This is a genomic window from Pantoea sp. Acro-807, from assembly GCF_011752675.1.
Taxonomy (GTDB): Bacteria; Pseudomonadota; Gammaproteobacteria; order Enterobacterales; family Enterobacteriaceae; genus Pantoea; species Pantoea eucrina.
On record NZ_VWXE01000001.1, the window covers coordinates 1,142,453 to 1,253,491 of the forward strand.

The 111,039-nt window shown below is 56.0% G+C and carries 119 protein-coding genes, 1 tRNA gene, 1 other RNA gene and 3 pseudogenes (2 of these 124 only partly in view); 77 read left to right on the forward strand and 47 right to left on the reverse strand.

Annotation, left to right across the window (positions count from 1 at the left end; translation table 11 throughout):
- The 8 genes from F3J39_RS05435 to F3J39_RS05470 form a co-directional block, all read left to right on the forward strand.
- Positions 1-133, forward strand: the end of a protein-coding gene (locus F3J39_RS05435; protein WP_166713970.1) for a phage regulatory CII family protein. 377 nt of this gene lie to the left of the window's left edge; only the last 133 of its 510 coding nucleotides appear in the window; its start codon lies off the left edge, out of view; its stop codon occupies positions 131-133.
- A 9-nt stretch (positions 134-142) separates the two neighbouring features.
- A complete protein-coding gene (locus F3J39_RS05440; protein WP_166713896.1) occupies positions 143-331 on the forward strand; it encodes a phage filamentation protein Fil family protein in 189 nt (62 codons plus the stop codon).
- Complete coding sequence (locus F3J39_RS05445; RefSeq protein WP_166713897.1) at positions 295-636, forward strand: DUF5347 family protein; 342 nt, start codon at positions 295-297, stop codon at positions 634-636. The genes F3J39_RS05440 and F3J39_RS05445 overlap by 37 nt, the downstream gene beginning before the upstream one ends.
- A 66-nt stretch (positions 637-702) precedes the next feature.
- Positions 703-933 (forward strand): DUF2732 family protein, encoded by a 231-nt coding sequence (locus tag F3J39_RS05450; RefSeq protein ID WP_166713898.1) that lies wholly within the window; start codon positions 703-705, stop codon positions 931-933.
- Positions 933-1,157, forward strand: a complete 225-nt coding sequence (locus F3J39_RS05455) for a TraR/DksA family transcriptional regulator (RefSeq protein WP_166713899.1) — start codon at positions 933-935, stop codon at positions 1,155-1,157. The genes F3J39_RS05450 and F3J39_RS05455 overlap by 1 nt, the downstream gene beginning before the upstream one ends.
- Positions 1,157-3,412: a replication endonuclease gene (locus tag F3J39_RS05460; RefSeq protein WP_166713900.1), complete on the forward strand. Its 2,256-nt coding sequence runs from the start codon at positions 1,157-1,159 to the stop codon at positions 3,410-3,412. The genes F3J39_RS05455 and F3J39_RS05460 overlap by 1 nt, the downstream gene beginning before the upstream one ends.
- A 106-nt stretch (positions 3,413-3,518) precedes the next feature.
- On the forward strand, positions 3,519-3,695 hold the full coding sequence (locus F3J39_RS05465; protein WP_021509993.1) for a hypothetical protein: 177 nt from the start codon (positions 3,519-3,521) through the stop codon (positions 3,693-3,695).
- Positions 3,696-4,031: 336 nt separating this feature from the next.
- The gene (locus F3J39_RS05470) at positions 4,032-5,603 is read left to right on the forward strand and encodes a hypothetical protein (RefSeq protein WP_166713901.1); all 1,572 of its coding nucleotides are present in this window, start codon (positions 4,032-4,034) and stop codon (positions 5,601-5,603) included.
- Between the two features lie 42 nt (positions 5,604-5,645).
- Here the strand turns inward: F3J39_RS05470 and F3J39_RS05475 are convergent, their stop codons facing one another.
- Both F3J39_RS05475 and F3J39_RS05480 read right to left on the reverse strand, forming a co-directional pair.
- Positions 5,646-6,668: a phage portal protein gene (locus F3J39_RS05475; RefSeq protein WP_166713902.1), complete on the reverse strand. Its 1,023-nt coding sequence runs from the start codon at positions 6,666-6,668 to the stop codon at positions 5,646-5,648.
- Complete coding sequence (locus tag F3J39_RS05480; RefSeq protein WP_166713971.1) at positions 6,668-8,431, reverse strand: terminase ATPase subunit family protein; 1,764 nt, start codon at positions 8,429-8,431, stop codon at positions 6,668-6,670. The genes F3J39_RS05475 and F3J39_RS05480 overlap by 1 nt, the downstream gene beginning before the upstream one ends.
- 145 nt (positions 8,432-8,576) lie before the next feature.
- Between F3J39_RS05480 and F3J39_RS05485 the strand changes: the two genes are divergently transcribed.
- The 19 genes and pseudogenes from F3J39_RS05485 to F3J39_RS05570 all read left to right on the forward strand — a co-directional run bounded on the left by F3J39_RS05485 (position 8,577) and on the right by F3J39_RS05570 (position 20,355).
- The gene (locus F3J39_RS05485; protein ID WP_166713903.1) at positions 8,577-9,425 is read left to right on the forward strand and encodes a GPO family capsid scaffolding protein; all 849 of its coding nucleotides are present in this window, start codon (positions 8,577-8,579) and stop codon (positions 9,423-9,425) included.
- Positions 9,426-9,456: 31 nt separating this feature from the next.
- Complete coding sequence (locus tag F3J39_RS05490) at positions 9,457-10,539, forward strand: phage major capsid protein, P2 family (protein ID WP_166713904.1); 1,083 nt, start codon at positions 9,457-9,459, stop codon at positions 10,537-10,539.
- Positions 10,540-10,542: 3 nt separating this feature from the next.
- Positions 10,543-11,211: a terminase endonuclease subunit gene (locus F3J39_RS05495; protein WP_166713905.1), complete on the forward strand. Its 669-nt coding sequence runs from the start codon at positions 10,543-10,545 to the stop codon at positions 11,209-11,211.
- Between the two features lie 90 nt (positions 11,212-11,301).
- Positions 11,302-11,769 carry a head completion/stabilization protein gene (locus tag F3J39_RS05500; protein WP_166713906.1) on the forward strand — a complete coding sequence of 156 codons (468 nt, stop codon included), beginning with the start codon at positions 11,302-11,304 and terminating at the stop codon, positions 11,767-11,769.
- Positions 11,766-11,972 carry a tail protein X gene (locus tag F3J39_RS05505; protein WP_166713907.1) on the forward strand — a complete coding sequence of 69 codons (207 nt, stop codon included), beginning with the start codon at positions 11,766-11,768 and terminating at the stop codon, positions 11,970-11,972. Before F3J39_RS05500 ends, F3J39_RS05505 begins: the two co-directional genes overlap by 4 nt.
- Before the next feature lie 8 nt (positions 11,973-11,980).
- Complete coding sequence (locus F3J39_RS05510) at positions 11,981-12,196, forward strand: HP1 family phage holin (RefSeq protein ID WP_348769940.1); 216 nt, start codon at positions 11,981-11,983, stop codon at positions 12,194-12,196.
- On the forward strand, positions 12,177-12,689 hold the full coding sequence (locus F3J39_RS05515; RefSeq protein WP_166713908.1) for a lysozyme: 513 nt from the start codon (positions 12,177-12,179) through the stop codon (positions 12,687-12,689). Before F3J39_RS05510 ends, F3J39_RS05515 begins: the two co-directional genes overlap by 20 nt.
- Positions 12,689-13,036: pseudogene (locus tag F3J39_RS05520) on the forward strand (LysB family phage lysis regulatory protein); the annotation flags it as partial. The gene F3J39_RS05515 and the pseudogene F3J39_RS05520, both read left to right, overlap by 1 nt.
- Positions 12,957-13,277: an Rz1-like lysis system protein LysC gene (lysC, locus tag F3J39_RS18810; RefSeq protein ID WP_247648222.1), complete on the forward strand. Its 321-nt coding sequence runs from the start codon at positions 12,957-12,959 to the stop codon at positions 13,275-13,277. The pseudogene F3J39_RS05520 and the gene lysC, both read left to right, overlap by 80 nt.
- Positions 13,210-13,677 (forward strand): phage tail protein, encoded by a 468-nt coding sequence (locus F3J39_RS05525; RefSeq protein ID WP_166713909.1) that lies wholly within the window; start codon positions 13,210-13,212, stop codon positions 13,675-13,677. Before lysC ends, F3J39_RS05525 begins: the two co-directional genes overlap by 68 nt.
- Positions 13,674-14,123 carry a phage virion morphogenesis protein gene (locus F3J39_RS05530; RefSeq protein WP_166713910.1) on the forward strand — a complete coding sequence of 150 codons (450 nt, stop codon included), beginning with the start codon at positions 13,674-13,676 and terminating at the stop codon, positions 14,121-14,123. The genes F3J39_RS05525 and F3J39_RS05530 overlap by 4 nt, the downstream gene beginning before the upstream one ends.
- A gap of 57 nt (positions 14,124-14,180) precedes the next feature.
- Entirely contained in the window at positions 14,181-14,690 is a 510-nt protein-coding gene (locus F3J39_RS05535; RefSeq protein ID WP_166713911.1) for a hypothetical protein, read from the forward strand.
- 9 nt (positions 14,691-14,699) lie between these two features.
- Positions 14,700-16,073, forward strand: a complete 1,374-nt coding sequence (locus tag F3J39_RS05540) for an adenylate/guanylate cyclase domain-containing protein (RefSeq protein WP_166713912.1) — start codon at positions 14,700-14,702, stop codon at positions 16,071-16,073.
- Between the two features lie 86 nt (positions 16,074-16,159).
- The gene (locus F3J39_RS05545) at positions 16,160-16,744 is read left to right on the forward strand and encodes a phage baseplate assembly protein V (RefSeq protein WP_166713913.1); all 585 of its coding nucleotides are present in this window, start codon (positions 16,160-16,162) and stop codon (positions 16,742-16,744) included.
- Positions 16,741-17,091: pseudogene (locus tag F3J39_RS05550) on the forward strand (GPW/gp25 family protein). The gene F3J39_RS05545 and the pseudogene F3J39_RS05550 overlap by 4 nt, the downstream one beginning before the upstream one ends.
- Before the next feature lie 4 nt (positions 17,092-17,095).
- On the forward strand, positions 17,096-18,004 hold the full coding sequence (locus F3J39_RS05555) for a baseplate assembly protein (protein ID WP_166713914.1): 909 nt from the start codon (positions 17,096-17,098) through the stop codon (positions 18,002-18,004).
- Entirely contained in the window at positions 17,997-18,605 is a 609-nt protein-coding gene (locus F3J39_RS05560; protein WP_166713915.1) for a phage tail protein I, read from the forward strand. Before F3J39_RS05555 ends, F3J39_RS05560 begins: the two co-directional genes overlap by 8 nt.
- Positions 18,602-19,756, forward strand: coding sequence for a phage tail protein (locus F3J39_RS05565; protein ID WP_166713974.1), 1,155 nt, complete (start codon positions 18,602-18,604; stop codon positions 19,754-19,756). The genes F3J39_RS05560 and F3J39_RS05565 overlap by 4 nt, the downstream gene beginning before the upstream one ends.
- Positions 19,753-20,355 (forward strand): tail fiber assembly protein, encoded by a 603-nt coding sequence (locus F3J39_RS05570; RefSeq protein WP_247648223.1) that lies wholly within the window; start codon positions 19,753-19,755, stop codon positions 20,353-20,355. The genes F3J39_RS05565 and F3J39_RS05570 overlap by 4 nt, the downstream gene beginning before the upstream one ends.
- 6 nt (positions 20,356-20,361) lie before the next feature.
- Here F3J39_RS05570 and F3J39_RS05575 read toward each other — a convergent pair whose 3' ends face one another.
- Positions 20,362-20,976, reverse strand: coding sequence for a hypothetical protein (locus tag F3J39_RS05575; protein ID WP_166713916.1), 615 nt, complete (start codon positions 20,974-20,976; stop codon positions 20,362-20,364).
- Between the two features lie 147 nt (positions 20,977-21,123).
- Between F3J39_RS05575 and F3J39_RS05580 the strand changes: the two genes are divergently transcribed.
- The 9 genes from F3J39_RS05580 to F3J39_RS05620 all read left to right on the forward strand — a co-directional run bounded on the left by F3J39_RS05580 (position 21,124) and on the right by F3J39_RS05620 (position 28,959).
- Positions 21,124-22,293, forward strand: coding sequence for a phage tail sheath protein (locus tag F3J39_RS05580; RefSeq protein WP_166713917.1), 1,170 nt, complete (start codon positions 21,124-21,126; stop codon positions 22,291-22,293).
- 12 nt (positions 22,294-22,305) lie between these two features.
- Entirely contained in the window at positions 22,306-22,815 is a 510-nt protein-coding gene (locus tag F3J39_RS05585; RefSeq protein WP_166713918.1) for a phage major tail tube protein, read from the forward strand.
- 62 nt (positions 22,816-22,877) lie between these two features.
- A complete protein-coding gene (locus F3J39_RS05590; protein WP_166713919.1) occupies positions 22,878-23,156 on the forward strand; it encodes a phage tail assembly protein in 279 nt (92 codons plus the stop codon).
- Between the two features lie 32 nt (positions 23,157-23,188).
- Entirely contained in the window at positions 23,189-23,314 is a 126-nt protein-coding gene (locus F3J39_RS05595) for a GpE family phage tail protein (protein ID WP_211049197.1), read from the forward strand.
- Positions 23,304-25,787 carry a phage tail tape measure protein gene (locus F3J39_RS05600; RefSeq protein WP_166713920.1) on the forward strand — a complete coding sequence of 828 codons (2,484 nt, stop codon included), beginning with the start codon at positions 23,304-23,306 and terminating at the stop codon, positions 25,785-25,787. The genes F3J39_RS05595 and F3J39_RS05600 overlap by 11 nt, the downstream gene beginning before the upstream one ends.
- Entirely contained in the window at positions 25,787-26,314 is a 528-nt protein-coding gene (locus F3J39_RS05605) for a phage tail protein (RefSeq protein WP_166713921.1), read from the forward strand. Before F3J39_RS05600 ends, F3J39_RS05605 begins: the two co-directional genes overlap by 1 nt.
- Positions 26,311-27,486 carry a phage late control D family protein gene (locus F3J39_RS05610; protein ID WP_166713922.1) on the forward strand — a complete coding sequence of 392 codons (1,176 nt, stop codon included), beginning with the start codon at positions 26,311-26,313 and terminating at the stop codon, positions 27,484-27,486. The genes F3J39_RS05605 and F3J39_RS05610 overlap by 4 nt, the downstream gene beginning before the upstream one ends.
- Positions 27,487-27,566: 80 nt before the next feature.
- Entirely contained in the window at positions 27,567-27,785 is a 219-nt protein-coding gene (locus tag F3J39_RS05615; RefSeq protein ID WP_154193718.1) for an ogr/Delta-like zinc finger family protein, read from the forward strand.
- Between the two features lie 109 nt (positions 27,786-27,894).
- Positions 27,895-28,959 (forward strand): tyrosine-type recombinase/integrase, encoded by a 1,065-nt coding sequence (locus tag F3J39_RS05620; RefSeq protein WP_166713923.1) that lies wholly within the window; start codon positions 27,895-27,897, stop codon positions 28,957-28,959.
- A gap of 301 nt (positions 28,960-29,260) precedes the next feature.
- Here F3J39_RS05620 and F3J39_RS05625 read toward each other — a convergent pair whose 3' ends face one another.
- Positions 29,261-29,608, reverse strand: a complete 348-nt coding sequence (locus F3J39_RS05625) for a YebY family protein (RefSeq protein ID WP_039384858.1) — start codon at positions 29,606-29,608, stop codon at positions 29,261-29,263.
- A 191-nt stretch (positions 29,609-29,799) separates the two neighbouring features.
- On the opposite strand from F3J39_RS05625, the gene F3J39_RS05630 reads away from it, so the two are divergent.
- Both F3J39_RS05630 and exoX read left to right on the forward strand, forming a co-directional pair.
- Positions 29,800-30,030, forward strand: coding sequence for a DNA polymerase III subunit theta (locus F3J39_RS05630; protein ID WP_039385974.1), 231 nt, complete (start codon positions 29,800-29,802; stop codon positions 30,028-30,030).
- A gap of 3 nt (positions 30,031-30,033) precedes the next feature.
- Positions 30,034-30,702 (forward strand): exodeoxyribonuclease X, encoded by a 669-nt coding sequence (exoX, locus tag F3J39_RS05635; RefSeq protein ID WP_166713924.1) that lies wholly within the window; start codon positions 30,034-30,036, stop codon positions 30,700-30,702.
- Here exoX and F3J39_RS05640 read toward each other — a convergent pair.
- Both F3J39_RS05640 and F3J39_RS05645 read right to left on the reverse strand, forming a co-directional pair.
- Complete coding sequence (locus tag F3J39_RS05640) at positions 30,696-32,759, reverse strand: prolyl oligopeptidase family serine peptidase (protein WP_071668881.1); 2,064 nt, start codon at positions 32,757-32,759, stop codon at positions 30,696-30,698. The two genes, exoX and F3J39_RS05640, sit on opposite strands and share 7 nt — an antisense overlap.
- A gap of 95 nt (positions 32,760-32,854) precedes the next feature.
- Positions 32,855-33,490: a DUF533 domain-containing protein gene (locus tag F3J39_RS05645; RefSeq protein WP_039384864.1), complete on the reverse strand. Its 636-nt coding sequence runs from the start codon at positions 33,488-33,490 to the stop codon at positions 32,855-32,857.
- A 163-nt stretch (positions 33,491-33,653) separates the two neighbouring features.
- Here F3J39_RS05645 and purT point away from each other — a divergent pair, with 163 nt between their 5' ends.
- A complete protein-coding gene (purT, locus tag F3J39_RS05650; protein ID WP_166713925.1) occupies positions 33,654-34,832 on the forward strand; it encodes a formate-dependent phosphoribosylglycinamide formyltransferase in 1,179 nt (392 codons plus the stop codon).
- Positions 34,833-34,883: 51 nt separating this feature from the next.
- Here the strand turns inward: purT and F3J39_RS05655 are convergent, their stop codons facing one another.
- Both F3J39_RS05655 and zwf read right to left on the reverse strand, forming a co-directional pair.
- The gene (locus F3J39_RS05655) at positions 34,884-35,522 is read right to left on the reverse strand and encodes a bifunctional 4-hydroxy-2-oxoglutarate aldolase/2-dehydro-3-deoxy-phosphogluconate aldolase (protein ID WP_094111070.1); all 639 of its coding nucleotides are present in this window, start codon (positions 35,520-35,522) and stop codon (positions 34,884-34,886) included.
- 215 nt (positions 35,523-35,737) lie between these two features.
- Entirely contained in the window at positions 35,738-37,216 is a 1,479-nt protein-coding gene (gene zwf, locus F3J39_RS05660) for a glucose-6-phosphate dehydrogenase (RefSeq protein ID WP_071668883.1), read from the reverse strand.
- Between the two features lie 617 nt (positions 37,217-37,833).
- On the opposite strand from zwf, the gene pyk reads away from it, so the two are divergent.
- The gene (gene pyk, locus F3J39_RS05665; RefSeq protein ID WP_166713926.1) at positions 37,834-39,309 is read left to right on the forward strand and encodes a pyruvate kinase; all 1,476 of its coding nucleotides are present in this window, start codon (positions 37,834-37,836) and stop codon (positions 39,307-39,309) included.
- A gap of 90 nt (positions 39,310-39,399) precedes the next feature.
- The gene (locus tag F3J39_RS05670) at positions 39,400-40,635 is read left to right on the forward strand and encodes an MFS transporter (protein WP_104085099.1); all 1,236 of its coding nucleotides are present in this window, start codon (positions 39,400-39,402) and stop codon (positions 40,633-40,635) included.
- A gap of 45 nt (positions 40,636-40,680) precedes the next feature.
- Here the strand turns inward: F3J39_RS05670 and lpxM are convergent, their stop codons facing one another.
- The 3 genes from lpxM to znuA form a co-directional block, all read right to left on the reverse strand.
- Entirely contained in the window at positions 40,681-41,655 is a 975-nt protein-coding gene (gene lpxM / locus F3J39_RS05675; protein ID WP_039384875.1) for a lauroyl-Kdo(2)-lipid IV(A) myristoyltransferase, read from the reverse strand.
- Between the two features lie 125 nt (positions 41,656-41,780).
- Positions 41,781-43,106 (reverse strand): murein DD-endopeptidase MepM, encoded by a 1,326-nt coding sequence (gene mepM / locus F3J39_RS05680; RefSeq protein ID WP_071668885.1) that lies wholly within the window; start codon positions 43,104-43,106, stop codon positions 41,781-41,783.
- Positions 43,107-43,120: 14 nt separating this feature from the next.
- Positions 43,121-44,080 (reverse strand): zinc ABC transporter substrate-binding protein ZnuA, encoded by a 960-nt coding sequence (gene znuA, locus F3J39_RS05685; protein WP_166713927.1) that lies wholly within the window; start codon positions 44,078-44,080, stop codon positions 43,121-43,123.
- 77 nt (positions 44,081-44,157) lie between these two features.
- On the opposite strand from znuA, the gene znuC reads away from it, so the two are divergent.
- Together znuC and znuB are read left to right on the forward strand one after the other, a co-directional pair.
- Positions 44,158-44,913 carry a zinc ABC transporter ATP-binding protein ZnuC gene (gene znuC / locus F3J39_RS05690; protein WP_039385977.1) on the forward strand — a complete coding sequence of 252 codons (756 nt, stop codon included), beginning with the start codon at positions 44,158-44,160 and terminating at the stop codon, positions 44,911-44,913.
- Positions 44,910-45,695, forward strand: coding sequence for a zinc ABC transporter permease subunit ZnuB (znuB, locus tag F3J39_RS05695; protein WP_071668887.1), 786 nt, complete (start codon positions 44,910-44,912; stop codon positions 45,693-45,695). The genes znuC and znuB overlap by 4 nt, the downstream gene beginning before the upstream one ends.
- A gap of 68 nt (positions 45,696-45,763) precedes the next feature.
- Here the strand turns inward: znuB and ruvB are convergent, their stop codons facing one another.
- The 6 genes from ruvB to aspS all read right to left on the reverse strand — a co-directional run bounded on the left by ruvB (position 45,764) and on the right by aspS (position 51,323).
- The gene (gene ruvB, locus F3J39_RS05700; protein ID WP_065649104.1) at positions 45,764-46,768 is read right to left on the reverse strand and encodes a Holliday junction branch migration DNA helicase RuvB; all 1,005 of its coding nucleotides are present in this window, start codon (positions 46,766-46,768) and stop codon (positions 45,764-45,766) included.
- Positions 46,769-46,776: 8 nt separating this feature from the next.
- Positions 46,777-47,391 (reverse strand): Holliday junction branch migration protein RuvA, encoded by a 615-nt coding sequence (ruvA, locus tag F3J39_RS05705; protein WP_039384888.1) that lies wholly within the window; start codon positions 47,389-47,391, stop codon positions 46,777-46,779.
- 141 nt (positions 47,392-47,532) lie between these two features.
- The gene (ruvC, locus tag F3J39_RS05710; protein ID WP_039384890.1) at positions 47,533-48,060 is read right to left on the reverse strand and encodes a crossover junction endodeoxyribonuclease RuvC; all 528 of its coding nucleotides are present in this window, start codon (positions 48,058-48,060) and stop codon (positions 47,533-47,535) included.
- Positions 48,061-48,096: 36 nt separating this feature from the next.
- Positions 48,097-48,840 (reverse strand): YebC/PmpR family DNA-binding transcriptional regulator, encoded by a 744-nt coding sequence (locus F3J39_RS05715; protein WP_039384891.1) that lies wholly within the window; start codon positions 48,838-48,840, stop codon positions 48,097-48,099.
- A 270-nt stretch (positions 48,841-49,110) separates the two neighbouring features.
- Positions 49,111-49,542, reverse strand: a complete 432-nt coding sequence (gene nudB, locus F3J39_RS05720) for a dihydroneopterin triphosphate diphosphatase (RefSeq protein ID WP_039384893.1) — start codon at positions 49,540-49,542, stop codon at positions 49,111-49,113.
- A complete protein-coding gene (aspS, locus tag F3J39_RS05725) occupies positions 49,542-51,323 on the reverse strand; it encodes an aspartate--tRNA ligase (protein WP_039384894.1) in 1,782 nt (593 codons plus the stop codon). The genes nudB and aspS overlap by 1 nt, the downstream gene beginning before the upstream one ends.
- Positions 51,324-51,524: 201 nt before the next feature.
- Here aspS and F3J39_RS05730 point away from each other — a divergent pair, with 201 nt between their 5' ends.
- The 3 genes from F3J39_RS05730 (at position 51,525) to cmoB (ending at position 54,117) form a co-directional block, all read left to right on the forward strand.
- Positions 51,525-52,346 carry a DUF72 domain-containing protein gene (locus tag F3J39_RS05730; RefSeq protein WP_071668892.1) on the forward strand — a complete coding sequence of 274 codons (822 nt, stop codon included), beginning with the start codon at positions 51,525-51,527 and terminating at the stop codon, positions 52,344-52,346.
- Between the two features lie 77 nt (positions 52,347-52,423).
- Entirely contained in the window at positions 52,424-53,152 is a 729-nt protein-coding gene (cmoA, locus tag F3J39_RS05735; RefSeq protein WP_039385978.1) for a carboxy-S-adenosyl-L-methionine synthase CmoA, read from the forward strand.
- The gene (cmoB, locus tag F3J39_RS05740; RefSeq protein ID WP_039384896.1) at positions 53,149-54,117 is read left to right on the forward strand and encodes a tRNA 5-methoxyuridine(34)/uridine 5-oxyacetic acid(34) synthase CmoB; all 969 of its coding nucleotides are present in this window, start codon (positions 53,149-53,151) and stop codon (positions 54,115-54,117) included. Before cmoA ends, cmoB begins: the two co-directional genes overlap by 4 nt.
- Before the next feature lie 45 nt (positions 54,118-54,162).
- Here cmoB and F3J39_RS05745 read toward each other — a convergent pair whose 3' ends face one another.
- Entirely contained in the window at positions 54,163-55,011 is an 849-nt protein-coding gene (locus tag F3J39_RS05745; RefSeq protein WP_039384901.1) for a hypothetical protein, read from the reverse strand.
- A 268-nt stretch (positions 55,012-55,279) separates the two neighbouring features.
- Positions 55,280-56,032: a copper homeostasis protein CutC gene (gene cutC, locus F3J39_RS05750; RefSeq protein ID WP_071668894.1), complete on the reverse strand. Its 753-nt coding sequence runs from the start codon at positions 56,030-56,032 to the stop codon at positions 55,280-55,282.
- An 85-nt stretch (positions 56,033-56,117) separates the two neighbouring features.
- On the opposite strand from cutC, the gene F3J39_RS05755 reads away from it, so the two are divergent.
- Positions 56,118-57,257 (forward strand): PatB family C-S lyase, encoded by a 1,140-nt coding sequence (locus tag F3J39_RS05755; RefSeq protein ID WP_166713928.1) that lies wholly within the window; start codon positions 56,118-56,120, stop codon positions 57,255-57,257.
- Here F3J39_RS05755 and F3J39_RS05760 read toward each other — a convergent pair.
- Positions 57,254-57,814 (reverse strand): VOC family protein, encoded by a 561-nt coding sequence (locus tag F3J39_RS05760; protein WP_094111062.1) that lies wholly within the window; start codon positions 57,812-57,814, stop codon positions 57,254-57,256. The genes F3J39_RS05755 and F3J39_RS05760 overlap by 4 nt on opposite strands.
- A gap of 310 nt (positions 57,815-58,124) precedes the next feature.
- On the opposite strand from F3J39_RS05760, the gene F3J39_RS18915 reads away from it, so the two are divergent.
- Together F3J39_RS18915 and argS are read left to right on the forward strand one after the other, a co-directional pair.
- Complete coding sequence (locus F3J39_RS18915; RefSeq protein ID WP_255402039.1) at positions 58,125-58,247, forward strand: hypothetical protein; 123 nt, start codon at positions 58,125-58,127, stop codon at positions 58,245-58,247.
- Positions 58,248-58,421: 174 nt separating this feature from the next.
- On the forward strand, positions 58,422-60,152 hold the full coding sequence (argS, locus tag F3J39_RS05765; protein WP_104085103.1) for an arginine--tRNA ligase: 1,731 nt from the start codon (positions 58,422-58,424) through the stop codon (positions 60,150-60,152).
- A gap of 45 nt (positions 60,153-60,197) precedes the next feature.
- Here the strand turns inward: argS and F3J39_RS05770 are convergent, their stop codons facing one another.
- From F3J39_RS05770 to flhB, 3 genes are read right to left on the reverse strand one after another with little or no spacing between them, the layout of a single operon-like run.
- Positions 60,198-60,599 carry a flagellar protein FlhE gene (locus F3J39_RS05770; RefSeq protein WP_071668897.1) on the reverse strand — a complete coding sequence of 134 codons (402 nt, stop codon included), beginning with the start codon at positions 60,597-60,599 and terminating at the stop codon, positions 60,198-60,200.
- Positions 60,599-62,686, reverse strand: a complete 2,088-nt coding sequence (gene flhA, locus F3J39_RS05775) for a flagellar biosynthesis protein FlhA (protein WP_039384912.1) — start codon at positions 62,684-62,686, stop codon at positions 60,599-60,601. Before flhA ends, F3J39_RS05770 begins: the two co-directional genes overlap by 1 nt.
- A complete protein-coding gene (gene flhB / locus F3J39_RS05780) occupies positions 62,679-63,833 on the reverse strand; it encodes a flagellar biosynthesis protein FlhB (RefSeq protein ID WP_039384913.1) in 1,155 nt (384 codons plus the stop codon). Before flhB ends, flhA begins: the two co-directional genes overlap by 8 nt.
- Before the next feature lie 594 nt (positions 63,834-64,427).
- On the opposite strand from flhB, the gene F3J39_RS05785 reads away from it, so the two are divergent.
- From F3J39_RS05785 to F3J39_RS05820, 8 genes are all read left to right on the forward strand, one after another.
- The gene (locus F3J39_RS05785) at positions 64,428-64,916 is read left to right on the forward strand and encodes a hypothetical protein (protein ID WP_039385979.1); all 489 of its coding nucleotides are present in this window, start codon (positions 64,428-64,430) and stop codon (positions 64,914-64,916) included.
- A gap of 85 nt (positions 64,917-65,001) precedes the next feature.
- Entirely contained in the window at positions 65,002-66,216 is a 1,215-nt protein-coding gene (icmH, locus tag F3J39_RS05790) for a type IVB secretion system protein IcmH/DotU (RefSeq protein ID WP_071668898.1), read from the forward strand.
- Positions 66,216-68,330 (forward strand): type VI secretion system membrane subunit TssM, encoded by a 2,115-nt coding sequence (tssM, locus tag F3J39_RS05795; RefSeq protein WP_094111059.1) that lies wholly within the window; start codon positions 66,216-66,218, stop codon positions 68,328-68,330. The genes icmH and tssM overlap by 1 nt, the downstream gene beginning before the upstream one ends.
- A gap of 13 nt (positions 68,331-68,343) precedes the next feature.
- Entirely contained in the window at positions 68,344-69,042 is a 699-nt protein-coding gene (gene tagF, locus F3J39_RS05800) for a type VI secretion system-associated protein TagF (RefSeq protein WP_071668900.1), read from the forward strand.
- Positions 69,043-69,075: 33 nt separating this feature from the next.
- Entirely contained in the window at positions 69,076-70,206 is a 1,131-nt protein-coding gene (gene tagH, locus F3J39_RS05805) for a type VI secretion system-associated FHA domain protein TagH (protein WP_039384924.1), read from the forward strand.
- Positions 70,203-70,979, forward strand: coding sequence for a PP2C family serine/threonine-protein phosphatase (locus tag F3J39_RS05810; RefSeq protein ID WP_108569398.1), 777 nt, complete (start codon positions 70,203-70,205; stop codon positions 70,977-70,979). The genes tagH and F3J39_RS05810 overlap by 4 nt, the downstream gene beginning before the upstream one ends.
- Positions 70,980-70,994: 15 nt before the next feature.
- Positions 70,995-71,945: a hypothetical protein gene (locus tag F3J39_RS05815; RefSeq protein WP_071668903.1), complete on the forward strand. Its 951-nt coding sequence runs from the start codon at positions 70,995-70,997 to the stop codon at positions 71,943-71,945.
- 64 nt (positions 71,946-72,009) lie between these two features.
- Complete coding sequence (locus F3J39_RS05820) at positions 72,010-73,428, forward strand: serine/threonine-protein kinase (protein WP_104085108.1); 1,419 nt, start codon at positions 72,010-72,012, stop codon at positions 73,426-73,428.
- On the opposite strand, the gene F3J39_RS05825 is transcribed toward F3J39_RS05820, so the two are convergent.
- Both F3J39_RS05825 and chaB read right to left on the reverse strand, forming a co-directional pair.
- Positions 73,425-74,099 (reverse strand): gamma-glutamylcyclotransferase, encoded by a 675-nt coding sequence (locus F3J39_RS05825; RefSeq protein WP_166713929.1) that lies wholly within the window; start codon positions 74,097-74,099, stop codon positions 73,425-73,427. The two genes, F3J39_RS05820 and F3J39_RS05825, sit on opposite strands and share 4 nt — an antisense overlap.
- Positions 74,100-74,330: 231 nt before the next feature.
- A complete protein-coding gene (chaB, locus tag F3J39_RS05830) occupies positions 74,331-74,561 on the reverse strand; it encodes a putative cation transport regulator ChaB (protein ID WP_039384929.1) in 231 nt (76 codons plus the stop codon).
- A gap of 366 nt (positions 74,562-74,927) precedes the next feature.
- Between chaB and chaA the strand changes: the two genes are divergently transcribed.
- Positions 74,928-76,013 (forward strand): sodium-potassium/proton antiporter ChaA, encoded by a 1,086-nt coding sequence (gene chaA, locus F3J39_RS05835; protein ID WP_039384935.1) that lies wholly within the window; start codon positions 74,928-74,930, stop codon positions 76,011-76,013.
- A 63-nt stretch (positions 76,014-76,076) separates the two neighbouring features.
- On the opposite strand, the gene kdsA is transcribed toward chaA, so the two are convergent.
- Genes kdsA through hemA form a run of 6 tightly spaced genes read right to left on the reverse strand, consistent with a single transcriptional unit; the run spans position 76,077 to position 81,382 of the window.
- Entirely contained in the window at positions 76,077-76,931 is an 855-nt protein-coding gene (kdsA, locus tag F3J39_RS05840; RefSeq protein ID WP_039384940.1) for a 3-deoxy-8-phosphooctulonate synthase, read from the reverse strand.
- Between the two features lie 24 nt (positions 76,932-76,955).
- On the reverse strand, positions 76,956-77,765 hold the full coding sequence (gene sirB1 / locus F3J39_RS05845) for an invasion regulator SirB1 (RefSeq protein WP_039384942.1): 810 nt from the start codon (positions 77,763-77,765) through the stop codon (positions 76,956-76,958).
- The gene (locus tag F3J39_RS05850) at positions 77,762-78,160 is read right to left on the reverse strand and encodes a SirB2 family protein (RefSeq protein ID WP_039384943.1); all 399 of its coding nucleotides are present in this window, start codon (positions 78,158-78,160) and stop codon (positions 77,762-77,764) included. The genes sirB1 and F3J39_RS05850 overlap by 4 nt, the downstream gene beginning before the upstream one ends.
- An 11-nt stretch (positions 78,161-78,171) precedes the next feature.
- Positions 78,172-79,002 (reverse strand): peptide chain release factor N(5)-glutamine methyltransferase, encoded by an 831-nt coding sequence (gene prmC, locus F3J39_RS05855; RefSeq protein ID WP_108569400.1) that lies wholly within the window; start codon positions 79,000-79,002, stop codon positions 78,172-78,174.
- Positions 79,002-80,084: a peptide chain release factor 1 gene (gene prfA / locus F3J39_RS05860; protein WP_071668904.1), complete on the reverse strand. Its 1,083-nt coding sequence runs from the start codon at positions 80,082-80,084 to the stop codon at positions 79,002-79,004. Before prfA ends, prmC begins: the two co-directional genes overlap by 1 nt.
- A 41-nt stretch (positions 80,085-80,125) precedes the next feature.
- A complete protein-coding gene (gene hemA / locus F3J39_RS05865) occupies positions 80,126-81,382 on the reverse strand; it encodes a glutamyl-tRNA reductase (RefSeq protein WP_071668905.1) in 1,257 nt (418 codons plus the stop codon).
- 215 nt (positions 81,383-81,597) lie between these two features.
- Here hemA and lolB point away from each other — a divergent pair, with 215 nt between their 5' ends.
- From lolB to F3J39_RS05885, 4 genes are all read left to right on the forward strand, one after another.
- Entirely contained in the window at positions 81,598-82,224 is a 627-nt protein-coding gene (lolB, locus tag F3J39_RS05870; RefSeq protein WP_039384950.1) for a lipoprotein insertase outer membrane protein LolB, read from the forward strand.
- Positions 82,221-83,078: a 4-(cytidine 5'-diphospho)-2-C-methyl-D-erythritol kinase gene (gene ispE, locus F3J39_RS05875; protein WP_166713930.1), complete on the forward strand. Its 858-nt coding sequence runs from the start codon at positions 82,221-82,223 to the stop codon at positions 83,076-83,078. The genes lolB and ispE overlap by 4 nt, the downstream gene beginning before the upstream one ends.
- Positions 83,079-83,214: 136 nt before the next feature.
- Entirely contained in the window at positions 83,215-84,162 is a 948-nt protein-coding gene (prs, locus tag F3J39_RS05880) for a ribose-phosphate diphosphokinase (RefSeq protein ID WP_104085358.1), read from the forward strand.
- 225 nt (positions 84,163-84,387) lie between these two features.
- The gene (locus F3J39_RS05885; protein WP_108569403.1) at positions 84,388-85,560 is read left to right on the forward strand and encodes a GGDEF domain-containing protein; all 1,173 of its coding nucleotides are present in this window, start codon (positions 84,388-84,390) and stop codon (positions 85,558-85,560) included.
- Here the strand turns inward: F3J39_RS05885 and ychH are convergent.
- A complete protein-coding gene (gene ychH, locus F3J39_RS05890) occupies positions 85,557-85,832 on the reverse strand; it encodes a stress-induced protein YchH (RefSeq protein WP_071668907.1) in 276 nt (91 codons plus the stop codon). The two genes, F3J39_RS05885 and ychH, sit on opposite strands and share 4 nt — an antisense overlap.
- Before the next feature lie 262 nt (positions 85,833-86,094).
- Between ychH and pth the strand changes: the two genes are divergently transcribed.
- From pth to F3J39_RS05935, 9 genes are all read left to right on the forward strand, one after another.
- Complete coding sequence (gene pth, locus F3J39_RS05895) at positions 86,095-86,682, forward strand: aminoacyl-tRNA hydrolase (RefSeq protein ID WP_039384967.1); 588 nt, start codon at positions 86,095-86,097, stop codon at positions 86,680-86,682.
- A gap of 109 nt (positions 86,683-86,791) precedes the next feature.
- Entirely contained in the window at positions 86,792-87,883 is a 1,092-nt protein-coding gene (gene ychF, locus F3J39_RS05900; protein ID WP_039384969.1) for a redox-regulated ATPase YchF, read from the forward strand.
- A 214-nt stretch (positions 87,884-88,097) separates the two neighbouring features.
- Positions 88,098-89,096, forward strand: a complete 999-nt coding sequence (locus tag F3J39_RS05905; protein ID WP_039384973.1) for an ABC transporter substrate-binding protein — start codon at positions 88,098-88,100, stop codon at positions 89,094-89,096.
- On the forward strand, positions 89,096-90,136 hold the full coding sequence (locus F3J39_RS05910) for an iron chelate uptake ABC transporter family permease subunit (protein WP_166713931.1): 1,041 nt from the start codon (positions 89,096-89,098) through the stop codon (positions 90,134-90,136). The genes F3J39_RS05905 and F3J39_RS05910 overlap by 1 nt, the downstream gene beginning before the upstream one ends.
- A complete protein-coding gene (locus F3J39_RS05915; protein ID WP_039384982.1) occupies positions 90,133-90,894 on the forward strand; it encodes an ABC transporter ATP-binding protein in 762 nt (253 codons plus the stop codon). The genes F3J39_RS05910 and F3J39_RS05915 overlap by 4 nt, the downstream gene beginning before the upstream one ends.
- 11 nt (positions 90,895-90,905) lie before the next feature.
- Entirely contained in the window at positions 90,906-92,132 is a 1,227-nt protein-coding gene (locus F3J39_RS05920) for an MFS transporter (RefSeq protein WP_166713932.1), read from the forward strand.
- Positions 92,133-92,322: 190 nt separating this feature from the next.
- Positions 92,323-93,084, forward strand: coding sequence for a basic amino acid ABC transporter substrate-binding protein (locus F3J39_RS05925; protein ID WP_071668910.1), 762 nt, complete (start codon positions 92,323-92,325; stop codon positions 93,082-93,084).
- Between the two features lie 45 nt (positions 93,085-93,129).
- The gene (locus F3J39_RS05930) at positions 93,130-93,894 is read left to right on the forward strand and encodes an amino acid ABC transporter permease (protein WP_039384993.1); all 765 of its coding nucleotides are present in this window, start codon (positions 93,130-93,132) and stop codon (positions 93,892-93,894) included.
- On the forward strand, positions 93,881-94,606 hold the full coding sequence (locus F3J39_RS05935; RefSeq protein WP_094111097.1) for an amino acid ABC transporter ATP-binding protein: 726 nt from the start codon (positions 93,881-93,883) through the stop codon (positions 94,604-94,606). Before F3J39_RS05930 ends, F3J39_RS05935 begins: the two co-directional genes overlap by 14 nt.
- 62 nt (positions 94,607-94,668) lie before the next feature.
- Here the strand turns inward: F3J39_RS05935 and phoA are convergent, their stop codons facing one another.
- Positions 94,669-96,075: an alkaline phosphatase gene (phoA, locus tag F3J39_RS05940; RefSeq protein WP_094111049.1), complete on the reverse strand. Its 1,407-nt coding sequence runs from the start codon at positions 96,073-96,075 to the stop codon at positions 94,669-94,671.
- A gap of 246 nt (positions 96,076-96,321) precedes the next feature.
- Here phoA and F3J39_RS05945 point away from each other — a divergent pair.
- The 4 genes from F3J39_RS05945 to F3J39_RS05960 all read left to right on the forward strand — a co-directional run bounded on the left by F3J39_RS05945 (position 96,322) and on the right by F3J39_RS05960 (position 97,780).
- Positions 96,322-96,409, forward strand: a tRNA-Ser gene (locus F3J39_RS05945).
- A 46-nt stretch (positions 96,410-96,455) separates the two neighbouring features.
- A non-coding RNA gene (locus tag F3J39_RS05950) (RtT sRNA) lies at positions 96,456-96,584 on the forward strand.
- Positions 96,585-97,089: 505 nt separating this feature from the next.
- The gene (locus tag F3J39_RS05955) at positions 97,090-97,323 is read left to right on the forward strand and encodes a hypothetical protein (protein WP_039384996.1); all 234 of its coding nucleotides are present in this window, start codon (positions 97,090-97,092) and stop codon (positions 97,321-97,323) included.
- Positions 97,324-97,633: 310 nt separating this feature from the next.
- The gene (locus tag F3J39_RS05960) at positions 97,634-97,780 is read left to right on the forward strand and encodes a DUF333 domain-containing protein (protein ID WP_282097876.1); all 147 of its coding nucleotides are present in this window, start codon (positions 97,634-97,636) and stop codon (positions 97,778-97,780) included.
- Positions 97,781-98,372: 592 nt separating this feature from the next.
- On the opposite strand, the gene F3J39_RS05965 is transcribed toward F3J39_RS05960, so the two are convergent.
- The 10 genes and pseudogenes from F3J39_RS05965 to F3J39_RS18980 all read right to left on the reverse strand — a co-directional run.
- Positions 98,373-98,573 carry a hypothetical protein gene (locus F3J39_RS05965; protein ID WP_071667927.1) on the reverse strand — a complete coding sequence of 67 codons (201 nt, stop codon included), beginning with the start codon at positions 98,571-98,573 and terminating at the stop codon, positions 98,373-98,375.
- A gap of 603 nt (positions 98,574-99,176) precedes the next feature.
- On the reverse strand, positions 99,177-100,997 hold the full coding sequence (locus F3J39_RS05970) for an amylovoran biosynthesis protein AmsF (protein ID WP_166713934.1): 1,821 nt from the start codon (positions 100,995-100,997) through the stop codon (positions 99,177-99,179).
- Between the two features lie 110 nt (positions 100,998-101,107).
- A complete protein-coding gene (locus F3J39_RS05975; RefSeq protein WP_071667929.1) occupies positions 101,108-101,422 on the reverse strand; it encodes a hypothetical protein in 315 nt (104 codons plus the stop codon).
- Positions 101,423-101,622: 200 nt separating this feature from the next.
- A complete protein-coding gene (locus F3J39_RS05980) occupies positions 101,623-102,135 on the reverse strand; it encodes a lysozyme (RefSeq protein WP_166713935.1) in 513 nt (170 codons plus the stop codon).
- Position 102,136: 1 nt separating this feature from the next.
- Positions 102,137-102,367, reverse strand: a complete 231-nt coding sequence (locus tag F3J39_RS05985) for a class II holin family protein (protein WP_039385006.1) — start codon at positions 102,365-102,367, stop codon at positions 102,137-102,139.
- A gap of 172 nt (positions 102,368-102,539) precedes the next feature.
- On the reverse strand, positions 102,540-102,908 hold the full coding sequence (locus tag F3J39_RS05990; RefSeq protein ID WP_039385009.1) for a hypothetical protein: 369 nt from the start codon (positions 102,906-102,908) through the stop codon (positions 102,540-102,542).
- 220 nt (positions 102,909-103,128) lie between these two features.
- Positions 103,129-103,896: an antitermination protein gene (locus F3J39_RS05995; RefSeq protein WP_166713936.1), complete on the reverse strand. Its 768-nt coding sequence runs from the start codon at positions 103,894-103,896 to the stop codon at positions 103,129-103,131.
- A 94-nt stretch (positions 103,897-103,990) separates the two neighbouring features.
- The gene (locus tag F3J39_RS06000) at positions 103,991-104,692 is read right to left on the reverse strand and encodes a replication protein P (RefSeq protein ID WP_166713937.1); all 702 of its coding nucleotides are present in this window, start codon (positions 104,690-104,692) and stop codon (positions 103,991-103,993) included.
- The gene (locus F3J39_RS18975; protein ID WP_223811756.1) at positions 104,689-104,982 is read right to left on the reverse strand and encodes a hypothetical protein; all 294 of its coding nucleotides are present in this window, start codon (positions 104,980-104,982) and stop codon (positions 104,689-104,691) included. The genes F3J39_RS06000 and F3J39_RS18975 overlap by 4 nt, the downstream gene beginning before the upstream one ends.
- A 264-nt stretch (positions 104,983-105,246) precedes the next feature.
- Positions 105,247-105,558, reverse strand: a pseudogene (locus tag F3J39_RS18980) (replication protein); the annotation flags it as partial.
- A 147-nt stretch (positions 105,559-105,705) separates the two neighbouring features.
- On the opposite strand from F3J39_RS18980, the gene F3J39_RS06010 reads away from it, so the two are divergent.
- Together F3J39_RS06010 and F3J39_RS06015 are read left to right on the forward strand one after the other, a co-directional pair.
- Entirely contained in the window at positions 105,706-106,395 is a 690-nt protein-coding gene (locus F3J39_RS06010; protein WP_039385017.1) for a helix-turn-helix transcriptional regulator, read from the forward strand.
- Positions 106,396-106,855: 460 nt separating this feature from the next.
- Complete coding sequence (locus F3J39_RS06015; RefSeq protein WP_039385019.1) at positions 106,856-107,068, forward strand: hypothetical protein; 213 nt, start codon at positions 106,856-106,858, stop codon at positions 107,066-107,068.
- Between the two features lie 79 nt (positions 107,069-107,147).
- Here the strand turns inward: F3J39_RS06015 and iraP are convergent, their stop codons facing one another.
- The 4 genes from iraP to efeO all read right to left on the reverse strand — a co-directional run.
- The gene (gene iraP, locus F3J39_RS06020; protein ID WP_071667935.1) at positions 107,148-107,510 is read right to left on the reverse strand and encodes an anti-adapter protein IraP; all 363 of its coding nucleotides are present in this window, start codon (positions 107,508-107,510) and stop codon (positions 107,148-107,150) included.
- 151 nt (positions 107,511-107,661) lie between these two features.
- Positions 107,662-108,450 carry a phosphate starvation-inducible protein PhoH gene (phoH, locus tag F3J39_RS06025; RefSeq protein ID WP_039385023.1) on the reverse strand — a complete coding sequence of 263 codons (789 nt, stop codon included), beginning with the start codon at positions 108,448-108,450 and terminating at the stop codon, positions 107,662-107,664.
- A 528-nt stretch (positions 108,451-108,978) separates the two neighbouring features.
- Positions 108,979-110,259 (reverse strand): iron uptake transporter deferrochelatase/peroxidase subunit, encoded by a 1,281-nt coding sequence (gene efeB, locus F3J39_RS06030; RefSeq protein ID WP_166713939.1) that lies wholly within the window; start codon positions 110,257-110,259, stop codon positions 108,979-108,981.
- 2 nt (positions 110,260-110,261) lie between these two features.
- Positions 110,262-111,039, reverse strand: partial view of an iron uptake system protein EfeO gene (gene efeO, locus F3J39_RS06035; protein WP_108569598.1) — the 3' portion only. It continues 338 nt past the right edge of the window; the window shows 778 of its 1,116 coding nt (coding positions 339-1,116); its start codon lies off the right edge, out of view — the gene reads right to left on this strand; the stop codon is at positions 110,262-110,264.

Here is a 111,039-nt window from a genome sequence, read left to right on the forward strand (position 1 = left end):
AAACGTTAATAGCGGTATTCGCTGCTTAACGCTGGCCGCAATCGCTGTTCAAGCGCGCATACAGGCTAACCCTGCTTTGTCTTCTACAGTCGATGCGATCAGTGGCCTTGGCGCTTCGTTCGGCGTGGTGTGAGGTGCAGCCATGATTTCATTTGCTGCACAGCTCAAGAGGCAAAGTCCGTCAATGTCCTACGGGCACGGATGGATTTTGGGTGACAACGGTAAGCGCTGGCATCCGGTTAAACAGGTTTCATGCGCACCACGTTCTCAGGCAATACCCAAGAGAGGCAAATCATGGCTATTGAAGGCGATTCAATGCTTGTCGAGTTAAGTGCCGGTCAGCGCGTCGCGGCACTCAATCACGTTGCGTTATTGCGTTCGCAATTTAAGGGCGGAGACGGTGAAAAAGATTTATCACGATTCTTCGACTCAATACGTGATGTGAGAGACAACAACTACCAGGACAACAAACGCGCACTTAGCGCAATCTTTTTCCTGGCTAACATCGGTAAAGACCGACACAGCGCTGATTTTAGCGAATTAAGCACCGATGAAAAAACTGCAGTCGTTCGTGCAATGAACCAATTAAAAGCCGTTGTGAGTTTATTCCCTAAGCGAATGACGCTTTCTAACTAAATAACTCAATGCAATTAACTGGCGTAAACCCGCCGGGATTCACTTTGCCTAAAAACAGGAAATTACATGCTGAATAATTCATCCCAATCTAAACAAATGGCTTCATATATCGACCTCGACATGATGCTCAATGACGCGCGAAAAGAAGAACGTCGCGATCGCGCTGACTTGATGGTCAATCGTCTGAACATATTGGCCTCGAAAATCCGTCACGACGAATTATCGTCGATTGAAGCCGCCGAACTGCTCCATCAGGAAATCGAAAAAATCCAAACGCAAATCGCGGAGGCGCACTAATGGCTGATTCAATGGACATTATGCAGCAGCGCACCGAGGAAATGCTCGAACGTAACATCGCGCTCATCGTTAACCGCGCCCCTGCGATTAGCGCTTCTTTCTGCGAAGATTGTGATGCCCCAATCCCTGAACTGCGCCGCCGCGCCTATCTTGGCGTTACCCGCTGCGTCTCTTGTCAGGAAATTGAAGAACAGCGCGGCAAACACCAGCAGGCCAAAGCCTGATGTCCGATACATATGCTTACCCGTGGAATGCTCCACGGGAAGCCATCGCCAGCCCCTATCCTACCTATGACGAGATCCACCGTCGCAATCTTCTGAATGCTCAAAAAGCTGAGCAAATAGCCAAGCTGAGTCACGCTTATGACCTACTCGAAAAGCAGCCTCAGATTGTTCAGTTTGATATCAAACGCCGTATGGCCGAACTTGAAAAGTCACAGGGTGAAATCCGTGCCAATGCGTACTTAACAAAGACATTTGTTGAGCGCACATTGCCACGCGTTGAATGTGTGAACACCAAGTATCGCCTAGGCGAGATGAAGGCCGGAACGCAAACCCTACTCACTAATAATTCAGACAATGCAAAAGGCTCAGCAAGAGCAAGTGGCGCGCTATGGGAATTGATGCGTCGTTTTAACCGCTTGCCTGATATGGCTCGTGCCGATGTTGATTTACTGGCGGGTGACATTGCCAACTTTACTCTGGCTGAACTGGTGCAAGCACATGCTCAATCTGACAGCGAATCAGATTACAAATACACACATCGCATCTACATGACCGCAGCCACCATCACCCGCGAATTCGACCAGATTCCGCCACTTTGGGAAAAGGTCACGTCTCGATTCTTTGAGCCGGAAGAAGTCACACCTGCGATTTTGCGCATGCAGACCGAGAAATGGTGGAAGGGTCGCCTGCGTCGTATAGCGGCATCATGGCGTGAACATCTGCAAATCGCCCTCGCCAACGTCAGCAAAAAGCACACGCCCTACGCAAGCAAAATGACGGTATCAGAGTGGCGCGAGGAAAAGCGCCGCACGCGTGAGTTTCTTAAAGGGCTTGAGCTGGAGAATGAGGAAACCGGCGAGAGGATCAGCCTAATCGACAAGTTTGATGCAAGCGTATCGAATCCTGCCATTAAGCGCTGCGAGTTGATGAATCGCATTCGCGGATTTGAAAACATCTGCAACGACATGGGCTTTGTCGGTGAGTTTTATACGATCACCGCGCCTTCTCGCTACCACGCCACTATCAAGACCGGTCATCGTAACCGCAAATGGAATGGCGCCAGCCCGGCAGACACACAGCGTTACCTTTGCAACGTGTGGCAGAAAATCCGCGCCAAGCTGCATCGCGAAGAAATCCGTATCTTCGGCATTCGTGTTGCCGAACCCCATCACGATGCGACCCCACACTGGCACATGCTGATGTTTATGCTGCCTGAAAATGTCGATCGTGTGCGTGAGGTAATTAGCGACTATGCATGGCGTGAAGATGGTGTAGAACTAACCAGCGAAAAAGCTCGCAGAGCACGCTTTCATGCCGAAGCCATTGATCCCGACAAGGGCAGCGCCACCGGTTATGTGGCTAAATACATTTCAAAAAACATCGATGGCTATGCGCTCGACGGCGAGCTGGACGACGAAAGTGGTAAAGAACTTAAAGACACCGCGCCCGCCGTTTCGGCATGGGCTGCGCGTTGGCACATTCGCCAGTTCCAGTTTGTTGGCGGTGCACCGGTCACGGTATATCGCGAACTGCGCCGCATGGCCGACAGCGAAACCGCGCATGGACTCAGTATCGAGTTTGCGGCCGTGCATGACGCTGCCGATGCAGGTGATTGGGCTGGCTACGTTAACGCACAAGGCAGCGCATTTGTGCGTCGGGATGAACTGGCCGTGCGCACATGGTATCAACCGAGCGAAGATCTTAACGCTTACGGCGAAGAAACCGTGCGTGTAAAAGGCGTGTATGCCACCGATGCTGGCGCAGATACGCCAATCCTAACCCGACTGACTCAGTGGAAAATTGTGCCGAAGCGTGCCGTTGATTTGGCCGTTGACGTTAAGGGCGCGTCCGCGCCCTCTTGGAGTTCTGTCAATAACTGTACGGCGTCGCCGCCAGTTGATGTCCCTCTCGATTTGTCACGGCCGCCAACGCGAGCAGAAAGACGGCGAATTTTGCGACGACTGCATGAAAGCACACCTGTTAAGCAGCGAAAACAGTCACCGCCAGCGCCAAACGCTCAGCAATTAGAGAAACGCGAACAGCTTAAGGAGATATTCCACGATGTCTCGCGTTTGTACCTGTCCGAAGGTGAGATCACCTGGATGATGAGCGGCCGAAAACTGAAAGTAGGTGAGCAAACATTCTGGAGCGGCAGCAGCGGGCATCTGTTCCGCGATCGGCGTAAAGCATCCACCGCCCTTAGCAGGTTTGAGGCATTGGCTAAGAAATGTATGGGCAAACGCAGCGCTCAATAAAACAGCATTTAACTTACAAAAAACCATGCGAATCTTTACGGTTCCTAAATCACATGATACTGTTCATTCATACAGTATAAAAATTCATTGAGGAGTTAATTAACTGATGGACTTAGACAATCTGAGCGAGACCGTTGCACGCATTCAGTTTATCGCCGACGTTTCGCTTGTCGCACACTGCAAAGAAAATGAACTAAAATTGGCACTGTCGATGATCAGTGAGATGGCCGGAAAGATTGATACGGCGATTTATCAGGATGCCATTTTCCGCCAGGCTGAATGATTGAATGTCGGTAACTCCCTTGCCCTAGGCCACCATTTCGGTGGTTTTTTTCATGCTGCAGCAAAGCGCATTCTTGTGCATGATTTTGCATGATCCAGATTGGATCGCCGATCGCTACAGCGCCCATAGCTGGCGCGGCTTGACTAGGCGCATGCATCTGCATGTAAAACGATGCATAAAGCGGGCAGGCGTGGCGGGGATAGCATTGCGCGCACGAGACCATTCTCAGCTTGACGAGGTAATACTATTGACTGTAAATACTAGAATGTTTAATTATTAAACTGCATTCAATATCGTATTGTTGTAATTAATTAAAATTAACACGCAGAGGATTGCATGGCTCAAAAAATTGGTACGATGGGCGAAAGTTATTTTAACTTTTTGTGTGCATCTGAGAATATCAACTGTAATAAGTCAGAAGAAGACATGGCAGGTTGGGATTATATTTTGGATTTCCCATTGGAAAATACATCTTCTGGTTCTGATACCGCTACAGGGCCTATTGAGTGCAAAGTACAAATCAAGTCTACGACTAAGGACAGAAAATTTTCGGCAGTTAAGCTTTCTAATCTTTTGCGGTTTTGTAAATCACCTCTCCCAACCTTTTTTCTTTTTCTTGAGTTTGGCAATAAAAAAGTACCCCAGAGCCTTTACCTTGTTCATTTTGATGAAACTTTAATTGAAGAAACTTTAAAAAAAGTTAGAGCTGCAGAGCAAGGAAAAAAGAAAAAGAAGCTTCACAGCTCAACCATGAGAATTAGCTACGATAGTGCCCACAAGTTAGCAGGAGTAACGGGGGTAGAATTAAAAAAATCTATTGAAGGATTCATTCTTAATGGCATGAGTGAATATGCGAAAAAGAAAATAAGCTTTACTGAAAGTGTTGGGTTTGAATCAGGGTCTGGAGTTTTAAAATTCACAACCACTAACGAAGATTCATTGAGCAGGATGATAGCAGCCAGTTTAGGATATGATGATGACATCCCTGTTTCAGATATTACTATCAACCAGAAGCGTTTCGGAATAGAACTAGCAACGCCACTGCACAAAATAGATAAAGGAATAATCAAAATATCTTCGCCAGCGAATCATCTAAATATGATTGTAAAATTTAGAGAGGACAAATATTCATCGCCTATAAGTTTTCGCGCAAAAGCATATATACCCCCGATTCCAAATCTACCACAGCATTTATTAAGAATTCGCCTTAAGACCGCATTCTTTGATTTAATGATTGGTTTTGGTGATAATACGTCCACTTATCAAATGTCCATTGGGACTGAAAAACACTCTGTAAATGATTTATTGAATCAAGCAAGGTTGATGCAATGGATGTGTTTTGATAAGAGAGATATATTGCTAGATATAGAATTAGAGGATAAGCCAGAGTTAAAAGTCTCCCTTTCCATAAAACAAAAAACAGATGCGCTACATTCGGAAATTGAAAGTTGGAAGGGGGAGGTTGAAAATATTGAAAGGGCTTATTGGATAACAACTAAATTTAAACTAAATGACATTTTAAGGCTCAGCATTAACGATACTTACAACAGTAGAGAAAAAATAGAGAACTTTTATAATATTTATCATATTGCTTTGGGGGACATGAGATTAACTTATGGTGTAGATGGCGAAGGTTATGAACCCGAGGTAATTAAAAAACATTGTGCAACATATGTTTTCCATCTATGGTTAGGTGGAGTGCTAATAGCAACCATCCTAACTATTAAAGGCACGCCTGAGAAAGTAAGTGACTCTGAATACAACTTGCTAGTTACAGAAAGAATAATCGAAAAAGAACTCGTTAGTTTTGATGATCTGGATGGATTTAGACAACATCTAAGAGACGAAGTATTAGCAATAAACAAAAAAAATCATGATATGGGCTACATAGTATTAAATAGAATATAATTATTAATGAAGAGTGCAACGCTTTGGTTGCACTCTATAGTATTAAAAGAGGTACTCTTTAAAATTTAAAATGTCACTCCCAATCCAATCATTCAATTCTTTCATTCTTTCTTGCAGCGGTGTCAGTTCATTTCGTACAAACACCTGCGCCGCCTTCACCGCATCCCCGAACCCGCCCGCGCTGTCTGGGATAATGCCCATCATCTGCGGTGGCACACGGTGCGCACTTAACAGGTCGTCGCGGCTTGCCTTCTTGATGTTAAAGAAATCGTCTTTCGTCGCCACCTCACTGAGCGGCAAAATCTTGATGCCGTCGGGCTTGCCGTTGGGAGCGTACATAAACAGGTTGCGGAAGTTGCCGATTCCTTTGGTACCGCGCATCGCCTGTCGCATGCGCTCAATGTCGCTGCTGCTCTGCGCGGCGTCGGTCATATACAGGATGTAACCCGCATGCGCGCCGTTCTGGTAATACTTGCGGCGGAACAGCGTGGCGGCTTCGTTCAGCCAGGCGGAATTAAGCGCGCTGAGGTATTCCGGTAGGCCGTAAAGTTCCTGATTCACGTCCGGCTCAATCAGGTGGAACACCTGATCCGCCTCGAACTGGTGCGCTTCCTTCCACTCGTTCACAAACCAGTAAACGCCCTCCTCCACGCCGCGTCGCGTGTACTTGGCCGGTGACGTTTCCAGACGCAGCGGTTTACCGAGCGCGTTACGGCGCAGCTCTGCGAAGGCGTTACCAAACACCAGATAATCGAGCGCAAACTTGCTGAACTCCTGCTGGCTCAACAGCGGGTGCGGGATAAACGTCGAGGCCAGAATGTTGCGCTTCACATACAGCGGCGAGCTGTGATGTACCGCCGATCGCAGGCTTTTGGCGAGGCCGTGGAAGCTGACCGGCGGCTCGTACCAGCGGCCGTTATGGATGCACTCGGCGTAATCCATTATGTCACGCTTATCGAGAACCGCCGTCGGCTCGCCGAAGCTAAACGCCTCGAACGGCTGCGATGATGCCTGCGCGGGCTGAGTTGATGCGGTGAATGCCTTGCGGCGGTTGCGTTTGCTCATCAGTAAAATTCCATAAATGAAGGGTTAGCGCCGCCGCTGGCAGCGGTGAGCGGTTCGTTAAGCAGTGCATGCATGATTGCCCACGCGACGTCGGCGTGGCTGGCTTCCTCGCTGCGGCTGGCTTCGTAGGTTGAGCGGTTGCCGCTGGCTGTCATGGTTTTGCGGATCGCCATAAACGACTGCGTGATGTCGGTCTGGCCTGCGTCGTATTCGAGTCGCCCGCTGCTGATGGTATCCTTCGCTTTCAGCACCATTGCGGTTTTAACTTCGGGCGAATATTTGATTTCCCGCGCCGCCGGAAAGAACTGGCGCACGAGCTGAAACACGCCCTGACCGATGCCGGTGGCATCCACGCCGATGTATTCCACAGTGTACTTTTCGGTGAGTTCTTTAATCGACTGCGCCTGCGCGGCGAAGTCCATGCCGCGCCACTGGTGGCGCTCCAGCACGCGGAACTTGCCGCCCGCAACCAGCGGCGGCGCGATCACCGCGCATCCGGCGCTGTCGCCGGTGTGCAACGGGTCATAGCCAATCCACACCGGCCGGTAATCGAACGGGCGCAGCGCATACGGGTTGAAGTCATCCCACTCTTCCATACTGTCCACCATGCAGGTCTGCAGCTCGGCGAACGGGAACACGCTGGCTTCGTCGTCCACGAACTCACACATCAGCAGGTTCTGATACTCCGCCGGGCTGTATTCGAGCTGCAGCTGATCGATGTCGAACAGGTTGCAGCCGCCCGTCAGCGCGTCCTCAACGGTGACAATCTGCCGCCACTGCCCGTCGCCGCACAGCGCGCCTTTCGCCAGATGCGAGTGTGAGAGATCCAGCTCGATGCGGTCATCACGGTTGCGTCGCCCCTTGTTGAACAGCTCGCCAGACCAGAACGGATAGGCGCTGTGCGACAGGCTGGAAGGCGTGGAAAAATAGGTGGTGCGCCACTTCTTGTGCAGTGACATGCCGCTGGCAACCTTGCGCAGTTCCTGAAACTTGGGGATCCAGAAATATTCATCCAGGTACAGATTGCCGGTGTAGCTCTGAGCGGTGCGGACGTTGGTGCCGAGAAAAATCAGGCGCGCGCCGTTGGGCAGCACAATCGGATCGCCTTTGAGGTCAACGTCAGCCTGTCGGGCAAAGTCGAGAATGTAGTTTTTGAAGACGTGCGCCTGCGCCTTGCTGGCGGACAGGAAAATCTGGTTGCGCCCGGTGGTCAGCGCGTCGATCAGCGCCTCGCGGGCAAAGTAGAACGTCGCGCCAATCTGTCGCGACTTGAGGATGTTGCGGATGCGGTGCGCCAGCCCGGCTTTGTGCCAGTTGAGCTGATATTCAAAGCAGTTATCCATAAACAGGCCGGTGAGCTTCTCGATCTGCTCGTCGCTGAACACGTTTTTAATCACCGGCTGGCGCTCGCCTTTGTTGCGATTGCGAACGTTGGGATTTAAATCCGCCTCGTTGCCGCTGCTGCGGTAACGCTCAACCCGCGCCAGCCGCTCAATCTGGCGGCCAAGCGCGTCTGTCTCTTTGTAATCCCCATTTCCCTTGACCTCTTTCATGATGAGCTGGATCAACCGCGCTTCCATACTGGCTTCCACACGACTGATGGGCGCGATGCTGTCCCATTCGTCGCGCAGCTTCCAGCTCTGCACGGTCGGCGTTTTTTGTCCGATCGCTTCCGCAATCTGGCGCACGGAATATCCCTGCCAGTAAAGCAGCGCAGCCTGACGGCGCGGATCGCTGATGATGGTGCCGGGTGTCATGTTCATGCCGCTAAGGCTACCGGTGGCGGAAATGGCGCGCCTGCGCTGGCTGTTTGCTGGTACGTGAGCGGGCTGGCTTTCGTTGAGGGATGAGGTGGCGACGGGGAAACTGACCACGAACCGAACCCACCCATTGACCGGAGCCTGTTTAATGGCAACAACCAAAGCAAAGCGTTTCCGCATCGCCGTTGAGGGCGCGACCACCGACGGCCGCGAGATTTCTCGCGAGTGGATTTCGCAGATGGCGAAGAACTACGACCCGACCGTCTACGGTGCGCGCGTCAACATGGAACACATCAAAGGCTACGCCGCCGACAGCCCGTTCCGCCGCTATGGCGACGTAACCAAAGTTGAAGTCGAGGAAATCATCGAAGGCGCACTGGCGGGCAAGCTTGCGCTTTACGGCTACATCGATCCGACGCCGGAGCTGATCGACCTGACCAAAGCGCGCCAGAAGATTTACACCTCGGTTGAAATCAACACCAAGTTTGCCGACACCGGCGAAGCCTATCTGGTCGGTCTGGCCGTCACCGACGACCCGGCCAGCCTCGGCACCGAGATTCTGAGTTTCAGCGCCACGGCGAAAGCCAATCCGCTGGCGTCGCGCAAGCTGGACAAAGACAACCTGTTTACCGCCGCCGAAGAAACCTTGATTGAGTTTTATGAGGAAGCGGACGCCGCGCCGTCGCTGCTGTCGCGCGTGAAAGAGCTGTTTACCCGCAAAGAGAAGACCGACGACGAGCGTTTTAACGACGTGAGCGCAGCGGTCACGGCTGTGGCCGAGCAGGTGCAGCAGAACGGCGAAAGCCACGCGCAGCAGCTGGCGACGCTGGAAAAAACCTTTACCGATCGCCTTGATGCGCTGGAAACCGAACACGGCAAAGACCGCGAAGCACTGAGCACGCTGCAGGACACGCTCACCCGCACCGACGGCAACTTTAACTGCCGTCCGCCTGCCACCGGTGGCGACAACAAATCCAGCGTAATGACCGACTGCTGATAAACCCGAACACTGATAAACAGGAAAGCCAATGCGTAAGCAAACCCGTTTCAAATTTAACGCCTATATGTCCCGCGTCGCCGAGCTGAACGGCGTTGAAATCGACGACATGAACAAGAAATTCAGCGTCGAGCCGTCCGTCACGCAGAAGCTGATGAGCCGCGTGCAGGAGTCGTCCGCGTTTCTGACCCGCATCAACATCGTGCCCGTACCGGAAATGAAGGGTGAAAAAATCGGCGTCGGCGTGTCCGGCTCGATTGCCAGCACCACCGACACTGCTGGCGGCGACGAGCGCGAAACCGCTGACTTTGCATCGCTGGACAGCCAAGGCTATGAGTGTGTGCAGGTCAACTTCGATTTCCATATCCGCTACAACACCCTTGACCTGTGGGCGCGTTACGAAGATTTCCAGACGCGCTTACGCGACGCTATTATTCAGCGTCAGGCGCTTGACCGCATCATGATCGGTTTCAACGGCACGCACCGCGCCAAAACCTCGAACCGCGCGGCGAACCCGATGCTGCAGGACGTGGCCGTGGGCTGGCTGCAGAAGTACCGCAACGAAGCGCCGACCCGCGTGATGAGCAAAATCACCGACGGTGCAGGTGCGGTGATTTCGCCGACCATTCGCATCGGTAAGGGTGGCGACTACGCCAACCTCGACGCGCTGGTGATGGATGCCACCAACAACCTGATCGAGCCGTGGTATCAGGAAGACCCGGAGCTGGTCGTTATCGTTGGTCGTCAGCTGCTGGCCGACAAGTATTTCCCGATCGTCAACCAGACGCAGCCGAACACCGAGCAACTGGCCTCCGATCTCATTGTCAGCCAGAAGCGCATCGGCAACCTGCCCGCCGTGCGCGTGCCGTACTTCCCGGCCAACGCCATGATGATCACCCGCACCGATAACCTGTCGATTTACTGGCAGGAAGGCACGCAGCGCCGCCACATCGAAGAAGTGCCGAAGCGTGACCGCATCGAGAACTACGAGTCGGCCAACGAAGACTACGTGGTGGAAGACTATGCGGCGGGCTGCGTGATCGAGAACATCGAACTCGGTGATTTCAGCGAAGCGCCAGCAGCCACCACGCCAGCCCCGGAAGCGGGAGAGTAACGCATGCTGAGTCCCGCTCGCCGTCACCGGATGCGCGTTCAGGCCGAAACCGAAACGCAGCGGAACGCGAATCCGCTGCGCCACGCCAACGGCTATGAGCAGATGCTCGTGAAACTCAACGAGGACAAGCGCCGCCTGAAAAAAATCCACTCGGTCGAGCGCAAAGCTGAGCTTAAGCGCCAGTTGCTGCCCGACTACCTGCCGTGGATTGCAGGCGTGATGAACAGCGGGCGCGGCGCGCAGGATGCCATCGTGATGACCGTCATGATCTGGCGGCTGGACACCGGCGACGTAAACGGCGCGCTTGAAATCGCCAGCTACGCATTGCAGCACGGTCTGGTTCCGCCCGACGGTTTTAAACGCGACAGCCTGCCGTACCTGCTGGCCGAAGAAGTGGCCAGCACCGCGACGCGTGCCTGGACGGCAAAAGAAGCGGTCGATATTAACCCGCTGCTTGAAACCATCCGGCTGACCGACGCCGAAGACATGCCCGATCAGGTGCGCGCCAAGCTGCACAAAATCGTCGGGTATGTCTATCGCGACGCGGGCGGGACTCTGGAAGCGATGAACCACCTGAAACGCGCGCTGCAGCTGCATGAGGGCTGCGGCGTGAAAAAAGACATAGAGCGGCTGGCAACTGCCATGAAAAAGCAGGCGCAGGCCAGCCGCTGACCGGACGCGACCCCGCGCAGGGCGGCAGGACGGTAACGCACTTTCGTGTCAGCGCCGTCCTCCACCGCCCACCTATTTCTGAGGCCAACTATGAGCACGCTGGTAATAGCAGCACAGCGACCGGCAGAGACTGCCGAGCCGCCGGTTAAGAACACCTTTTTCTGGCCTGACATCGACCTGCAGCAACTGCGCGAATCGCTGCGCTATGAGGGAACCGTCACCGCGCAGCGCCTGCGGCTGTCGGTGAAAACGGCGATTGCCGAAGTCAACGCCGAGCTGTACGAGTGGCGCGCCGAGCGCATGGCGGCGGGCTTCAAAACGCTGGCTGACGTTCCGGCCGAATCGCTGGACGGCGTGAGCGAGAAAATCACGTACTACCTCGCGGCCGTTGAGGCAATTACAGCCGCCACCATCGCCGAGCGCTATCGCGGCTACGACGCAAGCGGCGTAAACAAGGCCAGCGCCGTTGAGGCAACCGCCGACGAATACTGGCGTGACGCGCGATTCAGCATCAGCCGCGTGGCTGAGCGGCATGGCTGCATCGTGAGTCTGCTGTGAGGCGGGTTTACGCGCTGCAGGGCGATACGGTGGATGACCTCTGCTATCGATATTACGGCCGCACGCAGCAGGTGACGGAATCCGTGCTTGCCGCGAATCCCGGCCTCGCCGATGTCGGTGCGGTACTGCCGCACGGCTGGCCGGTTGACCTGCCTGAGCTGCCGGAATCCTCAACGGGCGAAACCGTTAACCTTTGGGACTGACTATGAGCATCAACATGGAGCGCATCAGCGCCTTTATCACCTACTGCGTGGCGGTGGTGATGGGCTGGCTCGGCAAGTGGGATCTGCAGGACGTGGCAACGCTGCTCGGCATGGTGCTGGGCGTCGGCATGTTTCTCGTGAGCTGGTACTACCGACGCAAGACCTATCAGCTTTTTGTCCGTGGGCGCATCAGCCGGAGCGACTATGAATCTGCAAACCGTTAAGCGCTGTGCAATCGGCGTGGTGCTGGCGATTGCTACCACGCTGCCGGGCTTTCAGCAGCTGCACACCTCCGTTGAGGGGCTGAAACTGATTGCCGACTATGAAGGCTGTCGCCTGAAACCGTACAAGTGCGACGCGGATAAGTGGACGGGCGGCATCGGCAATACCGTCGGCGTCGTGCCAGGTAAAACCATCACCGAGCGGCAGGCAGCGGGCACGTTTATTTCCAACGTGCTGCGCACCGAAAAGGCGCTGTCGCGCTGTCTCTTCACAAAGGTGCCGCAAAAAGTCTACGACGCCACGGTATCGCTTGCCTTTAACGTCGGCACGGGCAACGCCTGCACCTCAACGCTGGTGAAGCTGCTGAATCAGGAACGCTGGCGCGATGCCTGCGATCAGCTGCCGCGCTGGGTGTACGTCAAAGGCGTGTTTAATCAGGGGCTGGATAACCGTCGCGTGCGCGAGCGGGCGTGGTGCCTTAAGGGGGCGGCGTGATGCGCATCACCGGCACGCTGCTCGCCGTGGCGCTGCTGGCGCTCGCGCTTACCGGCTGGCGCTGGTCGGTTGCCAGTGACGAGCTGGCGGGCGCGCAGCGCATCATCGGCACGCTTTCGGCAGGCATCGAGAGCCGCGACAAGGCGATAAGCCGTCTCAACAGCGAAAACCTGCAGGGGCAGAAGCGCGAAGCCGCGCTGCGGCTGATGCAGGGGCGCGCCAGCGCCGGAGCGCTGACCCGCGAAACACACATACAGAGGGAAACCGATGCGAGTCCGATTTTACGTGAGTGGTCTGCTGCTGCTCTGCCTGATGACGTTATCCGGCTGCACAGCCGTCCCGCTTTCGCCAGCGCCAGAGATTATCTGGATTGGCTGTCCGCGCGTGACAAGCTGCCCGGTGCCGGGAAACAGCCTGAAAACGGCGGGCGATCTGGCGGCGGATAACCGTCAGCTTGAGGCGGCGCTCGCGTCGTGCGGGCTGCAGGTCGAAATCATCAAAGAATGCCAGGAGCAACACGATGCTGAAACCCCAACAGCTGCGCAAGGCGCTGACCGACAGCGTGCCGCTGCTGCAGCGCAACCCTGACAGCCTGAACGTGTTTATCGACAGCGGACGCATTGTTTCCACGCTTACCGCCTCGCTGTCGTTTGAATATCAGTACCGGCTGAACATGGTGATCACCGACTACACCGGCAACATCGACCTGCTGATTGTGCCGATGCTGGAATGGCTGCGGGTGAATGAACCCGACATCATGGCGACGAAGGACAAACAGCAGAACGGCTTCACGTTCAAGGCGGACGTGATCAGCGACACGGCGAGCGATATCAGTATTGACCTGCAGCTCACCGAGCGCGTGATTATCCAGCGCGTCGGTGATGAACTTCACGTCGAGCACGTTGGCGAAAATCCGCTGCTGGAAAATGATGTGCGACCGCTGCAGCTTTATGCGCACGGCCAGCTCATCAGTGAGTGGCAGTCATGAGCGACTTGGTGCTGGTTAACGACCGCCTCAATGCGCTGATCGGCAACCTGTCGCCACAGTCACGCAAAGAGATGGCGCTCAACATCGCGAAGAAGCTACGCGCCAGCCAGCAACAGAACATCAAGAAGCAGCAGTCACCGGACGGCACGCCGTACAAGCCGCGCAAGGAGCAGCCGATATGCGGCAAGAAAGGCCGGGTTAAGCGTGAGATGTTCGCGAAGCTGCGCACGGCAAAATATCTGAAAGCGCGGGCAACCACGAATGAGGCGGTGGTCGAGTTTGCCGGGAAGGTACAGCGCATGGTGCGGGTGCATCAGTATGGACTTCGTGATCGGCCGTCGCGCAGCAGCAAGGACATCAGATATGAGCCTCGCCCCCTTCTAGGAATTAATGAAGAAATTGTTGACATTATCTACCAAGTAATAATAAATAAACTTACGGACTAATCTTATTGATAGGTGATGTTTTTGGGGAAGTTCATTGATGATCGCAAGGATGATTCTTTGCAAAAGATTGATATCATGATAAAAATACTATCAAGAACAGATAGTTACTTAAATAGCGCCAACACTAAATCAACAATACTCTTAAGCTTGGCTTCAGCGATGCTTGCGGCAGTATTGCTAAACTACGATAAGTTTTTGTCTAGACTTGAAACACTGAATGATAAATATGTTTTATCACTTTTCGCATTGATTTCTCTCGGTCTACTTTTAATGGCAATTTATTATTCAATAAAAGGGGTGATTCCATATTTAAAGAACTCTCCACATAAAAATATTTTCTCTTTTGTCGACTTACTACATTATTACGAAGACATCGAAGATTACATAAACGCTTTAAGTGAGAAAAATAATGTAGATACAGTTAAGGCGTTGGCTACCTTAAATTACAACCTTTCGGGCGCTCTTTTAAAAAAATATAGTTTCCACGCAAAAGCCATTGAATGCATTATATTGTCACTTCTATCCATCGGATTAATGATCCTTGTAATAGTTCTTTCTCAAATTTAGCGGGTTCGTATGATAATTGAAAATTTATACAAAGGCCTTGGTGATGCAATTGAATCTACTTTATCAAAAAGACGACATAATGATGTTATCAAAAGCACTATTGGAATGGAGTCGGCAGATAGTATACTGGAAAGTATTTTTGACCCAAGTCTGGTAAAGTCTGAAAGCGCATCTTCTCAAATTAGTTTCGGAGTCAAAAACATAGTTCGAAATAGATTTGGAAAGCATGGGGAAATGAGAAGAAGTTTTGGATGTCATCCGGATTTTAATGCAATAAAGGGGACGGGTGATCTTAAATATGGATACACAGTAACGCTTTTCATGGATATTATTGGCTCGACCAAGCTAGGTGTTGTTTATGAGCCAGAAGAAGTTTTTAGAATTAAAAACGATATTATACGCTGTGCTATTGAGACGATCGATGCCTTTGACGGGCACGTTCACAGAATAATGGGCGATGCTGTAATGGCATTCTTTAGAAGCGAACGAAAAAAATCTGATGGTTTGATTTCTGATAGCGGAATTGATGCCTTAAATTGCGCAGTTTTTCTTATTGAAATGATGGAGAAAGTTGTATCACCAAAATTGTCAGAATTAGGTGAGGATAACAAAGAAAAAATCGGAATAAGAATTGGTATTGATTATGGTAAAGAGCAGGAAGTTATATGGGGAACATATGGCTATGATGGGGCGGATGAGGTAACAGCAACTTCCTACCATGTTGATGTTGCAGCAAAGCTACAACAAAAAGCACCTAAAAACTCAATCTTAGTTGGTGCAAACTTTGCGGAACTACTTGGGATTGATACTGGCGATAACAGTAATGACACTGATGATAGTGATAAAAAAGGAATTTTAAAAATACCGACTAAAATAATAAAAGGAATTGAAGAGGAAATCCCTATTGTCAAACCTGATTATATAACTAAAGAAGGCAAGAAGAAAAACTATAAGCAGTATCTTGTCCTTCACAAAGAATATATCAAGTACACTCCATTAAATATTGAGTCAGAAGAATTGAAATTATCAGCCACAATAAAAAGTTCAGAATCCGTGTCTTCTGATGATCATTATGAAAAGTGCTCTAGGAGTGTTAAAAAAGGCACGGGGATTAGCTTTAAAGCTAAATTTGAAAGCGTACCAAATAGAGATCTCAAGTTTTTATTTCGTGTTGAAAATACTGGTAAGGAAGCGAGAGATGTCGCAGGGAAAGGGAATCATGAAACTTATGTCGATGCGCGATATCAAGAAGATGGTATTTATTTCGCTAGGCATTGGGAGCGCACGGCTTACAAAGGAATCCATCACATGTTCGTTTCCGTTTGGTCAGGAAATACAAGACTAACCAGTGAAGAACGGTTTTCAGTCTTCATAACAGAATAAGGATTACTTGTATTCTAATTGTTTGCTGATTTTTGAGCGGACAGTCTTAAATGGAGGATGTGCTTGGATGACGGCATTCTCCATACATGAACGAACAACTCTCCGAAATCCTGCGCCTGCTGCGCAACCTTATCCGCATCGGAACCGTGTCCGCCGTAAAACTGGACGACGGGTTATGCCGCGTGGATACAGGAAATAACACAACCGGCTGGCTTCACTGGCTCACCGCCCGTGCGGGTAAAACACGTTCGTGGAATGCGCCGTCAGTGGGCGAGCAGGTGCTCGTGTTATGCCTCGGTGGCGAACTCGATACCGGCTTTGTGCTGCCCGGCATTTTCTCCGACGACAATCCCGCCCCGTCTGCCTCAGCCGACGCGCTGCATTGGTCATTCCCCGACGGCGCGGTGATCGAATATGAACCGGCCACCGGCGCGCTGACGGCCAGCGGTATTCAGACTGCGACCATCACCGCCGCCGTGCAGGTGCTGCTCAATACACCGTTAGTTGAATGCACGCAGCTACTGCGAACCGCGCAGCTTGATGTCACCGACGGCGGCACGATGAAAGGCAACGTTACACACACCGGCGGCAGCCTCAGCTCAAACGGCAAGGTGCTGCACACGCACAAACATCCGGGCGACAGCGGCGGCCAGACGGGAGCGCCAATATGACAGCGGCAAAATATACCGGCATGAATCGCGACACCGGCGCGGCACTGAGTGATATCGAACACATCCGGCAGTCAGTGCGCGACATAATGCTGACGCCACTCGGCTCGCGGGTGATGCGCCGCAATTATGGTTCGCTGCTGTCGGCGCTGATTGACCAGCCGCAGAATGAAGCGCTGCGCCTGCAGATTATGTCAGCCTGTTACGTGGCGATTTTGCAGTGAGAGCCGCGCGTCAAACTCACCGCTATCAACTTTGACTCGGATTTCAACGGCGGCATGGTGGTCGAGCTGACCGGCACACGCACCGACAACACGCAGCCTTTTTCCTTCACCGTTCCTGTGAGCTGAGAACATGCCAACCATTGACCTGAGCCAGCTACCCGCACCCGCTGTGGTGGAAACGCTGGACTATGAAACCCTGCTGGCCGAGCGCAAAGCCACGCTGATTTCGCTCTATCCCGAAGAACAGCGCGAGGCCATTGCACGCACGCTGTCGCTGGAATCGGAACCCATCGTCAAGCTTCTGCAGGAAAACGCCTATCGCGAAGTGCTGCTGCGTCAGCGCATCAACGAGGCGGCAAAAGGCGTCATGGTGGCGTACGCGCTGGACGCTGACCTTGACCAGCTCGGCGCAAACAACGGCGTCGAGCGCCTGACCATTACACCGGCCGACAGCACCACCATTCCGCTGACGGCGGCGGTGATGGAAAGCAACGACGATTACCGCGCGCGCATCGCCGCCGCGTTTGAAGGGCTGAGCGTGGCCGGTCCGACCGGCGCATATGAATACCACGCGCGCAGCGCCGACGGCCGCGTGGCTGATGCGTCCGCGATCAGCCCGTCACCTGCCGTTGTCACCGTGACGGTGCTTGCCCGCGAGGGTGACGGCACAGCCGCTGCTGACCTGCTGGCCGTGGTCGATAAGGCGCTGAACGATGAGAACGTGCGCCCGGTGGCTGACCGCGTGAACGTGCGATCGGCGGACATCGTGAACTATGCGATCGAGGCCGAAATCTTTATTTACCCTGGTCCCGAAGCGGAGCCGGTGCGGGCGGCGTCAGAGGCCAAGCTTGCCACGTACGTCACGGCGCAGAAGCGGCTCGGGCGAGACATTCGCCTGTCGGCGCTGTATGCGGCCATTCACGTTGAAGGCGTGCAGCGCGTCAACCTGATCCAGCCCGTCGCTGACGTGGTACTCGATAAAACGCAGGCCGCTTACTGCACCGGCTACACGCTGAGCGTCGGGGGTTCCGATGAGTGATCGCCTGCTGCCGACCGGTTCGTCGGCGCTGGAAGTGGCCGCCGCTGAGGCGCTGACAAGTATCAGCACGATGAACGTGCCGCTGCGCCAGCTGTGGAACCCGCAGACCTGCCCGCTGGCGCTGCTGCCCTATCTGGCGTGGGCGTGGTCGGTTGATCGCTGGGATTCCGCCTGGAGCGAATCGACGAAGCGCGACGTGGTGGCGGCCGCGCGTTATGTACACCGGCACAAAGGAACGATTGGCGCGATCCGGCGCGTGGTGGAGCCGCTGGGCTATCTGATTCGCGTGCTGGAGTGGTGGAAGACCAACGAAGCGCCAGGCACGTTTCGCCTCGATGTTGGCGTGCTCGATACCGGCATCACCGAGGAAATGTATAACGAGCTGGAGCGGCTGATAGCTGATGCGAAGCCATGCAGCCGTCACCTCATCGGGCTGTCTATCAACCTTGATGCAAACGGCGCAATCCCGGTGGTGGTTGCCAGCTACAGCGGCGACGAGCTGACCGTTTATCCCTACACACCAGACATTATCAGCACCGGCGGCGCGGCTTATTCCGGCGCGGCGGTGCATCTAATCGACTTGACGGAAGTGAGCGTATAACGATGAAATATTTTGCCCTGCTGACCAATCAGGGCGCGGCTATTCTGGCAAACGCCGCCGCGCTCGGAACCAAAGTGAACATCACCGCAATGGCGGTGGGCGACGGTGGCGGCACGCTGCCCACGCCTGACGCGGCACAGACCAAGCTTGTCGGCGAGAAGCGCCGCGCACAGCTCAACTCGCTGACCATTGACACCGCCAACAGCAGCCAGATTATCGCCGAGCAGGTGATCCCCGAAGGCGAAGGCGGTTTCTGGATCCGTGAAATCGGTCTGTTCGACGCCGACGGCGTGATGATTGCCGTGGCGAACTGCGCCGAAACCTACAAACCGCAGCTGGCCGAGGGCAGCGGCCGCACGCAGACCGTGCGCATGATTATCATCGTGAACAGCACCAGTGCGGTGACGCTGAAAATCGACCCGGCCGTGGTGCTGGCGACGCGTAAATACGTGGATGACTCCTTAATCGTCGCAAAGCAGTACGCCGACACGCTGCTGGCGCAGGCGAAGAAGTACAACGACGATAAGATGGCGCTACACATCAGCGCGACAAATCCGCATACACAGTACCTGTTAATCGCAAAAGCGCTGGCTGAAATCAAAGATGCCGGCAAGGTTGTCGAGGCGCTGAAAAGTTTAGGCATTGGCGAGGGTGCGCCGATTATTGGCTCGCCATTCCCGTGGCCGCACGCGCAGATGCCTAATGAGCTGTTTTCGTCTATGTCAGACATGGTGTTTCTGAAAAGTAACGGCGCGAGTTTCAGCGGCACGCTCTATCCCAGGCTGGCGCTACTGTACCCCATGCTAAAGTTGCCCGATTTGCGCGGTGAGTTTATTCGTGGATGGGATGATGGCAGGGGCATCGATACCGGGCGAAGCCTGTTGACTCAGCAGGCGGCAACGCTTGTGGAGAGTATTGGTCTCGCTAAAGGTTCGGGCACTAATTTTACGCTCGTCACCCGACCAACTCCGACAGTGACCAGCACAAGCGCTAATTATTACACGCAAGATTATGACGCCAGAGAATCGCTATACGGTAATTCTGAGGCATATCCGGGTGTCAGCCTGACGGCAACGGGATCGGGTTCAGGCGCTGGTTTTCGTGTCAGGCCGCGCAACGTGGCGTTTAATTTCATTGTGAGGGCTGAATGATGGCGATTGAAAATAAAGCGATTCTGGATGAAAGCGGTCTGGCGGTGGCTGCAGGTTTGATTACTGTATACAACTTTGCACCTGATAGCGGGCTATACATGGGCGCGACGGAGGAGCATTTAACGGCAGGCGTAGGCATCCCGGCTCACTCAACCTGCGCTATCCCTAAAAATGCACGGTCGGGCAAGGTGAACGTGTATGTTGATGGCCGCTGGCAGAAAATTTCAGATCATCGCGGTGAAACAATTTACAGCACCCTTACCGGCACGGAGTTTGAGGTAAGCCAGCCCGGAGAATATCCGGCTGATACCACCACGCTAAAACCCACAACACCTTTTGACTTCTGGAACGGTGTAGCATGGCAGACCGACACCGAGGCGCAGCAAGTGGCGGCCATCATTAATGCCGAGGCAGAGCGAACAGCACTCATCAGCGAGGCCAACAGCGTGACGCAGGCTTGGCAAACCCAGCTACTGCTCGGTATCATCAAAGAAAATGATCGCGTAGCGCTTACTGCCTGGATGAAATACCTACAGGCAGTTCAGGATGTGGAAGTTTCAGATGTCGGAAAGATAGCTTGGCCGAATAAGCCTCACTAATTTTTTCTAAAACCCCACATACACATACCCGATACAAACCAGAGCGGCAAGTATATAAACAATGGGAATATATCTTGCCTCTCTAATTACCAATTGAAGAAAGGTTGCACCTTCTTTTCTGCAATGAATGTAAAATACACAATAAAATACAAAGACCATCAACATTAAAGTTATAAATACTGAGAGTGAAACAATCGGATGTGTATCGCTCACTCCTTCTTTATAAATCACTTTTGATGCTGTGATTATCGTAATCAATATTAAGCTGAATGAAACTCCACAGCCCCACAAAAGGATTTCAGAACAGAGTTTTCTTACGATTGCTCCTGATTTCCCCAGCGTATGATGTTGCCCCCACACATTTCCAACTCGTACTTCCATGTCCTTAAAAACAGAGGCAACAAAAAGCATTATCACACCTATAGGTAAAGCGAAGTTAATTATACCTAACGCATTTTCAATGCTGGACTTGTAATAATTCATTAGTGAGAAATCAGTGCGTGAGGACAATAACACATATGATGTAATTGTAATAATTGACCAAGGGATCATTCTGTATGCAATTTCAATTCGTAAATCGCGCTTTATAAATTGGTCAATTACATTTGATTCAACTTTCAAATACCCACCTCATTTAATATTAAATAATTGCTACTCCTCGTCTCAATAAGACTATCTTGTTTTGCTATCGACCAGCAAAACCTTATTGAATGCGCCGTCCCGCCTGACCTGTCACCCTGAGCACACCTTTAATCAGGAGTGCTACACATGGCCGATTACCATCACGGTGTCCGCGTCGTCGAAATCAACGATGGCACGCGCACTATCTCCACAGTATCAACTGCGATTGTCGGCATGGTCTGCACCGCCGACGATGCGGACGCGGCAACCTTCCCGCTCAACACCCCGGTTCTCATCACCAATGTGCAGGGCGCAGTCGGCAAAGCAGGCGTGAAAGGCACGCTCGCAGCCTCGCTGCAGGCAATCGCCGATCAGTCAAAGCCCGTCACCGTCGTGGTGCGCGTGGCCGAAGGCGACGACGAAGCCGAAACCATTTCCAACATCATCGGCGGCACTGACCTCAACGGCCAGTACACCGGCATGAAAGCGTTGCTCGCCGCGCAGACGCAGCTCGACGTGAAGCCGCGCATCCTCGGCGTGCCGGGACTCGACTCGCTGGAGGTGGCGACCGCGCTTGCCAGCATCGCGCAGCAGCTGCGCGCCTTCGCCTACGTGTCGGCGTGGGAATGCAGCACCATTTCAGAAGCTCGCCTGTACCGCCAGAATTTCAGCCAGCGCGAAATCATGGTGATCTGGCCGGACTTCCTCGCGTGGAACACCACCACCAACAAATCGGACGTGGCTTACGCCACCGCTCGCGCCCTCGGCCTGCGCGCCAAAATCGACAACGACACCGGCTGGCATAAAACCCTGTCAAACGTCGGCGTTAACGGCGTGACCGGGATTTCCGCGTCGGTGTTCTGGGACTTGCAGCAGGTTGGCACCGATGCTGACCTGCTCAACGAGGCGGACGTCACCACGCTGATCCGCAAGGACGGTTTTCGCTTCTGGGGTAACCGCACCTGCAGCGACGACCCGCTATTCCAGTTCGAGAACTACACCCGCACCGCGCAGGTGCTGGCGGACACCATTGCCGAGGCGCACATGTGGGCGGTGGATAAGCCGCTGACGCCGGTACTGGTGAAAGAGATTATCGCAGGCATCAACGCCAAATTCCGCGAGCTGGTGAGCGCCGGTTATCTGCTGGGCGCGTCCGCCTGGTATGGCGAGGGCGCCAACGATAAAGATACCCTTAAGGCGGGCAAGCTCTTTATCGACTACGACTACACGCCGGTTCCGCCGCTGGAAGATTTAACCTTCCGCCAGCGCATTACCGACAGTTATCTGGCGACCTTCGCCGCATCCGTAAACAGCTAAGGAGCCGGATAAATGGCACTGCCACGCAAACTAAAAGGCATGAACCTGTTCAACGACGCCAACAGCTATCAGGGCGTTGTCACCGCCGTGACGCTGCCGAAGCTGGCGCGCAAGCTCGACGCGTACCGCGCAGGCGGCATGAGCGGCGCGGCCTTCATCGACAACGGGCTGGAAGATGACGCGCTCGATATGGAGTGGACTATCGGCGGCATTGACGAGCTGGTGCTCTCGCAGTGGGGCGCATCCGCTGTCCCGATGCGCTTCACCGGCTCGTATCAGCGCGACGACACCGGCGAAGAAATCGCGGTTGAGGTTGAGGTGCGCGGCAAGCACCAGAGCTTTGACTTCGGCGAAGCCAAACAGGGCGAAGACACCGAAACCAAAATCACCAGCAAGAACACGTATTTCAAGCTGACGTGGAACGGCAAGGAGCTGATCGAGATCGACACCGTGAACATGGTGGAGAAGGTCAACGGCGTTGACCGCCTTGAGCAGCGCCGCAAGAACATCGGCCTAGTTTAAACCTGACGACAGCGCCATTCCGGTGCTGGCCTTCCCTCACGACATTGAATGGATCTAAAAAAATGGAACAGAACAAAAACACCGTGGTATTTGAAACCCCGATTAAGCGCAGCGATACCGAGATTAAGCAGGTAGACGTGATTAAGCCCAACGCCGGAAGCCTGCGCGGCGTGCGCCTGGCTGATTTGTGTCAGTCGGACGTTGACGCGCTGCTGACCGTGCTGCCGCGCATCACCCTGCCCGCGCTGACCAAACCCGAATGCAACAACCTCGATCCGGTTGACCTGATTTCGCTCGGCGGCAAGGTGATCGGTTTTTTGCAATCGAAGTCGGACGAATAGACTGGCCGCGCGGCCTGACGGTTAACGACCTGATGGCCGACGTCGCCACCATTTTCCACTGGCCGCCTTCTGAAATGTACGCCATGCCGCTGGGCGAGCTGATGGAGTGGCGGCAGAAAGCCTTTATCCGCAGCGGAGCAGAACCGGATGAGCAATAACCTCAAAGTGCAGGTGCTGCTGAACGCAGTTGACCGCGCTTCGCGCCCCTTCAAAGCCGTTGAGCAAGCCTCAAAAGGTCTGGCAACCGACATCCGCCGCACGCAGCAGAGCATCACCGAGCTGGACGCGCAGGCGGGCAAAATCGACAGTTTCCGCCAGACCAGCGCGCAGCTGGCCGTCACGCAGCAGAAACTGAAAAACGCCAAAGCCGAAGCGGAGGCGCTGGCCGTGGCGTTTCGCAACACTGCCCGACCCACCGCGCAGCAGGCGCGCGAGCTGGAGAAGGCGAAGCAGGCAGCGGCCGCGCTGCAGACCAAATCGAATTCGCTGCGTCTTTCGGTGCAGCAGCAGCGCGATGCGCTGGCGGCGGCGGGTATTTCCACGCGCAACCTGAGCAGTGAGCAGCGGCGACTCAAAGAGGCCGCCGCGCAGGCAGCGCTTAATCTCGGCCGACAGCGTCAGGAGCTGCAGCGCCTCAACGCACAGCAGGAACGGCTTAACCGCGTCAGCGAGCGCTACCGGCGCGGGCAGGAATTGTCCGCGAAGGTGCGCAACGGCGGCGCGGCTGCGTTTGCCGGTGGCACAGCCGCGCTCTATGCCGGTAGCCGGTTAATGGCGCCCGAAATCCAGACGCAGCACAGCGGCGCGTTGATTGCTGCCCGCCAGGGCGAAAGCGCGTCAAAGGGGGGTGAGTACACCGCTGCGATCCAGCGTATCAACGCGTCGGGCGTGAGCGGTGACATCGAGCAAATCACCGAGGCGTTATCGGCGGTGCGCAGCACGCTCGGCACGCTGGGTAACGTGGGCGAAGCCGAGTTAGACCGCATCACCCGCAAGGCGCTTGACATGCAATCCACCTTCGGCACCGACACCGCCGAGAGCATCCAGATTGCCGCGATCATGATGAAAAACAAGCTCGCGGCCAACAGCGACGAGGCGCTGGATTTAATCGTCACCGGCATGCAGCGCGTGTCGGCGGGCATGCGCGGCGAGATGCCGGAAATCCTGCACGAGTATTCGACGCACTTCCGCAACATGGGATTCACCGGCACTGAGGCGATGTCGCTGTTGGTTGATATGTCGAAGCAGGGGAAATTTGCGCTCGACAAAACCGGTGATGCGATAAAGGAATTTAGCATTCGCGGTTCGGACATGTCGAAAAACAGCGTCGCCGCCTATCAGGAAATCGGTCTCAACGCCGCGAAGATGTCGCGCGATATTGCCAGCGGCGGTGATAAAGCGCGGGTGGCGATGCAGAAAACTGCTAAAGGGCTGCTCGCCATAAAAGACCCGGCCGCGCGGGCAAACGCGGCGATTTCCCTGTTCGGCACACCGGTTGAAGATTTATCCGTTGACCAGATACCGGCGTTTCTCGGCGCGCTGGCAGGCGTTAAAAACCAGCTCGGTGACGTCACCGGCGCGGCCGCGCGCATGGGCGACACGCTGCGCGATAACCTGTCGGGCGACGTGGCGAAACTCAAAGGCTCGTTTGAAGGGCTGCGCTTCAACGTCTTTAAGGGAATGGATAACCATCTTCGCGTGATGACCAAAAGCGCGACAAAGTGGATTGAAAAGCTCGATGCGTGGGTGACTAAAAATCCCACCCTGACATCCAATCTGGTGATGGTGACCGGCGCGATTGCCGGAGTCGCGGCGGTGCTCGGCGGTGTCGGGCTGGTTGTCTGGCCGGTGATGATGGGCATTAACGCGCTCATTGCGGGCGCGGGCATGCTGAGCGTGGGATTCAGCATCGCCGGTGGTGCGATTGTCACGGCGCTCGGCGCAATCACGCTGCCGGTGCTGGCGATCGGCGCGGCTATCGTGGCCGGTGCGCTGCTGGTGCGTAAATATTGGGAGCCTATCAGCGCCTTTATGTCGGGCGTGGCCGCAGGCTTTACCGCCGCGATGGGTCCGATTGGCGAATCGTTTAGCTCGCTCAAGCCGCCGTTTGAATGGCTGGGCGGCAAGGTGAAAGAGCTGTGGGAATGGTTCGGCCGCCTGCTGGAGCCGGTGAAGTCCACGCAGTCGGAGCTGGCAACGGCCGGTGAGATGGGCAAGAAGTTTGGCAACATGCTGGCCGAGGCGCTGAAAATTCCGGGCGAGGCGCTCGATCAGCTGCGCGGCGGCATCGACTGGGTGCTGGAAAAGCTCGGCGTGATCGACACCAAATCCAGCGGCATCAAAGATAAAGTGCCGTCACCCGATCCGCTGGCGACCGGTGGCGCGGGCGTGGACACCGGCGGGCTGCAGTACAGTCTGGCAACCGGCGGCGCGCCGTATCGCCCGGTGTCCGCGCCGTCTGGCGGTGGCGGCTTTACCGACCGCAGCCAGAACACCTATCAGTATGAAATCAGGATGCACGAAGGCATGACCAAAGACGATGCGCTGGCGCTCATGGCGCAGCATCAGGCGAAGGAGCAGCGTAACCGGCAGGCGCAGAACCGCAGCAAAATGGGCTGGGAGGATAACTGATGATGATGATCTACGGCATGATGCCGTTTATGCGCCAGACGCTGCCGTATGGCGAGCTGCAGCAGAACATCGACTACCGCTGGCCGACGAACAGCCGTATCGGGCAGCGACCAGCGGCGCAGTTTATCGGCGTAGGTGACGAAAAAATCACGCTGTCCGGTGAGCTGCGCCCGGAAATCACCGGCGGCGCGGTTTCGCTGATGACGGTGCGTCTGCTGGCCGATCAGGGCATGGCGTGGCCGCTGATTGGCGGCAGCGGCATGATTTACGGCATGTACGTGATCGAGAGCCTTTCGAGCGCGCACAGCGAGTTTTTCCCCAACGGCGCAGCCAGCAAAATCATGTTTACCCTGAACCTCAAACGCGTGGATGAGTCGCTGACCTCGATGTTTGGCGACCTGAAAAAGCAGGCCGACGGTCTGATCGGCGGCGTGAACAATCTGCCAGGGCAAATCACCTCGGCGATCGACAGTGCGAAATCAGCGGCGGGCAGTTTAATTTCATCGGTGGGAGGGCTGTTAGGATGACCGGCATCAGCGGCTTACCGGTGCAGGCAGGCGCACGCCTGACGCCGGATTTTTTGCTTATGGTGAACGCAAAGGACGTCACTACTAACCTGCGTGACCGTCTAATCTCGCTGACGCTCACCGACAATCGCGGCTTTGAAGCTGACCAGCTCGACATCGAGCTGGATGACGCCGACGGCAAGCTGACAATGCCGGTGCGCGGCGCTGAGCTGTCGCTGTTTCTCGGCTGGAAGGGGCAGGCGCTGGTCGGCAAAGGCACGTTTACCGTGGATGAGGTGGAGCACCACGGCGCGCCGGACACCATGACTATCCGCGCACGCAGCGCCGACTTTCGCGGCTCGCTCAATTCCCGCCGCGAGGTGTCTTACCATGACACCACGCTCGGCGCGATCGTTGAGCAGATTGCCGGACGCAACAATCTGAAAGCCATGCTGGCCGACGGCTTTGCCACCATCGCGGTGGCACACATCGACCAGACGCAGGAAACCGACGCGAAGTTTTTAACCCGCCTCGCCACGCTGTATGGGGCAGTGGCGGCAATCAAGGCCGGACGGCTGCTGTTTATCCGGCCGGGGAACAGCGTCACGCTGAGCGGCAAGCCGATCCCGCAGATGACCATTACGCGTAATGACGGCGACTGGCACAGTTTCAGCATTGCCGATCGCGGTGCTTACACCGGCGTGTCGGCGAGTTGGCTGCACACCAAAGACCCCAAGCCAAAGAAAGTGAAGCTGCAGCGCAAAGCTAAAGCGCAACAGCAAAGCACCGTGGCTCACCCGGACGCAAAGAAGACCAGCGCAAAGACGGATAAGCTGCAGGAGGCAAAAGAGGGTAATTACCTTGAGGGCAACGAAGATAACGTGTTCACGCTGACGACGGTATTTTCCAGCCAGAAAACCGCGACGAGTGCGGCTAAAGCCAAGTGGGAAAAGCTACAGCGCGGCGTGGCAGAGTTTTCGCTCACGCTGGCGATGGGACGTGCTGACCTTTACCCTGAGACGCCGGTCAAAGTTAGCGGCTTTAAATCGGTGATCGATGCGCAGCCGTGGCTAATCAGCAAGGTGACGCACAACCTGAGCAGCGGCGGTTACACCACGCAGTTGGAATTTGAGGTGCTGCTTTCGGATGTTGAATATCAGTCAATGCAAGAGGGTGAAACGGAAACCGGCTAATTAGGCTGTAATTTGCAAACTGCGATTTGCTTATTCAAAATTAGCCTTCGTCGCCCTACCCTGCCCGTAAGGATTTCAACATGATGCATTGCCCGCTATGCCAAACAGCTGCGCACGCCAAGAGCAGCCGTTATGTTTCCAAAGAAACCAAAGAACGTTATCACCAGTGTCAAAACATCAATTGCAGCTGCACTTTTAAAACACTTGAATCAGTCGCAGGAATTATTGTTTCGCCCGGCCAGGTTAACAAGGTTCCGCTCTACTCCAATCAACAACATCAGCCTTCCCTGCTTCACTAATCTAGCCCGCGATGCGGGCTTTTTCATGTTTACTTTCTGAGTAATCAAACATTGAATACTGTATTTATATACAGTATTTTAGCCTGCATTTTTAAGATGGAGGCAGGTTATGGCGATCAGGAAGCTCAGCACGGGTAAATGGCTTTGCGAGTGCTATCTCAATGGCAGAGAGGGTAAACGTGTTAGAAGGCAGTTCAAGACACGCGCCGAAGCCATTGCCTTTGAGCAATACACGCTGGATGAAAGCAAAGCCAAACCTTGGCTGGGTGAGAAAGAAGATAATCGCCGTTTAAGCGAGTTGATTGATCTCTGGTATAACCTGCATGGCCGCTCACTCAGCGATCGCAAGGGGCGTTTGGGTAAGCTCAACATCATCTGCAATGGCCTGGACAATCCTATCGCTGCCAACATTACTGCAAAAGATTGGGCACACTATCGTAATAGCCGGTTAGAAGGGAAAATCGAGAACGGTTATAAAACCAGTGCTAAATCTTTGAAGGTGTCACTGGGCACGGTTAATTGCGAGCACGCCTTTTTACGCGCCCTGTTTAATGAGTTGGAACGTCTCGGCGAAATTGCCTACCCCAACCCACTCAAAAATATTCGTTTGTTCGAGCAACCCGAAAAAGAAATGGCTTGGCTGACGGAGGCGCAAATTAAAAAACTGTTTGCGGCTTGTGAAGTGCACGGCAATCCGCAACTGACATTGATTATTAAGATATGCCTCTCAACCGGTTGTCGTTGGAATGAGGCTGCAGCACTTAAAGCGTCGCAAATATCCCCGCTCAAAATCACGTTCATCAATACCAAAGGTAAGCGCAATCGCACCGTTCCGATTAGCAAAGAGCTGCATGACGAATTGAAGGATAAAGAAGGCAAGTTTTTCGAAGAGTGTTATCGCCAGTTCTATCGGGTGATCCGTCTCGCCGGAATAGAGCTGCCCGAAGGGCAAATGAGCCACGTCCTGCGCCACAGCTTCGCCAGCCACTTCATGATGGCCGGTGGCAACATACTTGTTCTGCAGCGCATTCTTGGTCACTCGGACATACGCGTAACCATGCGTTACGCCCACTTCGCGCCTGATCATCTTGAAGACGCTATTCATTGCAATCCATTAGCGATTATGGCCGGGAAAAGTGGCGGCAAAATGGCGGCGGAGGTTGTCACAGGGTAGAACACGGTGTAACAGGATGGGCAATAACTCATTGATAAATAGATAATTTATTGATGCTAAACAGTAAACAAAAAAAGACCCAATACGATTCCTGTATCGGGTCCAGGGAAATGGCTCGTAGTGAGCCGTGCGCTAAAAGTTGGCATTTTTGAAGGCGAGGTGCCTTGCCTTTTAAAGGTAGTCCAACGGCGAACATTGTCCAGCAAGCAGCCTGAGGCGAGCCGGAAAGCTGCCAACTCTGTGATCGCGCTGGCACTACCAGACGCCTGCAACGCTTTTTGACGGCGGCGTCTGCCGGCTTTTACTTAACGCACAGCTGCTGCGCGCGATCGATAATCGGCTGCAGCGACATTTTACTGCCGGGATGCGCCTTATCATCTGCCAGGATAGTATTAATCGACTGCAGCGTGCCCTGCCCCGCATCGGCACGCGCCAGCGCTTTTTCATTCAGCGGGTACTGCAGTAGCGTGCTGGGGTTAATGGCAAACAGTGCGCCATCCTTTTCACAGGTCAGCATCACCTCTTCACGCGTGAAGGGCCACTTTGCCTTACCGATTTCAAAACGACTGACCGTAATAATTTCGCCCGCCAGCGCCTGGCTGCAGAGCGCCAGCAGCAGGCAGGCAGGAATCACTTTTTTCAGCAAAATATTGACCTCATTTCATCTTCACTGACACGGCAGGCAGACAGATTACCCGGCGGGTTTTCCGGCGCTGCCGCTGATGTGGCAGCAGGATACGCCGCCCGATTCAGCGTGTCGAGACCTGCAGTGCGATCCGGTTGCCCTTGATCCTGCTGCATGAAACCATTATTTTTGCCGCTGATTATCAGGAGAAAAGCATGCGTTATAATCTTGCACAGCTGTCGCAGGAAGAGAAAGACAAGGTCAACGTTGAGCTGGCGGCGGCAGGCGTCGCGTTCAAAGAGCGCTACAATATGCCGGTCGTGGCGGAGATGGTTGAACGCGAGCAGCCGGAAGCGCTGCGCGACTGGTTCCGCCAGCGCCTGATGCACTATCGCCAGGCTTCGCTCAGCCTCTCCCGCCTGCCCTACGAACCTAAGCAGAAATAACCTATGTTACGCGTGATAGATACAGAAACCTGCGGCCTGCAGGGCGGCGTGGTAGAGATCGCCTCGGTGGATGTCATTGACGGGCAGATTGTCAATCCGATGAGCGATCTGGTCTGCCCGGATCGCCCTATCAGTCGTCAGGCAATGATGGTGCATCGCATCACAGAAGCGATGGTGGCGGATAAACCGCCGATAGAAGCGATCATCAGCCGCTATTACGGCAGCCCGCACTATGTGGCTCATAACGCCAGCTTTGACCGCCGCATGCTGCCCGCCATGCCGGGCGAATGGATCTGCACCATGACGCTGGCGCGCAAACTGTGGCCCGGCATTAAATATGGTAATCAGGCGCTGCGGCACAGCCTGAAACTTGAGGTGACGCCGCCTGCAGACCTGCATGCACACCGCGCGCTTTATGACTGCTACGTTACCGCCGCGCTGCTGATCCGTATTATGGAGATCTCCGGCTGGAGTCCGGCGGAGATGGTAAGCCGGACTGAACCGGCTGCGCTCTCCGGCGATATCTTTCCATTTGGCAAATATCGCGGACAGAGTATCAGCGTTATTGCGCGCCGCGATCCGGGTTATCTGCGCTGGGTACTGGACAATGTCCGCGATCTGCGCCCGCCGCTGCGGCAGGCGCTGCGTAAATATGTCAAAGACGATCAGTAATCCACCCGATCCGGCAGGCTGCCCTGCGCCAGCGCAATCAGGAACGTAAATTCCTGCGCAACGCCCTCATAGGATTTGAAGCGTCCCGACTTACCGCCGTGGCCGGAATCCATGTCGGTACAGAGCAGCAGCAGCGCGTCACTGGTTTTATATTCGCGCAGCTTTGCCACCCACTTAGCGGGCTCCCAGTACTGCACCTGTGAATCGTGCAACCCCGTGGTGATCAGCAGATGCGGATACGCCTGCGCGGTCACATTATCATAGGGGCTGTAACGGCTGATGTAGTGATAGGCGTCGGGCTGTTCCGGATTTCCCCACTCATCATACTCGCCGGTGGTTAACGGGATAGTGGGATCGAGCATGGTTGTCACCACATCCACAAACGGCACCTGCGCTACCACGCCGTGGAACAGGGTCGGTGCCATATTGACAACCGCGCCCATCAGCAGCCCGCCCGCGCTACCGCCCATGGCGTAGAGACGCTGCGGATCGCCATAGCCTTTGGCTACCAGCCCCTGCGTCACGTCGATAAAATCGGTGAAGCTGTTCATCTTATGCATCAGACGGCCGCTGTCATACCACTGCTGGCCCAGCTCGCCCCCGCCGCGGACATGCACAATGGCATAGATAAAACCGCGCTGCAGCAGGCTGACGCGGCTGGCGCTAAAGTTCGCCTCCATTGTGCTGCCGTAGGCGCCATAGCCATAGACCAGCAGCGGATTTTTACCGCGCTGAAAATATTTCCGATGATAAACCAGCGATACCGGCACTTCGGTACCGTCGCGCGTTTTGATCCACTGGTGCTCACTTCTGTACTCATCCGGATCAAAGCCTGGTATCGGCGTCTGTTTGAGGATGCGCCGCTCCCCGGTCTCCATATTCAGTTCAAACAGCGTATCGGGCGTGGTCATCGAGGAGTAGCCGTAGCGCAGCGTATCGCTCTCCGGCGTGGGGTTAAACGCCAGCCAGGTCACATAGGCGGGATCGTCAAACGCGATACCATAGCTCTCGCCGCTGGCGCGGTTAATCTGCCGCAAAGTACTGACGCCGCGCTGGCGCTCTTCTACTACCAGCCAGCTGCGAAACAGCTGGAAATCCTCCAGAACGACGTGCTCGCGCGCCGGTATCAGCGTCTCCCAGCGCTGCTCCGCCAGCCAGGCGCTGCGGTAGAGACCGAAGTTCTTGCCGTCGCGGTTCGAGCGGATATAAAAATTGTGGTTATAGTGGTCGATGCTGTATTCGTGATCGCGCCGGCGCGGGCAGAATACCTGCGGCTGCGCGTCAGGATACTCCGCGTCCAGCAGCAGGATCTCACTGGTGGTGGTGCTGAAGAGCGCAATCAGAATAAAGTGCTCTGACGTGGTTTTATGCACGCTAAGATGAAAGCTCTCATCCTTCTCTTCATATACCAGCTGGTCATCACTCTGCGGATGGCCCAGCTCATGGCGCCATATCTGATACGCCAGCAGCGTTTTCGGATGTTTGCGCACATAGTAAAGCGTACGCGAGTCGTTTGCCCAGGCTACGCTGGATGAGGCGTTATGTAATACTTCAGGATACCAGCTGCCGCTCTGCAGGTTACGAAAGCGGATACCATACTGACGGCGCGATAAAAAATCTTCCGCCAGTGCCATAACCTGATTGTCCGGGCTGATATCCAGCGCTCCCATGGTGTAGAAGTCGCTGTGCGCAGCGCGCCGGTTGCCGTCAAGCAGCAGCTGCCAGGGTGCGTCCGCTCCGCCCTCAACCGGCTGCCGATAAAACGCTGCATATTCGTTGCCAGCCTCATAGCGGCGCTGATAGCGAAAGCCGTTTTTCGTATAGGGCACGGAATAGTCCTGACCCGGAATACGATCGACAATCTCTTTCAGCACCTTCTCCTGCAGCGCATTCTGCGACGCCATCATCGCCCTGCCGTAGCGGTTCTCCTCCTGCAGATAGGCGAGCACGCTGGGGTCTTCACGATCGTCATCGCGCAGCCAGAAATAATCATCGGTGCGCGTATCGCCATGCAAAGTCATGACATGCGGAATTTTTTTTGCCTGCGGCTGTTTCATAACGCGGTTTCTCCCGGAGAAATCGTTTTATGCAAGCGTGGCACCAATCAGGCGGGAATGCCAGAACTGCCGCAGGCGCAGCTGTTTCCGACCTCTCAGCCAGCAGATTCTGCGGCGATATCTCGCTGGATCCCGTCACGCACATCCTGCGGAATTTTCAGCGCATCGCCCAGCGCGGTGAGATAACTGCGCTCCATAAAGTGGTCGATATCGACAGCTGCACAGCTGAGCACGTAGAGCTCCAGCGCCTCCTCTTCGTTTTTTACCCCGGCCGCCAGCCACTGCGGATCGAGCGGACGCGCCATCGCCTGCTTAATCAGGCTTTCCGCCTGCGCGCCATAGCCCGCCTGCTGAATCTGTTTCTCAATTGCAGCCTGTTCAGCCTCATCGATATGACCATCACTTTTGGCAGCAAATACCAGCGCAGCGATCAGCCGTTCTGCGCGCTGGTCAGGCGGCGTTTGCTGCCCGTCAGTGCCGGATGCGGACGGATACGCTGTGCGGATACGATCTTTATATTTATTCCATAACAGCGCACCGGCTGCCGCACCGCCGCCCAGCAGCAGCGCCTTGCCGCCAAATTTTGTCAGCAGTTTACGTGACGATTTGCTGCCCGCCAGCACGCCTGCCAGTCCACCCAGTGCCCCGGGCCCCAGCAGGTCACCCAACCCGGAAGTGCCGCCCTTTTTCTTTGCCAGAACCGTCTGAAGCTGCTGCAGCCACTGATTCATTGTTTAACTCCCGTTTAAGTTAGCCCGCTTTATCCTGGCGCAACCTGCGTCAGAAAATGTCAGAGCGGGCAAAGTACGGAAAATCTTTACCGGCGTAAAACGTGAGCGCGCAAACGTTTTCGTATATACTGCCGGCGCTTTTTTGACTGCTAAGGTGACAGGTATGACAACTCTCGGAACGGCACTGCGACCCGGTGCCACGCGCGTTATGCTGCTGGGCTCAGGCGAGCTGGGTAAAGAGGTCGCGCTGGAGTGCCAGCGTTTAGGTGTGGAAGTGATCGCTGTCGATCGCTATGCCGATGCGCCGGCAATGCAGGTTGCGCATCGCAGCCACGTAATCAATATGCTCGATGGCGAGGCGCTGGCTGCACTGATCGCCCGTGAACAGCCGCACTTTGTGGTGCCGGAAATTGAGGCGATTGCCACCGATACGCTGGTTGAGCTTGAAGCCCGGGGGCAGAAAGTGGTGCCGACCGCTCGCGCCGCACGCCTGACCATGAACCGGGAGGGGATCCGTCGTCTGGCCGCCGAAGAACTGAACCTGCCCACCTCACGCTATCAGTTTGCCGACAGCCAGGAACACTTTTTCGCAGCAGCAGAAGCGATAGGGTTTCCCTGCATCATTAAGCCGGTGATGAGTTCATCCGGCAAAGGTCAGAGCTTTATTCGCAGCGCGGACGCGCTGCAGCAGGCGTGGGATTATGCCCAGCAGGGTGGCCGTGCCGGTGCCGGCCGGGTGATTGTTGAAGGCGTGGTCAGATTCGATTTCGAAATTACGCTGCTGACGGTCAGCGCCGTTGACGGCATCCACTTCTGCGCCCCGATCGGCCATCGCCAGGAGGAGGGAGATTACCGCGAATCCTGGCAGCCGCAGCAGATGAGCGCCGCTGCCCTCGCACGGGCGCAGGAGATTGCGGCCAGCGTGGTAAACGCGCTGGGTGGATATGGCCTGTTTGGCGTTGAGCTGTTCGTTTGTGGTGATGAGGTGGTGTTCAGCGAAGTGTCGCCCCGCCCGCATGATACCGGCATGGTGACGCTGATTTCTCAGGATCTCTCTGAGTTCGCTCTGCACGTGCGGGCGTTTCTCGGGCTGCCGATCGGCAGTATTCGCCAGTATGGACCGGCGGCGTCAGCCGTGATCCTGCCGCAGCTGGAGAGTCAGGATGTGCGCTTTGCGCACGTTGATGCCGCGCTGGGCGCGGGTCTGCAGCTGCGCCTGTTTGGTAAACCGGAGATCAGCGGACAGCGGCGCCTGGGCGTCGCGCTGGCAACCGGAGAGAGCACGGAAGAGGCGGTGGCGCGCGCCGTCGCCAGCGCGGCCGCGATAACTGCCGAAGGCTGACAGCGCTGGCAGCAGGTCAACGCACCTGCTGCCAGATATCTGCTTCCCGGGCTACCGCGCGCCCGCTATCGCCTCACGCGCCAGCTGCGTGATCCGCTCCCAGTCACCCTGCTGCAGCGCCTCATCCGGCACCAGCCACGAGCCGCCGATACACAGCACGCTTTTCAGCGCCAGATAGTCACGATAGTTTGCCGGTGAAATGCCGCCGGTCGGGCAAAACCGTACCTGCGGAAAAGGTCCGGCAAGCGCGGAAAGCGCCTTTACGCCGCCGCTGGCTTCAGCCGGGAAGAACTTGAATTCGCGCAGGCCATGATCCATACCCATCATCAGCTCTGATACGGTGCTGATCCCCGGGATCAGCGGTACCGGCCCCTCTGTTGCGGCCCGCAGCAGCGATTCGGTCAGTCCCGGGCTTATCACAAACTGCGCGCCTGCATCCGTGACCTCTTTCAGCTGCTGCGTATTGATAACCGTACCGGCGCCCACAATCGCTTCCGGCACCTCACGAATAATGGCGCGCAGCGCATCCATCGCAACCGGCGTACGCAGCGTCACCTCCAGCACCCGGATACCGCCTGCGACCAGCGCTTTTGCCATCGGCACAGCGTGCTCAGGCTGCTTCACCACAATGACCGGCACGACCGGTCCGGTGCTCAGCACCTGCTCTGCACTTATCTTCCAGTTCTTCATGAGGTTTCCCTGGTCACCGCAGCCCCGACGGCTGCGTTCTCATCATTAGCACTTTACCATACAAGATAAAACGGCTTTGCGTCTATGCAGCACCACGTGGTGATGCTGCTGTGGACTCTCTCTGCTATGGGCGTTGGCACGCGCTGCGCAAAAAAATACCCCTGCATGGCAGAGGTATTGGTTGAGTCTGAATAGCGCATCCGTACGACGGGCGATTACTCGCTAAATTCGTTCCATGAACGGCCGTCGCGGGTGATCATCGCAACGGAAGCCACCGGGCCCCAGGTGCCTGCCTGATACGGTTTAGAGGCATCGCCATCCGCATTCCAGGCCTCGATAATCGAATCCACCCAGCCCCATGCTGCTTCTACTTCATCGCGACGGACAAACAGCGCCTGAATGCCGCGCATCGATTCCAGCAGCAGACGCTCATAGGCATCCGCCAGATGTGACTGATTAAAGGTTTCTGAATAGCTCAGATCCAGCTTAGTGGTCTGCAGCTTATGCTTGTGATCCAGCCCTGGTACTTTGTTAAGGATCTCGATATCCACACCTTCATCCGGCTGCAGACGAATAGTGAGTTTGTTCTGCGGCAGTTCAGAATAGGAGTCTTTGAACAGGTTCATCTCCGGGTTCTTGAAATAGACGACGACCTCAGAGCATTTGGAAGGCAGACGTTTGCCGGTGCGCAGATAGAAAGGTACGCCCGCCCAGCGCCAGTTATCGATATCAACGCGAATAGCCACGAAAGTCTCGGTTGCGCTCTGCTTGTTAGCGCCCTCCTCTTCCAGATAGCCCGGTACTTTTTTACCCTGTACAAATCCTGCCGTGTACTGACCGCGTACGGTTTTTTCACGCACGTTGGTTTGATCGATCCGGCGCAGTGAACGCAGTACTTTTACTTTCTCATCGCGGATTGCATCTGCACTGAGATCGGAGGGCGGTGACATAGCAATCATGGTCAGTACCTGCAGCAGGTGGTTCTGAATCATGTCGCGCATCTGGCCCGCTTTATCAAAATAACCCCAGCGGCCTTCAATCCCCACCTCCTCTGCCACGGTGATCTGCACGTGGTCGATGGTGCGGTTGTCCCAGTTATTCACAAAGATTGAGTTAGCAAAGCGCAGCGCCAGCAGATTCAGCACCGTCTCTTTGCCCAGATAGTGGTCAATACGGAACACCTGGCTCTCGTCAAAGAATTTACCCACGCTGTCGTTGATTTCACGCGAGGTTTCCAGAGAGGTACCCAGCGGCTTTTCCATTACCACGCGGGCAGGTTTTGCGTTCAGCTTCGCTGCGCCAAGCCCTTCACAAATGGCACCGAACGTGCTCGGTGGCATAGCAAAGTAGTTAATGGTTACGCGCTCTTTTTGATCGAGCATTTTACCCAGTTTGGTGAAATGCGTTGTATCGTTCACATCGAGGTTACAGAAGTCGAGACGGCCGCTGAGCTTATCCCACAGCGCTTCATCAATCTTCTCTTTCATGAAGGTTTCCAGCGCCTCGCGTACCACTTTGGTATAAGCCGCTTTATCCCACTCCGCACGTCCTACTCCGATAATACGGGTGGTTTCGTGGATCTGACCAGCTTTCTCCAGCTGATACAGCGAAGGCAACAGTTTACGGCGTGCAAGATCGCCTTTGGCACCGAAAATCACCAGATCGCATGCCTGGGCTGTTTGTGTTACCGCCATTTTCCTCTCCTCGTTGCAGGATCTCCCGGATGTGCATCCTCACCATCCCGGACCTTTATTGTCATGTTCTTACGGCACAATGTACTTTTTTCGCCGCGCCAGGACAAGCGAGCGTCCCGCTGTTCATCGCGACGTCGCGTAACCAACAGGCCGGCGTCCCTGACCAGGGTTTACGTCAGTCATTACAGACGGGGCCTGCAGAAGTATGACAAAGAATTCAGCTTCGCATTTATCTGCCGCTGCGCGAAGGCGTGCTTCACAGAGCAAATTTTTACTAAATCATGGTGATGTAAGCGCTTTCATGTCTGTGCGGTGCCGTTCGGGCGCATTTTAGCTCTGCTATGCAGCCGTGTTATACCGATGCTAAAAATGCGCAAGCAAAACCGGGGTTATCCTGTGCCGCGTTTTAGCGTGATAGATCGCTCCGCACTTTGACAAAGCAGACCCATCTTAACAGGGTCAGACATTTGGTGTACCTTAGGTGTAAGCGTTTACCTGGCGTTAATACTTCAAGCCCTTTTGCGTCAACACCCTGGAAGCAGTATCAATAGCCAAACAGAGACACGCGCATTGTAAATTTAATGCCAATCAATCAGATAGAATAAAAGGATCACCGAATGACCAGCCCTACAGCTTTCATCTCAAAATCCACCTCACGTCGTCTCAGAAGAACCAAGATTGTTACTACCCTCGGCCCGGCAACCGACCGCGACAATAACCTTGAAAAAATCATCGCGGCAGGCGCTAACGTAGTACGCCTTAATTTCTCCCACGGCACGCCCGAAGATCACCAGCAGCGCGCCGATCGCGTACGTCAGATAGCCGCCAAGCTGGGGCGTCACGTGGCGATTCTCGGCGACCTGCAGGGGCCAAAAATCCGCGTCTCTACGTTTAAAGAAGGGAAAGTATTTCTCAGCGTCGGCGATCGTTTTCTGCTTGATGCGAACCTGAGCAAAGGTGAAGGCGACAAAGAAAAAGTCGGCATCGATTACAAAGGATTGCCGGAAGATGTCGTGCCGGGCGATATTCTGCTGCTCGATGATGGCCGCGTACAGCTGAAGGTGCTGGAGGTGCAGGATGTGAAAGTCTTCACTGAAGTTACCGTCGGTGGTCCGCTCTCTAATAACAAAGGTATCAACAAGCTGGGCGGCGGCCTCTCTGCCGAAGCGCTGACTGAAAAAGATAAGCTGGATATCGTCACGGCGGCAAAAATCGGCGTTGATTATCTGGCGGTGTCATTCCCGCGCAATGGCGAAGATATGAACTACGCCCGTCGTCTGGCTCGCGACGCCGGCTGTGATGCAAAGCTGGTGGCCAAAGTGGAGCGCGCAGAAGCGGTTGCGACACAGGAAGCAATGGATGATATTATCCTCGCGTCTGACGTTGTCATGGTGGCGCGCGGCGATCTGGGCGTTGAAATCGGCGATCCGGAACTGGTTGGTATTCAGAAAGCGCTGATCCGTCGCGCCCGTCAGCTGAACCGCACCATCATTACCGCCACGCAGATGATGGAATCGATGATCACCAATCCCATGCCAACCCGTGCGGAAGTGATGGATGTGGCCAACGCCGTGCTGGATGGTACTGACGCCGTGATGCTGTCAGCGGAAACCGCAGCCGGGCAATATCCGGCGGAAACCGTTTCTGCGATGGCGAAAGTCTGCCTCGGCGCTGAAAAGATCCCAAGCGTAAACGTCTCCAAACATCGCCTGGACGTGCAGTTTGACAACGTCGAAGAAGCGATCGCGATGTCAGCTATGTATGCAGCAAACCATCTGCAGGGTGTTTCTGCCATTATTACCATGACCGAATCAGGCCGTACCGCGCTGATGACGTCACGTATCACGTCAGGTTTGCCGATTTTTGCGATGTCGCGCCATGAGCGTACGCTGAACCTGACCGCTCTCTACCGCGGCGTGACGCCGGTCTATTTTGACAGCAACAACGACGGTGTGGCTGCCGCCCACGACGCGGTAAATCTGCTGCGCGATAAAGGTTTCCTCGTCTCCGGCGACCTGGTGATTGTCACCCAGGGCGATGTGATGGGCGCAACCGGTACCACCAACACCAGCCGCGTGCTGCGCGTCGACTAACGCCGACGCGTTACGCGTAGCGGCTGTAAAAATGGACAAACGCGACTGCTCTGGCGGTCGCGTTTTATTTTGCATTTTCAGGGAGGCTTGATGGCCCGCTACCAACCTATTGTCCGCTTAACCGGACGTACGCTGCTGTTTCCACTGGCGCTGGTCCTGTTTGAGTTCGCTACTTATATCGCTCATGACATGATCCAGCCCGGCATGCTGCTGGTCACGCAGGAGTTTGCCGTCGGCCCGCAGTGGGTCTCCACCTCTCTGACTGCCTATCTGATGGGCGGCGTGGTGCTGCAGTGGCTGCTGGGCCCGCTATCAGATAAGTATGGCCGGCGTCCGGTATTGCTTTCCGGCATCCTGTTTTTTGTGCTGGCCTGCATCCTTACCACCTGGGTCAGCACAATTGAGCAGTTTGTCACGCTGCGCTTTGTTCAGGGCATCAGCCTCTGCTTTATTGGCGCCGTCAGCTATGCGGCGGTGCAGGAAGCGTTTGAAGAGGCGCTCGCGGTGCGGGTAATGGCTCTGATGGCGAATGTGGCGCTGCTGGCGCCGCTGGCTGGTCCGCTGGCCGGGGCGGCATGGCTTACCGCAGGCAGCTGGCGCAGTATGTTCTGGCTGTTTGCGATCTGCAGCGTGATCGCCTTTATTTTGCTGTGGCGCATCATGCCGGAAACGGCAGGCGATCGCAGTCGCTCCGTTGCGCTGCCGGTGCTGGCGCGCGGCTATGGCCGGCTGGCGCGCGATAAACAGGTGATGTACGGTTCCTTTGCTATCGGCCTGGTGTTTATTCCCATTCTGACGTGGGTGGCGCTGTCTCCGGTGATCCTCATGCACGATGAGGGCCTGTCGCGCATGCATTATGCCCTGCTTCAGCTGCCGGTGTTTCTGGCTATGATTGCCGGCAATCTGACGCTGGGCAAACTGGCAGGCCGCGTACCGATTGAACAGCCGGTAAAACTGGCCGCCTGGCCCATCTTAATCGGACTCGGCATAGCGCTGATTGCCAACCTGATGAACAGCCACACCTACCTGCTGTTAACCGCCGGACTCAGTCTCTACGCGTTCGGGGCTGGCATGGTGAATGCCGGTCTCTATCGCCTGACGCTTTACGCCAGCAGTGAAGGCAAAGGCAGTATTGCCGCCATGCTGGGAATGATCAGCATCCTGACGCTGGCAGCGGGCATTGAGCTGGCTAAAGCGGGCTATTTTCACGGCGGTACGCCGTGGTTCAGTACGCTGAATTTTGCTGCGGGTCTGCTGTGGTTTGTGCTGGTTACGCTGTTTCTGCGTGAGCGCAGACGACTGAGCAGGGTCGAAGAGGTCGTATAACCGTGCGCTGCCGCTACGCACTGCGGCTAGCGGCAGCATACAGAATTACTTACGCGGATAGAGATCTTTACGCCGGTAAGGCTCGATATCCCCCTCTTTACGCGTTTTCAGCAGCTTCAGGATCCAGGTGTATTGCTCCGGATGCGGCCGCACAAAAATCTCCACTTCTTCATTCATACGGCGTGCCAGCCTGGTGTCATCCGCATCCACCAGATCGTCCATCGGCGGCCGCACGTAGATCTCCAGGCGGTGCGTTTTACTGTTGTATACCGGAAACAGCGGCACTACCCGCGCCCGGCAGACTTTCATCAGTCGTCCCACTGCCGGCAGCGTAGCCTTGTAGGTTGCAAAGAAATCGACAAACTCGCTGTGCTCAGCACCGTGATCCTGATCCGGCAGATAGTAGCCGTAGTAGCCCTGACGCACTGAGGCGATAAAGGGCTTAATCCCGTCGTTGCGCGCATGCATACGGCCACCAAACCGGCGGCGTACGGTGTTCCACAGATAATCCATTAGCGGATCGCTCTGATTGTGAAACATCGCTGCCATCTTCTGCCCTTCCGACGCCAGCAGCATGGCGGGGATATCCACGCCCCAGCCGTGCGGCACCAGGAAGATCACATTCTCATTGTTATTCTGTAAGTCAGTAATAATTTCACGGCCGTGCCACTCTACCCGCTGGCGCACCCGCTCCGGGTTGCGCATGCCGAGTTCTGCCATCATCGCCATCGCCTGCGGCGCGGTAGCAAACATGCGGTCAGCAATCTCTTCGCGCTGCGCTTCACTCAGTTCCGGCAAGCAGTAATAGAGATTGATCAGCGCACGACGCCGCGCACTTTTTGCCAGCTTACCGGCAAAGGTGCCTAAGCTACCAAGGACCGGATCGCGCAGGCGTGGCGGCAGCATTGCCATGCCCGCCAGCGCACCAACCGCCAGCCAGCTTCCCCAGTATTTAGGTTTTAAAAAAGAACGTTGAAAAACGGGAATAAACTCGCTGTTATTTTTTTTTCGGGTTTCCATGCACTCGCCTCTGACAATGACGGCTCAATAATAGTGACGGCAGCTATTTTTGCAATCTTCACGCGCCTGAAAGCAAAAAACCGACGAATTAATCGTCGGTTTTACGTTTATTCGCCGCCGGACTTTTACAGCGCCAGCTGCGGCAGCCAGGTTTTAACCTGTGCAAGGTAGGTACTGCGATCTTTCCCGGTCAGCCCTTCCATACGCGGCATTTTCGCCGTCAGCGGGTTAACAGCCTGATTATTAATCCACACCTCGTAATGCAGGTGAGGACCGGTTGAGCGCCCGGTATTACCCGAGAGCGCGATGCGATCGCCGCGTTTAACTTTCTGCCCCGGCTTTACCAGCGCACGGCTCAGGTGCATATAGCGCGTCATATACTGACGGCCGTGACGAATCGCCACGTAGTTGCCCGCAGCCCCGCCATTTTTAGCCACCACCACTTCGCCATCGCCGACGGCCAGCACCGGTGTCCCCACCGGCAGCGCAAAGTCGACGCCTTTATGCGGTGAGATGCGCCCGGTTACCGGGTTGAGGCGGCGCGGGTTAAAGTTTGAAGAGACGCGATACTGCTTAACCGTTGGAAAGCGCATAAAGCCCCGCGCCAGACCCGAACCGCTGCGATCGTAGAACTTGCCATCTTCCGCGCGGAAGGCGTAGTAATCTTTGCCGCCGCTGCGCACGCGCACGCCCAGCAGCTGGCTCTGGGCACTTTTGCCATCCAGCATCTCGCGCGACATCAGCACGCTGAACTCATCGCCCGAACGCAGTTTGCGAAAATCCATCTGCCACTGCATCGCTTTAATGACGTTGCTGGTTTCAGCGCTGCTCAGACCGGCACGCTGCGCACTGGCAGCAAAGCTGCCGCGCACTTCCCCTTTCAGCACGCTGTTTTGCCATTCGCCTTTTTGCATCTCCTGCTGCATGCTGAAGCTGCCATTTGGCTGACGCGCATAGGTACGGGTTTCACGGCGGTTGATTTCCCAGCTAAACGCCTGCAGCTGCCCTTCTGCATCCAGCGTCCAGCTCAGCTGCTGGCCCACCTGCAGATTGCGCAGCGCTTTATCACTGGCGACCAGCGCATTGATGTCGCTGAGATCGATGCCATACTGATTCAGCGCGCTGCTTAATGTATCGCCAGATGAAATGGTGTAGTCATGCTGATCGGGATTGTCAGGCACATCTTTGTCGATATCGTCCGCCGGCAAATCCTCTTCAGGTTCGGCCGTGGTTTGATCGATAGGCTCGCTGGCTTCCGGCAGCAGAGTGCGCAATGCGTTTTTATCCAGCGCAATCTCTTTGACAATCGGCGCAACGTCATGGGGATGATAGACATACGGCCGCCAGACAGCGACGGCCAGTGTGACAACGGTTAATGACCCCAGCATAACGCGGTGGGGGCGCGGCAAATTATTAAATGCGAGGGCGACAGAGCGGGCTATCTGCTGCACTTTTATCTTTTCCTCTATGCTCCATTCAGGCAGCTCGCATACTGGCTCGACAGCTGTGAGAGGAATTTCACATAACTGTCTTTGGTTAAGCTGATCCCCATGCCTAATGGATCCAGCGTGCCTTTGCGTACGCTGGTGCCACGTGACACGGCATCGATGACCGCCGGCCTGAATTGTGGCTCAGCAAAAACGCATACGGCTTTTTGCTCAACCAACTGTGTTCGTATTTGATGTAAACGCTGAGCGCCAGGCTGGATTTCAGGATTGACGGTAAAATGCCCCGCGGGGGACAAACCGTAGTGTTTCTCAAAATAGCTATACGCGTCGTGAAAAACGAAATAACCCTTGTTCCGCACCGGCGCAAGCTGCGCGCCAATGTGTTTGTCCGTCTCGGCCAGTGCTGCTTCAAACTGCTGCAGATTGGCGTCAAGTTTGGCTTTGCTTTCGGGCATAAGTTCCAATAATTTTCCGTGGATTGCAACAGCGGATTCTTGTGCAATCTTCGGTGACATCCACAGGTGCATGTTATATTCACCATGATGATGGTGAGTATGAGAGGAGTCCTGATCTTCAGACTTATCTGAGGCGTGCCCTTCTTCATGCTCATCCTCATCTTCTCCGCCCCGAATCAGCTGAGATTTCACCGCCGGCAGCGCGGCGATTTCCAGGTTCCTGCTGGCGGGCAGAGCGGCGGCAGGTTTGGTCAGGAAAGCCTCCATTTCAGGCCCGACCCAGATCACTAAGTCCGCGTTTTTAATGCGTTTTACATCAGAAGGACGGAGTGCGTAATCGTGTTCCGAGGCGCCATCCGGCAGCAATACTTCAACCGGCGTAATGCCTTCTGAGATCGCAGCTGCGATAAATCCTAACGGTTTGATTGACGCGACGACCGCTGAGTGGGCCGGAAGCGCAAGCGCGGCTAAAACGGCGGTGGCAGAAAGGCTAAAAAACAGGCGCTGCTTATTGTGTAACATAATGCGTCATTCCATCGTGACTGGGTGATGGAATGTGATATTATAACATTCTAATTTCAATGCAACCCGTAAATTATATGTCTTCACTTGTTACACTTGACGATATTTCAGTGACCTTTGCCCAGCGCCGTGTGCTGGCAGGTATCTCGCTGACGCTTCAGCCTGGTAAAATTCTGACCCTGCTGGGCCCTAACGGCGCCGGCAAGTCAACGCTGGTGCGAACGGTTTTAGGTCTGCTGACGCCGGACCGCGGCAGCGTACAGCGCGCGCCGGGTCTGCGTATTGGCTACGTGCCGCAAAAATTGCATATCGATCCCACGCTGCCGGTTACCGTAGAACGCTTTATGCGTCTGACAGGCGGCAGCAGGCGTGCCGATATCCTGCCGGCGCTGAAGCGCGTACAGGCCGGGCATCTGCTGCAGGCGCCGCTGCAGAAACTCTCCGGTGGTGAAACGCAGCGCGTATTGCTGGCGCGCGCCCTGCTGAACCAGCCGCAGCTGCTGGTGCTGGATGAACCGACCCAGGGCGTTGATGTAAACGGTCAGGTGGCGCTTTACGATTTAATCGATCAGCTGCGACGCGAACTTAACTGCGGCGTGCTGATGGTCTCACACGATCTGCATCTGGTGATGGCGAAAACCGACGAAGTGCTGTGCCTTAACCACCATATTTGCTGTTCCGGTACGCCGGAAGCGGTGTCGCAGCATCCTGAGTTTATCGCCATGTTTGGTCCGCGCGGCGCACAGCAGCTGGCCATTTACCGGCATCAGCATAACCATCGTCACGACCTACAGGGACGTATCGTTTTACGCAAAGGAAACAGCCCGTCATGATTGAATTATTACTTCCCGGCTGGCTCGGCGGCGCGCTGCTGGCGCTGGCGGCCGGACCGCTCGGCTCATTTGTGGTCTGGCGCCGCATGTCCTACTTTGGCGATACCCTGGCGCACGCCTCGCTGCTGGGTGTGGCTTTTGGCCTGCTGCTGAACGTTAACCCTTACTACGCGGTTATCCTGGTGACAATCTGTCTGGCGCTCGGCCTGGTATGGCTGGAACGTCGCCCGCATCTGGCCATTGATACGCTGTTAGGGATTATGGCGCACAGCGCGCTTTCACTTGGTCTGGTGGTGGTCAGCCTGATGCAGGGAGTCCGCGTTGATCTTATGGCCTACCTGTTTGGTGACCTGCTGGCGATTACGCCAGACGATCTCTGGCTGATGGGCGGCGGCGTTGCCATTGTACTGGTGGTAATGGCGTGGCAGTGGCGCGCCCTGCTCTCTATGACCATCAGTCCGGAGCTGGCGCAGGTTGACGGCGTGAATATTCAGCGTACCCGGCTGATGCTGATGCTGGTGACCGCCCTGACGATTGGCGTCGCAATGAAGTTTGTCGGCGCGCTGATTATTACCTCACTGCTGATTATCCCTGCCGCAACGGCGCGCCGCTTTTCGCGCTCTCCGGAACAGATGGCGGGCTATGCAACGCTCGCCGGACTGATCGCCGTGACCGGTGGCCTGACGTTCTCCGCCACCTATGATACCCCTGCCGGACCTTCTGTGGTGCTCTGCGCCGCCGTGCTGTTTATACTCAGCATGATAAAAAAACCGGCTGTCTGAGTTATCCGTTCAGCCATGCAAAACGGGCACCTGAGGTGCCCGTTTTTTGTCTGCCTGCGTGCTGCACCCTACTCTTCGCGCACGATATCAAAGTGCCGGTAAGCGTGCTGCGTTGCCATACGGCCGCGCGGCGTACGCTGAATAAATCCCTGCTGGATCAGGAAAGGCTCTATAACATCCTCGATCGTTTCGCGCTCTTCGCCTATTGCTGCCGCCAGGTTATCCAGCCCTACCGGGCCACCCATAAACTTATCGATAATCGCCAGCAGCAGCTTGCGGTCCATGTAATCAAAACCCTGCGTATCGACATTCAGCATATCCAGCGCGCTGGCCGCCACGTCACCGCTCATGTTGCCTGCGGCACGGACATCGGCAAAATCACGCACGCGACGCAGCAGGCGATTAGCGATACGCGGGGTGCCGCGTGCGCGACGGGCCACTTCCAGCGCGCCCTCTTCACTCAGCGTCAGACCGAGACAGGCCGCGCTGCGGCTGACAATGTGCTGCAGATCCGGCACGTTATAGAACTCAAGCCGCTGGACAATGCCGAAACGATCGCGCAGCGGGGAGGTCAGCGACCCGGCGCGCGTCGTCGCGCCAATCAGGGTAAACGGCGGCAGATCGAGCTTGATTGAGCGGGCGGCCGGCCCCTCACCGATCATGATATCCAGCTGATAATCTTCCATTGCCGGATAGAGCACCTCTTCCACTACCGGGGAGAGACGGTGGATCTCATCAATAAACAGGACGTCGTGCGGTTCGAGATTGGTGAGCATCGCCGCCAGATCGCCCGCTTTCTCCAGCACCGGCCCTGACGTCGTGCGCAGATTAACGCCCATCTCATTCGCCACGATATTCGCCAGTGTGGTTTTCCCCAGCCCAGGCGGGCCGAAAATCAGCAGATGGTCAAGTGCATCGCCGCGCAGCTTTGCCGCCTGGATAAAGATCTCCATCTGTTCGCGCACCTGCGGCTGACCGACATACTCCGCGAGCAGCTTCGGGCGAATAGCACGATCCAGGCTCTCTTCTTCATTATATGAACTGCCCGAGACCAGGCGATCGGCTTCAATCATGTGTTACCTCAGATAGCTGCACGCAGCGCTTCGCGGATCAGGGTTTCGCAGTCTGCGTCAGGTTTGCCCACTTTGCTGATCATGCGGCTGGCTTCCTGCGGTTTATATCCCAGCGCCACCAGCGCAGCCGCCGCTTCTGCTTCAGCGTCGTTGCTCTCCGGCGCGACCGCTGGGGTCGTCAGCGTGAAGGCTGAGTCGCCGCCAAAGAGGTCGCCATGCATGCCTTTAAAGCGATCTTTCATCTCAACCACCAGGCGCTCAGCGGTTTTTTTGCCGACACCCGGCAGCTTCACCAGCGAGGCGACCTCTTCACGCTCAACAGCGGTCACAAACTGCTGCGCTGACATGCCCGATAGGATCGCCAGCGCCAGCTTGGGGCCAACGCCGTTGACTTTGATCAGCTCGCGAAAGAGCGCGCGCTCCTGTTTGCTGTTGAAACCAAACAGCAGCTGGGCATCTTCACGCACCACGAAATGGGTGAAAATGACCGCCTCCTGGGCGATCTCCGGCAGCTCGTAGAAGCAGGTCATTGGCATATGCACTTCATAACCGACGCCGTGCGCTTCAAGCAGCACCAGCGGCGGCTGTTTTTCCAGAATGTTGCCTCGTAAACGACCAATCACCTGAGCAATTCCTTAATCTGTGAGTAAGCGGTGCAGGGTATTCCCTGTGACCAGCGCAGCCGCTGGCGGTGTGATAGCGGCTATGTATAACATAAAAAAGGCTGGATGCATATCCAGCCTGTTAGCGCGTCTGATGGCAGCTTAACCCGAGCGCAGCCGCCCGCGCGTCATCACCAGTTTGCTGTCGCTCATGCGCGCCGCATTCTGGCTAACGTGGCAGTGGGTGATGGCGATAGCCAGCGCATCTGCCGCATCCGCCTGCGGGTTGGCCGGCAGTTTCAGCAGCGTGCGGACCATATGCTGCACCTGGCTCTTCTCCGCCCCGCCGGTTCCGGTAACCGTCTGTTTGACCTGCCGCGCCGCATATTCAAACACCGGCAAATCGGCATTGACCGCGGCCACAATCGCTGCGCCGCGAGCCTGGCCAAGTTTCAGTGCCGAATCCGCATTTTTCGCCATAAACACCTGCTCAATCGCAAAGTAGTCAGGCGAAAACTGCGTGATGATTTCGCAGACGCCGGCATAAATCAGCTTCAGGCGTCCCGGTAAATCGGTCACGTTGGTGCGGATACAGCCGCTGCCCAGGTAGCTCAGCTGACGGCCGGTCTGACGGATAACGCCGTAGCCGGTAATGCGCGAGCCGGGGTCAATCCCGAGAATAATCGCCACAGCACGCCTCCGGTTGCCGGAAAAATAACCACGCCATTACAGCGTTTCCGCCACCTCGTCAGAGATCTCACCGTTGTGATAAACCTCCTGCACGTCGTCGCAATCTTCCAGCATATCGATCAGCCGCAGCAGTTTTGGTGCCGTTTCTGCATCCAGTTCCGCTTTGGTTGACGGGATCATGGAGACTTCAGCGCTGTCAGCTTTCAGACCGCCCGCTTCCAGCGTATCACGCACGTTGCCCAGCTCTTCCCACGCTGTGAAGACATCGATGGCACCGTCATCATAGCTCACCACATCTTCCGCACCCGCTTCCAGTGCTGCTTCCATCACCGCATCTTCATCCTGACCCGGAGCAAAGGAGATCACTCCTTTTTTGCTGAAGAGATAGGAGACAGAGCCGTCAGTGCCCAGATTACCGCCGGTTTTGGTGAAGGCGTGGCGCACTTCTCCGACGGTACGGTTACGGTTGTCACTCAGGCATTCGATCATTACCGCAGAGCCGCCCGGACCGTAGCCTTCATAAATGATGGTTTCCATATTGGAATCATCTTCGCCGCCGACGCCGCGTGCAATGGCGCGGTTCATGGTGTCGCGCGTCATGTTATTTGAGAGCGCTTTATCCATCGCTGCGCGCAGACGCGGGTTAGAACCTGCATCGCCGCCGCCCAGCTTCGCGGCAGTGACCAGCTCGCGAATGATTTTAGTAAAGATCTTGCCGCGCTTGGCGTCCTGCGCCGCCTTACGATGTTTTGTGTTCGCCCATTTACTGTGACCAGCCATCTTACATTTTCTCCGATCTTTTACAGGGTGCAGGCTATCTTGCCTGCGCTCTTATCCCCGGCAGCATCCACGCCATCCGCACGCAGAGATCTGCGCGGCGGTGGTGGCGCTGACGATGAACAATTGCGCTGCGCCGATAACGCCTGACTGCTCAATGTTAGCGGTGCGGTTTGATAAAACAGCACACGATAGTTGGACGAAGGGAATACGCTTCGTCGAATGTGTGGAATTTACCCTGGTTGCCACCGGAAAACACGCGGCGGCGCTCGCTCAGATAAACTCTTCAATCGCCTGGCGATTGCTCCAGGATTTGGTTAACGCCGCAGCCTCTTCAGCGATCAGCCAGCGGGCAGCCAGGTGCTCACTCAGCAGCGGCATCCGTTCAGCCGGCAGCGCCAGCCGGAACCAGTGCTCGCGATTGTGCGTTATGCCTGGTGCATAGCGGTGACGAAAATGAGGGAAGATCTCAAATTCAATCTGCCGCTGGCAATCTTCAAGCTGCAGCCCTTCGCCACAGATATCGATCGCCAGCTCTTCCGCCACTTCGCGTGCTGCAGCCTGAGCCGGCGTTTCACCCGGCTCCAGACTGCCGGTGACCGACTGCCAGAAGCCGTGATCGTCGCGCCGCTGCAGCATCAACACCCGGCCGGTATCTCGCGCAAAGATCACCACCAGCACCGATACCGGATGTTTAAAGCCCATTACTGCTGCTCTGGCTTTTCTTTCTTCGCGACAATCTGAATGCCCAGATCGCTCAGCGCAGCTGGATTTGCCAGGCTTGGTGCTTCCGTCATCATACAGGCTGCCGCCGTGGTTTTCGGGAAAGCGATCACGTCACGAATATTATCGGTTCCGGTGAGCAGCATAGTCAGACGATCAAGGCCAAACGCCAGACCGGCGTGCGGCGGCGTACCATATTTGAGCGCGTTCAGCAGGAAGCCAAACTTCTCCTGCTGTTCTTCAGCCGTAATGCCGAGAATGCTGAACACGGTCTGCTGCATCGTCCCGTTGTGGATACGCACAGAGCCGCCGCCCACTTCGTAGCCGTTGATCACCATATCGTAGGCATTAGCCACTGCCTGCGTCGGCTCGGCTGCCAGCTGCTCCGCCGTAAGCGACTTAGGTGAGGTAAACGGATGGTGCATCGCTGCCAGACCGCCTTCGTCATCCTCTTCAAACATCGGAAAGTCGATGACCCAGAGCGGTGCCCAGGCTTTCTCGTCGGTGATCTTCAGGTCGCGGCCAGCTTTCAGGCGCAGTGCACCCAGCGCATCCGCCACAACTTTAGCGCGATCGGCGCCAAAGAAGATCAGATCGCCATCCTGCGCGCCGGTGCGATCCAGAATCGCTTCCACGATCTCAGGCGTCAGGAATTTAGCCACCGGACTTTGCACGCCTTCAGCGCCACTGGCGCGGGCGTTGATTTTCATCCATGCCAGGCCACGTGCACCATAAATCTCAACAAACTTCGTATATTCATCAATCTGCTTACGCGTCAGCGTCGCACCGCCCGGCACGCGCAGCGCAGCAACCCGTCCTTTGGCGTCGTTCGCCGGACCAGAGAACACCTTAAACTCTACGTCTTTCAGCAGATCGGCAACGTCCACCAGTTCCATCGGATTACGCAGATCGGGTTTATCAGAGCCGTAGCGGTTCATCGCTTCTGCAAACGTCATCAGCGGGAAATCACCCAGATCAACGCCTTTGATCTCAAGCCAGAGCTCGCGGATCAGGCGCTCCATCTTCTCCCGCACCTCTTCCGCGCTCATAAAGGAGGTTTCAACGTCGATTTGCGTAAATTCAGGCTGGCGATCGGCCCGCAGATCTTCATCGCGGAAGCATTTTACAATCTGATAGTAGCGATCGAAGCCGGACATCATCAGCAGCTGCTTAAACAGCTGTGGCGACTGCGGCAGCGCATAGAACTTGCCTTTATGCACGCGGCTTGGCACCAGATAGTCGCGCGCGCCTTCCGGCGTTGCTTTGGTCAGCATCGGCGTTTCAATATCCAGGAAACCTTCACTGTCCATAAAGCGGCGAACAAAGCTGGTAATTCTGGCGCGCGTTTTCAGGCGCTGTGCCATCTCCGGGCGACGCAGATCGAGGTAACGATAGGTCAGACGCGCTTCTTCGCTATTGACCTGGTTGGAGTCCAGCGGCAGCGGCTCCGCGCGATTAATGATGGTCAGCGCGTGGGCAAACACTTCGATATCGCCAGTCGCCATATCGCTGTTGCGGTTTTTCTCTTCACGCGCGCGCACCGTACCGGTGATCTGGATGCAGAATTCGTTGCGCAGCTCAGACGCCAGCTGGAAAGCCTCCTGATAATCGGCATCAAAAAACACCTGAGCGATCCCTTCGCGGTCACGCATATCGATAAAAATCAGGCTGCCGAGATCGCGACGGCGATTAACCCAGCCGCAGAGAGTAACTTGCTGACCCACATGAGACAGGTTGAGCTGTCCGCAATATTCTGTACGCATAACGTATCCTTTTAACTTCGCCGCTGCTGCCAGGCAGCATCAGGGCGCGTAACCTCTGAAGATGCTGCCGCAAAAAAGGCAGCTATTATAATGGAAAAAGCCAGGCAGGATAAGTAGAGCTGCTGCAAAGCAGCTAATTCATCGGCATTTATGCGTTATCCTCTGCCCGCTTTCTCTTACAACCGGCATCCGGAGTCCGTTTTGACGCTTCGTATTGGTCTACCACAATGGCATCACCCGCAGTGGAAACAGTTTGGTCTGCACACGCTGGAGGATTATGCGCGTCTGTTTAGCTGCGTAGAAGGGAATACAACGCTGTATGCGCTGCCAAAACCTGAGGTGGTGCAGCGCTGGCGCGACATGACGCATGACGATTTCCGCTTCTGCTTTAAATTTCCCGCAACCATCTCTCATCAGGCTGCTCTGCGTAATTGTGATGATTTAGTCAGCGATTTTTTTCGCCTGCTGGATCCGCTCAGCACGCGCCTGGGGCAATACTGGCTGCAGCTGCCCGCCAGTTTTTCACCGGCACAGCTTGACGATCTGTGGCGCTTTCTGGATAGCCTGCCGCGCAGCTTCAGCTATGGCGTTGAAGTGCGTCATCAGGCATTTTTTGCCCGTGGCGAGGCGGAGCGCCAGCTAAACCGTGGCCTGCACGCGCGCGGCGTTAACCGGGTGGTACTCGACAGCCGGCCGGTGCACGCTTCTGCCTCACAATCGGCTGCCGCTATCGACGCGCGGGCGAAAAAACCGCGCGTGCCGCCACATGCGGTGCGCACCGGCACTCAGCCGATGGTCCGGTTTATCGGCAGCGATAGCGTGGCAGAGAGCGAAGCCCTCTTTCCGCCGTGGCGCAGCAAGCTGGCAGCGTGGCAGACAGAGAGCGATCCGCTGCTGTTTATTCATACGCCGGATATGGGAGAGGTGTTTCCGCTGGTGCAGGCGCTCTGGCCACAGCTGCAGGCGCTGGAACCCGGCCTGCGCGACCTGCCAGCGTGGCCGCAGCAGAGCGCGCTGTTCTGAGCAGGGAAACGGGTGCAGCAGAGGCGACTTTCTGCCAGAATAGCGCCCTTTCCGTTTTTCTCTTCGGATTTTCCATTATGTCTGACCGCGATACGCTATTTTCCGCACCTATCGATAAGCTGGGTGACTGGACCTTTGACGAGCGCGTGGCTGAAGTCTTCCCCGATATGATTCAGCGCTCGGTGCCCGGCTACTCCAACATCATTTCAATGATTGGTATGCTGGCAGAACGCTTTGTACAGCCCGACAGCCAGGTGTATGACCTCGGGTGTTCACTGGGGGCCGCCACTCTTTCGGTGCGCCGCAATATCCGCGTACCCGGCTGCCAGATTATTGCCGTGGATAATTCGCCGGCGATGGTTGAGCGCTGCCGCCGCCATATCGACGCCTTTCGTGCCGATACGCCGGTACAGGTGCTGGAGGCTGATATCCGCGATATCGAAATTGAGAACGCTTCGCTGGTGGTGCTCAACTTTACGCTGCAGTTTCTGGCGCCTGACGCCCGCATTGCGCTGCTGGAAAAAATTGCCCGCGGCCTGAATCCCGGCGGCGCCCTGGTGCTGTCAGAAAAGTTCAGCTTTGAAGATGCTGAGGTGGGCGAACTGCTGTTTAACATGCATCACGATTTCAAGCGTGCCAACGGCTACAGCGAACTGGAGATTAGCCAGAAGCGCAGCATGCTGGAGAATGTCATGCTGACCGACAGCGTGGAAACGCACAAAGCCCGCCTTAAAGCGGCGGGCTTTGCTCATGCAGAACTCTGGTTCCAGTGCTTCAACTTTGGTTCACTGGTGGCGCTGAAATGATCGACTTTGGCCGTTTTTATCAGCAAATCGCCACCGGCCCGCTGGCGAGCTGGCTGGAAGTTCTGCCGGCGCAAATCGCGGCCTGGCAGCGTGACAATCTGCACGGACATTTTCGCAACTGGGAAAAAGCGGTGGAGTATCTGCCGCTGCTGACGCCGCAAACGCTGGATCTGGTGCACAGCGTCAGCGCGCAGCGTGACGATCTGACCGATCGCCAGCGCGCCGGTATTGAAAAGCTGCTGCGTAATCTGATGCCGTGGCGTAAAGGCCCCTATGCGCTTTACGGTACGGAGATCGACACGGAATGGCGCTCTGACTGGAAATGGGATCGGGTGTTACCCCATATCTCTCCGCTCGCCGGGCGGACGATTCTGGACGTTGGCTGCGGCAGCGGCTATCACATGTGGCGTATGCTGGGCGCTGGCGCGCAGATGGTGGTGGGCATCGACCCGATGCAGCTGTTTCTCTGCCAGTTCGAAGCGGTACGCAAGCTGCTGGGTGACGATCGCCGCGCGCATCTGCTGCCGCTCGGCATTGAACAGCTGCCCGCGCTGCAGGCGTTTGATACCGTATTCTCAATGGGCGTGCTCTACCACCGCCGTTCACCGCTCGATCATCTGCTGCAGCTGAAAAATCAGCTGGTGAGCGAGGGTGAGCTGGTGCTGGAAACGCTGGTGATTGAGGGCGATGAACATGCCGTCCTGGTACCGGGTGAGCGCTATGCGCAGATGCGCAACGTCTACTTTATTCCGTCAGCGGCAGCGCTGAAAGGCTGGCTGGAGAAGTGCGGTTTTGTTGATGTACGCATTGCCGACTATGCGGTCACGTCCGTGGAAGAGCAGCGTCGCACCAGCTGGATGACCAGCGAGTCGCTGGCAGAGTTTCTCGATCCGGCCGATAGCAGCAAAACGGTTGAGGGTTACCCCGCGCCGCTGCGCGCCGTACTGGTTGCCCGCAAGCCCTGAAAATACGCGCCGCGACGGCATCGCGGCGCGTCAGGTATTATCCTGCTACTGCTCATCTGCTGACCGATCCCAGTACTGATATTTATAGGCGGAAGTAAGATGACGCTCGATAGTGCCTTTGGCAAACACCTCTTTTTCGTGCAGAAAACTCAGCGTACAGTTGCCGGCTTCATCCCAGAGCTGACAGGTGTCCGTAGAGTGCAGCGTGCTGACCGGCGTGGTCGCCAGCCCGCTTAATCCCAGCTCGCGCCACTGCTTATCGTAACGCCAGATCTCCCGGCTGCGCGCGCTTTGCGTCTCAACCACCCGATCCTGCGCATTCCAGCGCCAGCGGTTTTCACCGTTATTTTGTTTATCGCTGCCGCGCGTGACGCTCTTCTGCACCCGTAATCGCGGGTCGTAATGATAGGCGATCGCTGCAGAACCCTCACTGCCCATATTCACGAATTTATCGGTAGCGCTGATGATGTTTCCCTGCGGCCCTTTGCGCCAGCTCAGCGTACCCTGTCGCTGATCCACCACTTCTTCACGCCCCGACTTAATCGCGGTAACCCGCCAGGCGTACTCCGCTACCCAGCCGCGCTGTACGCGGGCAATATGCTGCTCCATGCTCAGCACAATATTCCCTTCGCGCTTATCGTAGCTGATATCAGCCACCATCAGGTCGCCGCAGCGGTCAAACTGGCCCAGCACGCGTTTCTGGGAGTCAACGTCTTTACCAAACTCCCCGGCAATAACCTGCCGCACCGCGCCTTTTGCCGCGCCGCCCAGCAGGATCCAGAGATTGCTGCTGCTGATGTTATGGCTGAGCGGCGGACAGGGAGCGGTGGCCGCCTGCGTCGGGCAGGCAGCTAAATATGTCAGCAACAGCGTTGCACAAAGGTGGCATTTCATAGGGTTATCCGCATGGAGCCATCTGTTAAGCAAAGCACCTTTTCCGGCAAATCGCTATGCAGATGGCGGGCGGAGAAGAAAATTATGCCGGGTATAGCGAATATACAAGGGGCTGAATCAACCGCAGAACAGGCTATGTTTGCCGGCAGCCGGCTCACCTGCGCGTTTTTAACGGCATAAAAAAAACCCCAGCAAATGACTGGGGCGTGGTACTTGCAAACATCACGTCAGGGTTGGTGGCGTGCTGTGCGGCAAAATCGATAGCGGATCAGGCGACCCGGTTAACGTTCATCTGCATCATACTTTTCATGGCTTCTATTACGTCACCATCAACGCAGGAACGGCTGAATTCATCGGTTTCTGCTTCGGCGCACATCGAAACACCCGCTTTGCGATAGCGCATAGGGGAAGCGATGGCGCGACTGGCTGAGCTGTGGACCTCCTGCAAGCCGCAATCCAGAAACTTCTGCAGATTGCTCAGGCGTACACCAGCACCGGCCATAATGATTGGACCCGTGCTTAATTGATTAAGTTCCCTGAGTAGTGCAATTCCTGTTTCTGCACTCTGCTGCTGGCCTGACGTCAGAATGCGCGCGACACCCAGATCGGTCAGCACCTCCAGCGCCCGCCTGGGGCTGTGGCACAGATCAAACGCCCGGTGAAACGTCACGGCCAGGCCATCGCACAGTTGCATAATCTGCTGCATACGCGGCACATCGATATGCGCATCTTCATCCAGAACGCCCACGACGACGCCGGGAAAGCCCCATTCGCGTATCTGCGCGATATCCGATTTCATGATGTCAAACTCCAGACGGGAGTAGCAAAAATCGCCGCCGCGCGGCCGGATGATGGGATGCACCGGAATAGTCAGCTCGCGCAGCGCGGCCTGCAGCATGCCCGCTGATGGCGTCAGCCCGCCCTCGCGCGGGGCGCTGCAAAGCTCTACGCGATCGGCACCGGCGCGCTGGGCGGTCACTGCGCAATCAATGCCGTAGCAACAAATTTCCAGTTTCGTCATCGGTTTCTCCTTATCACGACTGCTGGCTCAGAGGGGGTAGCTTCGGTTAGTCTGTTACTCACTCATTTTACGTGGAAAGCGCACTATGGTATTCGATTTTGATCAACGGATAGACCGCGGTCACAGTGATAGTCTTAAATGGCACAAATATCGTGACCGTGATGTGCTGCCACTCTGGATTGCAGATACCGATTTTCGCTCGCCACCCTGTATTATTGAGGCCATTCAAAAACGAGTCGCACACGGCGTATTTGGTTACGGTGTCACGCCTGCCGGACTGACAGAGATTACCGTGCAGCGCATGGCGGAGCGTTATGACTGGATTATCAGGCCGGAATGGATAGTGATATTGCCGGGTGTGGTAAGCGGACTTAACATTGCCGTGCGTGCTTTTACCGCAGCCGGAGAACGTACCGTGGCGCCTGCGCCCATCTATCCGCCGTTTCGCGGCGCTTCCCGGCTGGCCGATCGCGCGCAGCTCAGTCTGCCGCTGCAGCGGACAAAAGATCGCTGGGTCATGGACATAGATCGGGCGGAGATGACGGGCAACGAGCGACTGCTGATGCTGTGCAACCCGCAAAACCCCGGCGGCACGGTATACCGGCGCGATGAACTCTCCCGCCAGCTCGCATTTGCGCAACGCCACGATCTTATCGTCTGTTCAGATGAGATCCATGCCGATCTGGTGCTTACGCCGGGCGTGCAGCACACGCCGTTTGCCGCGCTGAGTGAGGATGCCGCACAGCGCAGCATAACGCTTATCTCTCCCTCTAAAAGTTTTAATATCGCCGGGCTGGGCGCCTCTATGGCCATTATTCCCGATGATACGTTACGTCGGCGCTTTAAGCAGGTGCGTGAGGGGATCGTGCCGGGCGTGGATATTCTGGCGCTGGTTGCCGCCGAGGCGGCGTGGCGCGAGGGTGATGCGTGGCTGCAGGCGCAAATTTCCTATCTGCGCGCAAACCGCGACTGGCTGGCGAGCCGCATTGATGCACTGCCCGGCCTCGATATGGTCGTGCCGGACGCGACCTATCTCGGCTGGATTGACGCCAGCGGCCTGCAGAGTGAAAACCCGGCGCGCTATTTTGAGCAGTACGGGCTCGGCTTCTCGCCCGGAGGCGATTTTGGCGATGACCGCTTTGTCCGCTTCAATTTTGGCTGCACGCGCGCCACCCTGCAGGAAGCGGCAGCGCGCCTGAAGCAGGCGGTGGAAGCCCGGTGTTAATCGCGCTCGCTGGCGACAATCTCTTCAAGTCGCCAGGGGTGAAATTTAATCGTGGTTTCACCATCGGTGACGGCCAGCACAGGATTAGGCAGGCGTTCATTCTCGCCCTGCGGCGCGCTGGTTTTAAAAGAGATGCCGGGCTGCGTCAACGCCGCATCAGAGAGCAGCGCCATGGCGCGCATGCCCAGCGTTTCCGGCTCACCGCGCAGGACGATCTCAATATGTTCCCAGCCCTCGTGCCGGTACAGCTTCGCGCCCGGCCAGGGCAGCTCAATCACATCAATCTGCTGCCCTGCCAGCGTGACCGGCTGCCGGAGTTTAAACAGACAGATCGGTCGACCGTTAATCATCGCTTCTGAAAAGAGCTCACCAATCTGCAAAAAGCCGCGCTTCCAGCGTTCGGCGGTAGCAAACTGGTGACAGCGCACGGCCAGATGATCAATCTCGTGTGCCTGCGGTGAAAGTCCGAGTCGCGCAGCAAAAGCCTGCAGCGCCTGCTCAAAACGGCAAAAATCTTCTGTTAAATCGTCTAACTCCGGGGGAAAGTCCAGCTTCATTACCTGAAACCTCAACGTCTGTTCAGTGAAATTAATCATTAAAATCAATATGCCAGCTTTTTCAGCCAGACAAAACCTTCGGATTCATCCGATTTAGTCAATAAAAACCGCCAAAACCAGATAAAAACAGGCTTACATTCAGATTATTCGCCTAATCAGGGCCAGGCTTAACTTTATAAAAACAAGCTAAGCTTATGATTAAATTGACGAATCTTTACACAATGAGATAACTCTTATTTGGCCGCCAATGAATTGCAGATAACCCCCCTTTCTTATAAATTTGAGTTTCTACCTCACAAGGAACGGCTCTATGTCTATGCTCATTGTTGTCGCGGTTCTCATTGCATTAACGGGATTCGCCATTTCCCGTCACTGGAAGGTGCGTGAAGACAAAAGCGTCAAAAATCCTCGTCGTCACCCGCGCCGCCGTTAATCGGCGCGCGGTTTTGCCGTCAGCTGACCAGTCCGGGCCGACTGCTGTTGCTGACGCATCCTAACATTTCACGTATACTTCCCCTCTCTTTTTTTCCGTCCCGACACAAGCGCGGGATGATGGTATCGGCTCGTCCTCTGCTGACGGGCCTTTTCAGCATATGAAGGTAACGCGGTGAATATTCAGGCTCTTCTTTCCGATAAAGTCAGTCAGGCGATGCGTGCAGCGGGTGCGCCCGACGATTGCGAACCGCTGGTTCGTCAGTCAGCTAAAGTCCAGTTTGGTGATTATCAGGCGAACGGCATCATGGGCGCGGCAAAACGGCTGGGCCAGGCACCGCGTCAGCTGGCTGAACAGGTGGTGAAGCATCTGGATCTGACCGGCATTGCCAGTCATACCGAGATTGCAGGGCCTGGCTTTATCAATATTTTCCTCGATCGCCAGTGGCTGGCACAGCAGGCCGCGCAGGCGCTGCAGCAGCCCGATCTCGGCGTCAGCAAACCTGAACCGCAAACCATTGTTATCGACTACTCGGCACCTAACGTGGCGAAAGAGATGCACGTGGGCCACGTGCGCTCCACCATCATCGGCGATGCGGCAGTGCGGACGCTGGAGTTTCTGGGTCACAATGTGATCCGGGCTAACCACGTCGGCGACTGGGGTACGCAGTTTGGCATGCTTATCGCCTATCTGGAAAAGCAGCAGAATGAAGATCATGCTGATATTGCTCTCGCCGATCTGGAAGCATTTTATCGCGAAGCAAAGCGTACTTACGATGAAGATGAAGCGTTCGCCGCGCGCGCGCGCAGTTATGTCGTCAAGCTGCAGGGCGGCGATGAGTATTGTCGCACCATGTGGAAAAAGCTGGTGGATATCACCATGAGCCAGAATCAGCTGGTTTATGACCGTCTGAATGTCACTCTGACGCGTAATGATGTCATGGGAGAGAGCCTCTACAACGATATGCTGCCAGGCATTGTCGCTGACCTGCGTGAAAAGGGTCTGGCGGTCACCAGCGAAGGCGCGACGGTGGTTTTCCTTGATGAGTATAAAAACAAGGAAGGCGAGCCGATGGGCGTTATCATCCAGAAAAAGGATGGCGGCTATCTCTATACCACTACCGATATCGCCTGCGCAAAATATCGCTATGAAACGCTGCATGCCGATCGCGTGCTCTACTATATCGACTCACGCCAGCATCAGCACCTGCAGCAGGCATGGACCATCGTACGTAAAGCGGGCTACGTGCCAGCCTCCGTGCCCCTTGAGCACCACGCCTTCGGCATGATGCTGGGCAAAGATGGCCGTCCGTTTAAAACCCGCAGCGGTGGCACCATTAAGCTGGCGGATCTGCTGGATGAAGCCGTTGAACGTGCCCACACGCTGGTCAGCGCTAAAAATCCGGAGATGTCGCCGCAGGAACTGGCCGATCTGGCGGAAATTGTTGGCATCGGCGCGGTTAAATATGCCGATCTCTCCAAGAGCCGTACCACAGATTACATTTTCGACTGGGACAACATGCTGGCATTTGAGGGCAATACCGCGCCTTATATGCAGTATGCCTATACCCGCGTCCTGTCGGTGTTCCGTAAAGCGGGTCTGGATGCAGAGACCCTGAGCGGTGAGATTACGCTGACGGATGAGCGCGAAGCGCTGCTGGCCACGCGCCTGCTGCAGTTTGAAGAGGTGATCACGCAGGTTGCGCGTGATGGTACGCCGCATGTTATGTGTGCTTATCTGTATGACCTGGCCGGACTCTTCTCCGGCTTCTATGAGCACTGCCCGATTCTGGCGGCTGAAGAGGCGTCTGTACGCAACAGCCGCCTGCAGCTGGCGGCTCTCACCGCGAAGACCCTGAAACAGGGGCTGGATACGCTGGGGATTAAAACCGTCGAACGGATGTAATGACAGCAGCTGATAAAAAACCCGCCTTGTGCGGGTTTTTTGTTATTACCGATAGTTTACGGTCACTTCACTGCTGAGCACCCGCAGACCCGGCGGCAGCGCTCCCTGCCCCTGAAAGCCAAACGCCAGATAGAGCGGCTCTTCGGCCGGGATCAGCGCCAGACCGCGCGTGGATCCGCTGGCACCATCCAGCTCCACGCAGCGCTGGCTGGCGCAGAGGCGCACCACCAGCCCGGATGGTGCCGGACGGCTGAGCTGATAGCGCCAGTTCACCACGGCGATGTTGCCGGGTGCCGCAGAAGGCGCCCTGAGCGCTGGCGATAACAGCCAGCTGCCGCGTGCCCCAAGTCCGGGACCGCTGACGCTGGCGCTCCACGCACCGGTAGCGGCTATGCCCGCCAGCGGTGTGAACAGCAGCAGCAACATTAACGGATAGCAGCGCCGCATTATTTGCCTCCAATCGTGGCGGTCATGCGGATCTGGCGATTGTCACTCAGCTCCAGATTGGAAAGTACCACCAGCTGCGGCAGGTTACGCCGCAGGAAGCGCGCCAGCAGCGCACGCAGCGGATGGTTCACCAGCAGGACCGGCGGCGCACCGCTCATCTCCTGCTGCTGCAGCGCCGCCTGTGCCTGCATCAGCAGACGATCGGCCAGCCCTGGCTCCAGGCCACCGCCGCCCTGCAGCGCCTGCAGCAGCAGACGCTCCAGCATGGCATCCAGGCCAATAACCTGCACCTCTCCGCTGCCCGGGAACCACTGCTGGGTGATCGCCCGCCCCAGCGCCACGCGTACTACGCTGGTCAGCTCCTGTGGGTCGCTCTGCACCGGCGCGTGCTCCGCCAGCGTTTCGATGATGGTGCGCATATCCCTGATTGATACCCGCTCGGTAAGCAGGTTCTGCAGCACTTTATGCAGCGTGGTCAGGCTGATTACCCCCGGCACCAGATCTTCCGTCAGCTTCGGCATCTCCTGAGTAACGCGATCCAGCAGCTGCTGCGCCTCCTGCCGGCCAAACAGCTCGCTGGCGTACTGTCCAATCAGGTGGTTGAGGTGCGTTGCCACCACGGTGCTTGCCTCGACCACGGTATAACCCTGAATCTGCGCCTGCTCTTTCAGGGCGCTGTCGATCCAGATCGCCGCCAGGCCAAACGCCGGATCAACGGTAGGCTCGCCCGGCAGGCTGCCGGCTGCGGTGCCGGGATTAATGGCCATCCAGCGGCCAGGGTAGGCGTCACCGCTGCCAATCTCCACGCCTTTCATCAGAATGCGATAGCGTGCGGGCGGCAGCTCCATGTTGTCGCGGATATGTACCACCGGCGGCAGAAAACCAACCTCCTGTGCCACTTTCTTACGGATGCTGCGGATACGGCCCAGCAGCTCGCCATTCTGGGTATGGTCAACCATCGGAATGAGGCGATAGCCCACTTCCATTCCCAGCGAATCCTCCAGCTGAACGTCGGTCCAGGAGGCCTCAACCGTGGCGGGCGTCTCCTGGGTTTTCATCAGGCTGGCTGATTCAGGCTGCTTCTTCGGCTGCATCTCACGGCCGCGCAGCCACCAGGCAAGCCCGAGCAGCGCGCCGGTAAACAGCAGAAAGACAAAGTTAGGCATGCCGGGCACCAGACCAAGCAGGCCGATTACCCCGGCGCTGAGCATCAGCACGCGTGGATTATTAAACAGCTGCCCGACCATCTGCTCACCGACATCCTGGTCAGTGGCGACGCGGGTGACGATGACGCCTGCTGCCGTGGAGATCACCAGCGCCGGGATCTGCGCCACCAGGCCATCACCGATAGTCAGCAGCGTATAGGTCTCACCGGCGTGGCCAACATCCATCCCATGCTGCACAACGCCCACCAGCAGGCCGCCGATGACGTTGATTACCATGATGAGAATACCGGCGACGGCATCCCCGCGCACAAACTTGCTGGCACCATCCATTGAACCGTAGAAATCGGCCTCCTGCGTCACTTCGGAACGGCGACGCTTGGCCTCATCTTCACCAATCAGACCGGCGTTAAGATCGGCATCGATCGCCATCTGCTTGCCGGGCATTCCGTCCAGTACAAAGCGGGCGCCGACTTCCGCAATACGTCCGGCGCCTTTGGTGATGACCATGAAGTTGATGATCACCAGAATGATAAACACCACAATACCGATGGCAAAGTTACCACCGACCAGAAAGTGGCCAAACGCTTCTACGACGCGGCCCGCTGCGTCGGCCCCGGTATGCCCTTCCAGCAGAATGATACGGGTGGAGGCGACGTTCAGCGCCAGGCGTAATAGCGTTGAGAACAGCAGTATGGTGGGGAATGCCGCAAACTCCAGGGTGCGCTGGGTGAACATCGCCACCAGCAGCACCATGATCGATAGTGCGATATTAAAGGTAAACAGCAGATCGAGAATGAAGGCGGGCAGCGGCAGCACCATCATCGACAGGATCAACATTATCAGCACCGGTCCTGCCAGCACCTGCCATTGCGTCTCTTTAAAACTGCCCGGTAAACGCAGCTTTTCGGCCAGATTAGCCATCGTCTCTGTTCTCTCCTGCAAAGTCCATCTCTGCCGGGACCGGCAGATGCTTAGGTTTGGTCGGGATCAGGCCGCCTTCGCGCTTCCAGCGCCGCAGCTGCCAGACCCAGGCCAGCACTTCCGCTACGGCAGCGTACAGCGCACCGGGGATAAACTGACCAATTTCAGTATGCCGATAGAGCGCTCGCGCCAGCGGCGGCGCTTCAAGGATCGGCACGCGGTGCTCTTTTGCCACTTCACGAATGCGCAGCGCGATGTCACCTGCGCCTTTCGCCACCACTTTTGGCGCATTCATCTTGCCTTCCTGATACTGCAGCGCCACCGAGTAGTGCGTCGGGTTCGTCACAATCACGTCAGCTTTCGGTACATCAGCCATCATGCGGCGGCGGGCCGCCGCGCGCATCGCCTGGCGGATCCGCCCCTTCACGTGCGGATCGCCCTCATTCTGTTTATGTTCGTCGCGGATCTCCTGACGCGTCATGCGCAGCTTTTTGAAATAGCTGTAGAGCTGCCAGAACACATCAAAACCGACCATCGGAAACAGACCCAGCATCACCAGCCCGCAGCTGGTGGCGACCATACTCAGGCCATGGTGCAGCGCGTTAACCGGCGATTCCGCGATCAGCCGCAGCATCTCCTGCCAGTGGCTCCAGAGATACCAGCCCGCTACCACCCCTACCAGCACCGCCTTGAGGATCGCCTTCACCAGTTCAGCCGCGCTCTGGCCGGAAAAGAGGCGTTTTATGCCTGGCAGCGGGTTGAGCTTCTTAAAATCGAGTTTGATCGACTTACCGCTGATATGAATGCCGCCCAGCGCCATCGGGGCCGCCATGGCAACAATTACCAGCCCGCCCATCAGCGGCAGCAGCGCCACCACTGCCTGCATGACCAGATTGCCGATATGCGCCACAATAATTTTGTCATCGTTCACCATACCGTGATCGAAGCGAAAACCGGTTGCCACCATACGGGCAAGCTGCGTGGCCATGTGGGAACCGCCAAGCCAGAGGATCATCAGCCCGGTCAGCAGCATCAGCACCGATGTCAGCTCGCGCGATCGCGGGATCTGCCCCTCTTCCCGCGCTTTCTCAAGTCGGTGGGGGGTGGGCGATTCTGTTTTGTCCTCGCTGCTACTCTCTTCAGACACAGCACACCTCAGCTGGCAGAAATTCTGAGTACAGGATGACAAACTTACCCGGGAGTGAAGCGCGGATTAAACGACGAAATAACCTGCTTATTGCGTCATAAGTAAAATCGTTGTCGTGCCCTGTCCGTTTTCTCAGCAGAAACAGCGCACAAAAGACGTGACGCGATCGGGGTTTTGGGGATCTGAACAGGCGCGGAAAATCTTAAAATGAGAATTTTCTGCAAAGAGATCACATTATTAATTTCACTGTAAAACATAAATTTTTATAATGTTTTATCCCGGACAGACGTTTGCCTGAAAAGATTCTTCGCTACCCGGCCTGCCCGATGCCGGGTGAACCGTAAAAGTCGCTTAACTGTTGCAGCCTTCTGCAGACCTCCTCTGCGGCTTCAGGCGTGATGTTATGGCGCTAACACGCAATTTACCGCGATGCAATAGTTTGAATTCTCAAAAGTCTTAGGTAGACTGAGACGCACGTTGTCCTGAAGAGATCTGGCTGTTTTTCGTGGTTTTTTCGCAACACACTATGTTCATACTCGCCGGGTACGCCCACTGTTACTCTGCAATTAATCTGATGGAATGATAAGGATGATGGTGAAAAAAACGCTTATGCTTACGCTGCTGGCGACCCTGACGCTGGCCGGGTGCAAAACCCCGCCGCCGGCAGTGACAGAGGATACGCTGGTAACCAGTACGGTTAACGGCGTTACCCTGACGCATCGTTATGCGGTTGCCGCACCGGCAGAGTTCACCCCCGTCAACGCATCCTGGCGCGCACTCTACGCCGCTTCCGTTATGACCACCCCTGACTACGGCGGTAAAGTCGTGCGCTACCTTGATAATGCCCAGCGCTTTGAAGTGCTTGGCCGGGTGGAGCATAACTGGCTGGCGATTGCTGAAGAGCCTGAAGGCCAGCTGATAGGCTATATCCCCCCTAAAGCGGCCGTTGAGACCAGCCGCTATGACGCCACGTTGCGCAGCGATCGCCCGAAACCGCGTCGCGCTAAACAGGTGTGCGTGGCAGTAGGCGGTGCCAGTAAGGCGTGCCGCACCACTGATACCGCGACCTGGATCCTGGATTGAGTCAACAATCTGGCGCATATTGGCGACAGTCATACCGCAGTTTATGGCAAAATAGCGCCGTCATCGCCAGGAAAAACGAGAGTTAATGATGCAGGATCCCATTGCCCGCGAGGATATCAGCGCGGGCAACGATAACCTTTTGCTGAACGCCGCCGCCCCGGTGCTGAATGCTGTTGTCCGCATCCGGCAGGCTGCCACGCATGACGATCCGGCCGGGTTGCGCCAGCTGCTGATTGATGAAATCCGGCTGTTTGAACAGCGCTGCAAGCAGGCTGGCCTGCCGTTTGAGATGATCATCGGCGCACGCTACTGTCTTTGCAGCGTGCTGGATGAGGCGGCGGCACAGACGCCGTGGGGGACGCGCGGCGTCTGGTCAGGCAACGGCATGCTGGTGAGTTTTCACAATGAGAGCTGGGGGGGTGAAAAATTCTTTCAGCTTCTCTCCCGCGTTTCACAAAGTCCGCAGCAGCATCTGTGGCTGCTTGAAGTCATCCATTACTGTCTGCTGCTGGGATATGAAGGTCGCTACCGCGGCAGCGAAAGCGGCCGCACACAGTGTGAAGGGATCCGTAAACGTCTGGCGCAGCTGATCCACGACGCGCGCGCTGCAGAGAGTAGCACCGCAACGCCGCTGGTCGAGGTGCATCCGTTAGTGAACAGCCTGACGCGGCCGATGGTACCGCTCTGGGCCTGTGCCACCGTGGCGGCGCTTATCGCCTGCATGGTCTACAGCATGCTGAACTGGCGGCTCGGCAATGCGGCTGAACCGCTGCTGCGCGATATCTATCAGACTCCCCTGCCGCAGATCATGCCCGGACGACGCCCCGCTTCACCGCAGGCGCTGCTCGATCTGCGCCAGCGTCTGAATGATGTGATTGCCGCCGGTCAGCTGGAAGTCAGCGATGGCGCGTTTGGCAGCAAAGTCATTATTCCCGCCGATAAACTTTTTGTTCCGGACGGCACCGTTGTAAACCCGGTCGGCCGCGCGCTGCTGGCGCACGTCGCCAGCGCTATGAAAAGCGTTAAAGGAACCGTTCTGGTCTCGGTCTATACCGATAACCGCGCCGTCGATGGCCGTTTCGCCTCCAGCTATGAATTTTCACTGGCCCGCGCGCGCGCTATTACGCAGCTGCTGACGACGCAGCTGGCGTCGGGGCAGAGCGTTAAAGCTGAGGGGCGCGGCGACAGTAATCCGCTGCTGCCTAACGACAGCAATGAAAACCGCGCCCGCAACCGCCGGGTTGAGATCACACTCTTCGCTGCGCCGGAAGCAGCGGCTACCCCGGAGGGCCAACGCTGATGCGCACATCTGTTCGTCACCTGCTGACTCATCGCCTGCTCTGGAGTCTGATTGGTGTTACCGCCCTCAGCTGCCTGGTGTGGATGCTTGGCCCGCTCTGGGTATGGGGTGAGACCCGACCGCTGGAGCCGGTTTTCTCCCGGCAGCTGGCCGTGGCCCTGCTCTTTTTTTGCTGGACGCTGTTTCAGCTTATTCCGGCAATATGGCGCGGCTGGTTCAATAGCAAGCTGCTGAATCGTCTCCAGAGCATGAGTCAGGAAGAGCTCTCCGATCGTCACTCCACCGAACAGGTGCTGGCACAGCGCTTTAGCGAAGCCGCGCTGCGTCTGAAACGCACGCAGTTTGGTCGCCATCATCAAAAAAGCTGGCTGGCGCGTTTTCAGAGTCACTATCTTTATGAGCTTCCGTGGTATCTGATTGTCGGCGCACCGGGCGCGGGCAAAACCACCGCGCTGCTGAACGCCGGCCTCTCTTTTCCCCTTACGGATACGCACGGCAATAGCGCAGTGCGTGGCGTAGGCGGCACCCGTCACTGCGACTGGTGGTTTACCGACAGCGCCGTGCTGATCGACACCGCCGGGCGCTATGCGCTGCAGGAGAGCCAGCGCGCGCGCGACAGCGCCGAGTGGCAGAGCTTTATCAACCTGCTCAAGCGCTACCGCACGCGTCAGCCAATTAATGGCGTGATCCTCACCATCAGCGTGGCCGACCTGCTGACCGACACCGCAGAGGCGCGGCATGCGCAGGCCACGGCGCTGCGCTGCCGTATGGCTGAGCTGCATCAGCAAACCGGTATCCATTTTCCGGTCTATATCATGGTAACCAAAACGGATCTGCTGAAGGGATTTCTGAGCTTTCATGCGGGCCTCAGCAAGCCGCAGCGGGATGCCATCTGGGGATTTACCTTTCCCTGGGAGCCGGGCAAACCTCACAAAGACGAGTGGCAGAGCAGTTTTACGGCACGTTTTCAGCGGCTTGAGCAGCAGCTTAAGCAGCAGCTGTCGGAGCGCATGGCGGCCGACCGCGATCTGATGCAGCGCGCTGACAGCTTTCTCTTTCCGCAGGAGTTTGGTTCCCTGCGCCCGCTGCTTAATGAGTATCTGGACGTGATCTTCTCCCGTCATGAGGAGGATATTGCCTGGTCTGCCCGCGGGCTGTTTTTTACCAGCGGGACCCAGGAAGGCCTGCCGTTTGACCGCATTATGGGCGCCCTTAATCGCAAGCTGCAGCTGCCGCAGAGCGGTGACCACACCCTGGCAGCCTGGGACAGCGTTAACCGCAGTAATCCTATTCCGGGCAATAAAGGCCAGAGCTACTTTATCCGCGATCTGCTCAGCGAACTGGTGTTTCGCGAAAGCGGCCTTGCCGGCAGCAACCGCCATTGGGAATACCGCAACCGTCTGCTGCACTGGATCGGCTATGGCGCGCTGGCGGGTGCGCTGATCCTGCTGTGCGGCTTATGGCTTACCAGCTATGTGCAAAACCAGCGCTATCTTGATCAGGTGGCGAGCCGTATTGCGCCCCTGACGCAGCAGAGTCAGCAGGTCACACATCAGCCCGTCGATAATATTTTTGATCTGCTACCCTTCTTAAATAACCTGGTAAAGCTGCCGCTGTCCGAGCGCTTTTCGCTGGATAATCCGCCGCTTACTATGCGCGCCGGACTCTATCGCGGCACACAGGTCAGCGACGCGGCCTGGGTGCTTTATCAAAATGCGCTTAAGTCTCTGCTGCTGCCGCGGGTGGCGCAGCAGATCACGCATTTGCTGCGCGACGATCCTGGCACCGATAACGCTTACAGCCGCAACGCGCTGCGCGCCTATCAGATGCTTTATCAGCCGCGAAATTACGACGGCACGTTTCTGCGCAGCTGGCTGATCGAAAATCTGCAGCGCACGCTGCCAGCCGATGTCAGCGTGCGCGATCTGCAGCAGCTCGACTGGCATCTCAGTCAGCTGCTCGATCAGCAGATACAATCTTCACCCTATGCACGTGATAACGCGCTGATGATGCGCAAGCTTGCAGAAAACCTGAAACGGGCGGGTCAGGAGAGCAGCGTGCTGGCGACCGCGCCAGAGGCCTCTGCCGGACAGCTGACCCGCTATAGTGAGTGACGGTGAGGTAAACATGGCGAACCACAGCGTGCCGGGCTGGTATGGCAAACTCCCCGCTACCGGTGATTTTTTGCGGCAGCGCCTGAGCGAGGCCACGGTCTCCCCCTGGAGTCACTGGTTTCAGCAGGGACTCACCCACTGGCATCAACAGCAGCACGCCAGCACGCAGCTCTTTTTGCGCGCGCCGGTGTGGAACTTTGTTCTGCCGCTGTCGCCGCTGCGTCAGCAGGTGCAGATGGGCTGCCTGCTGCCCTCGTGCGATCGCGTGGGACGCGCCTGGCCGCTGCTGGCCCTGCGCACCTTTACGCTGAATGAGTGGCACCCGGCGCAGCTGACTATCTCCGGCGACTGGTTTCGCGAACTGGGCGGGCTGCTCTGGTCAGCGGTGCGCGAGCGCACCCTGCCGGAGAGCCTGGAAGCAGAGATGCAGCAGCTCTCACCCCTGCTGGTGCCCGGCAATCAGCGCAGCGATATTATGGATGTCATCGGTTTTGCGGATCTTCCCTGCACCCTGAGCTGGCAGGAAGTGGCAGAACGGTTTGAACCGCAGCAGCATATCAGCTACTGGTGGAGCAATCGCAGTGACGGCTTTGCCCACGCCACCCATAAACACAGCGGCCCGCTGACCGCAGAGCTTTTTTCACTGTTATTTAACCCGGCGGCGGGTGCGCAGCCGGGACGTAATGGCCTCTATCCACCCATGTTTGAATAAGCCGGCACGTTTGCCTTGTTAACGGGATGACTCATGCAATTTACCTTTGTGCAGTGCGATACGGATGTGCCCGCCAGAAGCGTCACCTTTATGCCGCCTGGCGGCACCATTGGCCGCAGTCAGGATAACGATCTGATCCTGCCTGATGAGACGCGCGCCATCTCACGCCTGCAGGCGCTTGTCCATCTCTCTGCCGAAGGGGAATGCCGTCTGACCGCACAGGGCAGCGTGACGGCGATTGAGCTCAATGGTCAGGTGGTGCAGCGGGGTGCCCAGGCCCTGCTGCAGCATGGCGATCGGCTGCAGATTGGTCAATATATGCTGGAAATTACCGATCCTGCGCACCAGCCTGCGCTACAGGACGATCCGCTGTCGTTTTTTAGCGAGGACGCCAGCGATCCACTTGGCATGCAGCAGGAGGCCGTCCTGAGTGCTGAGCTGATGCCGGAACCCCCAGCCCCGGTACGTCAGGAGCGGCGGCCCGATCCGCGGCTGGCCATCGATCCCGCCCGAGACAGCGCACCGCAAACCCGCCTGCCTGCAGAAGCCGGCGAGGAGAAGCTTATCGCCGCTCTGCTGGAGGGAATGGGACTCAATAATGGTCATCAGACATCGCTCGGTGAAGAGCAGATGCGCGTTACCGGTCGTATGCTCAGCCTGTTTTCTCAGGGAACCGTTGCCCTACTCTCCTCGCGTTCAATTCTTAAGCGCGGCGTGAAAGCGGATATGACCATGATTCTGAACGAAGCCAATAATCCGTTTAAGATCCTGCCTTCCGGCAAAACCGTGCTGATGCAGATGTATCAGAGCCAGATGCCGGGTTTTATGCCGCCTGAAGCCGCAGTGCGCGATGCGCTGGTAGATTTGCAGGCGCATCAGCTGGGCATGATTGCCGGTATCCGGGCGATCATTGCTGCCATGTTGCAATCGTTTAATCCGCAGCGGCTGGAAGATCGCGCGCGCGAGGATGGCGCTCTGCCTAAAATCGCCTTCAGCAGCGGGCGCAAGGCCGCCCTGTGGGACGCCTTTACGCGACACTATCAGCGCACTGCCGGCGAGATTGAAGATGACTTCCATACGCTGTTTGGCGAAGCGTTTCTCAACGCGTATGACATGGAAGTTAATCAGTATAAAGATTCACAGACGCGGACGGATGAGACATGAAAATGATGTTTGCCAGCCGCTGTCAGCAGGGCCGGCGTGACGAAAATCAGGATCGCACCGGTGCGCAACTCGACGACGAGCGCGCCTGCTTTCTGGTGTGTGATGGCGTAGCCGGATTACCCGGTGGCGACTACGCAGCGCAGCTGGTGCGCGATACGCTCCTCAGCGCGGTGCAAAACAGCAGCAGCTTTACGCCTGCCACTACCCAGGCGGCTATCGCTCTTTGTCAGCAAACGCTGGCGGCTGAGCAGGGGAAGAATCCGAAATTTTCCCGCATGAGCACCACGCTCGCGGCTCTGTTTATTGACCGTGAAAAACAGCGTGCATGGTGGGCGCACGCCGGTGATAGCCGGGTTTATCACTTTCGTCATGGTACGCTATGTGAGGTAACCCGGGACCATAGTCTGGCCCAACATCTGCAAGAGGCAGGCTATGAAAATTCCGGCATTAACAGTAATTTACTTTATAATGCCCTCGGCACTGAGCCGGTACGCCCGGTGACCTTCAGCAGCGCGATTGACCTCCAGGACGGCGATGCGTTTCTGGTCTGCACGGATGGCTTCTGGCTCAACCTGACCACGCAGGAGATGGAACAGGCGTTACGCATGGTTAACGCCTGTGAAGAGTGGCTGACGCTGATGGAACAGGCGGTCAATCGCAGCGACAAGCGGGACAACCTGAGCGCGCTGGCAATCTGGATTGGCGAACCGCAGGATGCCACGCTGCTCTATTCTCAGGCTGATGCGGCGCGCTTTGTGCCGCCTCACTATTGATTTGCAAGGATCCCTATGAAAGTGTGGTTGTCGGGCATTGCCGCCCTGCTGCTGGCCCAGAATGCACAGGCAGAAGATTATCGTGTGGTCTATTCGCCCAGCCTGGCGCTCGAGGTCTGGATCGACAACGTTGCCAGTAAAGCGCCCGACGACTGGTGCAAAGAGACGCTGCCGTTACGTATTGTCTCCGGTAAAAGCAGCGACACGCGCATTCTCACCAGCTTCCTGCCCCGGGTAGGCACGCTGCTGGCGAACCAGTGCGGCAGCCTTGACGAGCTGCCGTGGCAGATGATGACCAAAGAAGGCAGCGTGCTGGCTAACGGCAGCGCAGCAAAACTGCAGAACTGGCGCCCGATTATCCTGAATGATGCAACCGCCAGCGCCAGCGCCACCACCGCCGCACCGCTGGATCTCTCCCGTCCGGCGGACAACACGCCGCTGCAGCACTTTGCGCTGCCGGGCGGCTGTCATTTCCGCACCTGGTGGGACGACAAAGGTGCTTCGCTGTTTATTCCTGATGCGCCGGCGCAGCGCTGCTCAACGGAAGGCTGGCTGGAAGGCGCAGCCAGCATAACGCTGCTGAGTAAAGGTGAACCTGCAACGCTGCCGGTGACCTTTTATCAGGGGTATCCGGTCGCCAGCCTCGCGACCGGCAGCAAACCGCTGGAGATTGTCGCGGTCAATAAACAGCGAATGATTGTGACCCGGCCGGACGCTGCCGGGAGCTGGCTGGTGTTGCCGTTTGATGCGCGGGAGCATGTCTGGCGCTTTGGCGGTACCCTGCTGATTCAGATGGATAAAAAAGCTGGCAGTGACAGCAGCACGGTGAAAGCGCAGGTCGATCGTTTACGCGGCATCTGGTCGCCGCAGTTTATGCCACAGCAAAAAGTGACAGTGTTACTGATTGACACCCTGCATGCGGATCTCGCCGATCCGGCTATCGGTGCCTGGCGTAACATTAATTAATCAGCGATCGCTGCCTGCTGCCCCGCGGCAACAGGCACTACAGGATGTGTTCAGAGAACTCACTATGTCGGCAAACGAAAATCATATCCCTAATGCCCTGCCTGCGGGCTACCGGTTTAACGAGTTTGAAATCAGGGACGTCGTGGGCGGGGGCGGCTTTGGCATCGTCTACCGCGCCTGGGATCACCAGCTGGAACGGTTTATCGCCATCAAGGAGTATATGCCTCAGTCGCTCGCCGTGCGCGCTGCCGACATGTCGCTTGAACTGCGTGGCGAGCGCTTTCAGAAACTGTTCAACGCGGGCCGCAACAGCTTTATTCAGGAAGCACGCCTGCTGGCACGCTTTAATCATCCGGGGCTGCTGCACGTGCTGCGCTTCTGGGAAGAGAACGGCACCGCCTATATGGGCACGCTGTTCTATAGCGGTATGACGCTGAAAGCGTGGCAGGCGAGCCAGTCTGACGCCGTTGATGAAGCCTGGATCCGTCGCCTGCTTCCGCCGCTGTTTGGTGCCATCAACACCATTCATACTGCCGGCTATCTGCATCGCGACATCTCGCTGGATAATATTCAGATTCAGGATAACCAGCTGCCGGTACTGCTCGATTTTGGTTCAGCGCGTAAAGAGATCGGCAATTTGTCAGATGAAACTGAAATCATGCTGAAGCCGGGCTTTGCGCCGATCGAGCAATATAGCGAAGAGGGTGAGGTTGAACAGGGTCCGTGGACCGATATCTACGCGCTGGGGGCGGTATTACACACGCTGATTACCGGCCATGCGCCGCCGGTCAGCGTAGTGCGCTGCATTGAGGATAATTACCAGCCGCTTGCCGTCACCCGGCCTGAAGGCTATTCCCTGCCGCTGCTGCACGCCATCGACTGTGCGCTGGCGATGAAGCCTCAGGATCGTCCGCAGACCATCGACGCCTTTGCGCAGCTTATCGATCTGCCGGTGAGCGATGCCGAAGCGCTCAGCACGCCGCTGCCGGTTGTTGCCCTGCCCGCCGGGCTGCCGGAGACCGCCGCTGAACCGGAACCTCCGCTGGTGGCGGTGAATCCCGCCGCCGCCGCCGCTGAGCCGATCGCTGGCAGTGCAGCAGGCCGGCGCGTCTCGCCGGGTATAGTGGCGCTGGCTGCTGTGGCGCTGCTGGCTGTGGGTCTGGTCGTGTGGCAGACGGTGCGTCACAGTGAGACGCCGCCTGTCGCAGCCGCGCCGGAAGCCGCTGCGCCGGCAGCAACGAAGGTACCGGCGGCGGCGGCCAGTACGCCTGCCATTGCCACCATCTATCTGCAGCTGCAGTCAGGCGAAAGCGTCGTACTGAATGGTGAAGTGCAGGATGTGAAAGCCGCCAGCAGCGGTTTTGCGTCACTCAATCTCGCTGCCGGCAGCTATCGTCTTGAGGTGCGGCATGGCGACCAGGTGCGCAGCCAGGCCCTGACGATTAAGCAGCCTGGTACCTGGCTCATTAACCCCGGTAATTAAGCCTGAGGTGCGCTGCGCTGCTGCAGCGCTCTTACCTCAGCGGCAAGACGCGTCAGCGCGGCTTCCTGCATGCCGCGTCTGACCAGCTCCTGCTCAAGCGAGAAAAGATACTGCGCATTGGTTCCGAGCGGCCCGCTCGCCTGCGCAATCAGGGGTGCAATGGTACTGCGGCAGGAGTCATCCTCATATAGCGGATGACGCGGATCCATGATGAACACCAGCGCGGTAACGCAGCGTCCATCCTCCAGCTGCAGCTCACACCAGGTGGGCAGATAGCAGCCGGTGATCATCTCGCGCTTCCAGAGCAGCTCCAGTTCTTCATGCAGGCGCGCCTCCGGCAGACGAAAGGCCAGGCCGCTGGTGCTGCCGCCCTCTTTCAGCGCCAGCATGCGTCCGGGTGCGGCCTCGGTGCCCCGTCCGGCGGTGAGCCGCAGACAGAACGCACGATGCCACCCTTCCAGGCGCCCCGAAGCCACCTCCTCCGCGTCAAACACCGGGTTCCACATCAGCGAACCATAACCAAAGATCCACACCGGACTTTGATCGGGCCGACAGGCGAGCGTGGCAGAAAGCGAAGCGGCGCGCTTTTCACAGCTCCACAGCAGTGCTTCATCGATATCACCAAAGGATGTTTTGCAATCGGCTTTAAGTAAGAATTCCCGGGTTAACACTGCGATCTCCTCTACTGCCCTGGCATCCCGCACGCCTGGATCCCGAACCGGTATCCTGAAAACGACGCGCGTCGGCACAGTCAGAAACAGTAATGCATTCATTGCTGCGGTTTCAAGATTGTCCTGACGCTTTTCATATAAAGAACTGTTTCAGAGTATCGGCGGGCGGGAAAAAATAATGAGAGGATTAAAACCGGGGATGATGCGGGCTCTTCAGGCCCGCAGCAGCAATTACTTTTTCGGATGCCACTTGTCGTCGTCACCTTTCACGTAGTCATGCTTTACTGCCGCCCAGGCGACCTTGTGTGCGACCTCTTCCCGTGATGCGTCGCCCCGCCGATCCTCTTTATCCTTGTACTGATCCCAGGCGCTGTTAAACGCGTTCTGGTAAATGGTTTGTGCATGAGCCGGCAGCACATGACGCACGCTGTCCGGCAGTTCGCTGGTTGATGAATAAGGCATAGCTCCTCCGGTATCAGGTATCACTTAAAGTCTGGAACAGCTTAGCTAAAATGCAAATACTGTCTTTTGCCGCTCATAGCTGAAGTGGTCTGCATAAGGCAAAAAAAAGCCTGTCATTGCAGCCGTTAAACAACATTTTTTGTGCTCTGTCTGCTTAACCGCAGTTTATATTTAGCTGAATTGAAATATAAATATGACAATAACTTCCTGTTTAAACCACCAGGAGCAATAAAGTGCAAAAAGTAAAGTCGCGTAAAAAAACTGTTCAGCGAGTGATGAAAAGCTACACTGCGCCAGTGTAATTAATGCGTATAGTTAACAGGCAATGACGCCGGTTTTTAAACATTTTGCTAATGGGGATGGTGAATGCCTGGACATGAGAAAACACGACACAGCGAGTTTTCGCTGATTCTTCCCGTTGCTGCGCTGACGGTGCTGACCTTTTTTGGCGATCAGACAGCGCTTCTGCCGGTTATCGGTATCAATCTGCTGGCACTGGTGGCTATTCTGAGCAGCGCTTTCAGCGTTGTGCGCCATGCTGACGTGCTGGCTCACCGGCTGGGCGAACCTTACGGCTCGCTGATCCTCAGCCTCTCCGTGGTGATTCTGGAGGTAAGCCTGATCTCTGCGCTGATGGCAACGGGCGACGCCGCACCGGCACTGATGCGCGACACACTCTATTCCATCATTATGATCGTCACATCCGGGCTGGTAGGCTGCGCGCTGCTGCTGGGAGGCAGAAAATTCGCTACTCAGTACGTCAATCTGGCCGGCGTCAAACAGTATATGATTGCCATCTTCCCGCTTGCCATTCTGGTACTGGTATTCCCGAACGCCCTGCCGGGCGGCAATTTCACCACCGCCCAGGCGCTGATTATCGCGGCTATCTCTGCGGCGATGTATGGCGTTTTCCTGCTGATTCAAACCAAAACGCACCAGAGCCTGTTTGTCTATGAGCATGAGGATGAGGGGGACGATCCGCATCACGGTAAGCCTTCAGCACACAGCTCGCTGTGGCATACAATCTGGCTGATCGTCCATCTGATTGCGGTTATCAGCGTGACTAAAATGAACGCTAACCCGCTTGAGCTGCTGCTCACAGAGCTTAACGCTCCGGAACAGTTTACCGGCTTCCTCGTCGCGCTGCTGATCCTTTCACCGGAAGGGCTGGGTGCCATCCGGGCGGTACTGACCAACCAGGTGCAGCGCGCCATGAACCTGTTTTTCGGCTCCGTGCTGGCGACAATCTCACTTACCGTGCCCGCGGTCAGTATCATCGCCACGCTGACGGGTCAGACGCTGATTTTTGGCCTGGAGCCACCGCATATGGTCATGCTCATCGCCGTTCTGATCCTGTGCCATATTTCGTTTTCAACCGGCCGAACGAATGTGCTTAACGGTGCGGCACATCTGGCGCTGTTCGCCGGTTATCTGCTGACAATAATGCTCTGACCGGATACACCGCGAAAACAAAAAAGGCACCCTTACGGGTGCCTTTTTATTTGCCAGAGGCTGTCAGCTGCTGGTGTCCAGCGCCGGGAAGCTCTTGACCAGATCGTCAATCGCTTTCATCTGCGCCAGGAACGGCTCCAGTTTATCCAGCGGCAGCGCGGAAGGACCGTCGCATTTTGCGCTGTTTGGCTCCGGATGCGCTTCGATGAAGAGGCCGGCAATACCCACGGCCATACCGGCACGCGCCAGCTCGGCAACCTGAGCACGGCGACCGCCCGATGCGGCACCAAACGGATCGCGCGTCTGCAGCGCATGCGTCACGTCGAAAATGACCGGGCTGTTGTTGGTGACTTTCTTCATCACGTTAAAGCCCAGCATATCCACAACCAGGTTGTCATAACCGAAGTTGCTGCCGCGATCGCACAGGATAACTTTATCGTTACCGCCTTCCGCAAACTTATCCACGATATTACCCATCTGGCCCGGGCTGACAAACTGCGGTTTTTTAACGTTAATTACCGCGCCGGTTTTTGCCATCGCCTCTACCAGGTCCGTCTGGCGTGCCAGAAACGCTGGCAGCTGAATAACATCAACCACATCGGCAACCGGCTGCGCCTGCCAGGATTCATGGACGTCGGTGATGATTTTCACGCCGAACGTCTGCTTCAGCTCCTGAAAAATCTTCATCCCCTCGTCCAGACCCGGACCGCGATACGATTTAATCGAGGAGCGGTTTGCCTTGTCAAAAGAGGCTTTGAAAACGTAAGGGATACCCAGCTTGTCGGTAACCGTCACGTAGTGCTCACAGATGCGCATCGCCAGCTCGCGTGATTCCAGTACGTTCATGCCGCCAAACAGCACAAACGGCAGATCGTTTGCGACATCGATATCGCCAATTTTAACTACTTTCTCTGTCATGACCTTTCCTTATGCCGGCAACGCTTAGTGTAGCGTGACCTGTTTCTGTTCGATTGCGTGGATCTGTACTTTAATCATTTCACTCACCGGATCTTCCGGGCACTGCTCAACAAAATAGGTTAAGTCAGTGAGCGCAATATGCTCGCACTCCAGCTGGGCGTAGATGAGACCACGATCGCGAATTTCATAGGGGTCGTCAGGATCGATCTCCAGCAGTACTTTACTGACATTCAGCGCCAGCTCCATCTGCTTCTCTTCCATCAGCGCCGCTTTCAACGTGTCGAGCATTTTCCGCATTACGCTGAGCGTTTTGGCTTCATCCAGATCGTCGGTATAGAGTTTGGCCGTGGGGCTGATATTGCCCTTCAGCCAGACCTCAAGCGTATGGGTATCGAGCGTTTCACCGTTAAACGGATTGATCAGCCACATTTCGCCATCCAGCCAGTCTGCGCGCAGAATCAGCTGAGTCGGAAAAATCACCGGCATCAGCGGCAGCTCCAGCTGCTCGGCGATATGCAGCAGTATCACGCCGAGCGACACCGCCGTGCCCTGACGGCTTTTCAGCACTTTATCAATCCAGAGCGCATCTGAAAGGTTGTAGACACCGCTGGCGCCGCCAAAGCCCCATTCGCGATAGAACAGCTCCAGCAGCTTTTCCAGCCGCAGATCGGCATCTGTGGCGCTGCTGATATAGTCGCGCGCTTCTTCCACCAGCTTTGACAGCTGCTGCTGAACCGAAGGGGCGGAAAAATCGTCGCGGATGGCGCAGGTTGCACCGATAACCGCTTCACTTAACGGTGATTCATTAAAATCAAATTCTACTGATGAGGTCATACTATCCCCAAAATCGGCATTTTGGTCATCGCCAGTTTGCCTGCAAACAGCAGAGCAACCAGCGCAAGCAGGCAGGCGATCCAGCGCGTGCTCAGCTTCCGCGGACGACGACTCAGTGCCACAAAACCCAAGGCGACGTAGATAATAACCGCTAACAGCTTCTCCGTCAGCCAGCTTCCTTGTGGTGTGAAAGGATAAAAGTGAGTAATTATCACCAGCAGCGCGCCGCTCAGCAGTAAAAACGTGTCGCACAGGTGCGGCACAATCCGCACCCAGCGCTGCTGCAGCAAGCCTGAAGCGGTCGTCAGCCAGTAAAAGCGCAGCAGAAACAGGCTGACGCTGACTATCACGATAAAAATATGAAACTGCTTAATCTGCGGATACCAGCTGGCCATCCAGTGCCCCTTTATGCATATTGCCCAAGCGTCACGCGCGGATTGCCGCCGTAGTCGTTGAGAGTGGTAACCTGCTGATAGCCCTGCTCAAGCATCAGGGTGCGCACGTCGGCATCCTGCTGCCAGCCGTGTTCCAGCAGCAGCCAGCCCTGCGGCTGCAGCCACGCCGGGGCGCTGTGAATGATAAAACGAATATCAGCCAGTCCGGCGTCATCGGCTACCAGCGCGCTGCGCGGCTCAAAACGCACGTCGCCCTGCAGCAGATGCGCATCGTCCATGTCGATATAAGGTGGGTTGCTGGCGATGAGGTGATAACGGGTCGCAGGCAGGCTGTCAAACCAGTGGCTGAGCTGAAAGCGGGCGTTGGTGAGACCCAACCGTGCCGCATTCTCCTGCGCCAGCGCAACGGCAGCGGGAATGCGATCGCAGCCGGTGATCTGCGCGTCAGGTCGTTCACTGGCGAGCGCCAGCGCAATAGCACCGGTGCCGGTGCCCAGATCAAGCACGTGACAGGGTCCCGCAGGCAGACGCAGCAGCGCCTGTTCCACCAGCACTTCAGTATCCGGACGCGGGATCAGCGTGGCGTCACTGACGCGCAGCGGCAGCGACCAGAACTCCCGCTCGCCCGTCAGATGAGCGATCGGTTCACCCCGCTGACGGCGCGCCAGCAGCTGCTCCAGCTGTGCCAGCTGTGCGTCGCTCAGCGGGTGCTCATCAAAGGCCAGCAGCCAGCTGCGCGTTTTGCCGGTCACAAAGCTGAGCAGGATCTCGGCGTCCCGCTTCGGACTTTCGCCTCCGCTCAGCGCCGTCATAGCCAGCTGACGCCAGCGGCGGATCTCCATCAATCCTGTCCGGCCAGCGCGGCGAGCTGATCGGCCTGATACTCCTGAACGATCGGCTCGATCAGCGTATCCAGCTTGCCTTCCATGGTTTCATCCAGCCGGTAAAGCGTGAGGTTAATGCGGTGATCGGTCACGCGTCCCTGCGGGAAATTATAGGTGCGGATACGGTCGGAGCGATCGCCGCTGCCAAGCAGGTTGCGCCGGGTTGATGCCTCAGCCGCATGGCGTTTTGCCATCTCAGCTGCGTGAATACGCGCACCCAGCACCGCCAGCGCTTTGGCTTTGTTTTTATGCTGTGAACGCTCATCCTGACACTCAACCACAATGCCGGTAGGCAGGTGGGTGATGCGGATAGCCGAGTCGGTGGTGTTGACGTGCTGCCCGCCCGCGCCTGAGGAGCGGAAGGTATCGATTTTCAGATCGGACGGATTAATGTCCGGCAGTTCCGCTTCCGGCAGCTCCGGCATAACGGCCACGGTACAGGCCGAGGTGTGGATACGCCCCTGCGATTCAGTTTCCGGCACGCGCTGAACGCGATGACCACCCGACTCAAACTTCATCCGCCCGTAAGCGCCCTCGCCCGTCACCCGCGCGATCACCTCTTTATAGCCGCCATGCTCGCCTTCATTGGCGCTCATGATCTCTACCTGCCAGCGCCGCCCTTCAGCGTAACGGCTGTACATCCGGAACAGATCGCCGGCAAAAATCGCCGCTTCGTCGCCGCCGGTTCCGGCACGCACCTCAATAAAGCAGGGGCGTTCGTCATCCGGATCTTTCGGCAACAGCAGCACCTGCAGCTGCTGCTCAAGCACCTCGCGTTTGTCGCGCGCCACTCTGAGTTCGTCCTGCGCCATTTCGCGCATTTCCGGGTCCTCAAGCAGCATTTCAGCGGTATCCACATCATCCTGCACCTGCTGCCAGTCGCGGAAGCAGCGGGTCACATCGCTCAGCTGGGCATATTCGCGTGACAGCGCGCGGAAACGTTCCTGATTGCCAATCACGCCGGCATCGCCCAGTAACGCTTCCACTTCTTCATGGCGTTCCTGTAACGCTTCCAGCTTGGCAATAATCGAGCTTTTCATCTAATTGTAGGTATCCCGGTGATAGGTCGTGACAGCGGAGATTACTCTAAACCGAGGCTGTCGCGTAAGATCTGCAGGCGTTCGCCATCGCCATCGCGGGCGGCCTGCTGAAGTGATTTGGTTGGCGCATGGATCAGGCGGTTGGTGAGTTTATGTGCCAGCTCCTGCAGCACTTTTTCTGCGTCTGCTCCCTGCCGCAGCGCAGCCAGCGCACGCTCCTGCAGTTCAGCGCGCACCTGCTCTGCCTGCATGCGGTATTCACGGATCGATTCGCCGGCGCTTTGCGCGCGCAGCCACGCCATAAACTCTCCGCTCTCCTGCACGACAATGCTTTCCGCCTGCAGGGCTGCCGCTTTACGCTGCGCCATATTCTGCTCAATGATCGCCTGCAGATCGTCGACGCTGTAGAGGTAGGCGTTGGGCAGCTTGCCCACTTCAGGCTCAACGTCGCGCGGTACGGCGATATCCACCAGCAGCATCGGCTGATTACGTCGCGCTTTCAGCGCACGCTCCACCATGCCTTTACCAATAATTGGCAGCTGGCTGGCGGTAGAGGAGATAATGATATCAGCTTCAGAAAGACGGGTTTCAATCTCAGCGAGGTTGATCACCTCGGCACCCACCTCATCAGCCAGCAGCTGAGCACGTTCGCGGGTGCGGTTCGCGATCATCAGTTTTTTTACGCTGTGCTCGCGCAAATGGCGTGCGACCAGCTCAATGGTTTCGCCCGCCCCGACCAGCAGCACATTAACGGTGCTGAGCGACTCAAATATCTGCCGCGCCAGCGAGCAGGCGGCAAACGCAACAGAGACCGCGCTGGCGCCGATTTCGGTTTCGGTCCGCACGCGCTTGGCCACGGAGAAGGTTTTCTGGAACATACGCTCCAGCTCGCTGGTCAGCGCCCGGTCGCGTGAGGAGTCGGCATGCGCCTTTTTCACCTGACCGAGGATTTGCGGCTCACCCAGTACCAGCGAATCGAGGCCGCTGGCTACGCGCATCAGATGGCTGACCGCAGCGTTATCCTGATGCCAGTAAAGGCTGTTGCGCACGTCCGCTTCCGGCAAATTATGATAATCACATAGCCAGCGCACCAGCTTCTCCTGCAAATCCGCCTGCTGCTCTACACTGAGGTAGAGTTCGGTGCGGTTACAGGTCGAGAGTACCACCCCGCTCTGTACCATTGGCTGCGACAGCAGGCTGTTCAGCGCCTGGTCAAGCGTGTCCGGCGTAAACGACACGCGTTCACGCAGAGCGACAGGAGCAGTTTTGTGATTGATTCCGAGTGCCAGGAGCGTCATGTGATTGCGGCTGGGAAGTCCCATTGATTGTCTGGTTTTGTGAAGCGCATTCTACAAGATGCGGCAGATCATGGAAAGCCATACAAAGACTATGACAGTGATAAGATTAAACTGATCGTGCGCAATTTTCCGCTGGCCGGCATTGACGGTTCTCAGACGGGCAGTTAGCGTTATCGGTTACGAATTAAAAACGTGTCTGAGGAGATGACCACGTGATGCCATTGCCCACGCGCAAACTGTTGCGCCTTTTACCCCTTGCCAGCGTTCTGCTGGCGGCCTGCAGCATCAACAAACCGCAGCAGGGCGCAGGGCCCGCTACCACCGCACCGCAGTGGCAACAGCACCAGCAGCAGGTAGCCGGTATCAGCCATTATCAGACGCGCGGCGCCTTTGCTTATCTGTCCGATAAACAGAAGGTCTACGCCCGCTTCAACTGGCAGCAGACCGCCCCTGACCGCTATCGTCTGCTGCTGACCAACCCGCTGGGCAGCACCGAACTGCAGCTGGATGCGCAGGGCTCCGTGGTGCAGATTGTTGACAACAAGGGCAAGCGCTACACCAGCAACGATGCTGAGAAAATGATTTCGCAGCTCACCGGCATGGATATTCCGCTGGCCAACCTGCGGCAATGGATGATGGGTCTGCCGGGCGATGCCACCGATTATCAGCTCAATAATAGCTACCAGCTGAAAAGCCTGAGCTACAGCCGCAACGGCCAGCAGTGGCACGTCGCTATCGGCGACTACGACACGAAAGTCACGCCCTCTCTGCCCGCTAATCTGGAGCTGACCGAAGGTGACCAGCGTATCAAACTGCGTATGGATAGCTGGACCCTGCAATGATGACCACCTGGCCCGCTCCGGCAAAACTTAATCTGTTTCTCTACATTACCGGCCAGCGCGCTGACGGCTACCACAATCTGCAAACGCTGTTTCAGTTTCTTGATGCCGGCGATACGCTGGAGATGACGCCGGACCGCAGCGGGCGCATCAGCCTGCTGACGCCGCTGGCCGGCGTGGCGGACGCTGACAACCTGATTATACGCGCGGCGCGGGCGCTGAAGCAGGCGGCGGTGGCAAAAGGCACGCTTGACGATCGCGCGGGCGCGCAGATTGCGCTGGAAAAAAAACTGCCGATGGGCGGCGGGCTGGGCGGCGGCTCCTCGGATGCCGCCACGGTGCTGGTGGCGCTGAACCACCTGTGGCAGTGCAGGCTGAGCACAGATGAACTGGCTGCGCTGGGCGTCACGCTGGGTGCCGATGTGCCGGTGTTTGTGCGCGGCCACGCTGCGTTTGCCGAAGGCGTCGGGGAGCTGCTGCAGCCCGCCTCGCCGCCAGAAAAGTGGTATCTGGTGGCGCATCCGGGCGTGAGTATCGCCACGCCCGATATCTTCCGCGATCCCGATCTGACGCGCAATTCACCGATACGCACATTAGATGAACTGTTGAGCCTGCCTTTTCACAATGATTGTGAAGCTGTGGCAAGAAAACGTTTTCGTGAGGTTGATGCGCTGCTTTCCTGGCTGCTAGAATACGCGCCGTCGCGCCTGACCGGGACCGGCGCTTGCGTGTTTGCTGAATTTGACACCGAGTCCGACGCTCGTCAGGTGCTGGAGCTTGCCCCGAAATGGATTCGCGGATTTGTGGCGCGCGGGCTTAACCTCTCGCCGTTGCAGCAAATCCTTTCCGGGCTTTAAGCGTTTACGTGACCGTATTACCCGTTCCAGATATGGCACGTTGCGCATTAACACACCGTATGAACAGGCTCAAACATATTCGCCGGTTATGTTTGAGCGGTTCATTCTCTGGACGTCCAAGCCTGAGGTTCTTCTCGTGCCTGATATGAAGCTATTTGCTGGTAACGCCACCCCGGAACTAGCACAACGTATTGCCAACCGCCTTTACACCAGCCTCGGAGACGCCGCTGTCGGTCGTTTCAGCGACGGCGAAGTAAGTGTACAGATTAACGAAAATGTACGCGGTGGCGATATTTTCATCATCCAGTCCACCTGTGCCCCCACCAACGATAATCTGATGGAGCTGGTTGTGATGGTCGACGCGCTGCGTCGGGCTTCTGCTGGTCGAATTACCGCTGTTATCCCCTATTTCGGTTATGCCCGTCAGGATCGCCGCGTGCGCTCAGCGCGTGTACCGATCACCGCTAAAGTGGTGGCTGACTTTCTCTCCAGCGTCGGCGTGGATCGCGTGCTGACCGTTGATCTGCATGCCGAACAGATTCAGGGCTTCTTTGATGTGCCGGTAGACAACGTCTTCGGCAGCCCGATTCTGCTGGAAGATATGCTGCAGCTTGGCCTGGAAAACCCTATCGTGGTTTCCCCGGATATTGGTGGTGTGGTGCGCGCCCGCGCGATTGCCAAACTGCTCAATGACACGGATATGGCTATCATCGACAAACGTCGCCCGCGCGCGAATGTTTCTCAGGTTATGCATATTATTGGTGATGTCGCAGGCCGTGACTGCGTGCTGGTCGACGATATGATCGACACCGGCGGTACGCTGTGCAAAGCGGCTGAAGCACTGAAAGAGCGTGGTGCCAAGCGCGTATTCGCGTATGCCACCCACCCTATCTTCTCAGGCAACGCGGTTGAGAATCTGCGCAAGTCCGTGATTGATGAAGTAATTGTTTGCGATACCATCCCGCTCTCGGAAGAGATGAAAGCGCTGCCAAACGTGCGCACGCTGACGCTTTCCGGCATGCTGGCTGAAGCTATTCGTCGTATCAGTAACGAAGAATCTATCTCTGCTATGTTTGAACATTAATTGTTCACGCTTAACCGGGCCTCGCGCCCGGTTTTTTATGCTTATCCGCTTCCTCCTGCCTTGCTGAAGCTGCTTTTTCCCGCGCGCTTCGCCCTATAAATTTTTAGTCTGTGCACTATTTCCCCTGCCTTCTGCTCTTTTTCACTTTCGCGCTGTCCGGCACTTCAGCAGCCCCGGAAATAGTGTTATTTTCAGCGCCACTTTTTTCCGGGAACGCCCACTGCCATGATGCTCGATATTTATACGCTGTTTGTTTGCGAGCTTTATGTGCTGGGGTTTCTGAGCATCATTATGATATTTGCCTGGGTCGGCGCTCAGTACGATCGCGTGCTGGGCTTTACCACGCTGACCCTGATCCTGACGCTGTGCGCGGTGTTTCTCAGCAGCCTGCGCAGTGCCGGCCTGCAGTTTCTTCCGGTTGCGCTGGGCAATGTCATAGTTATGCTGGCTTATGGTACGCTGCTGTGCGCATTTCGTACTTTCTGTAAACGACCCGCTGGCCTGCTGTGGCCCGGTGGCGCGCTGCTCTGGGCGCTGCTTTGCCTGCTGCCCGATTTCTATCACAGTCAGCCACTGCGGGTGCTGGTGCTCTGCCTGCTCTGCATACTCTACACCGCAGCGTTTATCACTCTGCTGTGGCGCGCGCGCAGCATGCTGAAAGTGACGTTCTGGCCTGCGCAGACGCTGCTGTGGATCCATCTCGGCTTTCATCTTGCGCGGATTTTTCTCGATGACGCCGTGGCCAGCCGCCTGCCGGGCGCCATTGGCGGCTCGGGTTTCTCGATTTACGTGATCCTTGAGTCGATTCTGTTTGTGATTGGCCTGACCTTTACCCTGCTGGCGATGGTGAATGAACGGTCGCAGGTGGCGCACAGGCTGGCGTCACTGCGCGATCCGCTGACCGGCACATGGAACCGGCGCGCGCTGTTTGAGCAGGCGGATAATGTGCTGCGGCGGCGGGTCAGAATCTCCTCTGCCGCCGGGTTTAGCGCGGTGCTGTTCGATCTTGACCATTTTAAGAGTATTAACGACCGCTACGGCCACCTGCAGGGTGACCGGGTGTTAATCGACTTTTGTCAGATAGCTGAGGCGCAAATGCCGGCAGAGAGCTATTTCGCCCGACTTGGCGGCGAGGAGTTTGCCGCGCTGGTGACAGGCGACAGTGCACAGGTGCAGCGCGTGTGCGAAGCTATTCGCGTGGCAACGCAGCGGTCGCAGCCGGCCGGCATCGGTTATACCGTCAGCATTGGCTATGCGCCGGCCGATCCGACCGTCAGTCAGTTTCCGGCGCTGCTGGCGCTGGCTGATGAAGCGCTCTATCGCGCGAAAGCCCACGGCCGCAACCGGACAGAGTGCTACATTGCCCGGCCACAGCCGGTTACTGAAGTGGCGATTTAATGTGGCGTATGGTTACGGCGACAGCGGACGTCACCATGGTGACGATGCCAGTAGTAACGATCTTCAATCTTCTCGCGGCCACTGACACGGGCGCCCGCCAGCCACAACAGCGCCCCGATAAAGATGCCAAACATGGCTCCACTGGCCAGCAGAGGCGGCATATTCACTGACGGCAGCTGATTGATCACGGATGAGGCGACGCCTGCAACCATGGTCAGCAGTCCCAGACACATCAGGCTATTGCCTATAACGCGGCATTGATGACGTTTCATGAATCACCTCCATCCTTATGAGCAAAGTAAAAAACCGCACATAACGTTAACCTGTCATAAGTTTAGGCAATGATAGCGGGACATTTTGCGCCCAGGATCACACAACACAATGTGCAAATGACAAAAATTTACCTGCAGCATCTTGTTTTATATAGAAATTGACTAATCACACTCTGACACTACTTTTGCCTGACAATCTTTGTCATCCCTCTCAGCAGACAGTAAACTAGCCACCTTTCTGCAGGAGAACAGGATAACTATTGTGAGCAGCATTAAACTGATTGTGGGACTGGCAAATCCCGGTGCCGAATATGCGGCGACGCGTCATAACGCCGGCGCGTGGTATCTGGATCTGCTGGCCAGCCGCCATAATCAGGCGCTAAAAGAGGAGCCTAAATTCTTTGGCTATACGGCGCGCCTGGCTCTGGCCGGGAATGATGTGCGGCTGCTGGTGCCGACCACCTATATGAATCTCAGTGGTAAAGCGGTGGCGGCAATGGCCACGTTTTACCGCATTACGCCTGAAGAGATTCTGGTGGCGCATGATGAGATGGATCTGCCGCCGGGCGTTGCCAAATTTAAACAGGGCGGCGGGCACGGCGGGCATAACGGCCTGAAAGACATTATCAGCAAGCTGGGTAACAACAATAATTTTCACCGTTTACGCGTAGGTATCGGTCATCCTGGCGATCGCAACAAGGTGACCGGATTTGTGCTGGGGAAACCGCCGGCCAGCGAGCAGAAGCTGATTGATGACGCGGTTGATGAAGCGGTGCGCTGCACGGAGCTATGGCTGAAAGAGGATAAGATTAAAGCGATGAATCGTCTGCACGCTTTCAAAGCGGGCTAAGGCAATTCCCGCGCCGCGCCGGGCAATTCTGTGTATAATGCGCGAAATTTTTTGAATCAGGCGTACCGCCCGGCGGTGTGCCACCCTCAGTGAGAAAGGTAATCAGATCATGGGATTTAAATGCGGTATCGTGGGCCTGCCAAACGTTGGTAAATCTACCCTGTTTAACGCGCTGACCAAAGCGGGTATCGAAGCAGCGAACTTTCCGTTCTGCACCATCGAGCCAAACACTGGCGTAGTACCGATGCCCGATCTGCGCCTCGATCAGCTGAGCGAGATTGTTAAACCCCAGCGCGTGGTGCCTACCACCATGGAGTTCGTGGATATTGCCGGACTGGTAAAAGGCGCATCGAAAGGCGAAGGCCTCGGCAACCAGTTCCTGACCAACATCCGTGAAACTGAAGCGATTGGTCACGTAGTGCGCTGCTTTGAGAATGAGAACATTATTCACGTCTCAGGCAAAGTTAACCCGGCGGAGGATATTGATATCATCAATACTGAGCTGGCGCTTTCTGACCTTGATACCTGTGAGCGCGCCATCCAGCGCTGCCAGAAAAAAGCCAAAGGCGGTGATAAAGACGCGAAAGCGGAGCTGGCTGCGCTGGAGAAGTGCCTGCCACACCTGGAAAACGCCGGTATGCTGCGTGCCCTGAAGCTGGACGCTGATGAAAAAGCCGCTATTCGCTACCTGAGCTTCCTGACGCTGAAGCCCACCATGTACATCGCCAACGTCAATGAAGATGGCTTTGAGAACAACCCGTACCTTGACCAGGTACGCGCTATTGCTGAAGCAGAAGGCTCGGTAGTGGTGCCGGTGTGTGCTGCCGTTGAATCTGACATCGCTGAGCTGGATGATGAAGAGCGCGATGAGTTTATGGCTGAGCTGGGTCTGGAAGAGCCAGGTCTGAACCGCGTGATCCGCGCCGGTTACGCGCTGCTGAACCTGCAGACTTACTTCACCGCTGGCGTTAAAGAAGTGCGCGCCTGGACCATCCCGGTAGGCGCCACTGCCCCACAGGCCGCCGGTAAAATTCACACCGATTTTGAAAAAGGTTTTATCCGTGCGCAAACCATCGCCTTTGATGACTTCATCACCTATAAAGGTGAGCAGGGTGCCAAAGAAGCGGGCAAAATGCGTTCCGAAGGCAAAGAGTACATCGTTAAAGATGGCGATGTGATGAACTTCCTGTTCAACGTCTGATGACCCCGGCTGGTTCGCGGGATCACCGTTAATCTCGCGAAGCTAAGCAACTGCTTTCAAATCCACGCTCCGGCGTGGATTTTTTTATGGCGGCTTATGCCATTACCGTCAGGCAGTCACCGGCGATAGCCAACCATTGATAATGTAATTCATTATCATTATTATCGCGGGCATAAACTTTACGGATCAGCGTTTTTAAACGAGAAAGGGTTAGATGAAAAACGTCATTTGTGCATTTGCTTTACTGTTTACTGCCGCCAGTCAAGTCGCTGCTGCCCCCTACCCGCTGACCATCGAAAACTGTGGCTATAAAGAGACGTTTACCAAGGCGCCGGAGCGCGTGGTTGCGCTGGGACAGAACACCACGGAGATCCTGCTGCTGCTCGGGCTGCAGGATAAGATTGTTGCCAGCGCTTTCTGGCCGACAAAAGTGCTGCCGCAGCTGGCGAAGCAGAACGCCGGAATCAAAACGCTGACCGTGGAGATCCCGACGCTGGAATCGATTCTGGCGCAGAACCCGGACTTTGTACCGGCGCAGGCGCCGCTGCTGCTCGGTCCGGAAAGCAAGGTCGCAAAGCGTGAAGATTTTGCCACGCTGGGGCTGAACAGCTATATGTCGCCCGGCATGTGCGCCACCAAAAAAGGCGCGGGTGATATGTACGGCAGTCGTCAGAAATTGTGGGACATGACTTATCTGTATCAAGAGATTGACGATTTCTCACGTATCTTCAATGTGGAAGATCGCGGTCAGGCGCTGATTGCGGATTTCAGACAGCGTGAAGCCGCACTGCGTGAAACCTTCAGTAAAAACAAGCGTAACCTCTCTTTTGTCTTCTGGTTCTCCAGCTCCTCCCCTGCGGCAGACGCCTATGTGGGCGGCAAAAACAGCGCTTCCGGTTTCATTGCCAGCGTGCTGGGCGGGCATAACGCCATTACTACCGAGACCGAGTGGCCTACCGTGGGCTGGGAGAGCATTATTGCTGCCAACCCGGATGTGATTGTTGTCTCCAGCCTCGATCGTAACCGCTGGACGCTGGACAGCGCCGAAGAGAAGATTAAATTCCTTAAGAGCGACCCGGCGGTAAGCCAGCTGGATGCGGTGAAAAAAGGGCATATCGTGGTCATGGATGGCCAGGCGATGAACCCGACTATCCGCACCATCTACGGCGCGGAGCAGGTGGCAGAGCAGCTGCGTAAGCTGGGGCTGAATTAATGCCCTCCGCTGTTACCGCCGTGCGGCAGACGCTGATGCTCAGCGTGACCACAGTAGCGGCGCTGCTGCTTCTGACCCTGGTCATTGCGCTGGGGATCAGCGTGGGCGAACTCCCGGTGCCGCTCAGAAGCGTGTTTTACGCGTTCAGCAATCGTCTGGGCCTGACGGCAGAGCCGCTCAATCGAATTTATGAGAGCGTGATCTGGGACTTTCGGCTTAGCCGGGCGCTGGTTGCCGCCTGCTGCGGCGCGGGTCTCGCCATCTGCGGCGCGGTGCTGCAGAGCCTGCTGAAAAACGCGCTGGCGGAGCCTTACGTGCTGGGCGTATCGGCGGGCGCCTCTACCGGCGCGGTGGCCATTGTTATTCTGGGTCTCGGCACCGGCGCTGTTTCGCTCTCGGCGGGGGCGTTTGCCGGCGCCTTTGCCGCGTTTGCGTTTGTCGCTTTTCTCACTAAGGGCGCGCGCAGCGGCAATGAACGCACCATCCTCGCCGGCGTCGCGGCCTCTCAGCTGTTTAATGCCGTGACCGCCTACACCATCAGCACGTCAGCCAGCGCCCAGCAGGCGCGTGACGTGATGTTCTGGTTACTGGGCAGTTTTAGCGGCGTGCGCTGGCCGGAATTTCAGCTGGTGCTGATTGTGGTGCTGCTGGGGCTGGCGATCTGTCTCTGGTACGCGCGCGCGCTGGATGCGTTTACCTTTGGTGATGATGCCGCCGCGTCGCTGGGTATCGCCGTACCGCGGGTGCGCCTGATCCTGTTTACCACTACCGCACTGATCACCGCCACCATTGTCAGCATGGCCGGCTCGATCGGCTTTGTCGGCCTGGTTGTGCCGCACGTGATGCGCTTTTTCTTCGGCCCGCTGCATCGCACCCTGCTGCTCGCGTGCGCGCTGGCGGGAGCGATTCTGATGGTGCTGGCGGATATCGCCTCGCGCCTGCTGATTGCGCCGCAAAGCCTGCCGGTAGGCGTGGTTACTGCGCTGGTCGGCGTTCCTTTCTTCGCCATCATCATTTACCGCTCAGGAAATAAACCATGAGTATTTGCGCTGAAAATATTACGTGGAAAGTGGGCAGGAAAGTCATTGTTAATGATGTCTCGCTGAACGTAGCGCGCGGAGAGACCGTGGGCCTGCTGGGGCCAAACGGCTCCGGTAAATCGTCGCTGCTGCGCGTGCTGGCGGGCCTGCGGCGTCCGCATGCAGGACAGGTCACGCTGGATGGCAACGATATCCGCTTTATCGCCAAAAAAGCGCTGGCGCGCCGGGTGGCCTTTGTTGAGCAGCACGGGATGACGGAGGCCAATATGCGCGTGCGCGACGTGGTGAAACTGGGGCGTATTCCGCATCACTCCCCTTTCTCCAGCTGGAGTGCGCAGGATGACGCCGCGGTGCTGGCGGCGCTGCAGCGCGTGGATATGGTAGAGAAAAGTGAACAGGGCTGGCAGAGCCTCTCCGGGGGTGAGCGGCAGCGGGTGCATATTGCGCGGGCGCTGGCGCAGATGCCGAGCGAAATTCTGCTGGACGAGCCGACCAACCACCTCGATATTCATCATCAGATGCAGTTAATGAAACTGATCAGCGAACTGCCGGTGACCAGCATCGTCGCAATACACGATCTCAATCACGCCTCGATGTTTTGCGATACGCTGATTGTGATGCAGCAGGGAGAGATTGTTGCCACCGGCACGCCGCAGGCGATTCTGAATGAGGATCTGCTGTGGGATGTTTTCCGCGTGCGGGCAAAAATTGAAAACTCCCCTTACCACAGCGGTAAACACATTCACTATATCGCCTGACGGAAACCTTCATGTCTGTGCCCCGGCCCGCCACGCGGCTCTGGCTGCCTCTGCTGCCGGGCTGCCAGTTTATTTTCAACCTTGGCTTTTACGCCGTGGTGCCTTTCCTGGCCATTTTTTTGCGCGACGATCTGGCGCTCTCCGGCACGCTTGTCGGGCTGATACTGGGACTGCGCACCTTCTGTCAGCAGGGTATGTTTCTGCTCGGCGGCGCGCTCTCCGATCGCTTTGGTGCCCGGCGTGTGGTGCTGGCAGGCTGCATGGTGCGTATCAGCGGCTATCTGCTGCTGGCAGGCGGTGAATCTTTAACGCCGGTTATCATGGGTGCCTGTCTGACCGGTATTGGCGGCGCGCTGTTTTCGCCCTCTATTGAAGCGCTGCTGGCGAAAGCGGGTACGCAGAGTGAAGCTGAAGGTAAACGCAGCCGGGCAGAGTGGTTCGCCCTGTTTGCCGTCTGCGGTGAACTGGGTGCCGTTATCGGTCCGGCCGCGGGCGCGCTGCTGACCGGCTACGGTTTTCGCCAGATCGCCTATGCCGGCGCGGCGGTATTTGTGCTGGCGATGATTGTGCTCTTTTTCACCCTGCCCGCCGCGCCAGTACGCCGCGCTTCGCTGCAGATCGTGCCGTGGTGGCGCACCTTTCACCAGCCGCGCTTTGTAGCATTTATTATCGCTTACAGCAGCTGGCTGCTGAGCTATAACCAGCTCTATCTGGCCTTGCCGGTGGAGATCCAGCGCGCCGGCGGTCAGGAGAGCGATCTGGCGCCGCTGTTTATGCTGGCCTCGCTGCTGATCATTACGCTGCAGCTGCCGCTGGCGCGTCTCGCCCGCCACACCGGCGCGGCGCGGGTTGTGCCGTGGGGCTTTGCGATGATTACCGTGGCATTTCTCAGCGTGGCGCTGTGTGCTGATGCTACTCCGGCCGCGGGCTGGCTACGCCTGCTGCCCGCAGCAGCTTTTGTCACGCTGCTGACGCTGGGACAGATGCTGCTGGTGCCGGCGGCAAAAGACCTGGTGCCGTGGTTTGCGGAGCCGTCATCGCTAGGCGCGCACTATGGCGCCCTGGCCACTGCCGGTGGCGTTGCGGTGTTGCTGGGTAACGTCCTGCTGGGAGGCGTGCTGGAACAGGCGCGCGAACCCTCAGAGGCGGCACGGCTGCCGTGGCTACTGCTGGCGCTGTTTCCTCTCGCCAGCGCGATTGCCATGCGCATTATCTGTGCGCCATTGCGCAAAGCGTGACCTGCGGCCGGACGCGCTGCTCTCCTGCGTTCCGCACTGTGCCACAACGGGCGGATGCCCCCCTTCACGCTTTGATGAATATTGTCCTCAGCGCTGACTATTCCGCTTGCCAGAGCATGCAGCAATGTGTATTTTTATGCATTAAATTTGCATAAATTACGCATCTTGTCCCTTCTCCAGGAGAATCACTATGTTTACCCGTTCAGCCCTGCTGGGCTTAGTGCTGGCACTGTCAGCCACGGCGGCGCAGGCCGTTACCTATGTTGTCGGCTCTGGCGGCACTTACCGTCCGTTCGAATTTGAAAACGCGCAGAAGCAGCTGGAAGGGTTTGATATCGACATTATCAAGGCCGTCGCCAAAGCGGAAAATTTTGATATTAAGCTGGTCAATACCCCGTGGGAAGGCATCTTTGCCACACTCAATTCGGGCGATCGCGACATCATTATCTCCGGCATTACCATCACCGATAAGCGCAAACAGATGGTGGATTTCTCCGCGCCCTACTTCCCGGCTGAACAGGCTATTGTGGTACCGGAAACCGCCAGCGTATCGTCACTGGCGTCGCTGAAGAACCTGAACGTAGGCGTGGTGAACTCCAGTACCGGCGATATCGTGGTCTCCGATGTGCTGGGCAAAAACAGCACGGCGATTAAACGTTTTGATAATACGCCGCTGATGCTGCAGGAGCTGTATGAAGATGGTATTGGCGCGGCCGTGGGGGATGTTGGCGTGGTGAAATACTACATAAAAACGCATCCGGAAAAGCAGTTCAAACTGGTTTCTGATAACAAGTTTGAGCGCCAGTATTTCGGCATCGCGGTAGCAAAAGGCAACGATGAATTACGCAGCAAGATCAACGCCGGCCTGCAAAAAATCATTGCCGACGGCACCTATGCGAAAATTTACGCGACCTGGTTCGACAGCAACGTTCCTGCTCTTCCCGCGCAGTAATTTTCCCGTCGCCGCGCGCTCGCGCGGCACAATAAGGACGTTTTTATGACTGGCTTCCGCTGGGAAATCATCGGGGAATATATGCCGCTGTTTATCGACGGCGCGATGATGACCCTCAAATGCACGCTTATCTGTGTGATCACGGGCACCCTGTGGGGCCTGACGCTCGGCTTAGGCCGCCTGGCGTCGGCGCCGCACGGCCCGTGGAAATATATACTGCATTACGGCATTCAGTGGCCGGTGCGCATCTATATCAGCGCTTTTCGCGGCACGCCGCTGTTCGTGCAGATTATGGTCGTGCACTTTGCGCTGATCCCGCTATTTATCAATCCGCGCGACGGCGTGCTGGTGGCGAACGGCATTATGCCGGCAGAGTTTGCCCGCGAGCTGCGCGCCAACTATGGCGCTTTTCTTTCCTGCGTTGTGGCCATCACTCTTAATGCAGGCGCTTACGTATCAGAGATTTTTCGCGCCGGGATCCAGTCGATCGATCGCGGCCAGATGGAAGCGTCGCGATCGCTCGGCATGCCATATGGTCGCACTATGCGCAGAGTGATCCTGCCGCAGGCGTTTCGCCGCATGCTGCCGCCGCTCGGCAACAACGCGATCGCTATTGTTAAGGATTCATCGCTGGCGTCAGCGATCGGCCTCGCCGATCTGGCGTATGCTGCCCGTACGGTTTCAGGCGCCTATGCGACTTACTGGGAGCCCTATCTGGTGATTTCGCTGGTGTACTGGGTATTCACCTTCCTGCTGTCGCTGCTGGTTCGTTACATGGAAAAGAGGTTTGGCAAAAGTGATCCACGTTGAAAACTTGCAGAAAAACTTTGGTGAAAACCAGGTGCTGAACGGCATCAGCTGTGACATTCCGGCGCAGGAAGTATTGTGCGTTATCGGTCCGTCCGGCTCCGGTAAAAGCACCTTCCTGCGCTGCCTGAACGGGCTTGAAAGCATTGACGGCGGTCGCGTGGTGGTGAACGGATTTGAGGTACAGGATCCCAAAACCCGCATCAATACGCTGCGTCAACACGTGGGTATGGTGTTTCAGCGCTTCAATCTGTTCCCGCACATGACCGTGCTGGAAAACCTGATTATGGCGCCGATGGATGTGCGCAAACTGTCGCGCCAGCAGGCCACAGAGCAGGCTAAAGCGCTGCTGGAGAAGGTGGGCTTAACCGATAAGATGCACGCCTGGCCAAACAGCTTATCCGGCGGCCAGCAGCAGCGCGTTGCTATTGCACGGGCGCTGGCGATGGAGCCGGAGATCATGCTGTTCGATGAGCCGACCTCCGCGCTCGACCCTGAGCTGGTCGGCGAGGTGCTGAGCGTCATGAAAATGCTGGCGCAGGAAGGCATGACCATGGTGATTGTCACGCATGAAATGGGGTTTGCGCGCGAAGTGGCAGATCGCGTGATGTTTATGGATCAGGGGATCATTCAGGAGCTGGACACGCCGGATGTGCTGTTCACCCGGCCGCAAAATCCGCGTACTCAGGCGTTTCTCAGCAAAGTGCTGGGGTGATACTGCTCCGGTAATAACAAAAATCCACGCCGCAGCGTGGATTTTTTCTGTCTGCTATCCGCTTATTTAAGCGCCAGCGCATTTTTTAGCGTGAAGAACAGATCGGTCTGATCGGTCAGCCCCACCACGTTTGCCGCGTGCGGTCCGTAAGCAGCAATGCGCAGCTGAGCACCGGTATGCTCCTGCGAATCCTCTTCCGAGTTGCCGTAGCTGATGGTCATTACCGCACCATCTTTCGTGTTCAGCGCCTGGGTCAGGCCCGGCGCTTTGGTGCCGTTCTCAACAATCTGACTGCTGTGCGCGTGGTCGGCGGTGACCACCACCAGCGTATCGCCATGTTCGCGGGCATAGGCCAGCGCCACCTGGACCGCTTCGTCGAGATCGACCGTTTCGCCAATCTGGCCGCACGGATTAGCCGCGTGATCCTGTTTATCGATTGAAGCGCCCTCGACCTGCAGGAAGAACCCTTTCTCATTTTTGCTCAGCAGGTCGATCGCTTTTGTTGTCATCTGCGCCAGCGTCGGCACCGATGCCGGACGATCCTGATTAACCTCACAGGTCACCACCGGTTTATCGATGTTGCCATGATAACTGGCTTTGGGACCCTGCCAGCGCACCGGCATATTGCCCGGCGCAAACAGCCCCAGCAGAGGCTGCTGCTGGGTGGCCTGCTGTACCGCGTTCATTGCGTCCAGGTTTTCTACCAGCTGATAGCCGCGCGCCTGCGCCTGCTCATACAGCGTTTTGCCTTTATAGTCGCCTGCTTTAGCCACCTCGTTAAAGCTCTTTGCACCGCCGCCCAGGACCACATCCGGCCGGGTCAGCAGCATTTGCTCGGTAATTGAGCCGCGGCCGCCCTGCTCTAAGGCGTTGCCCGGGCAGAGTTCGCTGGTTTTCTCCGGGCCGTAGCATTTGCGTGAGGTAACATGCGCCATCAGTGCCGCTGGCGTAGCATCCTGCAGTTCGGCAGTAGAGACATTACCCGTTGCTTTGCCGGCCGCTTTAGCCAGCTCAAGCAGCGTGATTTGATCCTTGCCATTGACGTCGACGCCAATCGCCCCGTTATAGGATTTGGTGCCTGTAGCCCACGCGGTGGCGGACGCGGCAGAGTCAGTGACGTAAGAGGGTTTATGCGTTTTTTTATCCAGCGAATAGTGCGTGTACTGCCCGGTAAGCGGAAGCGCATCAATACCGGCAAAAAAGCCGCCTGCTCCCACTGCAAGGTTACGTGCCGCGGTGATCTCAGAGTCACCCATGCCGTCGCCGATCAGTAAAATGACATTTTTCGCCGTCTGATTACTCAGCGAGGCTTTCAGCGCCTCAGTCTGATCGCTGCTCAGCCGACGCGCGCCACCATGCTGCGTCAAATCGCCAGTTGCTGCTCTATTGTATGTTGTAACATCTGCCACCGCGGAGGTGGCAATCAGCGAAGCCAGCAGTGAAACCGTCAGCAGAGGTAAGTGTTTCATTCTTCAGCATCCTTATCAGTGAGACAACCCGGTTATTTTCGCTGCCAAGTCTGCGTCAGCGGGATGACATTTTTGTGTCAGACGCGCAACGTTTCTATGACAATCGCCGCGAAGCGAACAGGGTTAATACAATCTGCGCAGAGCTTAAGCAGATAGAAAAAAAGGAGAAAATAGCGCTTGACCCTTTTCAGCTAACTCCCTATAGTAGCGCCCCGTTGACCCAGTGCGGTTAGCAAAAAAATATGTGGTGAGGTGTCCGAGTGGCTGAAGGAGCACGCCTGGAAAGTGTGTATACGGCAACGTATCGGGGGTTCGAATCCCCCTCTCACCGCCACAAATTTGAAGAAGAGCCTGAACTCACGTTCAGGCTTTTTTTTTGCATATTGCACAGTGAGAGGGGTATGAGAACCTCCGACCGGGTTCGACGGTGAACTCTGTTCACCGGACAGCGGAGCCTGCGACGCTGCCCGCAGGGTGAGCGAAGCGAATCAATCCCCCTCTCACCGCCACAAATTTGAAGAAGAGCCTGAACTCACGTTCAGGCTTTTTTTTTGCATATTGCACAGTGAGAGGGGTATGAGAACCTCCGACCGGGTTCGACAGTGACATCATGACCTTCAGACATGAGCTCACATACAGCTTTTGAGATGGCGCAAGCGACCAACTCAGCCCTTCCGTGATCATTTTCCCTATATCTTCATGCTTCGTGACTGCCTGCGCTAACACATGGTACGGCTAATTGATGTGATTACTATTTGCTCAGGCAATGTCAGGCTTAATGGCACCTTCATACAGGAGGCCATAAGCGACAGTACAAAATGAATTTTCCATGCTGGATCGCTATCATTCTAATGATTACATTCGCCGGCGCAGGTAGTGTCGCGCTGGTTAAGATTGCCTCACAGGTTTCTAACAATAATGATGAGAAGGAACCATAACAGGAATGGTTGTTTTTATAGTCGGGCGCTATATCCCCTGTCATGTGATATACTGCCCGTCCCTGAGAAATTTGATATGAAATCTGAAGACACGCTGGACTGGTACCCTGCCCAGCTTCCTCCTGTAAAAACCATACTCGGTGATGCTGTGATCGAAGTCGGCAGAACCGGACGGCCAGTCAATACACGCACACTTCTTGAATACCTCCAGATACAGCAAAACAAACAGAAGTTACGCGATAATAAAATAGCAATGCAGACCGCTATTGATGTTCTGAGAGATAACCAGCGCGTTAACGGAAGGTTATAGCCTCGCGGTTATCGATAGCCTGACAAAGTTAAGCCGCGGCTCTGTGTAGTCCTGCGCCGGTGAAGGGAACCCCTCAGAGGCCACCGTTAAGGTTGAACCGGAACCACGTCATGTTCTCGCCCTCCTGCGTTGAAGCGTCGCGGAAGGTGGTTGTATGGCTCCGGATCCAGTCATTGGCTGCCTTGAGCGTTAAAGTGCCAGTTAACGCGCTCCAGCTCCTCTACGAAGTCAGAAGTGGCAACGTTGCTGCGGCCTGATGGCTCGCGCATGATGAATCTGATGAATGACAGGCAAGCCTCAGCAAACAGGCATGTCTAACCCTGCCTCAGTTTATTGTGAAAAAATGGGGGGTAAACCGGACATAGTTAAAGGTCCTGATGGTGATTCAGGTTACTGCACCCTTCCGGGTGGGGAGCGTATCGAGGAGTGGGCACTGTACCGCCGAGATAACCAATAAGCTGTGGTGCCGGTTAACGGTAACTAAAATGTAAGGTGCCGGGCCTGGCGATCGGTACGAAAATGCGTCTGGTTTACTGTTTGATAGCAGGAAGAAAATTTTAGCTAAGGAGATGGCATGTCAGTTTTTGCGAAGATATCAATTCCGATGTTTTGCATTGCGTTCGCAATGTTCTATTTGGCGCGCAATAAGCGGGACAAAAATTACCTCGTTCCGGGCTTTGTTCTGTTAGCTGCTGGCTTTGTGAATGTCGTGATAGCGTTTACTACGGGTTAGTAGCCGGAAAGAGCGTTCAGATAAGATAAGGCCGCAGAAATGCGGCATTGCACACGCTAAGGCATTTACATCGATACAGCTTAGCGATCAATAATTTACACTTGTTTCTTTCCGAAATCGGCGTCAAATCTTTCAGGCAGCACATCGTTAAGCTCCCGGGCGTGGCGGCCATGAGTGATAACAAAGAAGAATATGAAGCTGATATTGAGAAAGTATTTGGGAAAATGAAGCCTGAACTGTAAAAAATATCCGGATCGCATCCTGGTTTTTCATGCTCCCTCACCCATAAGCCTGCCACTGAGCGGGCTTTTTATGCTTATAACTTGCCATTCTTAATGATCACTATGGCATCGCGGTATACATCTGCCATGAAGACATCATTGGTTGCTCGCCGGTAGGCCTCAAGCCTGCCCAGCAACTCTTCGATTGTGGTTTCAGCCCCGGTGTCAGCGAGTTCGAGTGCTGCTTTCAAAATGGCATTAGCTATCAATTCCACTCTGTCATTGTCATTTTCCATAATCCCCCATCTGTAACTGCTAACCACATTAACACTTGCGGGGTCGGGATGTCGGTTTATCGGGCTTTTTCTTCTATTGAGCTACTATGCTTCCTCTTAAAGCCGGCGCTAAGCGGGCTTTTTTATGCAATGCGTGCCACGCAGAGTAATTTGTCGAATGGTTGTTTCCTGAAGTAACACTGAACGCATATCCTTACTGTCGTCAGCTAACGCTGACAAATGATTTGCCCTTATTGAACGAATTTACGCCCGTGTAACGCGGGTTTTTTTACGTCTGAAAAAAAATAAAATCACATATCAGATGCATTTAATCTCATCAGCAGCACGCTGAAGCAACGCAGGGGCACAGAACTGAGTCCCGCCGCGCCTTAACATCAGGCGCTGAAAAAGTGCAAACATACAAAGCAGTAAGCTTTGGTGCGCGGCAACGCTCAATCAAAGCTAACTGACAGGAGAATAACTATAAACGCACAAGAACGCCGCCGTGCTGCCCAAGCTGATACGATGGGCACCTGTCGAGACCTGGGATCAAAACAGAGAGTGAAAAGAGCCTGAACTCTCGTTCAGGCTCTTTTTTACCTGCCGCAATACTCTCTCAGGCGGTTAAAAATAGGCGAGCTTGCGGTTAACGCCGTTAATCCTGACGGTAATGTAACCCGCCGCCGTGGCTGATGCGGCCGGTGCCGATGCCGGATCGGACGTCAGCGTAACCACTTTGCCGTCATAACCCACGCCGGCGGTGCCGTTGTGATAGTTCATCACCGTTGACAGGTTAACGCGGTTATCCGTATTCAGATTGGTCACTTCAGACAAATCAGGATTAAACAGTGAACATTCACCGCCATCGAACCGCGACGGGCCATCAGTAGTAAGGTTGATGACTACATCACCACACTGTGCTTTAAGCTTGATCCAGACTTCAGCATATTTTCCTTTATCATCAGTGGTGCGAACAATGCAGTCGATGACACCGGAATCACCTTCATAATGCAGATTGCCGCCGACCGAACTTTCTCCGCGATAAATATTGAGCAATGTTTTACCGCAGACGTTGGTAAGCAGTGGTGCGGTAGCTGGCTGTGTCTGAGTATCACGCAGCGCTTTGCCCAACATGTCGATGTTCCAGTGCTGATTAGCACGAGGGAAAAAGAACTTGCCAAGGCGGAACCACTTATCTTCCGTGCTGGTATTGGAGACGCGATATCCCGAGTACCAGCCCGCCTTCATCGAACCCGTCATCTGGGTGCCAAAGTTCTCATCACGGCGCCAGCCCTGTTCATAGTTTGAAAGCAGCGCAAAGCCGGTGCGCTCGGTATCAATGCTGGAACCGGACTGCAGGCTTAGCTGGCGCATCAGAACACGTGAGTAGTTAAGCTTCAGCGGGTTAATGGAGGATTCGATGCTCAGCGCATCAATGATCCACTGACCATTACTCAGATCGCCAGGGAAGCGCGTATGTTCAATCCATACATTACGGATCAGGCCCTGCCCCACGCGCGGCATAAACAGCGTGGCATCACCATAACCGTGCTGGAAATTGGAGTTGGTTAGCTCCACGGCCGTTGAGTGGTCCCAGTTACCCTGGGGTGAATCGGACCAGGTAATATCAAATACCCGACCATAGGTATTGCTGGAGTAAATCTGATCCAGTCGCGTATCAAGCGTATCGATAAAGCTGAACACCGAGTTACCATTGTTTTCCACACGAAAACAGGTGACGTTGATGTACTGGCCTTCAATGGTAATATTTTCAAAAAATGGCTGCTGGTTACTTACCATTGCAGTGGTAATCGCGCCGGTGTTTGCCGTGGTATCGGCGGTCGCCTGACCATCCCAGAAAATACCGCGAATAGCCGTCCGGCGCGCTTTAATTTTGAAAACGGTGTTAGCTGACTTATCCGAGGTAATAATCGTTCTGGGTGCAACACCATATTCGCAGTCGTCGCCATAGAGATTGAAGAACGGCAGCTCGCCCTCACCGGTTAAATCGACAGGATTAATAATAAACTTACCGGCAGGAAAACGTATTCCGATATCGCGGATAGGGTTTTTGTTCGGATCATCAACCGGTGATACAAAGCCTCTGGCCCAGCGGTACATGTTGATACAGGCATCGTGGTTAACTGCGCCGTTATCGGCATCAAATGAAACCGAGCCGCGTAAGCGCTTGCCGCCAAAATGGAAAATATTAATAGCGGATACATCATCAATAATACGCTGCCAGTAATAATCGCCGGCAGAAGAGACCGCAACGGTGCCACTGTCATCCGCAGGGGCTTTACCCTTTGTGTCGACAAAGCCTACAAAGCGGCCACCACCATTAAAGGTTGAGTCCCTGTCGTAATAGCGCTTAAGAAATGCAATTTCACCTGATGCAGAAGGTTTGGTGGTGCGGAGTTCAGCAAATGAATTTACTTCGATCATGATATTTCCTTTTAGGGTTTATTGAGCCTGTTTGCTCGTGGAGAAGCTTTATTTTTCGGTTAAGGTAAATAACCTGCAAAATGCAGATAGTGAGAAAATCGCCTGATGAGTTACCGGAGCGATTCAATTTTTCTTATGGCGCGCTTATCCCGGTTGCAGTTTTCAACCGACGTCATAAGCCTTTCGTTAAGTTCGAGGCTGTCGCCCCAGGTCATAGGATCGGGTACGGGGGGGATTTCGCAGTCAGCCAGCAGCTCTGCCGGAACGGGCATTGCCGGAAGCTGAACGTATTCTTTCTCTGTGTCTGCGCAGGCTGTCAGCCACATCAGCAGGAACAGAGTGAGCGGAACACGCATCCTCTTTAATCGCCTGCCTGATGTAGACAACGCGCCTCTCGCTTTCAGCGTCGTTTTGATATCGATCATGATGAGCAGCCTTTGCGATATCGTTAAAGAGCATTACTGCGGTAATGAGGTTGCTGGTTACTGACTCCGCCTTTTTCCGGGCCTGGACTGCCCGGGAGATCTCCTCCTGCGCCTGCAACATTCGCGAGTGATAGTGACTGGCAACGGCGGCAGATATCACAACCGTCGCCATAAGGAAGAGCCTGAGTACCAGATGCCCGTTATTTATCAGCCAAATCATCACTACTCTCCGCCAGGCACAAAGCGCGTTCCATGTCGCGACGATGCATCAGCCCGCGCCATTTTATGCCGCCGGCATAGACCCAGCGGCGCAGCTCTTCGCAGGCCTGAGCCCGATCGCCAGCGTTGAGTTTTTTGAGCAGAGTGGAGCGGGTGAAAGCAGACGGGCCGATGTTATAAGCAAAGCTGTATAGCGATGCGCGCTGGTATTCACTCAGGGGAACCTTTACTACGCCATCGACCACCTTTTTAACGGACCGGAGATTGTTTTGCAGCAGCCGATCGCAGTCGCTATCGCTATACTGCCTGCCACTGATGATATCGCTGCCGGTATGCCCGTCACAGACGGTCCGGACGCCGGCCACATCCTGATAAGCTTTATAAGTACGCCCTTCCGCTCCCTCCTTTCCGCCAAGAAACAGGGTGGCAATCAGCATGGAGCCGCCACCTGCGGCGGCGATCAGTTTTCTGCGCACGCTGCCGGACATAGTCATATCAATCCTCCTCCACTTTTACGGCCGGACCATATTTCTCAAGTGCTTTTACCTGAGCGTTGGCGACCTTGCGTTTGAAGTACCAGTTGATGAGCCCTGTAATGATGATGCCGGCAATACCTGCCAGTACGCCGATGGCAGACCACTCATCAGGACTCAGGCTGGTGAGTACACCGTTAAGAATGGTGCCCCCGGACGTGCCCAGGGCAACACCAGTAACAAGTTTGCTCATAGTTTGAGTGCTCGCAGACGCCGTCCGATCGGACAGGTGCTGTTGATCAACAGAAGAAAAGAGGCCCTCCGCCACAACGGATAGCATTGATGTCGCATTGAGTGGCGGGGGCGGAAACGAAAAAGGCACCGCCGAAGCAGTGCCTTTAGAAAAGGAAATAAACTATTCAGGATTATTTTTTAAGCGTTTCCAGAACGTTTTTGATACACAGCGGCATCATTCTTCCCCGCAAAAAATCTCTTGTATCTGCATAGGGATAGCTGACACCCTTAGCCATCTTTCTGTAGGTTTCTGCGCCTTTTACAGAGACGCTTATGAAGTCATCTTTTTCAATAGCGTAGTCGGAAAGAGCGTGCCCATCCGCTTCAAACGCCTGAACTTCTTCTGACACTATTTGCCTGGTGCTGAGATGGGTCGACATTGATCGGTCAGTTATACGCCATTCCATTTCGCACAGATCGTTAGCTGCGCGTTGCGCATCCGATATCACAGCAAAAGATGGCGCGCACAGCACGATTAAAAGGGCGCACAGAATTCTCATTATTCCTCCCTGAAACCGGCGTCATATATTTCAGATGCCCATAAAAAAAGCCCTCGCAGCGTGTGAATCTGCAGGGCTCTTTTATTATCACAGAGTGATGAAAGCTGATTTAGTTTGCGGGCTGAACATCATCACGCAACTTCAACTGTTGAAAAGTATACCCCCGGGTTCGGGAAAAGTAAATAGCCTGCGATAATTTAATACACTATTTTTTAGGGTGCTATGCAGTGGCGCTTTTCAGCGCGGCATCTGCGCGGGTTTCCTCAGCTTCCAGCTTAGTAATAAGCCGATCGTAAAATGGCTTACCGCTCTTCTTCCATGTGTCCAGGCTGATAGCGCCGGTGAATTCTGAAATTGCCTTATACGCCCCGGTTGAGGGTATGCGCTCGTAGCCGCGCCCGCAGCAGCGCCTGCACTCACCCTTCACCGGCACCCCCTGCTTTTCCGTTGCCGCTTTTAGCACTGCCTGTCCGCGTCCGTTACAGTCGCGGCATGCAGTTGATACGACGCCCTTGCCTTTGCACGCCCTGCAGAGCACGCGTACGGCCTCTTTGACGTTTCTGGTGAGGCCGCCGTGCAGAGGCGATTTCATTGACAACACCTCTGCCTCGATGAATCCGGTGGCCTGACAGCATTCGCACGGCTTCACGCTGGCGGCGCTGCGGCAGTAATCGAGCCAGGCATAAGCGGCGAGCGTTTGCATAACTGCCGTTCTGACACCAGCATCAAGCTTGCGAAAGGCGGCAACCTTATCGCAGCTCTGCAGTGCAAAATCAGTTAGCAGGGAGACGGCCCGTGCTGCGTCGATTTCACTGACGCCCATCTTCCCCATGAAAGCGCTGTAACCGAGCTGAACGCGGCTCTGCGTCATACCTATGGCGGCGATATAGTCGATGCCGGTAAGCGTATCAGGCGACGTCTGCGGTGCTGTTCCGCTAAAGTTCTGCCCCTTCGGAAAATGATACTTAACCGTTGCTTCTAAGCTCATACTGCCTCTCTTTGCTTAATCAGTTCGCCTGTTTTATCCCGGCGGTACATCTGCCGCCACAGCGGGATATCGATGTCGTGCTGAATCCTTTGCATCATGCTGTAGTGCGTTTTGCTTTCAGCGTAGCGCGCAGCAGGGCCACGCCCTCCCTCGCCTTTTCCGGGGTGGAGGGCATTGCAGCCTTCAGCAGCTGCCTGCGCGGCTCCGGAATTGTTTCACCGGCCTCGATCCGTGCAGACATTTTGCGCAGCTCAGAGCGGCACGTAATGCGCAGCTCAGACTCGCTCAGGTTGTTCGCGCGCATCAGGCTGCAGAGGCTGGTAACCATCCAGTAATCGGCGTTGCTCTTCCACGGATAGTGCTCCGGAGAGGCATAGTCGCCACGCTGCGCGCAGTAGGTCATCACCCTGCTATAGAGCGTCTCTTCATCCGGCAGGCCCGCAGCGGCGAAAGCGTCCTGTTTACACCAGCTGATGAACTGGCCCGGTGATGGAAGAAACGGCGAGCCGCTGGCGCGCGCCTGGCGCATGCCGGCTGAAAGCTGCTGTTTGCTGGTCACGCCGTTCTCCGCTAAGGCGGCTATCCACTGACGTTTAGCGGCGGCTTCGTCTGCCGGATCCCGCCAGACCGTGCTGACTGAGGCGGGGAAAACCTGCTTCAGCCCGCTGAAGAACTCATCTATCACTTTTTCGATCGCCTGATGCAGGCGTCGATCCGCCGGCTGCGGGACGTCACCGGCCATGCGCGCCAGCGCGCTGCTGTCACGATGATTAACTGCCGTGACGAGATTTCTCATATGAAGTTCTCCCATGCTTCCTGGCTGTTCCAGTGGACGGCAGGCTGCTGCCCCGCTGGTGCCGCCCGGTTACGGTCTGGCTGGTTCATCTGAATTTTCAGTGTGTCCCACTTTTCCCGCAGCTTCGCAGGGCTGAGCACGTTTGACTGCCAGAAGCGATCGCGGCTGGCCCAGAGAAATACCTCACAGATATCGCGGTGCGTAACCTGCAGGGCCGAGCGCAGCAGTCTGATGTCGTTTGACCAGGCGGGCCAGGCGGGCTGCCGGGCATGCGGAGCGACAATCTGCACCCTGCTGAACATCCACCTGGCTGTTTTGAGATCCTCTTCGGTTCCCCACTTGTCCCCCCTGGGAGTCCGGACCGCGGCTTCAGGACGCGATGCATAAAGCGTTGCAGAGGATGTGTCAGGGGATTCGACACAATTCTCTGACGCAGAATTATTGTCTTTTGTCACAGTGTCTTTTGTATGCCTCTGTTTTGGTGACAGCGCTGTCGCTGATTTGGTGACAGCGACACCCTCCCGGTGACACCCCGGTATTTGCCACTGTGAAAGGTGTTTATTTGGGCCGATCATCGTCCCTTCCCGGATAAGCACACCCATCTGAATCAGCTCATTTTTTGCCTTGTTAACCTTCTGTCTTGGCAGCCCGGTTAACTGGCTTATCTGGCTGTCAGCAATACGGTCCATGCTTTTATTAAAGCCGCAGGTTTTCCGGCAAACGGCGTGTGCGACTTTGGCCTGATTTCGCGTCAGGCTGGCCCCTATCAGCTCCTCATACAGCGCGTTTGCCAGACGTGTAAATCCCTCTTCGGTATCTGCCATACTTGTCTCCACGGCCCGCAGTCCGGGCCTGATTAGCGTCATAAATTTTCACTTTTTTCTATACACGCACTTTCCGCGATGGCATTGTGGCAATGCATTTAAATAATGCGTATCACGCATATTATGAGTATAATCAAATATGCGCAAGGCGCTTTGCGTGTAACGCATAAAAAAGGTTAACTATCCGCTATGAAAATAGGCGATAAAATCAGACAGATTCGTAAAGCGAATAAGATGACCCTGAGTGAACTTGCCCTGCGTACAGATAGCGATGTGGGCAATCTGTCACGCCTGGAACGCGGCATACAGGGATACAGTGATGGTCTGCTACACAAAATTGCAGCAGCCCTGTCAGTTCCTGTTTCTGAGCTATTCTCTTCTAATGAGGCTAATGATACTGTAGATTCATACAGTGTAAGTTCCATTATAAAAAAGGGGAGAAAAGATGTGTACAGGATTGATGTTCTTGACGTTTCTGCAAGTGCCGGAGACGGGTCGCCGTCTAAAGATGTGGTTGAAGTCATAAGGTCTATTGAATATGTTCCGGATCAGGCGCGCGTGATATTCGGCAACCGGCCGGAAACCTCTGTTAAGCTGATCAACGTCCGCGGTGACAGCATGGAGGGAACCATTGAGCCCGGTGATCTCATCTTTGTAGACGTAGCTGTCAGTACGTTTGATGGGGATGGAATTTACGTCTTTGACTTCAACGGCGATATGTTCGTTAAGCGCCTGCAAAAAGTTAAGCGCGAAATTATCGTTATCTCTGACAATCCCCGTTATCGTGAATGGTCTATCTCAGAAGAAGAACTCTCTATGCTCCATGTTGCTGGCAGGGTAATGCTCAGTCAGTCCCAGCAGTTCCGACGTCACGGATAACCGCCCTCTTTTCAATCAGGCCCGCGTTATGCGGGCTTTTTTGTACCTGCCGCATTATTTTCATAAAATCTAATGTGAAAACATTAGCCTGGTTTGGTTTACCTCAAGCTGTTTTGTGCCATGCTATGCGTTTTACGCATAATGCCAGGGCGCAATAAATGGCGCCCCTGTAAGGTTGCGTCCCCTGCCAATTTGTGCAATGCATATTATCGGATTCAGGTGCCCACTCCTGACCGCAATGCGCCATCATCAGCAAACTCAGACCGCAGCTCTGCTCCACCTCTGCTAAACTGACCCGGCAGCAACATTCAGCAGGCATAAACCGGATGCGGGTATCAGCTACCTCTTTCGCTCAAACCTGCTGAAGGAGACGCCATGTTGCAGACACCTCCTGGATTGTCATCAACGTGGTCAGGGCCGTGGGGCCTGAAGAAACATATGTTTTATTAAGGAAAAAGTTATGGATGATGTAGATCTGGCACAGGAACGAGAAGCCGCTCATCTGGAGAGCGCCCTGTTTGCGCGTAAACCACGTCTGGTGAGCGCAACGGGCAACTGTATCTGGTGCAGAGATGAACGCGTTGTCGCCGATACTGCATTTTGCTCTGCAGAGTGCGGAGAGGACTATCACAAGCACCAGCGTGAAATGAAACAGCGTATTAACGGCGAATAAGCCAGCCGCGGCATGAATTTATGCCTGAAAAAAGCCTGAACGCGCGTTCAGGCTTGATTATCTGCTGTGTCTGGTCAGCTTACTTTTTAGCGGGTAAAGCGGGTTCAGCAGCCGCAACGCCGGTCAGCTCGCTCAGTCCTGCATGGTTAATTTCACCATCGGCTTTATCCACGGCCTGAGAGATAGTCAGCAGATTCTGCAATTCGCTTAGCAGAATAGCGGCATCGGACCTCAGCACCTCATCGCTTTCAGCGGAGTCGATAACCGTATTGATCGCTTTATTAGCCGCATCGATCATCTCCGTCACTCCACCCTGCCTGCTGACGGCCAGTACCAGCGCGCTAATCAGCAGCGACTGTGCTTCAACCCGGGCGGTCAGCTGTTTCATGTCCGCATCGATGTGCGATATTTTTGCCAGCATACTCAGGACGACGTTTTTCATTGGTTGTGCTCCCTGAAAAAAGATCAATCTTACCGCGTTAGCGAACCGCTGCAACTCTCATCACTCTGAAAGGTCGTCATGCTTTGCCGGTGAAATTAGGGACAGAAAAAAACCCGGCCGGGGCCGGGTTTATCAACGGGATGGGATGCTATCAGCCGTAGGCGTGCAGCGTGCGCTGGCAGAGTGCTGAGCGAACGCAGTCCTCTTTCGCAAAGCGCACCACGCCCACCATCTCATCCTCTTCAAAGCGCGCCAGCGCATCGGCAAGACCGGACTGGACGCTGGCGGGCAGATCGCACTGAGTAATATCACCGTTAACGATAACCGTGACGTTTTCCCCCAGGCGGGTCAGAAACATCTTCATCTGTGCAGCGGTGACGTTTTGTGCCTCGTCGAGGATAACCACTGCGTTCTCAAAAGTACGTCCACGCATATAGGCGAAGGGCGCAATCTCTACCTTGGCGATTTCAGGCCGCAGGCAGTACTGCATAAAGGAAGCGCCGAGACGTTTAACCAGAACGTCATAAACCGGACGGAAATAGGGGGCGAATTTCTCGGAAATGTCTCCGGGCAGGAAACCGAGATCTTCATCCGCCTGCAGTACCGGGCGCGTCACGATAATCCTTTCGATATCCTTATTGATCAGGGCCTCAGCTGCTTTTGCTGCGCTAATCCAGGTTTTACCGCAGCCAGCTTCACCGGTTGCAAATATCAGCTGTTTCGTTTCTATGGCGTTAAGATAGTGCGCCTGAGCTTCATTCCGGGCTGCAATTGGTGCCCGGTCGCGCACATCGCGCGCCATGCCAATAGCATCTAACCCGCCCATCTGCACCAGCGAAGTGACCGATTCTTCTTCGCGCTGACGATGACTCCGGGAGTCACTACGAAGCACACGACGAGCTTCACGACGCGCTTTGATCACTGCTTTCTGTCTTCCCATAGTGGCACCTTACAGTTGGTTTCATGAATCGCGACGGATCACCCGCGGCGATGACTTGAACGCTTTAGAGGTTACGTTGGCTTCCTTTTAGCCGTACTGATACACAAAACGGGGTGTACAACAGCGCCGAAACGCCGCAGCGCACCGGATAAAAACAAACGGGATGATGAAGATAGTGGATGAAAGATGAGTAAAACGTTGACAGGAGGCTCTCTCCCGCAGAGAACTGCGCTTGCTGTGTTACACCTGCTGGTTCCGGAATGGAACGCCTCATGCGCGAACTCCAGTGGCTGATGCCACAAAACTGACAACGCTTATGAGTAAAGTGAAACATAGCGCCGAAAATTTGCAACACTATTTTTACTTTTAGATGCAAATTAAGATTTGTTGTGGCGATGGCATCAGGCGCTTACCATAAAAAATTCAATTAAAATAATGCGTTATATAAAATGTTAAAAGGATCCTTTGCGGATCCTTTTGCAGAGCATAACGCTAATCTGCCGCAACACGCATTGCCGGAAGCAGGGTTCAGGCCTCAATCAGCGATTGACCAAGATAGCGCGTGACATCGGCGACGCCCGGCAGCGCAAAAAAGTAGCCGCCGCCGGTGGGTCGGACATACTCTTCCAGCGCCTCACCGTTAAGCCGCTGCTGCACTGCGATAAAACCTTTAGTGAGATCGTGCTGATAGCAGATAAACAGCAGCCCCATATCAAGCTGCCCTGCCCCGGTGATCCCGGCAGAGTAGCTGTAGCCGCGCCGCAGTATCAGGCTGTCCGCCGTCTCAGGCGTACGCGGGTTAGCGAGCCGGATATGGGCATCCAGCGCTATCACATCCCCATCCGGATCGCTGGCATAATCCGGCTCATCATGCTCATGATGCCCGCCAAGCGGCGCTCCGCTGAGCTTTTCCCGGCCAAAAATAGTCTGCTGCTCACCCAGCGGCGTGCGATCCCACTGCTCAACGCGGAAACGAATAATCCGCACCGCCTGGTAGCTGCCACCATGTGTCCAGGCGGGCTCCTGCTGATCGGCCGTAACCCACAACATTTTATTCATCAGCGCGCCGTTTTGCGCATCCGGATTCGCCGTACCGTCTTTAAAACCCAGCAGATTAATCGGGGTTTCCTGCCCGTTACTGCGCGCTGCGTGCTCAGGAATAAAGCCTTCGCGCCGCCAGCGTACCGCCAGCAGATCGGGAGCGTGTTTGATGATATCGCGCAGCGCGTGGATCACGGTGTCCTGACTATTGGCGCAGATCTGAATCAGTAAATCCCCGTGGCACTGGCTGGCGTCAAGCGAATCATTGGGAAAGCGCGTCATGGCCTGCAGCTGTGCAGGCTTGTGCGCGCCCAGCCCAAAGCGTTCGTCAAACAGCGAACTGCCCACGGAGAGCGTCAGCGTCAGGTTATCTGGTGCAATAGTGGCACCGAGAATGCCGGAGTCAGCCGGCGGCAGCTGCGCATTTGTCACCGCTGGTGCGGGTCCGCCCTGCGTCAGAAAGGCGAACCTCTCCGTCAGCAGTTGCAACAGACGCGTCAGCTCCGCTTTACCGTCGGCCAGCACGTCAAAGGCCACCAGCATCATGGCGGCCTGCTGCGGCGTCAGGATACCCGCCTGGTGCGCCCCGTAAAATGGTTGCACCTGCTGACGCGCATCAGGTGCAACCGTGCCCGGAGAAAAATGCTCTGCTGCTGCGCCAGCGTGGAACGGACAGCTGCCCCCGAGCGCAGCCGCACCGCCCAGCACACCCAGCCCCTGCAGTAACCGGCGACGTGCCGGCTGCATGGCATCATGCTGTTTAGCCATGGTTAATCGAGGCCCAGCGTGCCGCGCAGCAGCGAGAGATCTTCAGCCAGCACGGTAATCGGTGCTTTTAACGCATTGCGATCGGCCGCGGTCAGCTTCTCATAGGATGCGTAACCCTCAGCCGTACGGTATTTATCCAGTATTGCGTCAACTTTGCTGAAGTTAGTATCGATTTTTGCCAGAAGCTGCGGATTCCGCTGCTGCAACAGCGGGCGCAGCAGCGACACAATTTTCTGCGCGCCGTCGACGTTTGCCCGGAAATCAGACAGGTCAGTGCGGCTGTAACGATCCTCCTCTCCGGAGATTTTGCTCGAAGCCACCTCTTCGATCAGACCCGCTGCGCCGCCCACGACTTTAACCGGCGCAAATGCCAGCGCGCTGATGCGCGCCTGCAGCGCTTTAACATCGTCATTGAGCTGACTGGCGAAAGGCGCGGCACCGGTCGTTGTGCGATCGGCAAACAGCAGCTTCTCCAGGCGGTGGAAACCGGTGAATTTAGGATCCGCCGCTTTCTGCTCAAAATCATCTTCGCGTGCGTCGATACTGCCATCCAGATCGGAGAAGAGTTCAGCAACAGGCTCAATACGCTCATAGTGGGCGCGGGTCGGCGCATAGAGCGCTCTCGCCTTGTCACCGTCGCCTGCATTAATGGCTGCCGTAAACGCTTTGGTACTGCTTACCAGCGCGTTAACTTCATTCAGGACGTACGCTTTATAGTCGGCGATAGGCTGAGCCAGCTGCAGCAGCTCTTTCTGCTCTGGCGTTGATGACTGCCCCGAT

What these genes read in the sequence shown, in the direction of transcription:
- F3J39_RS05440 (WP_166713896.1), top strand. Translation starts at nt 143, where the DNA reads ATGATTTCATTTGCTGCACAGCTCAAGAGGCAAAGTCCGTCAATGTCC.
- F3J39_RS05445 (WP_166713897.1), top strand. Translation starts at nt 295, where the DNA reads ATGGCTATTGAAGGCGATTCAATGCTTGTCGAGTTAAGTGCCGGTCAG.
- F3J39_RS05450 (WP_166713898.1), top strand. Translation starts at nt 703, where the DNA reads ATGCTGAATAATTCATCCCAATCTAAACAAATGGCTTCATATATCGAC.
- F3J39_RS05455 (WP_166713899.1), top strand. Translation starts at nt 933, where the DNA reads ATGGCTGATTCAATGGACATTATGCAGCAGCGCACCGAGGAAATGCTC.
- F3J39_RS05460 (WP_166713900.1), top strand. Translation starts at nt 1,157, where the DNA reads ATGTCCGATACATATGCTTACCCGTGGAATGCTCCACGGGAAGCCATC.
- F3J39_RS05465 (WP_021509993.1), top strand. Translation starts at nt 3,519, where the DNA reads ATGGACTTAGACAATCTGAGCGAGACCGTTGCACGCATTCAGTTTATC.
- F3J39_RS05470 (WP_166713901.1), top strand. Translation starts at nt 4,032, where the DNA reads ATGGCTCAAAAAATTGGTACGATGGGCGAAAGTTATTTTAACTTTTTG.
- F3J39_RS05475 (WP_166713902.1), bottom strand. Translation starts at nt 6,668, where the DNA reads ATGAGCAAACGCAACCGCCGCAAGGCATTCACCGCATCAACTCAGCCC.
- F3J39_RS05480 (WP_166713971.1), bottom strand. Translation starts at nt 8,431, where the DNA reads ATGAACATGACACCCGGCACCATCATCAGCGATCCGCGCCGTCAGGCT.
- F3J39_RS05485 (WP_166713903.1), top strand. Translation starts at nt 8,577, where the DNA reads ATGGCAACAACCAAAGCAAAGCGTTTCCGCATCGCCGTTGAGGGCGCG.
- F3J39_RS05490 (WP_166713904.1), top strand. Translation starts at nt 9,457, where the DNA reads ATGCGTAAGCAAACCCGTTTCAAATTTAACGCCTATATGTCCCGCGTC.
- F3J39_RS05495 (WP_166713905.1), top strand. Translation starts at nt 10,543, where the DNA reads ATGCTGAGTCCCGCTCGCCGTCACCGGATGCGCGTTCAGGCCGAAACC.
- F3J39_RS05500 (WP_166713906.1), top strand. Translation starts at nt 11,302, where the DNA reads ATGAGCACGCTGGTAATAGCAGCACAGCGACCGGCAGAGACTGCCGAG.
- F3J39_RS05515 (WP_166713908.1), top strand. Translation starts at nt 12,177, where the DNA reads ATGAATCTGCAAACCGTTAAGCGCTGTGCAATCGGCGTGGTGCTGGCG.
- lysC (WP_247648222.1), top strand. Translation starts at nt 12,957, where the DNA reads ATGCGAGTCCGATTTTACGTGAGTGGTCTGCTGCTGCTCTGCCTGATG.
- F3J39_RS05525 (WP_166713909.1), top strand. Translation starts at nt 13,210, where the DNA reads ATGCTGAAACCCCAACAGCTGCGCAAGGCGCTGACCGACAGCGTGCCG.
- F3J39_RS05530 (WP_166713910.1), top strand. Translation starts at nt 13,674, where the DNA reads ATGAGCGACTTGGTGCTGGTTAACGACCGCCTCAATGCGCTGATCGGC.
- F3J39_RS05540 (WP_166713912.1), top strand. Translation starts at nt 14,700, where the DNA reads ATGATAATTGAAAATTTATACAAAGGCCTTGGTGATGCAATTGAATCT.
- F3J39_RS05545 (WP_166713913.1), top strand. Translation starts at nt 16,160, where the DNA reads ATGAACGAACAACTCTCCGAAATCCTGCGCCTGCTGCGCAACCTTATC.
- F3J39_RS05555 (WP_166713914.1), top strand. Translation starts at nt 17,096, where the DNA reads ATGCCAACCATTGACCTGAGCCAGCTACCCGCACCCGCTGTGGTGGAA.
- F3J39_RS05560 (WP_166713915.1), top strand. Translation starts at nt 17,997, where the DNA reads ATGAGTGATCGCCTGCTGCCGACCGGTTCGTCGGCGCTGGAAGTGGCC.
- F3J39_RS05570 (WP_247648223.1), top strand. Translation starts at nt 19,753, where the DNA reads ATGATGGCGATTGAAAATAAAGCGATTCTGGATGAAAGCGGTCTGGCG.
- F3J39_RS05580 (WP_166713917.1), top strand. Translation starts at nt 21,124, where the DNA reads ATGGCCGATTACCATCACGGTGTCCGCGTCGTCGAAATCAACGATGGC.
- F3J39_RS05585 (WP_166713918.1), top strand. Translation starts at nt 22,306, where the DNA reads ATGGCACTGCCACGCAAACTAAAAGGCATGAACCTGTTCAACGACGCC.
- F3J39_RS05590 (WP_166713919.1), top strand. Translation starts at nt 22,878, where the DNA reads ATGGAACAGAACAAAAACACCGTGGTATTTGAAACCCCGATTAAGCGC.
- F3J39_RS05595 (WP_211049197.1), top strand. Translation starts at nt 23,189, where the DNA reads ATGGCCGACGTCGCCACCATTTTCCACTGGCCGCCTTCTGAAATGTAC.
- F3J39_RS05600 (WP_166713920.1), top strand. Translation starts at nt 23,304, where the DNA reads ATGAGCAATAACCTCAAAGTGCAGGTGCTGCTGAACGCAGTTGACCGC.
- F3J39_RS05605 (WP_166713921.1), top strand. Translation starts at nt 25,787, where the DNA reads ATGATGATGATCTACGGCATGATGCCGTTTATGCGCCAGACGCTGCCG.
- F3J39_RS05610 (WP_166713922.1), top strand. Translation starts at nt 26,311, where the DNA reads ATGACCGGCATCAGCGGCTTACCGGTGCAGGCAGGCGCACGCCTGACG.
- F3J39_RS05615 (WP_154193718.1), top strand. Translation starts at nt 27,567, where the DNA reads ATGATGCATTGCCCGCTATGCCAAACAGCTGCGCACGCCAAGAGCAGC.
- F3J39_RS05620 (WP_166713923.1), top strand. Translation starts at nt 27,895, where the DNA reads ATGGCGATCAGGAAGCTCAGCACGGGTAAATGGCTTTGCGAGTGCTAT.
- F3J39_RS05630 (WP_039385974.1), top strand. Translation starts at nt 29,800, where the DNA reads ATGCGTTATAATCTTGCACAGCTGTCGCAGGAAGAGAAAGACAAGGTC.
- exoX (WP_166713924.1), top strand. Translation starts at nt 30,034, where the DNA reads ATGTTACGCGTGATAGATACAGAAACCTGCGGCCTGCAGGGCGGCGTG.
- F3J39_RS05640 (WP_071668881.1), bottom strand. Translation starts at nt 32,759, where the DNA reads ATGAAACAGCCGCAGGCAAAAAAAATTCCGCATGTCATGACTTTGCAT.
- F3J39_RS05645 (WP_039384864.1), bottom strand. Translation starts at nt 33,490, where the DNA reads ATGAATCAGTGGCTGCAGCAGCTTCAGACGGTTCTGGCAAAGAAAAAG.
- purT (WP_166713925.1), top strand. Translation starts at nt 33,654, where the DNA reads ATGACAACTCTCGGAACGGCACTGCGACCCGGTGCCACGCGCGTTATG.
- F3J39_RS05655 (WP_094111070.1), bottom strand. Translation starts at nt 35,522, where the DNA reads ATGAAGAACTGGAAGATAAGTGCAGAGCAGGTGCTGAGCACCGGACCG.
- zwf (WP_071668883.1), bottom strand. Translation starts at nt 37,216, where the DNA reads ATGGCGGTAACACAAACAGCCCAGGCATGCGATCTGGTGATTTTCGGT.
- pyk (WP_166713926.1), top strand. Translation starts at nt 37,834, where the DNA reads ATGACCAGCCCTACAGCTTTCATCTCAAAATCCACCTCACGTCGTCTC.
- F3J39_RS05670 (WP_104085099.1), top strand. Translation starts at nt 39,400, where the DNA reads ATGGCCCGCTACCAACCTATTGTCCGCTTAACCGGACGTACGCTGCTG.
- lpxM (WP_039384875.1), bottom strand. Translation starts at nt 41,655, where the DNA reads ATGGAAACCCGAAAAAAAAATAACAGCGAGTTTATTCCCGTTTTTCAA.
- znuA (WP_166713927.1), bottom strand. Translation starts at nt 44,080, where the DNA reads ATGTTACACAATAAGCAGCGCCTGTTTTTTAGCCTTTCTGCCACCGCC.
- znuC (WP_039385977.1), top strand. Translation starts at nt 44,158, where the DNA reads ATGTCTTCACTTGTTACACTTGACGATATTTCAGTGACCTTTGCCCAG.
- znuB (WP_071668887.1), top strand. Translation starts at nt 44,910, where the DNA reads ATGATTGAATTATTACTTCCCGGCTGGCTCGGCGGCGCGCTGCTGGCG.
- ruvB (WP_065649104.1), bottom strand. Translation starts at nt 46,768, where the DNA reads ATGATTGAAGCCGATCGCCTGGTCTCGGGCAGTTCATATAATGAAGAA.
- F3J39_RS05715 (WP_039384891.1), bottom strand. Translation starts at nt 48,840, where the DNA reads ATGGCTGGTCACAGTAAATGGGCGAACACAAAACATCGTAAGGCGGCG.
- nudB (WP_039384893.1), bottom strand. Translation starts at nt 49,542, where the DNA reads ATGGGCTTTAAACATCCGGTATCGGTGCTGGTGGTGATCTTTGCGCGA.
- aspS (WP_039384894.1), bottom strand. Translation starts at nt 51,323, where the DNA reads ATGCGTACAGAATATTGCGGACAGCTCAACCTGTCTCATGTGGGTCAG.
- cmoA (WP_039385978.1), top strand. Translation starts at nt 52,424, where the DNA reads ATGTCTGACCGCGATACGCTATTTTCCGCACCTATCGATAAGCTGGGT.
- cmoB (WP_039384896.1), top strand. Translation starts at nt 53,149, where the DNA reads ATGATCGACTTTGGCCGTTTTTATCAGCAAATCGCCACCGGCCCGCTG.
- F3J39_RS05745 (WP_039384901.1), bottom strand. Translation starts at nt 55,011, where the DNA reads ATGAAATGCCACCTTTGTGCAACGCTGTTGCTGACATATTTAGCTGCC.
- cutC (WP_071668894.1), bottom strand. Translation starts at nt 56,032, where the DNA reads ATGACGAAACTGGAAATTTGTTGCTACGGCATTGATTGCGCAGTGACC.
- F3J39_RS05755 (WP_166713928.1), top strand. Translation starts at nt 56,118, where the DNA reads ATGGTATTCGATTTTGATCAACGGATAGACCGCGGTCACAGTGATAGT.
- F3J39_RS05760 (WP_094111062.1), bottom strand. Translation starts at nt 57,814, where the DNA reads ATGAAGCTGGACTTTCCCCCGGAGTTAGACGATTTAACAGAAGATTTT.
- F3J39_RS18915 (WP_255402039.1), top strand. Translation starts at nt 58,125, where the DNA reads ATGTCTATGCTCATTGTTGTCGCGGTTCTCATTGCATTAACGGGATTC.
- F3J39_RS05770 (WP_071668897.1), bottom strand. Translation starts at nt 60,599, where the DNA reads ATGCGGCGCTGCTATCCGTTAATGTTGCTGCTGCTGTTCACACCGCTG.
- flhA (WP_039384912.1), bottom strand. Translation starts at nt 62,686, where the DNA reads ATGGCTAATCTGGCCGAAAAGCTGCGTTTACCGGGCAGTTTTAAAGAG.
- icmH (WP_071668898.1), top strand. Translation starts at nt 65,002, where the DNA reads ATGATGCAGGATCCCATTGCCCGCGAGGATATCAGCGCGGGCAACGAT.
- tssM (WP_094111059.1), top strand. Translation starts at nt 66,216, where the DNA reads ATGCGCACATCTGTTCGTCACCTGCTGACTCATCGCCTGCTCTGGAGT.
- tagF (WP_071668900.1), top strand. Translation starts at nt 68,344, where the DNA reads ATGGCGAACCACAGCGTGCCGGGCTGGTATGGCAAACTCCCCGCTACC.
- tagH (WP_039384924.1), top strand. Translation starts at nt 69,076, where the DNA reads ATGCAATTTACCTTTGTGCAGTGCGATACGGATGTGCCCGCCAGAAGC.
- F3J39_RS05810 (WP_108569398.1), top strand. Translation starts at nt 70,203, where the DNA reads ATGAAAATGATGTTTGCCAGCCGCTGTCAGCAGGGCCGGCGTGACGAA.
- F3J39_RS05815 (WP_071668903.1), top strand. Translation starts at nt 70,995, where the DNA reads ATGAAAGTGTGGTTGTCGGGCATTGCCGCCCTGCTGCTGGCCCAGAAT.
- F3J39_RS05820 (WP_104085108.1), top strand. Translation starts at nt 72,010, where the DNA reads ATGTCGGCAAACGAAAATCATATCCCTAATGCCCTGCCTGCGGGCTAC.
- chaB (WP_039384929.1), bottom strand. Translation starts at nt 74,561, where the DNA reads ATGCCTTATTCATCAACCAGCGAACTGCCGGACAGCGTGCGTCATGTG.
- chaA (WP_039384935.1), top strand. Translation starts at nt 74,928, where the DNA reads ATGCCTGGACATGAGAAAACACGACACAGCGAGTTTTCGCTGATTCTT.
- kdsA (WP_039384940.1), bottom strand. Translation starts at nt 76,931, where the DNA reads ATGACAGAGAAAGTAGTTAAAATTGGCGATATCGATGTCGCAAACGAT.
- sirB1 (WP_039384942.1), bottom strand. Translation starts at nt 77,765, where the DNA reads ATGACCTCATCAGTAGAATTTGATTTTAATGAATCACCGTTAAGTGAA.
- F3J39_RS05850 (WP_039384943.1), bottom strand. Translation starts at nt 78,160, where the DNA reads ATGGCCAGCTGGTATCCGCAGATTAAGCAGTTTCATATTTTTATCGTG.
- prmC (WP_108569400.1), bottom strand. Translation starts at nt 79,002, where the DNA reads ATGGAGATCCGCCGCTGGCGTCAGCTGGCTATGACGGCGCTGAGCGGA.
- prfA (WP_071668904.1), bottom strand. Translation starts at nt 80,084, where the DNA reads ATGAAAAGCTCGATTATTGCCAAGCTGGAAGCGTTACAGGAACGCCAT.
- hemA (WP_071668905.1), bottom strand. Translation starts at nt 81,382, where the DNA reads ATGACGCTCCTGGCACTCGGAATCAATCACAAAACTGCTCCTGTCGCT.
- lolB (WP_039384950.1), top strand. Translation starts at nt 81,598, where the DNA reads ATGCCATTGCCCACGCGCAAACTGTTGCGCCTTTTACCCCTTGCCAGC.
- ispE (WP_166713930.1), top strand. Translation starts at nt 82,221, where the DNA reads ATGATGACCACCTGGCCCGCTCCGGCAAAACTTAATCTGTTTCTCTAC.
- F3J39_RS05885 (WP_108569403.1), top strand. Translation starts at nt 84,388, where the DNA reads ATGATGCTCGATATTTATACGCTGTTTGTTTGCGAGCTTTATGTGCTG.
- ychH (WP_071668907.1), bottom strand. Translation starts at nt 85,832, where the DNA reads ATGAAACGTCATCAATGCCGCGTTATAGGCAATAGCCTGATGTGTCTG.
- ychF (WP_039384969.1), top strand. Translation starts at nt 86,792, where the DNA reads ATGGGATTTAAATGCGGTATCGTGGGCCTGCCAAACGTTGGTAAATCT.
- F3J39_RS05905 (WP_039384973.1), top strand. Translation starts at nt 88,098, where the DNA reads ATGAAAAACGTCATTTGTGCATTTGCTTTACTGTTTACTGCCGCCAGT.
- F3J39_RS05910 (WP_166713931.1), top strand. Translation starts at nt 89,096, where the DNA reads ATGCCCTCCGCTGTTACCGCCGTGCGGCAGACGCTGATGCTCAGCGTG.
- F3J39_RS05915 (WP_039384982.1), top strand. Translation starts at nt 90,133, where the DNA reads ATGAGTATTTGCGCTGAAAATATTACGTGGAAAGTGGGCAGGAAAGTC.
- F3J39_RS05920 (WP_166713932.1), top strand. Translation starts at nt 90,906, where the DNA reads ATGTCTGTGCCCCGGCCCGCCACGCGGCTCTGGCTGCCTCTGCTGCCG.
- F3J39_RS05925 (WP_071668910.1), top strand. Translation starts at nt 92,323, where the DNA reads ATGTTTACCCGTTCAGCCCTGCTGGGCTTAGTGCTGGCACTGTCAGCC.
- F3J39_RS05930 (WP_039384993.1), top strand. Translation starts at nt 93,130, where the DNA reads ATGACTGGCTTCCGCTGGGAAATCATCGGGGAATATATGCCGCTGTTT.
- phoA (WP_094111049.1), bottom strand. Translation starts at nt 96,075, where the DNA reads ATGAAACACTTACCTCTGCTGACGGTTTCACTGCTGGCTTCGCTGATT.
- F3J39_RS05955 (WP_039384996.1), top strand. Translation starts at nt 97,090, where the DNA reads ATGAAATCTGAAGACACGCTGGACTGGTACCCTGCCCAGCTTCCTCCT.
- F3J39_RS05960 (WP_282097876.1), top strand. Translation starts at nt 97,634, where the DNA reads ATGTCTAACCCTGCCTCAGTTTATTGTGAAAAAATGGGGGGTAAACCG.
- F3J39_RS05965 (WP_071667927.1), bottom strand. Translation starts at nt 98,573, where the DNA reads ATGGAAAATGACAATGACAGAGTGGAATTGATAGCTAATGCCATTTTG.
- F3J39_RS05970 (WP_166713934.1), bottom strand. Translation starts at nt 100,997, where the DNA reads ATGATCGAAGTAAATTCATTTGCTGAACTCCGCACCACCAAACCTTCT.
- F3J39_RS05975 (WP_071667929.1), bottom strand. Translation starts at nt 101,422, where the DNA reads ATGATCGATATCAAAACGACGCTGAAAGCGAGAGGCGCGTTGTCTACA.
- F3J39_RS05980 (WP_166713935.1), bottom strand. Translation starts at nt 102,135, where the DNA reads ATGACTATGTCCGGCAGCGTGCGCAGAAAACTGATCGCCGCCGCAGGT.
- F3J39_RS05985 (WP_039385006.1), bottom strand. Translation starts at nt 102,367, where the DNA reads ATGAGCAAACTTGTTACTGGTGTTGCCCTGGGCACGTCCGGGGGCACC.
- F3J39_RS05990 (WP_039385009.1), bottom strand. Translation starts at nt 102,908, where the DNA reads ATGAGAATTCTGTGCGCCCTTTTAATCGTGCTGTGCGCGCCATCTTTT.
- F3J39_RS05995 (WP_166713936.1), bottom strand. Translation starts at nt 103,896, where the DNA reads ATGAGCTTAGAAGCAACGGTTAAGTATCATTTTCCGAAGGGGCAGAAC.
- F3J39_RS06000 (WP_166713937.1), bottom strand. Translation starts at nt 104,692, where the DNA reads ATGAGAAATCTCGTCACGGCAGTTAATCATCGTGACAGCAGCGCGCTG.
- F3J39_RS06010 (WP_039385017.1), top strand. Translation starts at nt 105,706, where the DNA reads ATGAAAATAGGCGATAAAATCAGACAGATTCGTAAAGCGAATAAGATG.
- F3J39_RS06015 (WP_039385019.1), top strand. Translation starts at nt 106,856, where the DNA reads ATGGATGATGTAGATCTGGCACAGGAACGAGAAGCCGCTCATCTGGAG.
- iraP (WP_071667935.1), bottom strand. Translation starts at nt 107,510, where the DNA reads ATGAAAAACGTCGTCCTGAGTATGCTGGCAAAAATATCGCACATCGAT.
- phoH (WP_039385023.1), bottom strand. Translation starts at nt 108,450, where the DNA reads ATGGGAAGACAGAAAGCAGTGATCAAAGCGCGTCGTGAAGCTCGTCGT.
- efeB (WP_166713939.1), bottom strand. Translation starts at nt 110,259, where the DNA reads ATGGCTAAACAGCATGATGCCATGCAGCCGGCACGTCGCCGGTTACTG.